Below are 115,343 nucleotides of genomic sequence, written 5' to 3' on the forward strand. Positions count from 1 at the left end.
TATTACTCCCGGCAACGGTGCGCGTTATGACAGCGCCACAGCAATAGAACTGGGCAACGATCCCGCTCCACAACTGTATGACCTGCGCAAAGATCCGGGTGAAAAAAACAATGTGGCCGCACAATACCCGGCTGTGGTGAAGGAACTGTCTGCACAGCTGAAAGCCTTAAAAGATGCAGGCAGAAGCCGGTAATTTTTAAATAAGATATTTTGCTTTAGGCTACTTTCAGCTACCAACGCTTCGTCTTTCAATACCAACCAGATTATCAGTACTCCTTCCTGTTTTAAAGTATTACTTTTCAACAGGAAGGATTTTTTGTGACCATTCCCTCAAAAAAACTCTTTGAAATTTGCAAACGATTGCATATTTTCGGTACAGCCAGGATCTGATTGCCCATCTTTGTAGTGTGGGAGCATAGATAATTGTTAGCTTCGTCTCTGAACGTTTTCCACCGGAAACTGCCTGTAGCCCAGTGTTGTTGAAAACCCGTTTCCCTTACGACTGTTTTTTGGAAGTTTTAAATCAACACTTTATGAAGTCCCCGTAATGCCATCATGCTTGTAACAGGAGTACCCTGCCTGTAGCCGGAACCATTTTGCAGCGTATAACAGTAATGAATATACGCTGATGGGAAGCGCATGTTTTTTATAACCCTCATTATCCACCTTTAAAGTTTTCTCCCTTTATGAAAAAAAGATACGCAATGATTTTATTGTTGCTGTGGTCTCTCACGACGCTGTCGCAATCCCTGCCATCCAATTTTCAGCGGGTGCAGGTAACAGGCGGCATCAGCAATCCTACATCCATGGCCTTTCTACCGGACGGTCGTATACTGGTATGCCAGGAAACAGGCCAGCTACGTGTAGTCAAAAACGGTGCTTTGTTGTCCACACCGGCCGTTACGTTGTCTGTCAATAGTAGTGGAGAACGTGGCCTGATTGGTGTGGCCACAGATCCTAATTTTGCCAGCAATCATTATATCTACCTGTATTATACGCATACGTCGGGGCCGCACAACCGGGTAAGCCGTTTTACCATGACGGGCGATGTGGCCGGGTCCGAAACGGCTATACTGGACCTGCCTACGCTAAGCGCTATCTACCACAACGGTGGCGGCCTCTCTTTTGGCAACGATGGTAAGTTGTACGTGTCTGTTGGTGATAATAAGGTAGGTGCCAATGCGCAGAACCTGGACAGCTACATGGGTAAGTTGTTGCGTATCAATACCGACGGTACCGTGCCGGCAGGCAACCCTTTCAGTGGTGGTGCACAACGCAGCCGCGTGTGGGCGTACGGGTTACGCAACCCCTTTACCAATGCCATCGATCCTGTTACCGGTAAGATCTACATCAATGATGTAGGTGAATCCACCTGGGAAGAAATCAACGATGCCACCACCGGTGGCCGTAACTTCGGATGGCCCGACCAGGAAGGTAACTGCAGCGGTTCCTGCACCGGCCTCACCAACCCCATCTACCGCTACAGCACCAACAGAAACGCTGCTCCTCCTGATGGACAGGGCTGCGCCATCAATGGTGGCACCTTCTTCAACGGCGCCATCAGCAACTATCCCGCTACCTATAACGGTAAATACTTTTTCCTCGACTACTGCGGCGGCTGGATCAATTACCTCAACCCCGCTTCTCCCTCCAGGAGCGCTTATGCTACTGGTCTGGGTGGTGGCCTCGTATATCTCAAACAGGGCCCTGACGGTAATCTGTATTACCTGAGCCGCGATAACAGCGCATTATATAAGATTGTGTACACCGGCACGCAGGCGCCTTCGATCACAACACAGCCGCAGCCGGTTACTGTACCGCAGGGCCAAACAGCGACCTTCAGTGTTACCGTAGTCGCTAACCCGGCGCCTACCTATCAGTGGCGGAAAAATGGCGTTAATATCAATGGTGCTACGACCGCTACTTATGCCATCGCCAATGTACAGCCGGCTGATACCGGTCTTTACAGTGTTGTGGTTACCAACAGTGCCGGCAGCGTTACCAGCAGCAATGCCCGCCTCAGTGTAACCAAGCCCAATACCCTGCCTGTAGCCACTATCACCTCTCCACTTAATAATGGCAAATTCCGTGCAGGCGATACCGTTAGATTCTCCGGTACCGGCACCGACGCGGAAGATGGTGTATTGCCTGCCGGCGCTTTCCACTGGTGGGTAGATTTCCATCATGCCAACCATGTCCACCCCGGACCGCAGTTGCCAGACAGTGTTACCAGCGGCAGATTTGTCATTTCCGCCGAAGGGCATACCGAAACAGATATCTGGTATCGTATACTCCTTTCCGTTAGAGATAGCCGGGGCGAGCTCGACACCACCTATGTGGAACTGTTCCCAGTGACTTCCAACATCACACTGCAAACGCAGCCCGCCGGTTTACAAATAAAACTCAACGATATTCCTTTCACCGCACCGTACAGTACCCCTACTTTGTCCGGTATGGTCAGGCCGATGGAAGCTGTGTCCCCACAGGTGCTCAATGGGGTAACCTATATTTTCGACCATTGGGCACACGGGGGCAGCAGAGTACAGAACATTACTATCACCGACAGTGACACCACCTACACCGCAGTGTTCAGGGCAGGAGCGGCTACCATCCAGCTGCAGCCGGTACAGGACGCTTATGTGCGGGATGGTACCAATGCCGGAACTACTTTTGGCACCACCGACTCTACTTTCCTGATCACCAAGGTATCGCCGGCCGGACAACTGAATAATGCCCGCGAAGCCTACCTGGCTTTTGATCTCACCAATACCGCGAGCGCAGTGTCTTCTGTCGTGCTGAAAGTGTATGGTCGTGTAGACGGTACCGTAGCCATGAGTGTACCGGTAGGTGTATATCCGCTGAGCAACACCACCTGGCTGGAGAAAACCATTACATGGAACAACAAACCCGCTTCCGGTGCCAATTTGCTGGCATCAAGCGTACTCACCAACGACAGTGCCCGTTACTATACCTGGGACGTGACCAGCTATGTACAAAGTGAGCTGGCAGCCGGCAGGAAAAAAATAGCTTTTGTCATGAAGAGCCAGCAGGCCCACGACCCGCGTATTTTCCTGAACTCAAAAGAAGCTGCCGCCAATCCGCCGTTGCTGGCTGTGATAGCCGATTCCACCGCTCCTTCTTCCTGTACGCCTGCAGTGGCCAGCGCGGATGATGGCAATGTGGCCGCCAACGCTACGGACAACGATATAAACACCCGCTGGTCTGCTTCCGGAGAGCAGTGGATACAGTTCTGTCTGGGTAGCGCCGCTACTGTCAACGGTGTGGATATCGCCTTTTATAAAGGAGATACCCGTCGTGCCCTGTTTGATATACAGGTGAGCAACGATGCCATTACCTGGACCAACGCTGCTACCGGTCTGCAAAGCAGCGGCACCTCCACCGCTTTCGAAACATTTACTTTCAATGGGGTAACGGCGAAGTATGTACGAATTTCAGGTCATGGTAATAATGTCAATGCCTGGAACAGTTATGCGGAAGTGAAAATCAGGACTACCACACTGGCTGCTAAAGCCGCTGTAGAGGCCGTTATGAGTGCCTATCCCAACCCTGCCGCCACCACCCTCACCATTACACTGAGACTGCCGTCTGCAGGACATACCACCCTTGGCGTATATGATGTGACCGGCAAACAATTGCAGGTACCCATCAACAGCAATCTGCCGGAAGGTATCCATACCAGCAACCTGTCTGTTTCAGGATGGCCGGCTGGCGTGTATTTCCTCAAACTGGTGCACAATGGAAAAGTGGTCGTGAAACGAATAATTATTGCCCCCCAGGGCTAAAGCCCTGGGCTATATTTGAGGACGCTGATGTTTAATTATATTTCCGGAGTAGAAAATAGCTGCTTATGTTTCTGCGTTGAATTTTCTAAATAAAAAATAGCCCGGGATTTTAGTCCCGGGCTATTTTCTTTGCTATTATTCTTTGCTAAAATTCAAATCAAAATACGTGGGCTACATTCCAAACTTTCATTCCAGCATAGAAGTTTGGTGTGTGCTAACCAAATACCTCCGTACTAACCCCAACAAATATAGCCCAGGACTTTAGTCCTGGGAATCCAGAGCGACAGCCTGCATGGCTTTCAGCTCCAGAACGGATGTGGTCCAGTCGCGGAGCTCATCGCAGTGTTGCGGATTGTTGAGCAGAGACTGGCCGTAGGAAGGAATCATTTGTTTGAGTTTACGCTGCCATGCTTCTGTTTCAACGTAGTCTTTAAAGCAACGTTTCAGCAGGTTGAGCATGATAGATACTGCGGTGGAAGCGCCGGGTGAGGCACCAAGCAGAGCGGCGATAGTGCCGTCGGCTGCGCTGACTACTTCTGTACCGAATTCCAGGATGCCGCCGTGTTCGGGATCTTTTTTGATTACCTGTACACGCTGACCGGCAATTTCCAGTTTCCAGTCTTCCATACGTGCTTCGGGGTAGTATTCACGAAGTGCTTCGAGTCTGTCTTCCGGTTTCTGGCGTACCTGAGCGATGAGGTATTTGGTCAGCGGAATATTGTCGAGGCCTGCGGATACCATTGGGTGGATGTTATCTACTTTGATGGATTTGGGCAGGTCGAAGATAGAACCGTTTTTCAGGAATTTGGTGGAGAAGCCGGCATAAGGTCCGAACAGCAGTGCTCTTTCACCATCGATCATGCGGGTGTCAAGGTGGGGTACTGACATGGGAGGAGCGCCTACAGAGGCTTTACCATATACTTTAGCCTGGTGTTGGGCAATGATGTCGGGGTTGGTGCAACGCAGCCACTGGCCGCTTACGGGGAAACCACCGAAGCCTTTACCTTCAGGGATATCGGATTTTTCCAGCAGGGGCAGAGAACCACCACCGGCGCCGATAAATACGAAGCTGGCTTTGATAGTCTGTTTCTCGCGGGTTTCACGATCTTTTACTTTTATGATCCAGCTGCCGTCATCTGCTTTTTTCAGATCACGTACATCGTGGTTGAAGTGTATGTTGACACCATCCAGTTGTTCGAGGTGGTTGAACAGTGCACGGCTCAGGGCGCCAAAGTTAACGTCAGTACCCATTTCCATATGGGTGGCCGCTACTTTCTGGTTGGGGTCGCGACCCTCCATTACCAGTGGCATCCAGGCTTTCAGCTGTTCCTGGTCTTCGGAGTATTCCATCTTTTTAAACAGATGGCACTGCTGCAAAGCTTTGTATCGCTTCTTCAGGTAGTCTACATTCTCTTCTCCCCATACAAAACTCATATGAGGGATACTTTGAATGAAGGCTTGCGGGTTGGAAATAATATTGTTCTCTACCAGATAAGCCCAGAATTGCCGGGACACTTCAAACTGTTCGGCGATATTCACGGCCTTCTTAATGTCTACAGAACCATCCTGCTTTTGCGGCGTGTAATTCAACTCACAAAAGGCAGAGTGGCCGGTACCTGCATTGTTCCACGCATCAGAACTCTCTGCAGCTGCCATATCCAGTCGCTCAAAAATTTCAATGGTCAATTCTGGTTGTAACTCTTTCAGGAGTGTTCCCAGTGTAGCGCTCATAATTCCGGCGCCTATTAAAACCACATCCGGACCTGTTTCAGACGTACGCTTGCTTCTAAACATAACCCCATTTTTATTCGAGGTGCAAAGTTACAATCAAAACATTTAGGGAGGATAATAAAATGAAGGATTAGGACTAATATTAACAATCTGATTACAATTCTTTCTGAATAAATTGAAAGTTTAGATAGATGACGGGAAAAGAGCGTATGAAAACGATTGCTTTAAATGATTATAAATAATTGAAAATAAAACTGTTATAATATTTTGCATAATGAATTCTCAGATATGATTATGGCTTTTGGAAGTTTGATATTATCTTAAGCCAGCCTGATATTTTTTTGACAGACAAGCTGCTTACTGCTGAGGTTGTACTTTTCATGGATCACTCCCCGAAACAGGAGCGTGATTTTTATAGTTATCAAGTCGTACCTCCTTATATAATATAGCAACATTTTACTTTTCCGTTAATATATCATGGCTGCTATTGATTCCATATTGGAAGCACTAATTTTAACGCATGATGAACAGACGAGAATTCTTCCGCGGCATATCCGCCGCCATCGTTATCCAGGCCGCCGGCCGGGTAGCTACCGCCGCCACCAGAATGGACTTTGAGCGTAAAACCGTATTCCGCTTCGCCATCGGCTCCGATTGGCACTATGGAGAACAGGGTACACAATATGAGCAGTTTTACCACGACCTCGAAAAGGCGTTTCAAACCTATGAGAAAGAAAATCCCTGCTCCTTCTTTGTTCTCAACGGAGACGTTATCCACAACGATCCGGCCTTTATGACGCCGGCATCCACACTCTTCAAACAAATACATCCCCGTGTATTCGCTACCCGTGGCAACCATGACCATGTGACAGCCGAAGCCTGGCAGCAGGCCTGGGGCCACCCGCTCAACCACGACGTGGTAATGGGTAACAACGTGATCCTGCTGGGCGATACCGCCGATATCGAAGGTAACTACCTGAGCCCTGATGTAGCCTGGTTCCGCGAGAAACTGGAACAACATAAAAAAGCAGCCAACATCTTCATCATTATCCACATCACTCCGGTGAAATGGACCAAACACGGCATCGATGCGCAGGAATTCCAGACCCTGATCAAACAATATCCCAATATCAGAGCGGTCTTTAATGGTCACGATCACCAGGAAGACAGTGTGAAATACCTCGACGAAAAAATTCCTTTCCTCTGGGATGGCCACGTAGGTGGTAGCTGGGGTGTCGACTATCACGGCTTCCGTGTAATAGAACTCAAGGAAGACGGCAGCCTGTTGTCATTTGTAATGAACCCCTATCAGAAACAGGGTGAACTGACCTTTAAACGTGCAAAGGCGAACAAATAGCATTATCTTGCCTGCGTAAATGACCTAATAAGATGACGATACTGGAAACGATAGAGAAAGACTACGATTTTACCTATCCCTCGTTGTATAAACAGTTGAGTAAAGACGGTATGCTCGACTGGGGCGTATTGGGGCCGGAATGGTTTAATAACGAGTTTCCACACCTCCGGGAAAACCCTCCTTTGCTGCTGTTTGCCGACGATTTTGAGATTATGGAGGAAGATGATATTTCAGAGGGGATGCAGGAAGGAATGCTGTTTGCCGACGAAACCCACCGCTTTGTACCTTTTGGTGTGACTGGTGCCGGCGATTGGTACGCCTTTTATTATAACCTGCAGGATGGAAATGACGTGCCGGTGGTGCTGGTGTATCATGATAGCAACGAAGCAGTGGTACTGGCCAAAAATCTGCAGGACTTTATTTTCGCGCAGCTGCTGGAAGCCGTTACCAATCCCGATCCGCAATATCCCGGCCTCATCGCCGACGGAGACATGCAGGAAAATACCCGGCATTTCCTGCGTACACATGCGCCTTATATAACACCGCATCAGCAGGAAATCGTGGCAGAAACTTACCGTAAAGGCTCTCTGACAGGAGAAGAGCTGCAGGCCATCCTGGAAGCTGAGATCAACTTCGAATGGCTGGACAGCAGTTTCCCTTATCAGGTGAATGAATAAATTTTTGATTTGCGATTTTTTGATTTAGGGATTGAAGTAAATTCCTAAATCAAAAAATCGTAAATCACAAAATCATCAGGTTATTCCTTATAAAAGTCGATCAGCGCCCCGAAATAGGCTTCCTGCCAGCCGGCGGTAATATCTTCATAGGCCTCGTCAGGAATATTGGTATGCCTCAATTCCGCGTCGGTGCCCTTTTTGCTGGGATGAAGAATAATAGTGACAATAGATGCCGCTTCTTCATCTTCCCCAAAATACCATTGCTGTACGATCTTCCTGCCTGGCTCAAATTCCAGGTTCTTGCCCACAATGCTTTCTTCCCACATAGAGAATTCAGACCCCGGTTCAGTAGACATTTCTGCCACTTCTCCTGTCCATAACCGGATAGTAGCCGGGTTAGTCAGTGCAGCATAAACTTCCTCCGGTTCAGCTGGTATTATAAAATGTTTCTTAAAATCTTTCATATCAGTTCGTTCTAACCCAAAGCTAGTTAATTTTGATTTTGTTGATTATCAGAAATAGTATTTATCTTTTACTTAATAATCTATCGTACCCCGTATGGATAATAAACCCACATTTTTCGAAACGAGTGAAGCATTCCGTCAATGGTTAGATAAAAACCATCACAAAGCAGAAGAATTGCTGGTAGGATATTATAAAGTTGGTTCCGGTAAAAAAAGTATGTCATGGTCAGAATCAGTGGACGAAGCTATTTGTTTTGGCTGGATAGATGGTGTCCGGAGATCTATTGATGACGAGCGTTACAGTATTCGTTTTACGCCCCGTAAACATAAAAGCATCTGGAGTGCGATCAATATCAAAAAAGTGGAAGACCTCACCAAAGCCGGCAGGATGATGCCTGCGGGTGTCGCTGCCTTCAACAAGCGGGAAATAGAGCGTTCGGCCATCTATGCCTATGAACAGAAAGAGACTCCCCCGCTTTCTGAAGCATATGAACAACGTTTCCGGGCCAATAAAAAAGCCTGGGAGTTTTATCAGAAAATGGCGCCTGGCTACCGGATGCTGACTGCCAACTGGGTGATGTCTGCCAAACAGGAGGCTACCCGGGAAAAGCGTTTGTCGGAGCTGATCCGTGACAGTGAAGCCGGAACAAAAGTGAAGAAATATAACTACTAAGTATATACGATTATTTATGAAGAATATTAAAGTTGCATCAGCACAATTCGAAAACAAAAGCGGAGACAAAGCTTACAATCTTCAACAGATTAATGACCTGGCGGCCAAAGCAGCTGCCGATGGCGCACAGGCTATCGCCTTTCATGAATGTTCCGTTACCGGCTACACTTTCGCCCGGGGCCTCTCCCGTGAACAGATGCTGGACCTGGCAGAGTTTATCCCCGACGGCCCCAGTATTCAACGATTAACCGCCATCGCCCGGGAACATGATATCGCTATTCTGGCCGGCCTGTTTGAAAAAGATGCTGCAGACAAATTATACAAAGCCTATGTGTGCGTGGATAAAAACGGACTGGTGGCTAAATACCGCAAGCTGCATCCTTTCATCAATCCATATCTTACGCCTGGCGATGAATACGTGGTGTTTGATCTGCTGGGATGGAAATGTGGTATCCTGATCTGCTACGATAACAATGTCATTGAAAATGTAAGAGCTACCAGCCTGCTGGGTGCCGACATTATCTTTATGCCACATGTGACGATGTGTACGCCGTCTTCCCGTCCGGGTGCAGGTTTTGTGGACCCTGCCCTCTGGCACAACAGAGCAGCAGACCCTACCTCCCTGCGCATGGAATTCGATGGACTCAAAGGCCGCAGCTGGCTGATGAAATGGCTGCCGGCACGCGCCTACGACAATGCCGTATACGTGGTGTTCTCCAACCCCATCGGCATGGATGATGACCAGCTGAAAAACGGTTGCTCTATGATCCTCGATCCTTTCGGCGATATCATCGGTGAATGCCGTAAGCTGGATAATGATTACACCGTGGCCACCCTGACACCCGAAAAGCTGCAGCAGGCCGGTGGACACCGTTACCGCAAGGCTCGCCGCCCCGATCTGTACCGCGATGTTATCGGACAGGAACATACGCCGGAACAGAAGGTGGTATGGCTGGACAATAAATAATTGCTACACTAATATTTTTTAAGGAGATGATCATTCGGTGTCCTATCGGGTGATCATCTCCTTTTTAATGCAATCCATCTCCCTGAAAAATATTTCCCTAAAAAAAATATTGCAGGTGGGTCCTGCGTTTAATGCAGAAATCTGCAGGAAAATGCATTTTTATATTTGTTTGAATGCGTTTTTTTGCCGAATTTAAAGTAGAATCATCTTCCAATGTTAAAGAAGGAACGCCAGGCATATATCTTACATCAGGTCAACCTGCACAACAAGGTATTGTCCTCTCACCTGAGTGAGCAGATGGGTGTTTCTGAAGACACGATCCGGCGTGATCTGGCATCGCTGGCACAGGAAGGGAAGATCCTGAAAGTACATGGTGGCGGATTGTCTAATTCATTTCACCAGGGGATTGTTTCACAGGATGTTTATGCCATTGAGGAGAAGCGTGTGATTGCGCTGAAAGCGGTGGAACTGATACACGACGGCATGTTTGTGCTGACAACAGGTGGCACTACCATATTACAACTGGCCAGAATATTGCCAACTGAATTGCGGGCCACCTTTATCACCGTTAGTTTGCCGGCAGCATTTGAATATGCCAACCATCCTAATATTGAAGTGATTGTCATCGGGGATAAGCTGGCCAAAAATTCAAAGATCACCGTTGGCGGCGAAGCGATCTCCAAAATAAGGGATATCCGTGCCGACTTGTGTTTCCTCGGAGTAAATGCCATCGATGTAGAGGCCGGCCTCACAGATAACGACTGGGAAGTAGTGCAGGTAAAAAAAGCCATGGTCAGCACCGCCAGAAAAGTAGTAGCACTCTGCATCTCCGAAAAAGTAAATACGGCAGAACATCTGAAGATATGTGACATAGAAGACATTGATATGCTGATCACAGAGTTACCACCAAAATCGAAGAAATTACAACCATATAGCAGTAAGGGAATAAAAATTATATAAGAACCATTTTCATTTTTATCATCCGTATTATCAACAAATAGCCCTCCCGGGCTGTTTTACAGGACAACTAGCGGTAAAAGACTGAATGTTTGAAGAACGTTCCGGGACAACACGTTTTGACATAACAGACAACAGGCAGCGAAATGCTGTACCTGTTTGTTTAACTATTTATCATTAACAAATAAAAAGAAAGCAACAACAGTCGTCAACCACTCAACAGCTTTAGCAGCTGCTTACAAGCAACCAGCAACAGTAACTCTAATTAAATTTTTTTTATGATCACGCGTCTATTTATGCGATTGACAGAGGGCCGCCGTGTGCTGCTTTTTCTGTTGATGACCTGCCTGGCAGCCACCGTCAGTGCACAGGTTAAAATATCCGGTAAGGTGACAGACGAAACCGGAACTCCCTTACCTGGAATCACGGTAACACTGAAGAACACCAAACTAGGCTCCAATACTTCGGTAGATGGTATCTATAGTTTTATGGCCAATGTACCGGCCGGCAACTATACTCTGGTTTTTACCGGTATCGGCTTTACTTCCCAGGAAATACCCGTCACTATTGGTACCAGCAATATCACCAGAGATGTGAAGATGGGAACCTCGGTATCCAAACTGGATGAGATAGTCGTTACCGGTACCTCTCAGGGTACCACCCGTCGCCAACTGGGAAGTTATATCGCCTCCGTAAAGGCAGACGATCTTAACAAAGGCGCTACCGGCAACGTACTGGCAGCCCTCCAGGGTAAAACAGCCGGCGCCCAGATCACCCAGAACTCCGGCGACCCTTCAGGTGGTATATCCGTGAAACTCAGAGGTATCAGTACCATCAACGGCTCTACGGAACCACTCTATATTGTGGATGGTGTAATTGTGGATAACTCCACCACCCGCGTTACCAACGCCGATCCCAACTATGCAGGCGCCAACTTCGTAGGTGCTGTCGGACAAAACCGTATGGCCGACATCAACCCGGATGATATTGAAAGAGTAGAAGTACTCAACGGCGCCGCGGCTGCAGCTATCTACGGTTCCAGGGCCAACGCCGGTGTAGTACAGATATTCACTAAAAGAGGAAGTTCCGGCAAACCGGTGATCAACTTCTCCACAGGCCTGTCTATCAACGAGCTGCGGAAAAAACTGAGTGTCAACAGGGCTCCTACTAAATTCGGTGGTAATCCTCAGGACTCCACACAAAATATCCTCACGCCCGCCGTAGTCAGCACTTTCCCGGTACAACGCTTCGACTACCAGGATTTTATTTTCCGTACCGGCGTAGGCACAGACAACAATATCTCCATCGCCGGTGGTAAAGACAAAACCAAATACTACGCTTCTGCCAGCTACTTCTACAACCAGGGTATCATCAAAAATACAGACTTCAACCGCTTCAGCTTCAGAGTCAACCTGGACCAGGAAGTTACCAAATGGCTGAGTGTTAATGCCACCGTTAACTACATCTACAGCAAGTCGAATGAAAAGCCGGATGGCAATACCTTTTATTCACCGATGAACTCCGTCACCATCCTGGGTAACTACTACGATATTCAGCAAAGGGATGCATTTGGTAATCTCCAGAAAGTGGGTAACCTGGGCCGTGTAAACCCCGTATCCATCATCCGGGATTTCCGCCAGCAACAACAGGTGGGCAGGGTGATTACCGGTGTGGGCCTGAAACTCAATCCCATCAAGAACCTGACGGTAGACTATCACGTGGGTATCGATAACTATTACCAGTACGGTACCACCTTTATTCCACCATTCGCCTATAATGTAAGTACCAGCTTTTTCGGTGGTGGTACAGCGTTGGACCCCGCCCAGAACGGTTATGCCAGCGTAGGCGCCAATAATTCACTGTTGCTCAACCACGACGTGAACGCTACCTATAACGCCAGCATCAATAAGGACCTGGAATCTGTAACACAGGTCGGTTACTCCGTACAATATCAGCGACAACAATATTCCCTGCAACAGGGCAGAGGTATGCCTCCCTTTGTACAGACTGCCGACAGAGCCACGACCGCTATTCCGGGCAGTGATCAACGTACGGAGCTGTCTATCTCCGGGGAATATATCCAGCAGAACTTCAAATTCCGCAATCAGCTGTTCCTGACCGGCGCCCTGCGTGTGGATGGTTCTTCTGTTTTCGGTAGTAGTGAACGTAACCAGCTGTATACTAAACTAAGCGGCAGCTACGTGATCTCCGGCACAGATTTCTGGGGTAAATCCTCTATCTCCAAATGGTGGACCCTGCTGAAACTGCGTGCAGCCTACGGCGAATCCGGCAACCTTACCGGCATCCCCGCCTATGGACGTTTTAACACCTATAACGCCAATGCTTTTATAGGAGCTTCCGGTTTTCAGGGACAGACCACCTTCACCGATCCCAACGTAAAACCAGAGAAACAGAAAGAGCTGGAAATAGGTACAGATATGTCGTTTCTGGAGGATCGTATAGGCCTCAGCGTTAACTACTACCGTAAAAAAGTGAACGACCTGCTGATTAGCAGAGCGGTAGCGCCTACCAAAGGTTATCAGTTTATACTGAGCAATATCGGTTCTCTTCAGAACAATGGTTTTGAAGTGGTGCTGAACGCCATACCGGTGAAAACCACCAATTTTACCTGGAGTCTCACCGCTATCTACAACCGCAACAGGAATAAAACATTGAGCATAGGACAGTCACTCATATTGCTGAACACTGTCGGCGGTGCACCGGTAGGGATTGCCAACGGAGAGCCTATCGGATTTTTCTACGGCACTTTCTTCGCCAGAGATGCCAATGGTAATATCATCACGAATGCCAAGGGCATACCTTTAACAGAAAGAGGCATACAGAACGGGCCTTTAACGTATACCCCTCAACGTGATCCTGCCACCGGTCTGCCTCTGGCTACTGCGCCGGCCCTCAATAAAATAATCGGAGATCCTAATCCTGACTGGACAGGTACTTTCACCACTGACCTGCAGTACAAAAAACTCGGGCTGCATATCCAGCTGGATGCGGTACAGGGAGTAGATGTGTTTAACGCGGACTTCAGGACCCGTCAGGGTGTGGATAATGGTAAAGTAGCAGAGCAGGAAGACCGCGGACAGCTGCCCAGAGGATACATTGCCGGCGTGTACAATATCCAGGAGTTCAGGATAGACGATGGCAACTTTGTAAAGCTGCGTGAAGTATCGCTGAGCTATGATTTTGGCAACAAAGTGGTGAAAGGGCTGAATAACCTCACCGTGAGCCTGGGAGGCCGTAACCTCATTTCATGGGACAACTACAAAGGCTACGATCCGGAAGTGAATGCCGCCGGTCAGAGCACGGTATTACGCGGGATAGACTTCGGGGCTGTACCCATCCCCCGCACCTACAACCTGACCGTCCGTGCTAAATTCTAACTACTAAACAGATGATCATGAAACGATATACTGCGCTCTATAAATATTTGGTCATGGCAGCACTGGTGCTGTGTGTTATGACTGCCTGCAAAAAAGATTACCAGGACCCTTCGGGGCCTTCCCTGGAGCAGGCTTACAGTTCTCCTCAGGCACTCACAGATGTGGCTGTGGGTTTGCAGGCTTGGTATGTAAAAGACAGGATAGGACTGATATATACCACCACTACTTCCGGCAGCCTGCTGACCGGTGAAACATTTGTCACCAATCCTGGTAACGCGGATGAAGGCCAGCTGGCCACCGGCGGCAATACCTTGCTCAACAACAACGTGGTGGTGACCGGCATGTGGTCTGTGACAAACAAAATAGCCTATGAAGCAGACAAAGTGCTCAATAAGACCAATAGTGTGGTGGCTGATAAAGGCTTCGCCAGCGGATTGATTGCTTATACTTCTATTTTTAAGGCGCTGGCGCTGGGTGTACAAGCCAATTACTGGGAGCAGGTGCCTGATACCACCAGTCAGCCAGACAACCAGACTAACGCCGTTCATTTTATCCCGGCTCAACGAGGGTATGCCAGGGCGGTACGCACCATCGATAACGCGCTCAATACCATTGCCGCTACACCGATAGGAGCCAATTTCGCACCCAGTATACCCAAGGGTATCAATATTGTAAATACCCTCTATGCACTCAAAGCCCGTTATGCACTCTGTGCCGGCGACTACGCCACTGCGCTGGATGCAGCCAATAAGGTAGATCTTACTGTTGCTGGTATCAGTACCTTCAACTTTAACCCGCAGGTGCCCAACCCTATTTTTATACTGGTAGCGTCTACCAGCAATATCTATCAGGTGGTGGATTCCACCATGGGGCTGCCCGTGGGCATACAGCCTGATCTGGCAGATGCCCGCATACCTTTTTATATCTCCCGGCCACCTAATGGCAAACCTACCAGGTTTGCGATCGGCGGCTTCTTTACCTCCAATATCCAGTCCATTCCTGTATTTCTGCCCGGAGAAATCACACTGATCAAGGCAGAATGTTATGCCCGGATGAACAACCTGGCACAGGGGCTGGCAGAGCTGAATAAAGTAGTGACCAAAACGCCGGCACAGGATCCTTTTGGCGTAGGGGCCGGACTGCCGCCTGTCGTGGTTGGCAATATCCCCGACCTGCTGACACAGATATACAGAAACCGCCGCATCGAAATGTTTATGTCAGGACAGGAAGTGGAAGATGAAAGACGTTTTGGCCGCCCCGTTGGTGAGCGGAAACGTAACTTCTTCCCTTATCCTTTTGTGGAAAGAAATGATAATACCAATACACCGCCTGATCCTATTTTCTGATAGTTGTATTATCTTTATGAACGGCAGCCAGGTATCACTGACTGCCGTTCATATTTTATCCTGTACCCTTAATGTCCTGTTGCCATGAATGATATCGGCATTGTAACCCTGGTATTGACCCTGTTGAATCTGGTAGTGTCCTATAAAGGATTTAAAAACACCGCTTTTTATTACAACCATTCTTTTATTGTAGATGAAATACTGATCCACAAGGAATATGGACGTCTGGTTACTTCCGGCTTCCTGCATACCAGCTGGATGCATCTGATTTTTAACATGATGTCGCTCTGTTTTTTCAGTGGGGCAGTGGAAGCGGTGTTAGGCATCAAATATTTTCTGTTCATTTATATGACCAGCATGGTAGGTGGTAACCTGTTGTTGTTGTTTGTTCATCGTCATCATGGGGATTATAGTGCTGTAGGCGCATCCGGAGCGGTATGTGGTATCATCTTCGCGTCCATCGCACTGTTTCCGGGCATGGGCATCGGATTCTTCGGCATACCGTTGTATATCCCCGGCTGGATATACGGTGCCGGATATACGCTGTATACCATCATGAAGATTAAATCAAATAATGACAGTACGGCGCATGAGGCCCACCTGGGAGGTGCTTTCATCGGACTGCTCTTTGCCATATGCTTGCATCCGAAAGTGGTAACGGAAAACTATCTGCCTTTACTGGCGATGATACTACCTTGTCTGGTGTTCCTGTATGTGCTCTTCCGTAAGCCACATGTACTGCTTACCAGTAACAGTACAGTAAAGCAATACCGGAACATCGACGATCTGTATAATCAGCAGCGGTCCATACAACAACAGGAAATAGATACTATACTTGAAAAGATCCATCACAATGGTATTAACAGTCTTTCTGAAGAAGAACGACTGAAATTGCAACAGTACGCTGAGAGATAAACTTGTTGCAATTATTTTTTCCTACATTGTTAAAAACTTATGCCTTTATATGAAATTATCTAGCGCTGTTCTGTGTTTCGCTGTACTATTTCTGGGAGCCTGCAAAAAGAATAATGACAATAGACCCGATGATCCGGCTGGTGTGAAAATTACCGCTATCTCAGATCTTCCTGCTTTTAAGTACCAGGGCGACCGGCTGGTGGCCATCGGAAATGAAACATTTACCTATGATAACAATGGCCGTATTATCGGCAGCCGTATTGAGCATAATGATACAGCGAATAATATCATCAACGGGTATATTTACAAAAGCACCTATGTATGGACTGGTAATACCTGCAGTGGCAGCATTGCCGATTCCATATATACCTTTTCCAAAACGACCACTGGAAAAGGTGTTGATTCCGAGCACTTTGAAAGCGGACTGGTATTGAGCAGCTATGGCTACAACTATGCCACCAACCGCCTGGATTCGCTGACCTTCACGCCTGGCAAATGGAATACGGCTTACTACACTTCCGTGAAATTTGAATATGATGCCAAAGGCAATATCAGCAAGGCGATTGCCTATGCCCGTGATTTTATATCTACCCCCGGTGTTCCGAGGGAAATTGTAGTGAAGATCACCTATCAGTACGATAATCACCCCAACCCTTTTTACGCGATGTATAAAAAATACGGGATGGTACTGCCTGCTCTGCAACGGTTTGCTGACATGGTGTCTCCCAACAACGTCATAAAAATGAATATCGCCATCGGTAATACCATCGAGCTGGTACAGCAATACAGCTATGAGTACAATCATGCAGGGTACCCGGTGAAAATCATCACCAATGGCGGTAATATAACCGGTCAGACAACTTATATCTCCTACGAATAATACCCGTTTTGTCTGCACATTTTGCCGTGTAGTCGCATACCGGGTTTTGCCGGAAGGGAAGGAAGGCACTTTGCTGTATATTTATACTGTAAATGAAAGTATTCCCGACATCCGCATATATTAACGTGATACTGCACGCGCTCATCTGGGGCATGCTGTTGTTCCTGCCGTATGCAGTATCTTCCGCTGAAAGTAATTATAGCATAGGCCCTATTCCCGGACCTTTTTTCACCATTGCCGGTGTGATCCATATGGCCATATTTTATGGCAATGCCTTTTATCTGTATCCACGGCTGATGAACCGGCGTTATTGGTGGCTGTATATAATTGCCGTTCTCCTGATGCTGATAGCGTCTTTTCAGCTGAAGTACCGTATTATGGTGTGGTGGTTTCCGGGGTTGCTGCAGAACACGGCTGCCTATCGTTTTGTATTTGGGCCCTCTATCGCAGTGTTTATTATCAGTCTCGTATACCGAAAGATACTCGACCGCATATACGAAGAAAAAAAGCAGAAAGAAAAAGAGGCCGCGCAGCTGGCCACAGAACTGAAGTTTCTGCGCTCACAGATCAGCCCGCATTTTCTTTTTAATGTGCTGACCAACCTGGTATCATTGGCCCGAAAAAAGTCCGACAGACTGGAGACTTCCCTGATCATGCTGTCTGAGCTGATGCGTTATATGTTGTATGATGCAGGTGGAGCCAAAGTGGCGCTGTCAAAGGAAGTTGCCTATCTCAACAGTTATATTGCCTTGCAGCAGCTTCGTTTTGGCAGCGATGTAACGATCGTATGTGATACTCCTCCACCAGCCGCGCTGGAAGGCCACATGATAGAACCCATGCTGCTCATCCCTTTTGTGGAAAACGCTTTCAAACATGGTACAGGTGTACTGCAACCTGTTATTCATATCCGGCTGTCTGTTAAGGAAGATGTGCTTACCTTTGAAGTAGAGAATCAATACGATCCGGTACAGGATATCAGTAAGGATGAAAGTTCCGGTATAGGACTGGCCAATGTGAAATCAAGACTGGAACTGCTGTACCGCCATCATTACCAACTGAAGATCGATGACGATCATAACCGGTTTTATATTAACCTAACGTTGAAGCTTATATGATGCGTTGTATTGCTGTAGATGATGAACAACTGGTCCGGGAACTGCTGGAAGATAATATCCGGCAGATACCTTTCCTGCAGCTGGTGGCTACCTGTAAAAATGCACTGGAGGCCATGGAGGTGTTACAAAAGGAATCTGTAGACCTGATCTTTCTGGATATACAGATGCCACGCCTCAGCGGCCTGCAATTTCTACAGTCGCTGCAACATCCGCCGCTGGTGATTCTGGTGACTGCCTATGAAAAATATGCCCTGGAAGGTTATAATCTGCAGGTGGTGGATTATCTGCTGAAACCCTTCAGCTTCGAGCGTTTCCTCAAAGCCTGTAATCGCGCCAACGAACTATTCCGTTTACAACAAACACCTGCCCCTGTTAAAACGTTGACTGACTTTTTTGTCAATGTGGAATACACGCAGGTGAAAATCGTTGTAGAAGATATTGAATATATAGAAGGATTAAAAGACTACATCAAAATCTACCTGTCATCTTCTCCCAAACCCATACTCACGCGCATGACCATGAAAGCGATCATGGAGAAATTGCCTGCTGAAGCTTTTGTCCGCACTCATAAATCCTACCTGGTAGCTGTGAAAAAAATTACGGCTGTCAAGCGTGATCTGGTTTGTGTGGGTGAAAAGGAAATTCCTGTTAGTGATTTTTTCAAGGAGAACATCAATCGTATTGTAGCAGGCCCTGAAAATTAATATACACAGACTTTTCCGTCTTGTCGCGACACTTCCCTGTATAGTCTCTTTGCCGGAATGGCGGTTGTACTTCCCACTAGCTTTGTGGGCAGATAATACTACCAGCAATGGCAAAATATATCAGATGGATTTTTCTGACAATGCTACCCACCATTGTCAATGCACAAGGCCTCCCTAAAGACAGTGCCGGCAAAGTGCCGCAGGACACCGTTCTCCGGGGTACCTCCCGTTCACTGAAACAGGTGACTGTGAGTGCCGGCGCTTTTGAAGCCAGCGATAAGGCCAAGGGGGCTTCTCTCACTCCCATGGATGCGTTGACGGTGGCGGGCAACAATGGAGACCTTTCCCAGGCATTGCGGTCATTACCTGGTGTTCAACAGATTGGAGAGCAGGAAGGCCTTTTTGTAAGAGGCGGCACCAGCGACGAAACCAAACAGTTTATAGACGGTACGTTGTTTAAATATCCCAACTACCCGGCAGTGCCTGGCATTCCGCAAGGTGCACGTATCAACCCCTTCCTGTTTAAAGGAATACTGTTCAGCTCCGGAGGTTATTCCGCCCTGTACGGACAGGCCATGAGCAGTGCCCTGATACTGGAAAGTGTAGACCTGCCGGAGAAGTCCTCTGCCAGCCTGTATCTGTTCCCTTCCAATCAGGGCGCGGGTCTGCAGCACCTCGCCAAAGACAACCGCAGTAGTTACGGGCTGGGTTTCAACTACTCCAATCAGTCATTGTATAATTCGCTGGTGCCACATATTCCGGATTATTTTCTCGGTCCTGCTTATGTGGAAGGCAACGCCAACTTCCGTATTAAAACAGGCCGTACCGGTATGCTCAAAGTATATACGGTATGGAGCCACAGCGCAGTAGGTATGTACAATCCGGATATCGACAGTGCCGGGCTACGCTCCGGATATCAGGTGAAAGGAGATAATTTTTATACCAACCTGAGTTACCGCAATTCCTTTGGCGAACACTGGAAAATGGAAACAGGGCTGGCTTACAGCTATAACAAAATGAATACGATACGCAGCCTGGTGGATGAAGCAAAAAATATGGTTGTGCTGCCGGAACTGCCTTTCCTGGCTAAAAACGCCAGCAGTAATATCGGTTCCGACTTTGCCCAGGCAAGAGTGGTTTTCACCCGCTTTCTGCCAGGGGCACAGGCAATCCGGTTTGGGGCAGAACATTTTTATACTAAAGATAAAGGCTATACGAATGACAGTGCCATAGCACTCACAGATCAGCTGTCAGCTGCCTTTGCAGAAGGAGATATTTATATCGCCCGTAATGTGGCGGCCAAAGCGGGTTTTCGGCTGGAGCATACTTCTCTCTTAAAACAATGGTCGCTGGCACCGAGATTAAGTATCGGCTGGAGGTTGAGTGAAGAAAGCCAGCTAAATCTGGCCTATGGCATATTCTACCAGGAACCGCTCAACGACTTTTTATATCATAACAGAACCTTGTCTCTTTCCCAAGCTGCTCATTACGTACTCAACTATACCAGGCGGGCCCATAACCGGTTTTTCCGTGTGGAAGCCTATTACAAAACCTATGATCATCTGGTCAGGCTGCTGCCACAAAGTGTATCTAACGGTAACGGATATGCGAAAGGAGTTGAATTGTTTTTCCGCGATAAAAAAACGTTTAAAAATATGGACTACTGGGTTACCTACACTTTCCTGGACACCAAAAGGGGTTATCTCAATTTTCCGATGGAGCTGAAGCCTGGCTTTGCTTCGCCTCATACCATGACCATCGCCGTGAAGAAGTTTTTCCCGGACATTTCCACCGGTGTGAACGTGTCCTATGCATTAGCGGCGGGAAGGCCTTACTACGATATCCGTTTCAACAACGGCTGGCAGTTGTATGATCAGGGAACTACAAAGCCATATAGTGTAGTGAATCTGCATCTCTCCCATCTTGTTTCTTTATTCCCTAAGTGGAAGCATAAGGATTTCTCCGGTTTTGCACTGGGTGTGAATAACCTGCTGGGTACCAAACAGGTGTTTGGCTACAACTACAGTTACAACGGTCAGCATAGGGTGCCGATAATGTTGCCGTCCAGCAGAACGTATTTCGTGGGCTTCTTTATGACGCTGGGAATAGACCGTACTGATGATTTTATCAACAATAATTTATAACCAGAAAATTCATTAAAAATGAAAAAAACAATTTTGTCGCTGTTGATGCTGTTTTCTTTCTCTGCCATGGTATGGGCACAACAGCCGGCTTCGCTGGGTGAGGCGGTGCGCCAGCTGGATAAAGCAGCCGCTGTAAAGGACTTTGAAGCACTGGAAAAAACATTTGTATCGCTGGCGGAAAAACAGCCTCAGTCCTGGCTGCCCTGGTATTATGCAGCTTACTGCAATGCAAGGATCGGTTTTTTATATCAGGATGATGGAGAGAAGATAGAGCCTTATAGCAATAAGGGCGAAGAACAGATCAGCCGGGCTGTATCGCTGGTGGACAGTGCATCTCACAAAGCATGGTCATCTGAAATATATACCGTGATGAGCATGGTGTATCGTACAAAAGTATTTATCAATCCTATGACTTATGGCCGTAAGTATGGTTCGTTGTCTGAAAAATACCTGCAGGTGGCGCGTCAGCTGGCGCCGGAGAATCCCAGGGCATTGTATGTACAGGCATGGGTGAAATATTATACGCCTAAGTTATGGGGTGGTGATAAACAGCTGGCTAAAGAGCTGGCAGGAAAAAGCCTGGCATTGCTGGCGAAAGAACAGTCCGGAGATACACCTCACTGGGGTAAAGCTGAAAACGAGGCGTTGCTGAGCAAGTTCAGGTGAGTGTTTCAAATTAAAAATCAAAAAAATGATCTTTCCCTTTCTTATCCTTCTCAGGATACTTTTTGCAGCCTGTATGGTATTTATTATCGGTTATATCTTTGGTGGTTTCTCCCGGAAGCGGGTATTGGCAAATATCTCCAAAGTGGCTGCGATACTTGTTATTGTACTCTTTATCGGTATGAATGTGTTACTGATGCGGGCAGCTTTTCGTCAGTTTAGCGATGGTTGGCGGGGTTGCGGACAGCAGGTACATACAGAAAAACAGGGGGTGTCTCAAAAGACACTCCCTTCTTTTTTTTTGGGGGGGGAAATCTGCGGGGTAGCTTTTTCCGTTTTTATAGTATGCCCAAAGGAAAAACACTATCAGTAGTCTTTAAAGCCAATCAGCAGCACCAGGCTATGCTTTTCCCTCCCGAGATTGGGGATCTGATAGCCGAGAATCACCCAGTTCGTGTGGTGGATGACGTAATAGAAAAGATCGATATAACTTTATTGCTGAAGCGTTATAAAGCAGGAGGAACCAGCAGTTACCATCCCAGGATGTTATTGAAAGTCCTTATTTACGCTTATATAAATAACATTTACAGTAGCCGTAAAATAGAGGAGGCACTAGGCCAGAACATCCACTTTATGTGGCTTAGTGGTATGAGTAAACCCGATCATAATACGATCAACAGGTTCCGTGGTGAACGCTTGCAAAAGGTATTACAACCTATATTCACCCAGGTGGTATTGTTGTTATGCGAAGAAGGCTTACTGAACATAAAAGAACTGTACACTGACGGGACAAAGATAGAATCGCAGGCAAATCGCTACAGTTTTGTATGGAGCAATGGCATTAAGTACAGTAAAGAAAAAATAAAACAGCAGCTTAATGACTTGTGGAAATATGCACAATCAGTGGCAGCTTCAGAATTGGGTGATGATACGGACCCATCCGGATATGACAAAATCGACAGTGAAAAAGTCAGTAAAACAATAGCGGCCATCAATGACGCCCTCAAAGAAAAACCCATAGACAAGCGGATCAGACAAAAGCTGGGATATGCTCACCGTAACTGGCCTTCAGCGTTGGATAAGTATGAGCAACAGGAACAAATAATAGGCTCTAACCGCAATAGCTATAGCAAAACAGATCCCGCCGCTACCTTTATGCGTATGAAGGAAGATCATATGAAGAATGGTCAGCTTAAACCAGCTTATAATCTCCAGATAAGTACTAATAATCAATACATCGTCAATTACAGCCTTCATCAGCAGTCCACGGATACATCAACTTTAATCAGTCATCTCCTGCAGTATATACGGTTATATAAACGAGTGCCCGCCAATATTACAGCGGATGCAGGGTATGGCAGCGAACAGAACTATCAATGGTTGGAAAACAGGAGAATTACGGCTTATGTTAAGCATGCTTCCTTCGATCGCAACCAGCACCGGTCAACTAAAACCAGGGAAATGTTCAAGGCCCAAAACCTACCCTACAATGCTGAAAAGGACCACTATATCTGCCCTGCCGGCCAGCGAATGCGTAGAAAAAGTACGTTCCCAAAAACAACTAAAAACGGGTACGGGCAAACAATAACTACTTATCAAGCCAGAACATGCGAAGGATGTACATTACGGCAGATGTGTCATGATCAACAAACAAATCGCATCATAGAAGTAAATCATAATCTAAATCGTCTTAAGGAGCTGGCTGACAAACGATTAAAAGGAAGAAAAGGAATACAGAAGCGTAAACAACGTTGCCATGACGTGGAATCTGTCTTCGCAAATATTAAGCATAATCATGGCTTTAAAAGATTTATGCTAAAAGGGATGGATAAAGTGTCAATCGAAATGGGATTAATGGCTATGGCACACAATCTTAGAAAGAAAACAGCATAAAATCAGGTTAACCCTTCACTTCTAAAAATGGAAACTGGAGAATCATTATAACAACCGGAATTTATAAAAAAGAAGCCGTCTCTTGTTTTGAGACGGCCCCTTTGTTGTTGTTTATTGTTTTTTAGGATAGAGTTTGTAGAAGATGGGCGGATTGTCTGCTTTGTTTCCGCGGAAAAAATACAATGCCCCGCTTTTATCCTGACCAATGAGTGATACCCCTGTAAAATCAACCCACTTGGCTAATCCGGTTGTTTGATTCTGCTCACTTACAGTTTGATTTATTCCAGCTTCCACACCCGCATAAGTATAGGAGCTTTGTGTAGGAATGTCGTAGCACTGGAGTATGTGGCTTTGTCTTATCAGGGTGGTACCATTTGCCAGCTGTATATTATTGTTTAATACCGGATTAGCCGGACTCACACCAAATGAGGTAACCGTTTCGGTCATTTTGTATTTAGGATTGGTTTCATAGGAGTGATATGCAAATTGAGTTTGGTTGGCTTTCAGGGTTACTCCCTGGTCGTCTTCCGGAATATCATACTGAATACCGTTATAGGAAATCCAGTTGGGAGAATTATATCCATATAGATACTTGCCGCTCGGATCAAGCGCATAATAGCCGGTGGTTACCGGAATGCCAATGCTGGCGAACCATTGCTTCCAGCTCATTATACCCCGTACTTGCCCGGCAGGATCCATTTTAGACACCATTACAATACTGTTGAATGGTTCCTTGCCTACTTGTCCGCTGAAGTTTCCGCCGACATAGTTATACCATATGGCATGGCTTCCGGAAGCTATTTCAGGCGCATAATAATTGGTGTAATAAAGATTGTTATTAACATCTGTATTCAGACGCATCGCCACTATTTTTAGTTGGGCTATATCTCCCTGCAGTATGGTATTGGTTTCGGCGGTAGTGGCGTTTTTGGTTACCAATGTGCGGTTGATGGTAGTTACAGTCTTGCTGGCCAGGTCCATTTTGCACAAACGGAAGATATAGTTTTGTGCCGCTTCCGGAACATCTTCAGTTGTTTCTGTGGTGAAGTATAATAGATCTCCGGTAAAGGTAATGGTACTACCCAGTATGTATTTTATGCTGAAGCTACTGTTTTTATTGTCCTTTAAAGCGTCGCCGGCTTTGAGAATGGTGGTGAAGCTGCCATTGCGGAACGATTGAATGGACAATTGGTTGTCAAAATAAATATTACCGGACATGTCCGTATGGACTGAGCGGATAAGATTGTAATTTTTTTTCTGATAATCACTCCCGTTGTCCGGCGTCCATTGTGCAAGCTGATCTACCCATAGAGTGGTATCCGTGCGCAGGCTGCCGCCACCTATCAGTTTGATGCTTACAGAAGGACCGTAAACGGTAACACCATTAGCAGTGACTGTAACAGATCTGTTTTCGCCGGCGCCCATTTCACGGGTTACCACAAAGCGTATGGCATCGAGTTGTCCCTGCTCGCTAAAGGTGGTGTATCGTGGTGTCAGCTGTGCGGTGTCTATTATTTTGATGGGCACATTACCTACGCTGATCACAGTGCCGGTACGGGTTGGAAATAATTTTCCTATCAGCGTGACTGTATCGCCAACGATAAGAGAGGAAGGGTAAGTCCAGCTGATGGGTGTGAGCCGGCTACCATTGAGCTGGCTGTATTGCTCAGAGAACCACGGCTGATCTGCCACCTGGGCTGCGTGATCATCTACTTTTTTGCATCCGCACCAAAAGAGCAGGCAAAGACTTAATAATGTTAATACCTGTTTCATCTGTAGTTTTTTAATTAGAATGTTTTTGTGACGGAAAGAGAGAAGTTGTTACTGATGGGCCTTCTGGCACCGGTCAGGGGATCGTTGTAGCCTCCTGGGTTATTATCCGAATAACCACTGATTATCAGCGTATAGGCGTGACCGGGAATAGCTTCCAGTGTACCACGGGTGAGAAAATTTTTATCATCACCATACCGGTATACTTTGATGTTGAAGGTTTGTGGTGTACTCAATGCGAGCGGTAGAAATCCGGTATGGTCCATGTATTGGGTATATGCTGGCAAGGCGGAGGGGACGACTTTGTTCAGGGTCATATACACCGGACCGGTAAACGGGCTGAGATTAATAATCCTGATACCGATTTTGCCGGTGTCGGCAACAAACGGATCGGCAACAATGATATGGCTGTAATTACCGATGCTGTCGCCATAAAATACCATCGCCGGTTTGTCTGCATCCAGCGTAAATTTCACACTGTCCAGCAAACGGGAGGAGGTGTCTTTAAGGAACAACTGATGCTGGCCGGCATCCAGTGCCATAAATTGAATCCAGCTGGTCTTCGTTTGCGGGTAAGTGGTTGATCTTTGAGATGGATTATACAGAAAAGGATAAATGGAGGAGAAGATATCTTTAGACGGACGATAGCTGCTGTCGCGGCTGTCTATCAATACCAGGTAACCTTTGGAGCCCCTTGCTTCAGCCCCATTGGTTAGTGCTGTGGAGGCAAAGTAAAAGCTGATCTGTCCCTTTGCTGTTTCATCCGGGAGTGTAACGTCCTTGTTACAGGCATGCAGCAGGCCGGCGAGTATTATTAACAGAAGTTGGGTAAACTTATTCATAACTTATTTTTTAAAAAGTGTAGGTAAACTGCAGCAGGATATACCTGCCGGGTTTGTATCTGGTATAGATGTTATCGCCACTGAAGTATTTTTTGCCGTCTTTTCTTTCCACTTCTACTTCTTTGTCGTAGCGCTGGTTAAAATTCTGATCTTCCACAATGCGGTAGCTTTGATCAAGCAGGTTCTGGATACTCAGTTTTACCTGCAGTGATTTTATGATACGTTGGGTGATGGAGAGGTCCAGCAGATGTGTGGGCAGCTGCAACAGGTCCGGACGGATATAGCTATCGTTAGCGGTGGAATCGGCCAGGGTACGAATACTTTTGGCGTAGATACTGGGGCCGCTCACATTGTATATCAGTCCTGCCTTGGTGCCGGTAGCCACATTTTCATAGAACAATCCGGCATTCACGATATAGGGCGCTTGTCCCTGTAAAGGACCACCTGATTTATGTAGACTGTCAGCAGCATAGTCGTCGTGCGTTTGGCGCCTTTCTGTATTGCTTTTGATGATAGTACCATTCAGGACTACAGACAAGTGTTTGAAGAGATTGCCTGGGATAAAGGAGAGATTTTTTTTGATTTCAGCTTCAATACCCATGATGTTGGCACTAACGGAGTTGTCATAGGTGATCCTGTTGAATCCCCATCCATCGTGCATCTCATCACTAGTGACTTCATCCCGCATTTTTTCAATCGGATGTTTGATGTGTTTATAAAAAACACCTACGTTGATCACCTCGTTATTATTTCGTGGATATAGTTCGGCGCGCAGATCGAGGTTGTCGATTTCGGCAGTTACCACCCTTGGGTTTCCTTTTATCTCTTCATTGCGGGTGAAGTCGTAATCGGTGTAAGGTGTTATTTCCCGGAAGTCCGGCCGGTTGACGGTGCGACCATAGCCGGCACGGAACACCAGCATGTTTTTGGGTCGGAAGCTGATATTAACAGAAGGCAGCAGGATAGTTTTTTTATGGTCTACATTGACCATTTCCACCGTGTTTTTTCCGGTGGCGCCGTCTTTGGCACCTGCGAGGCGCTGCTGGTCATATTCCATGCGCAGGCCGGCATTCAGTGTGAGGCGTTCTTTGGCAGCCTTCCAGTCGCCCATCAGGTAAAAGGCATTATACTGTTCACTGGCGGTATAGGCGTCCATCGGTGTGGTGGCGTCGTATACAGCCAGGCCGGTATTGTCGTCGGGGAAGTAGTGGCTGTTCCATAACCGGGGCACGTCTGATGGCTGGTAGTTCAGGAGGTTGACATTGTTATAACCAAATCCGGTATTCCATTTCAGATAATCATTGTTACCTGCCGCAGCTTCCAGCTCATTTGTCTGAAGTCCGGCCCTGTTCACCCGAAAGAAACGGCGTCCCACTTGTCTAACCTTAAAGAGCTGGTACCCGCCGGCTTTTACGTAGAGATTGGGCTGGAGATGAAAAGTGTAGTCCAGTGAGCCGTTGTATACCTGCTCCAGATTTTTGATATAGAGCCTTGAAACCATGCCCTGGTAGGTGGTTGATCTGCTGACGTTGGAGCCGGCCGGAATCCAGGTGAGGGAGTCGGGATATCGGGCATCTCCGTTCACGAAGTGCAGCAGCCGTTGGTCGGGCACGTTTTGCAGGTCATGTGTATATCCCAGATTCCAGGTAAGTTCATGCTGTTTTTTTGCTCCCAGGAAATGGGTGCCGTTCAGGTTGCCGGAATACAACATCCGCTGTTGAAAGGAGAGGGTCATGTCCTGTTTAAGCCGGAATGGCTGGTTCGCATAATATTCGGGCAGTGCATTGGGTATTGTGCTGCTGACGTTCGTAAACCGTTTGCCATCGTTGACAAAAAAGTTGAGTAGTGCCAACTGATGACGGTCATTGAGTTTTAAGGTGAGGTTTTCCAGCACGTTGATTTTACCGGTTTCTGTAGTCTGGTGGCCTATTGATATTTTGTTGTTATCCCCGTATGCCTGTCCCATCACGCTGTCGAGCATGTAGGCATTGGTATTGCCGGACTGGCGGTACATCTCTGTAGCTGCTGTTTCCTTCGTATAGGTGACAGCGGTAAGATCGTACAGTCTGACTTTTCCCAGCTGCCAGCTATTGTAATAGTTGGCAAAGAGCTGCATATCGGGGCCTGCATAACGTTTGCCGGGCATCAGCGTGGAGGAAAAACCGTTGAGCCATTCATGTTGGGGTACAGCATTAGGACTGACACGTTGATTACTGGCAAAGACGCCGGGTGAAAATCCCGGTAGTTTACGGGTACCATCGTCGATGCCGAGGAAGTCGAGTTTGCCGCCGTTGTGGCTGTCTACGTTGCGCATGCTGGTACCATCGCGGTAGCCCAGCTGTACGCCTATGTCGAAGTGTTTTACAGGTACGGCGTTTTTAGTGAACACCTTTACGGCAGCACCGGCATAATCTCCTACGAGGTCGGCCACCGGTGATTTGTATACCAGTATTTTATCGATTACGCTGCTGGGGAGCAGATCGTAGGCGAAGGCTTTGTTGTACAACTCCGTAGAGGGGGCAACGTTACCATTCAGGTAAGTGAGGTTATATCTTTCATTCATACCGCGTACCACGATAAAACGGTCATCCACCACGGTGATACCGGAGATACGTTTCACGATTTCCGCGGCGTTGCGGTCGGCAGTTTTGGCGATCAGCTCATTGGAGATACCAGATACTACGCCGGTGGCACCTTTGATCTCCTGGATCAGCTGTTGTTCTGTGCTGTGGGTAACGGCTCTTACCTTGCGGGTGCCGCTACCTATCACTACTTCCTTCAGGGCTCCACCGGTCTGCATTTTGATGTCATAGGAGGCGGCCTGATTATTGTGGACCTGTACCCGGGAAACGATGCCCCGCTGATATCCCACGAAAGTGGTCAGCAGGGTATAGGTACCTGCCGGCACGTTGGCCAGCTGATAAAAACCTTTGCTGTCGGTGATGGTACCGAGGGTGGTGCCTTCCAGTTGTAAGGTGGCACCGGGAAGCGGGGTGGCTGTTTCAAAATCCACCACACGCCCGCGAATGGTGCCGCTGCCGGCCTCCTGTTTGGTATTGGGGCCTGTTTTAACGGCAATGGTATGGGCATTTACCTGAAAGAGAATGCCATAGGTGTGGTTGAGCTCCGACAGCACGTTTTTCAGTGATACGGCTTTCCAGTGTACATTACTGAGTTTTACGCCACTCAGGGAAGCGCGGTCGTAGGAAAAGCTGAAATCGCTTTGCCGGTCTATTTCTGCCATCACAGTGGCCATGTTGGTATTGCTAAGATTTAGCGTTACCGGTTGTTCCATGGCCGGAGATTGGGCGTGAGCATGGCCTGCCATCAGCAGCCATAATACCAGCCCTGCCTGCCACCATTTTCTTTTGAGCAGGTTTGCATTGGTTTGTCTAAATTTGTTCATACGTAAACTTTAAAAACAATTGTTTTTGATGTCCCGCCTGCCAGCGGGACATTTTTTATGTGATTAGTGAATGAAGACGGTGTCGCGGGTTTCCTGGTATTGAAATCCGTAAATGAAAGCCATGTTTTGAAGTATGTCTGACAGTGTTTCGGTGTGATAGGTGGCTGTAAAGCGGGCACTGGACTGGGCGGAGGGGGCAAAGACAATTTTTTTGCTGAACCGTTTTTCCAGTCTGCTGAAAGCAGCATCCAGTGGTACGTCGTCGAGAACGAAGGCACCGCGTTTCCAGTCGGTTTCTTTTTCCGGCACAAAGTGGCGGGTGGTGAAGCGGTGGGTGGATTGCTGATAGGTGAGTTTAAGGCCAGGGGTAAGCACCAGGGAGCTGTCGGGGCGTACTTTTACAGAGATACTGCCGGCAGAAAGGGCGATACCGGTAATATGCTCACCGGGATAAGCTTCTATGTTGAAATGGGTGCCTAATACAGTGGCTTCCAGACCGCCTGCATTTACGTGGAAAGGTGTTGTCCGGGGAGCTACTTCAAAGTAACCTTCGCCGCTAAGGGTCACGATACGTGCCCGGGTATTATAATCATCAGGAACAGAGAGGGAAGATCCGGGAGTCAGCCATATCTGGCTGCCATCGGAGAGCGTGAGCTTACGCACATGAGCGCTGTTGTTGGCTATCTGGCGGCTATGAACGGCAAGGGGCTGCAGCTTTTTCGCAGGGCGTTGCCACCAGAAAAGACTGCCCGCCAGCAGGGCAATGGAGGCTGCAGCAGCAGTACGGCCCAGATAACGCAGATAGCGGGAGCGGGCCGGGTAGGCCAGCTTCACGCCCTGTCGTCTGAGCTGCTGTTCCAGTGCTACAGCCATCCCCGCCGGCATAGAACCTGCCGGCTGATCCCAGCCCTGCGCCAGGGAGGCTTCCAGCTGTTCAGTGGAGGCGGATTGCAGCCAGTCCAGCATCTCTTTTCTGGCTGCTTCGCTGTCGGTTCTATCAATATATCTTTGCCAGGTATCCTGATCTTTCATGCCGTTATTGTTTACGTGCTACTATCAACACGCAGAAACAATTGTTTACCTCAATTACTTGAACGGCAATTAACAATTTGGTAATATTACTATTCTACAATGGCCTGCCTATCTTTGTAATACTTTATGTCGGATACAGCTATGCATAATAAGGAACGGGTGTTTACCGGACTATATCACGCCTCCCGCGACAGGCTGTATCAATATCTGCATCAGTATACAAAAGACACCCACCTGTTACAGGACCTGCTTCAACAATCTTATCTGAAAGTATGGGAGAAGATGGATGATATGTATGATGTGGAGAATGCGCTTCCGCTGTTGAAAACAATCGCCCGAAACCTGCTGGTGGATGTGGTTCGCAAGCGGATGAAAGAAGATATGACCTGGCTGGAAACGGTAAAAGGAGAGGCAGAGCAACTGCTGTCCACTCCTGCGGAAAGCAGCCGTAATCCTATGCAGGCACTGGATGCAGCGATAGCACAGCTGCCGGTCAACTGCCGCCAGGTATACCTGCTTCACCGCGAAGAAGGACTATCTTATCGTGAAATATCTTCTCGTTTATCCATCTCCGTTAGTATGGTAGAAAAACATATGAGTAAAGCGATCCGTTTGCTTAAACATGATCTGCTCACTAATTATGAACTGTTGCTGATCGTAGTGGCGGTTAACAGAATACTATAAAGTAAAGGCGCCTCTTCTGAGACGCCTTCACTTCACAAGCCGTATGCTCTATCGTATATTATCTATGTCTTCCGTGGCCCATACCGCCACCACCACCCCAGCCATGGCCCATTCCGCCACCGCCGTGTTGGAAACCACCCCGCTGCATTTGCGGTTGCCTCATAAAGTTGCCCTGTGACTGCCTGCTCATCGCCATCGGCTGTCTGGTCATACCGGCCTGGTGATTACCATTCCACATACCGCGTGAAGCGTTGGCCCGGTTGTTAAAGTTATTGTTATTGTTGGCCACGTTATTACGGGTGAAATTATTGGTGCGGTTGTTATTAAAGGTTGTATTACGGTTAAAATTGTTTCGGTTGAAATTGTTATTGTTGACTACGTTGTTACGATTGAAGTTATTATTGTTGACCACATTGTTTCGGGTAAAACTGCTACGATTGTTGATCACTGTTGAATTACGAATGACTTCCCTGTTGACATAGGTATTATGAACAAATGTCCTGTTGACACTGGTCACTGCAGTATTGTAATGGAAGACGCTGCCTCGCCACATACCGCCTGTAAAACCTACGCCGAAATAACCGAATCCATAGTTAATACCGCCATAGTATCCGATATGAGGACCCCAATAGCCGGGGTGCCAGCAATAAAGTCCTCCTGTTAATGCCCAGTAACCTGGTGTCCAGAGTGCTCCCGCATAAGGAGCCCTTATCCATACACCTGGTACCCAATAATAGTGATTACTATAGGCCCAATAACCGGGTACCCACATGAAACCATCACCCGGACAGGGAGGCTGTGAATAAACCGGTATAGCCGGTGGTGCAATACCAACAGAAATACCTACGCTTACTTGCGCAAATGCCTGTGGTGCAGCCATGGCAAACCCCAGCAGGGTACTAAGAATCAGGGCAATCTTTTTCATGACCTGTATTTTATTGATTCGATTCACTTCTTAGACATCTTTTGTCTCAGGAGGTTTAACCGTTTTTTCATTGTTCAGTCTGGTAGAAATGTTAAAAAATGTAAATCAATGCCGAGGCCGCTATCTGTCATTACCGTTGAGAAAGTAGCCAGGTACGCCAGTCTTCAGCCACCTTGTCCCAGTTGAAGATATCATAATCAGGCTCACCATTGGATTTCAGCGGGAAGTAGTTATGTTCTGTGCCGATATATTCTTTAAATGTGAAGTTGGTTTTATGCTGACGGATGATCTCTGTATGAAAAAGATCGATGTAAGGCACTCCTGCATCACGGGTACCGAAAGTAACCAGGACCGGGATCTTCAGCCGGTTAAGGTAACGGGCCGGGGGGATAGAGAAGTCGTTGGTCACTTTATAGGAATCGCCAAATGAGCTGTTCATATCCTGTGGATCTGCCGATATTTTTTCCCAACGGGCGAAAGCGGCGCGTACTCCACTGCTGCTGTCTGTTTCGTGTGTCCGTTCCCGTGTGATCATGGTTAACATACGGCCTTGCGGATTTCCGCCGGAGTAGATAAGATGAGTTACCCGTGGAAATACGGAAGCTATTTTGGCCGCGATGGTACTTCCTTCGGAATGGCCGGCCACTACCAGCTGGTTCTGTGATATCCAGGGCTGTCGTTGCAGGAAACGGATCACGGCGATGTTTCTGTTGACATAATAATCCAGGTAATATCTTTCCAGGTATTGTTTGGGAAACTGGCCGGTGCTGTCGCTGTAAGTGAAGTCGGGGTTGAGGTTTTTCTGATCTGCTACCAGCGGGACATATGCCTTGCTGATGATGGCCAGGTGATAATGTTGAGCCAGGCTGTCGGGGTTAAACACAAAAACATTACCGATTGACTCCCGGCCGTTGTCATCATAACGGATGACCAGTGGTTGCGGCAGGCTGCCCTGGCAAAACAGGAAGAGTGGTTTGGGTACCTGTTCATCTCCTTTCTTTGATCTTATCAGGATATCTACCGTATCTCCCTTAAAAACAGTCTGCAGATGGCGATAACCGTATACATCAGGCAGCGACTGGGAATACAGTTGCCTGGCTGCAAGCAGGAAACAGCAGAGCAGGATGAATTTTGTATTCACTTGATAAGTATAATTGGTGCATAACAATATACTTCAAATATGCGTTACCGTTATATTCTTTCCTGCACTCCTTATGGATGACGGGCCGGCCAGGAATAGCCAGCCTTTCTCCAATACGAAATTATTGCTCGTTGTAACAGATACATGCTAATAAGGACTACAAATAGCATGGTATCTGGTATGAAGATACCATAGCTGCCATGGGCAGTTTTATTTAATCCGAAAAAAAATTTACGCAATCAGGAATATCTTAAATGATTATATTTAAAGTAGTTAATCTACCTGGTACACATGGAAGCCCATCGTTTAAAAAGCATGGTTTTAAGCGCTGCGTTTGCTGCAATGATTAGCAGCGGCGTGGTTTCGCTGTTATGGCTCGAGACTGTTGAATTATCAGAGACTGCAAGAAATAGTGATATGTATGGACTGGGACATGTGTTGGTTGTTTTCTGTGTGATCTGTATGGCTATGGCTACAACCACTATTTTCCTGAATAAACTGGCTGTTGTCAGAAACAATCTTCTTTTGTCCCTGTTATCTTTCTTTCTGGCTCCCTTGCTGGTCGCACTTTGTTTTGGTATGACAGTCTTCGATAAGCAGGAGATAGATCTCTTTTTTGTGATGGTGGCTTCTTTCGGGCTACCGATGGCTTTTTATTTTGCACGGTACCGGAAAATGCTGGATGGCCAGGAAGCATGAGGATTTAGTGTGTCCAGATCATCCCCTGAGGGTTAAGGTTCCAGTGATATTTTTGTGCTTCACCAAAGTTGTTAAAGTCCTGTTTTTTACCCAATACAATTTCCTGATAAGCAAAATGCATCTGCCTGGCGCAGATAATAGGCTGCATCCTGCCTACGCCTGTACAAAGGCCGGGAATGGCTACGGATTCAATGTCAGGATGTTTGTTGGCATGCAATAGTATAGCCTTCATAGCCAGATAGGCGTTGATAGACGTATCAATGTTAAAGTTGGTGGGGATACGCATGGTAGGAGCAGAGATGAGAAAAGGAATTTCCGGGTCTCCTGTTTCCAGTGTAAGTGCGCTGCCGATCAGCAATTCGCCTTCCGGTAAGTTTTTAATTATTTGCTGCAGTTTCTTCTCCAGATCCCAGCCCAGCCGCTCAGATAAAGCATGGTCCAGTGAGCCATCCATAAAACCAAAGGAATTAGCCGGACTGACAATCGCATCGGCTTTTATCCGCGTGATATCTCCTTCGATAATTGTTACATCTGCGGCCTCTGTAAAAAATTCCTGCCAGGCCTGGATGAGTTTGGGATTGGTGTCAACAAGTAAATATTTCATAGCGAAGGCAAGGTACGTTTTTTAAGGCACTATCGTAGTAAACAGATAGGTAGCCAGTATCACCAGTAAGATAACGCCTTGCAGCATATTGGTACGTCCTGCATTAAAGGAGATGCTGATGGTGAACAATGATAATACCAGGAGCAGGGTGGATTTTGTATCGATGCCCAGTGTAACGCTGAAGCCTGAGATGACAGTGACGATGGCCACCGCCGGGATAGTCAGTCCGATACTTGCGAGTGCAGAACCCAGTGCAAGGTTCAGACTGGTCTGCAACCTGTTGCGGCGGGCAGCTCTGATGGCGGCCAGTCCTTCGGGTAACAGGATCACGGCTGCAATGATAATACCCACCAGACTTTTGGGAGCACCCAGATTAACCACCATTGTTTCAATCACCGGAGAAAGCTTTTTGGATAACAATACCACCAATGCCAGGGATATAAGCAGAAACCCCATACTGATGGCAGTGGTCAGGTTATCGGGAGGAGCGGAGTGGGATTCCTGCTCATCTTCCGGAAGAAAATAATCCCGGTGTCTTCCTGTCTGCACAGACACAAATCCTCCGTACAATACCAGCGATATGATTGCTACAAACAGCAGCTGACTGGAAGAATATACCGGGCCAGGTGTAGTGGTGGTATAGTTGGGCAACACCAGGGTCAGAATGGAAATAGCGGTAAGGGTAGACAGTGCTGCATTGGTACCTTGTTTGATAAACACCTGTTCCTTGTAGCGATAACCACCCAGCAGTAAACACAGGCCTATGATGCCGGTCAGTAATATCATGATCGCTGCAAATACTGTGTCTCTGGCAAGTGTAGATCCCTGGGCTCCTTCACTCAGCATTAGAGAAACAATCAATGAAACTTCAATGACGGTGATGGCCAGCGCGAGAATCAGGGTACCATAAGGTTCTCCTACCTTATGTGCCACCACTTCGGCGTGGTGCACTGCCGACAATACAATGCTGATCAGTGATACAGCCTTTAACAGAGATAAAACAGGACTGTTTGCACTTCCGGTCAGCTCAAGTATTGCCAGGCCAACTAAAGGGCTTATAAGGCTCCATAGGGGCAAGGCTATCTTCCATTGTCTGTATAGAAAGTGTTTGTATGGCATATACGTAATTACAAAAAAATAATTAATTGGTTCATTTAAAATTTACAGACGGTTGATTAACTTACGGGGAACTGATCGTTTCCTCCATGATGTTATTGTGCTATACTTTCTTTTTATGGCATTCCGCAATGATTTTGGGAAACAACGTTTCGGGGAGATAGATGTTGAACGAATCAATGTCATTGAAAAAGATGGCACTTTAAAATTGGTTGTGGAGCCAGTAAAAAGGAAGACGCAGGAATGATCTATACGACTCTGGGACCGGCCAGATGATTACTCCATCTCCAGAGTTAATCGTATAGTCGATTCCGTTAAATCAATCAAAAGAGAGAAAGGTGTAGGAGAAGTCATCAGGAGCATTAGCTTCATCCAATAAATCAGCGGTTAAAAAAAACATCTCAGCATTTTTCTCAGCACCTTCAAACTCCCCGATACCCGCTTCTCCAGCGTGCTCACGGGTACTCCCAGCAGTTGCGATGCTTCCTGATACGATCTTTCTTCTTCGCGGATGAGATTAAAAGCTACTCTTTTTTCGGGAGATAGTTCCTGCATGATTTTTTGCAGACGGTTTTGTGTTTCCTTGAGTTGGTATTGCTGGTCGGGGTTCAGCAGACCGGGCTGGTTGCCTGCATCTTCAGGAAGCTCCATCATCGTAAGTGCAGCGCGGATTTTTTTGCGGTGATATACTTTTACCTGATTATAGGCGATGCCGAAGACATAATTGACAGGGTCCTGTAATCCTTCCCATTTTTTCCACAGTTCAAGATAACATTCCTGCACCAGGTCTTCCACCTGATACTCGTCAGTGGTCAGTTTCCGGAAGATCCGGTACAAACCATCCCGGGTAGTTTCAAATACCTGTAAGAATGCAACTTCGTCGTTCCTGGACATAGATAGGCGGATAACGATTACAAAGCTATAGTTATTCCTGTATGGCCATAGTCTGTTAACAATAAGTTCACATTAGACATTGGCGGAAAAGATCCTGTAATGACAGTTTAATGGAAAGAAAAGGATCAGCATGCAATTGCCTGTAATGATTTGGGAGAAATACCTGGCCGACACCGCTTCCCGGGAAGAGCTGGAAATACTGGACACCTGGCTGCAGGAAGCTGCCAATGAGGAACTTGCTGCCCTTATGCAGAACAATCCGGCGGAAAAAATGAAGATGCCAACGGAAATGGCTACACGTTTACGTGCCCGGCTGCAGCAATTACCTTCAACAGGCAAACGATTACATGCTATACGTAAATCAGCTATATGGTGGGCAGCCGCTTCGATATTAATTGCAGGCCTTACCGGCCTGTTTTATATGCTGAATCACCGGCAAATGGCCTCTCCATCACAGCTGGCTGCAGTGCAATGGGATAGCATCAGCAATACATCAGCACATGCCCAAATGCTTACACTGCCCGATCAGACAAGGATCTGGCTCAACAAACAAGCAGTATTATATATCCGAAAAGATTATAGTAAACACCGCGAAGTTCGGTTGCAGGGTGAAGGTTACTTTGATGTAGCTCCCGATGAAGCGCATCCATTCAGGGTTACAGCCGGTAAAGTGCAGACATTGGTATTGGGTACAGCCTTCAATATTGACAATACACCTGGCCAGTCAGCAGTATATATCAGTCTGGTAAAAGGTAGTGTAAAAGTACAACCACAATCCGGCGATACAGCTGCTGTAGTCCTGCAGCCCGGAGAGACTGTCAAAGCTGATTATCACGGAAACCATTTGAGTAAAACCAGCGTCACAGATGTATCCGGCTGGGTGAAAGGACAGCTGGTATTCAACCAGCTTCCGCTGTCGGAAGCCCTGCCTAAACTGGCAGCTTATTATGGCATCCGCATAGAAGCTGATCCCGCTCTGTTACGCAATAAGACGGTGACGGCAGTATATCGGCAAAACGAAACCTGGCAACAGGTTTTACACCATTTGTTATTCATTTATCAGTTGTCATATGAAGTAGGGCCTGACCAGGAAATCGTCATACACTCCTGAATGATGCCCGCCAAACAATTACAGGCTATCAGCTAAAAGACTCAAACAAAACACACAATGATGAAAGTATCTTCCGGATGGAAGCGGCTCCGCTCCATCTGCCAGCAACTATTGCTGTTGCTATTGCTATGCCTGGCCGGTAACAGGCTTCCGGCCCAGGTATCCCGTCTTGCAGGTAATGTGACCCTGCAGATGGATAAGGCCAGCGTGGCCGACGTGATCGCCAGCCTGCAAAAACAAACCGGCTATGTTTTCTCCTACGATAAGAACAGGCTGTCTGCTATTATGGTACGCGATATCCACTGGCAGCAGATTCCGCTGGGAAAAGCGCTGACAGCATTACAGGAAAAAGCAGGACTTGAATACACGATGCTTGATAATAATATAGCCGTTGCCGTTAGAAAGTCCGGTCACCAGCCGGAAAGTATACAGCCGGCGGGTAACGGTGCCATCAAAGGCCGTATCGTGGATTTTGAAACTTCACAGCCACTTCCCGGTGCTACTGTCAGTATCCCGGAAGCTGCACAAACAGTGATATCCGACGAAAAAGGATATTACCATTTCAAAAAAGTACCGGCAGGTAAATATACCCTGGTAATCACCTATACCGGTTACCAGAAAAAGACCATGCAGGAACTGCGCCTGCAGGCAGACCGGGAGATGATAGCTGATGTGAAAATGCAGGCAGGTAAAACCCTGGAAGAAGTGGTGATACAATCGGGGGTTCGTAAGGTAAAAGCGGTGACACATTCTACAGAAAGAGAATTGCTGAATGAGCTGCGAGGCGCTACAGGCGTGGTATCCGGTATCTCCAGTGAACTGATCAACCGGACCGCTGACCGTAATGCCGCAGAAGTGGTAAAGCGTATTTCCGGGGTAACGGTGGTGGATAATCGTTTTATTGTAGTAAGAGGGATGAACGAACGTTACAATATCACTTATCTGAATGATAATATCGCTCCTTCTACAGAAATGTATAGCAAGGCCTTTGCCTATGACCTGCTGCCCAGCAGTATCATCGACAAGATCCTGGTGTTTAAATCACCCCGTCCTGATCTGAACGGAGAATTTGCCGGTGCTGCCGTGAAAGTATATACGAAAAATGCTGTGCCGGTAAAACATATTGATGTGGGCATCCAGCTGGCACACCGTCCGGGTTCCACTATGACGGACATCGACAGCTATCGCGGCGGAAAAATGGACTGGCTGGGTATAGACGATGGTACCCGTAAAATGCCGAACATTGCACCTACTTACTTCCAGTCGGGCAAGGATACCAGGCACCTGTCCCAGGCTGATATCCTGCGTGAATTCTCTCCTGTGCTGTCAACGCAACGTACGACCAGTACTCCTGACATGCAGGTGTTTTTTAACTATTACAATGCCTTTCATCTGGGTAAGGCCTGGTTGTATAACCTGAGCTCCGTTACCTATACGAAAGAAACCACCGGTTTTGATGTGTACCGGCAAACTGGTAATACAGATGCCTACATGACCGCAGACGTAGATTTGAACCTGGGTGTGAATAACCAGCGGATCCGGTCAAAACAAAGCACCGAAACAGGTAAGATCAACGTGCTGGAAAACTTCACGCTGAAAATGAATCCCCGTCATACCCTGCAATTCAAAAACTTCTTTGTAAATGATGGCCGCAGGTTTACCAGTATCAATGATATTGAGCAAAATGTGACACCACGGATAGATTCCATATACAGCAACACCCGGTCAAAAAATATCATTCTCTCTTTCCAGCAACGTATCCTGTATTCCGGCAACCTTGGCGGCACACATGACTGGGGCAATACACACAAACAACGCCTGGAATGGAACCTGGGATATACTTATGACCAGCAGAATGTTCCTGACCAGCGTATCAGCCGTTTTATGACTTCATCTGCTCAGCGTCCTGCTGATGCATCGGGGTTGGCCTATACGGTACGCGGTTCCAACAATGGAGATGCTGATGCTTTCCTGGGTATGGTTTCCAGGCTTTATGTAAAGAACAATGAAGATGTATACAATGGTGCACTTGATTATACCTTCCACGCTTCCAAACAGTGGGAGTTGAAAGCAGGTACCTACCAGTCATTCAAACGCAGGAACGTAAGCAGGCGTTTTTTCCGTGTAAACAGGGGCGGGCTGGGACCGAATGAAACCAGCATACCTGGTAATGAAGGCGCCTCCAGTGGCTGGCCGCAGGGGTATGGTCTGAGTAACCCCTCCCTGATCTACTTCCATCTGCAGGACCTCGACCGGGTATGGAGCACCGATTATTTCCAGGAGAACAAGAGCGGCCTGGAACTGTACGACGCCACTTCTCCCGTGGATAAATATGTAGCAAGCGAACAGTATAACGCTTTCTATGGCATGGGATCTTGGAAAACACCCGATGAAAAACTGACGCTGAACGGTGGTGTGCGTGTGGAATATGACCGGCAAAAGCTGACTGGTGCTACCGCGCCCGATAACGGTTCGCTCCATACTGTATTTGTTGATCATCCCAAAACATCCATCCTGCCCTCCGTGAATTTCAGTTATCGTCCGACTAATACTTTCGTAGTCCGTACCGGATGGGGGCGTACGGTGAACAGACCAGAGTTTCGTGAGTTAACACCTTACAACGATTTCGATTTTATGAACAATGAGCGGGTCGTTGGTAGTCAGCAGGTAGTGACCGCGACCATAGACAATTATGATCTGCGTCTGGAATATTACCCACATAACGCAGAACAGAATGAGGTATTCAGTGTGGGTGGGTTCTACAAATACCTGCAGGATCCCATAGAGCGTATGCGCGAGGAAAAGAGCGGTTATGCAGATGGTTATGGCTTTACCGCGATCAGTTTCGCCAATGCAAAGGAAGCCAGGGTGTATGGCCTGGAAGCTGAGATCAAGAAAAGTCTGGCTTTCTTAGGGGGCGGTTTCTTCAAGCGCCTGAGCATCGCATTAAACGGTACATGGGTGAAAAGTTCCACCCAGCGTTTAATTACAAATCACTATGCCCCTGGTGTAGGCAGGGATACCTTGCTGATATCCGGCAGAGCTTTGCAAGGGCAGTCGCCTTATGTACTCAACGCAGGACTTTTCTATGAACATCCAGGTACCGGTACCAAGATCGGTGTTACCTATAACATAAACGGCCCTGTGATCTATGCCAAATCGATTGCCAGCAAGGATGTATTATTTTCCAGGCAGGACACACTCGTCTTTAACAGTACACGCCCTGACATGGTGCAATTACCGATGCATCTGCTGGACCTGTCCATTACCCAGCGTATTGTAAAATCGCTGAAAGTAAAGTTCAGTATACAGAATCTGCTGGACCAGGCTTACCGTATCGTGGAAGATAAAGACTACAATCAGCGATATAACAAAGAATATCCCGTACTGAACGGCAAGGGAGAGACCTACTACGAAGGAGATAATATCTATACCCGGTATAAGCCCGGCCGCTATTTCCAGCTAGGCTTCACCTATGCTTTCTAAATAATCAAAAATGGATCACATGCGTATCATTTACTCATACAAAAGACTAGCGGTAATAATAGGTCTGTTGTTAGCAGCAGCCTGCCGTCAGCAGGATAACGACCTGCAACCGGAGGACGCGCAGATCGGCTTCTACAATGCCTCTGAATACATACGGTTACAGCTGAAGAACAACCCCAAAACAAACTATCTGTTTGTAGATACAAAGGACACGGTACCTTCGGACGCCATCCCCCGTTTTACCGGCAGTGATTATCTTAATCAGTTTCCCAACAAGTTCTACTATGTCAATCACCCGCAACCATGGCTCAGTTACATACGGGTCATGCCAGGCTCTCATCAGCTTATTCTCCGCGATACCAGTATGAGCCGTACCCTGGTTATGGATACCGTGCTTTCCCGGCATGGAGAGCCTATGACCGTCTACTTTGCTGATGATAAAGGTAAATTTCGTACCTGGAAACTATCTGACCAGGTAAATACAAAAAGTGATTCCACTTACCTGCGGGTGTTGAACCTCAGTCCGGATGCTGGTAAAGTATTCCTCACTATTAACGGTAAAGTACCTACGGGGTTTCCTGCTTCCCTGGATTATGGCGACGTGACCAGGTTTACAGGCAGAGCTGTTAGCGGCCCCGATACGCTGCGTGTCCGCCTTTATCAGCAGGCCGCGCCTGACGTGGACATCATTAGTACTACCCTGCTGACAACACCAGGTAGTGCTTACAATATAGTGTTGAGTGGCTCCCTGAATGGGCAGTCCTTCATCGATCCAGCAACCGGCCGTTCTCTCAGCTACGATGCAAGACTGAAGCTGGCATTGACACAGGTCAAGTAAAACCGTTCATCAACTTTTAAATCAATAGCATGTTAGCAATACATCATTTTTTCAATCGTGCTGCACTCGTGTTGTTACTCCTGGTAGTACTTTTCTCCTGCCGGAAAACAGACGAGTATGCCCAACAAATAAATGATACTCCCTACCTCATCACCGGAGAAATAGGAATGGGTCCCGGCAAAAAGTACGATGGTTTCAGACGTTCCTATCTCGTGGGAGATACTGCGATGCTGATAGGAAGACTTTTCCTGGACAGACCAGGTTCCAAAATTCTTGTTGGTGGCCAATCGGTAAAGATAGAGGAACAATCCAGACTGTTGTATAACCTGAACGAATATACGAAACAGCCTGAATCACTGGATGTAATACGTTTTGTGATCACCCGGGAAATGGGTATTGGCGACCACATTCCGGTAAGCCTTGTCGCCAACGGACAAACCATCCAGGCTCCAGAGATCACTATCCGAAAGTTCTCCGGTAGTATGCATCGTACGGATACCACTCTCTATGTGGATCTGCTGACAAACTGGAAGCCTGCAAACAGCAATTTATATCAGCAGAACTATAGGCCGTTGATCAACAACGTCAGTCTGACTTCCGAAGGAGATATCTATTTTGGCAATAATACAGAGATCGATGCTTACAAAGGAGGAACGATCACCCCGCTCATTCATGTAAACGATCAGTTCCAGGAAAATGGTACTACATTCACTATCAAAATGATACAGGGCAGTGTAGTGGCTTATGATGGCAATACACTGACCTTCTCCGCTGAGGTGACGGAGGCTGTGCCCGAGGCGGCCACATCTTATATTTACAGGTTGTGTAAAATGGAACTGGCAACCAAAAAGATCACTACCATTAACCGGACGCTGGTTACCAAAGGGCGGGTGACTGTCAATGAACCTGCAGGACCGTTTGAAGGAGCAATTGGTACGTTGAAGGTAGTGGCCACCCAGCTGAAAACAGATATGAACGGCGCGCTGTATTTTGTCAACAATTATGCGGCCTCCCGTACAGACTGGGTTAATGAAATCGACTGGTATAGTAATGGATGGGGACCTTCTTCCTACTATGTCAGCCCGGCTGTTTACGCCAATATCTGCCGGGTTGACGCCGGTGGCTCCGTAAAGTCCATTTTTAAGTTGGATGAGTTCTTTATGGGGCCTTCCTATTACAACATTCCCGGCCGGCCACTGGAGCTGACCACCGATTACGTGATCAGCCCCGACGGCAAAACGGCCTTTGGTACCTGTGCCGTGAATATGGGAATGAACTACAAACAGGCTGCATACGATCTGGAGCATGACGAGATATTAATGATGCCGAAGAGTTTCTATTCCGAGCCTTACCGCTTCTTCTCCTATGATACCTCTGCGGTTACCGGTTACCATAGACCCGAAATATTATTTAGCTATTCCCTTAATGATGACGTATACCTGAATCGCTATTGTTTTACTACTGAGGGCGAACTGCTCGCATCAGATGGTGCTTCTATAGCGGCTGTAGATCTTGTTAATAAATCCCTGTACTGCTACGCAGGATCGGAGATGGGTATTGGCACAAATGTTCCGTGGCAAGATCAAAAAACCGGTCCGGCCAAAAAAGTCGGTTTCGGTGCAGAGACAATGATCATCGGACAGGATAAATATGGTAATGTCATTTATAGCGGCTCACAAAGAGATTATGCCCAGGGGGTTAGCTTTTACAAGCTGTATTCCCGCAAATAAAGCAAGGTATTGAACTAAAGACTGAGGACTAGTATTGAAGGCTGGAGTTGAGAAAACCCAGGCAGCGGTAGATGTTACTGCTGACTGGGTTTTTTGTTGGTATAACTAATTTTACCATTTCTTATTCAGCGCTTAGTGAAGTGAGATTACTGCCCGCATCCTGTAACTTTCTTACGCCGAATGTTAAACCCATCTTCAGACGATAGACTTTTTTGTAATTAACCCGTAACCATAAAAACAAAAAAAACATGAAAAAAACCCTCCTCTTAACAGTCCTGTCATTGCTGGCAGTAGGATCATTGTTTGCTCAGAGATCTGCTGCGGTACAACTTCGCGATCCCAACCCCCTTAGGGTGTTTAAAGCTGATCCGGTACTTGGTACCGTCATATCTATCGACTGTGCCAATGCAGTCGTGAGACAAGGTGATGCACCTTTCAAAAACGGTGTGGCAAATATGAATGTCTGGTATATTCTTTACGTTGGTGATGTCGCCGGTGCCGTTGCTGCAGCTGATGCGGGACCTATCGCTTCTCAGGGTGTTGGAGGCTTGCAGCTGGTACTCCTTGAAGGGAGCATAACTTCCGGACCCTGGGCGGAAACTGTTGGAATATGGGGAACGCCTACATCATCCGGAACAGCGTCTTTTCCCATCAGTTTCGGTGGACAGTCCTGTACACTGTCGATAACTGTACAGCCATAGCCGTTTTCAGCTGACCAAAAGATAATTCAGAGCAGTGTTAAAAAATACGGCCTGACGGATTTTATTATCTGTCAGGCCTGCAATATGTTAAATATTTAATCCCATTTCTGTATGATATGGGTAAAAAAGAAATTATCTATAATCACTTCATCTGTGTCAAAGTCCACATCATAATAATAGTAGGGCATCAGATCATCTTTATCTAAATACCGATTGTACCTGACTCTGAAATAAGGAACTTGAGGATTTTTCAGCAGAATACTCACCCCGTAAAATTTAATTATCAGGTCTGTATATTTTCTTCCGTCAGGAGGAGCTATCCATGGAGCACTATCCTCTGCGTCCTCCATTTGACGGAACTTTATTAATGCTTCATAGGTTGTTCGTTTGAATTTTCCTATATCATATGCAGCTATAAAATGCTGCCAATGTTCTTGTCTATCCATGAAGTGTTATAATGTGTGCTAACGTTGTGGAATATACGAATTTTTTTTTCTTCCTCTTTTACAAGAGCATAAGTCTCAAAATAAGAGAGATCGGGACTATTTGTACCGGGTTTTATTGATGCTAACGCTGAAATTCAAACGCTGGAAATTTCCGCAGCAGTTCATCCATGACTGGCACAACGTCCTGACTTTTGAGCAGGAAAAGAGGTCTACATTCTCTGCATTTAAAATTCCAATGAAATATAGGCAGCGTCAAACAATGGCACAGTTCTGGCTGTTATATGCAACAAAAAATCACTTCATGAAAAAAGTACATTTACTTATAGCTACTGTAGCCGTAATGCTTTTCAGCTCCTGCTATACAGTATATACTGCAGGTAATAGCGGGAAAGTGCCTCCGGGACAGGCAAAAAAAATGACTGGATCTCAGTCCGCCAGGCCATATGCACCTGGGCAGCAAAAACACTAAGTATCTGTTTAGAAAATAAAAGTTATGGCTCTACGGTCCCTGTGCAAACACGGGGACTTTTTTTATCCTTTGTTTGGTTCTTTAGCCACCTATAAGCCATCACGTACAACTGGGCCTAAGTTCGCCAATTTAATCCGGTATTCCTCCTTTGACAAATATAACTGATCAAGTAATTTGTTTGAGTGGTTACTATCCATTTTATGCGCTGTTATTTTACCCTGGATACCAGGTCACTGTTAGTTATTAGCAGCTGGAGGTACTAATTTAGTCCTGGGTGACGATACTCATAAATTAAGACCTCTGCCCCCTTTAGATAACCATTATTTTATTGATTATGTTAACAGTATCAGCCGGTGAACTTACACTAAGCCAAGTACTTGAATTGCGGGCATATATCGGAGTGGCGGCGCCAGACATATGGAGTGCTCAGGAATGCGGATTAACAGATGGTAGTAATGCCGTTAACAATAAGCTGTCGCGATTATCTGGTGGGAAGCCAGCACTCCGTTTACTTGAGGGTGGGCCATATACACAACTAACAGAAGTGCCACGCTACATTCCCTACGAGTCAGAAAGTGCCCCCACGATCGACACTGGTAGTGCCATGGCTCGTCTGGCAGTTGATACCGTGTTTTCAGATGATCTCCGTTTTATAGCCTCTTCGAGCCCACTGGCAGTGGCTGCAATGTTGACAGCAGCGACCGTGCTGGTTAGCCTGCCAAAGATCATTGAATGGATACAAGCAGCTGGTATAATGAGTCCTAAAAAAGGAGACGAAATGCAAATATTGTGGCCAATATATCAGCAGCAATGCGCTGGAAATATCAGGTTTGCAACTCCAATGATGATGCGGGACTTCTATGCCAGTATTTATGTTTGGCAATTCATTCGTATGGCTGACGGACGCATTCCTGAACTCTGTGGCTCAATAATGTGTCTTACAACAGGGATTGATTACCCTGGGGCCTATGATGACCCTGGCTTGGGCGGAATTGACATCTATCTCACAGCAATGAGTGAAGGGATGGCCTGCCTCAATGGTCCTGCAATAGATGCAGGACACAGAGATGCTGTAGTGAGTTGTGCATTTATGAAGGTTAGAGAGGCAGAAACTGCCATGGCAAAGGCAAAGAGTATTAAAGAGTTAGAAAGTATCATCTCCTCCAGTGGAGGACCTGTAACACCAGGGGAGTTCATTCGAATGCGATGGTGGGACGCAGCAATGGCTCCATATTATCGATATGCCATGGGGGCTACTGGTTACCATTATCTGGCTGATGAAGCCGGAACCTTCAGGAGTACTAAAAAATGTGGGAAAATCAAACGTGCTATCGATAGCGTTCTTCGTTATAATGAAATTGTTGATCTTTTCTCTGACTGCATGTACGGAGATGGGGTAAACGAGTTGCTAGTGGCTATGTGTGTGGCTGGCAATGAAGGTGTTTCGGGGTATGCAGATGCGCTTGCCGCGGTCACAGATGATGTACTCGCATGTAATTGTGGTGAAGACGGACACTTTGAGGCTGCGGAAATGGCTATGGGCGCATGTCTTTGGTATGCTCTGACACCACGTTACTTAGTTAGAGCGCAACTTGATAGTTTGGAAAATACAAAGGGTGAATTGAAGAACGCATTTGCATCAAAAAGACCAGAAGCAAGAAACATCGCATGTGACATGTTGCCAGGAGATTTGTTACATACCGATGGCTGGCAGCCATTGTGGATAGAGCATAGCGTGGAGATTCCCGACTTAGTGCAGCGGGTTGTCCGAAGGATTTTGTTAGAGGGAGTGAACGATGAATTGGCATATCAACGTTGCGAAATAGCAGCAACAACAATACTATCAGATTGCATGACACTTGGGAACGACGTAGCGAACTTGAGAGCATTGTCTGATAAATGGTGCCATTTCTTCGATGAGGTTGTTTCAAAGTTCGCACAAGAATATAGGGAGGTCCTAAATAATTTGCGAGAGCTCATTGCCAGGATTTGGAGACACAATATTATTGGAGATCATCTCGAAAATAGCGATACTGATACACGGTTGTTTGTGGATATCGATAAGGCGATACGACATACATACACACTTGAACTCACTAACGGACTAGCCATCAGGCGCGCTTTTCTCGGCGTAGTATCAAGCGCGATGGAGTTGAGTGGATTCAACCCATATAGTCGTCTTACCGAGTGGGCTGCCACAATGTGTCAATCAGCACATCCCGAAAAACCAGTATAAAGTATGTTACAGAAAAAGAGGTCATTCGGAAGGGTGTATTTTGAATGCCTCTAAGGATCATACCAGGATATAAAGAAGCTGTCTCAGAAGTACTTTTGAGACAGCTTCTTTATGTGTTTGTATAACTGAAATGAATACACGAGAATAAAAAATGCGGCTTTACGCAATGTATGCGACTGTTACTGTATTAGCATTCCAATGTCTGGTAAAATACCGGTTGATAATACTGTCTATATCTCGTATGTAATCACCAGTTTCGGACGATTGCTGACATCTGCATTGCGGGGGCCTGTGAAGATAAGGCTGCGGTAGTAAGCTTCTGTCTGCAGTTGCAGACTAAAGCCGTTATTCTGTCCGCTGTTGATGATGTCCTGTACCAGTGCAGTAACGTTAAGGGTTACACTATAATTCCACTGTGAGGTGGAAGCAGGAACAGTTACTGCATTGGTGGTAGTGGTAGATGGCTGGTTATTCCAGGTGATGGTGTTTCCTGTCCACGTGCCTGTTACGCGTTTCACCCAGGCGGGGTTAGTGCCGAAGGAATTGTATGGGGAGCCTGGATAGTAGGAGTTACCCTGCGGGGCAGCCACGCTGGTACTTACACCGGTTAATGTAAGTGTAGCTGAGATGATCGTAGTGCCCGACGGAATAGTGCTAAGGCCATTGAATTTAAAGAACTGACGGCCGGTACCAGGTACGCCCTGGAAGGTCCACGAAAGGGCGAGGAAATCCACCTCAGTACTAAAATTCCGGTTAACCCAATCCGGGTGGCTGTAAACGGTCGCGTCGTCCTGGCTACCGGCTTTTTCGTAGCCGACGCCGAGAGTAATGGTTTTTTGTCCGTCTTTAATCTGGGCGTTGAGAGTCTGGGCATTCTGCTGCGGATTCGTATCTGTTGCCAGATCTTTACGGCAGCTGCTCATCATAAATACTGATACTACAGTGAGGGTAAGGAAAAGATTAGCGCTTTTCATACATAAAGGGTTAAGTGATTAATAAAAAAATGGATAGACGCAGAGTGATATTAATGCCTTATGCAAGCATCATTGCTGGTGGTACCTGAGAATAGTATATTAACGATTAAAAAGGGTTTTCTAAACAAATGTCCGGGTTAATGCTGGTTCAGATTATTTTGAGTTATCACGATGTGGTATTTTTAATACCATCTATACAAAGATAGGGATTCAGTTTTCATAAAACTTTTTAAAAAAAAGCTAGATAGTTTTATAGGAATGACAATAACATTTGATAAAAATAGTTTCCGACAGCGTTTACCCGTCAGCGGACAAATAAAATACCAGACCCTCCAGACTCCCAGGTTGCTGGTCAGGGCTGTTAGTTTGACTTCGTAGCAAATTGACTGTTCCTGACAGCTGTAGGATAGCTGTAAATAAGGCCCAGTTGCAACTATGTTGACACAAAAACTTATCCGGCTGTGTACCGTACCGCCTCGGCTCCAACTCAGAGTGCCGCTACGCCAGCTATCAGGCTGTAAATAGTTCCATTTACGTAGATCTGATATCTAAATCACTAGGGAATGTGAAGATTTAATCTTCCTCATTGCCCTATTTCAGTGACAAATGGTGTCATATTATGACAGATCTTTCAACAGTTTTTCAACGGGAAAAGGGGCAATCAACCATGTATACTGACGGGCTGACGCACGAGGACAAATTAACTTTGGTAAAACCCAAACCATATGAAAAAGCTAGTCTTTTTAACCGCCTTATCCCTTTTACTGGGCCTTATTCCTTTTTCTACCGTACATGACGCAAAGGCCACGGCTCACACTACGCAGGCAACCCAGGATATTTGGTTTGAAATTACCTATGGCTATAACGGACAATATGTTATGCAGGGGACCATAGCTGTAAATGGAATATATCGCACCTTTATAGGAGGCGGGATTATTGTCCAAGCAAATATTGGGGACTCTTATTCGATTCATGATATTTACCAAAGCGCAGGAGCTGCCGGGGTAATAGACAATCAAGTCATGTTTGTGCAAATCAATTAGGCAAAAAATCCGCTCCGTGTAGGGGCGGATTTTACAGCACGACCTTTATACGCTGCGCAGGGTAGTAGCCACTGCTAAGGTGCTGCACAGCTTATATACGTGCAAATGGGGCCTCAGTATGTCACATCTTTCAACAGTTTTTCAATGGGGAAAGAAGACAATCAACAGCATTTCTTAACATGTAGGTCACAATCTTGCAATTATCAATTTCCATTATAACCGCAATGGCGTTGATTTCGTGTTCTTGTCCATCAATGGTAAGCGTGTATTTGTCCTGCGGCGGTGGTGCTGGCTGAAATTCCCGGTAATCTAACCGCGTAAGATAATCCCGCAAGTCTAGCCCTCGGTCGCGCTCTGTTGCAGTGGCGCAACGTTCCAGCAAGTTAGATACCGTGACACTCGCAATACCGGCCAGCTCACGGGCTTTGTTGCTCCATAGGATAAAGGCCCGGCCATCCGCTCTGCCGGCAAGCGCCTGACACCGTTCAGTAGTAAGGTAAGACAGACTACCAGCTGCCAGCCAAACAAAAGCCGAAAGGTATATACTTGCGACGATAGCCGTTGCCGGTGCTTCTACAATAGCTGCCGGCTTACCTGTATTCTCTGTTAAAAGATGTTCTCCATACATGCAGCTGGCGAAGCTTCCGCTTTGTTCCAAATAAGCAGACAACCAGCCGGGAAGGCTCTCCTCTTTCGATTCATGGTTGTACTTTAAAATACTGTGTATCCATGTTGTTCGGGAACTATTATCCTTTGATTTGGCAGTATGACCGGTATGATCAAACTGTTTTACCTGTGCGGCCCTTACATTGCCGGATATATCAATCCACCAAAATACTGTAGCTCCCGGCCAGCGGTTTCCGGACGTATCTATCTGGTATCGTTGAATCAGTTCGTTGGTTATGTCAGTGCCGAAAAGAGAACGGAGGTAGGTAATAAATCGATTTGCCTCATAACACGAAATATTGTTTTCTCTTTTCTCCGTTTTATTTGGCTTCCTCCTGAAAGCCTTGTCCGGTAAAGAAAAACGCCCAACCTTAGTAAAATCAAAATTGGGCGAATTAAATAAAAAGTGACCCCTTCGGTACGTTTTTCGAACTTTTTTATGGAAGATTTAAAGAGGCTTGCAAGCTGGGTACAGATGGCTCTATAACCCAACCTATAGCTGCGTGTTTTCAATAGCACAATGAATCTAACGCAGTAAGTATACTTTAAATTTGGTGGCGACTATGCCAGTCACTCAAACTACAACGTTCTCAACACCCCACCATCGGCCCTTAGAGAGGCGCCGTTGATGGCGGAAGACAATGGGCTGGCTAAATATGCCGCCAGGCTGGCTATTTCAGCAGGTTCGATAAAACGTCCCAGCAATGAGTGCGGATTGGTACTTTGTATGATCTGTTCCTTTATCACCCCCACAGGCTGTTGATGTAGCGCTGCCAGATGTTCCGTCGCAGACGCAACACCTTCCGAGTAAGCAGGACCTCCCAGGATTGTATTGACTGTTACCGCTGTACCTTTGGTGAGTTTTGACAACCCGTTACCCAGGGCCAGCATAGCAGCTTTCGTGACACCGTAATGAATCATATTGCCCGGAATATTCATGCCTGACTCGCTGCTGATAAAAATAATCCGACCCCAATTCCGGGACAGCATCCCTTGTAATACTTGCCTGGAGAGCCTTACCGCACTCATCACATTCACCTGGAAAATATCATTCCACTCATCGTCTGTTGTCGACTCAAAATCTCTTAATCCAAATACGCCTGCATTGTTGACCAGTATATCCACTGCAGGCAACTGCCGTAACAGGTTTTCTGTCTCTTCCGGGATGCTGAGATCCGCCGCCCATCCGCTGATGGCTGCCGTTGGAAATTCCGTCCGGAGTTTTTGCACCGTGATGTCCACTTTAGCGGATGTTCTTCCATGAAGTATCACCTCCGCACCTTCCTGTAGCAGCTGCCGGGCAATGGCAAATCCTATTCCCTGGGTAGAGCCGCTGATAAAGGCTGTCTTACCGCTTAATTGTAAATCCATAAATATATTTTTGTAATGATTGTTACATAATTAAACAAAAAATTTTAGCGCAGTATGCTCAGTTGCATTTCGATGAGCTCCTTCAGCTTTACTTTATGAGGGTGCATTCGTCTGGTTACATTGAGACCGTTCCAGCAGGTAATTAAATATCTACCTAAAACGGCAGCATCCGCAGGATTGGTAACAGCGCCTGTACGCTGGGCTTCCCGGATGGTGTCAGTAAACATTTTTTCTACATCCTTTAATATACTAACGGCTTCCGCTTCCAGGTCGTTATCGATAAAAGCCAGTGCTGTTACCGTATTGGCCACAATACATCCCCTCAGGTGTGTATGCTCGTCTGCCAATGCCACACTGCGGAAAAAGTCCCTGATCAGATCCATCGGCGAAACACATTGTTTCAATTCCTTCTTAAACGCCTGGAAAGCCTCCCGTCGCTGCTGCAGCGCCTTTGAAAAAAGTTCCTTTTTACCGCCCCTGAATGTGTTGTACAAACTACCGCTACCCATCTGTGTAGCGTTTTGCAGGTCCTGCAAAGACGTAGCGCTGTAACCCTTTTCCCAGAATACTTCCTGGGCTTTGAGCACCACCGCATCATTATCATATGTAGCTGGTCTCCCTCTCATTTTATTTCTGTAATGATCGATACAAAAATAATAATCCGGATGATTATTATCCAAAATTTTCTTTTATCCTGCGTAAATATTACTCGATCAAGATAATAAACGGGAAAATTTCTATCCTTAGCCTTGCTGATGGACACGCATGACGAACGGAATAGCAACATTATTTTTAATGCTCCGGATCCTTAGCCGCAGCTTATAAATACTGATGAATCAAGTAGCTGTTGGATTTACAATTACCCAGGCACACAAATTGTTTTCAAGTTGGCAGGTTAGCGATTTCCATGCGTCCCCAACTTTTTAGGGGTACATGTTGGGGTACACGGAAATTTAATCTTTCTTTATCTCTCTTTATTTCCTTTTCTGTGGAAACAAACCACCAGTAAAAGAAAACACCCAACCTCAGTAAAACTAAGATTGGGTGAATTAAGTTTCAAGTGACCCTGTAGGGACTCGAACCCTAGACCCGCTGATTAAGAGTCAGCTGCTCTACCAACTGAGCTACAGAGTCAAAAAATCGATGCCAACAAATTTAACTGTTCTGCAGCATATTTATGTAGTTTATTTAATTAAATTTGGTAAGATGGTAAAATGTGGATAAAAATCCATCATCTTGATAATCTAACCGTTAGCTCATTATAAAATTATTTTTTCATGCAAGAAGCGTACATAGTAGCTGGATACCGCACTGCGGTGGGAAAAGCTAAAAGGGGCGGATTTCGTTTTTACAGGCCTGATGACCTGGCAGTAGATGTTATTTCCGGTTTGCTGAAATCTGTTCCGCAGCTGGACCCAAAGCGGGTGGACGACCTGATCGTTGGTAATGCTGTCCCTGAAGCAGAACAAGGCCTGCAGATAGGCCGCATGATCTCTGTCAGAGCACTGGGCATCGATATCCCGGGAATGACGGTCAACCGTTACTGCGCCTCCGGCCTCGAAACAATCGCTATTGCAACCGCTAAAATACAATCAGGGATGGCCGACTGTATCATCGCAGGTGGTACAGAAAGTATGAGCCTGGTGCCTGTGGCAGGCTGGAAAACTGTGCCCAACTATACTGTGGCCAGCACCACTCCTGATTATTATATAGGCATGGGACTCACCGCTGAAGCAGTGGCCAATGAATATAAAGTGAGCCGCCAGGACCAGGATGAGTTCTCTTTTAATTCCCACCAGAAAGCCATACGCGCCATTAAGGAAGGTTATTTCAAATCCGGTATACTCCCCATCTCAGTGGATGAAGTATATGTGGATGAAAAAGGAAAAAAACAAAAACGTTCCTTTACGGTAGATACCGATGAAGGACCACGTGCCGACACCTCAATGGACGCACTGGCTAAATTAAAACCTGTTTTCGCCGCCGGTGGTTCTGTTACTGCTGGTAATTCCTCCCAGACATCTGACGGCGCTGCCTTTGTGATTGTGATGAGCGAGAAAATGGTGAACGAGCTGAGACTGAAGCCCATAGGCCGGTTAGTGTCCTGTGTATCTGCGGGGGTGCATCCCCGTATTATGGGTATTGGCCCGGTTGCGGCTATACCAAAAGCATTGCAGCGTGCCGGTAAAACGCTTCAGGACATAGATCTCGTTGAACTGAACGAAGCTTTCGCCTCACAGTCTATTGCAGTGATCCGCGAACTGGGTATCAATCCTGATATTGTAAATATCAACGGCGGTGCTATCGCACTGGGACACCCACTGGGATGTACCGGCGCCAAACTCACCGTACAATTACTCGGTGATATGAAACGTTTGAAGAAAAAATACGGCATCGTTACCGCCTGCGTAGGAGGCGGACAAGGTATTGCCGGAATTATTGAGAATATCGACTGATTTTCGTAATACATTATAGCTCAAGGCCGCAGGATATTTCCTGCGGCTTTTTTGATGCCTGCCCCTATTATTTTAATATAATTTAATCAGGATGAATTAAAATTTTTGCTAATTTGGCTGAATAATAGGCTATCTCCCTATCTCAACCATATCGCTTTATGGATCGCAGACAATTCCTGACCTTATCGCCCTCTCGTGCTGCACGTAACAGCAAAGCTGTTGTTCGTACTGCTACCGGGCTTACTCCTTATACCGGCAGTTGGGGTACCCAACAGCTGATACATCTGCTCAAACGTACCACTTTCGGTGCTTCTCCCGAAAACATCAAAGCCCTCAAAGGAATGGGTATGCAGCAGGTGGTGGATACACTCCTCACTGCGCAGGCTGATCCTGTTCCGCCGGTGAACAACTACGGTACAGACAGTACAGGCGTGGCTTCCGGCGCTACCTGGGTTAGGGCCGCTATGGGCGACGATATGCTGGAAAGAAAACGAATCGCCTCCTATAAAGCCTGGTGGGTAGGGCAGATGATAGGCCAACAGGCAAGTATACACGAAAAAATGGTGCTCTTCTGGCATAATCACTTCGTGACGGAAACGAGTATGGTCAATGATAGCCGTTTTATCTACCAGTACAATCTCACCCTTCGCCATTATGCATTGGGCAACTTTAAGGCACTCGCCAAAGCTGTGACACTGGATCCTGCTATGCTGGTGTACCTCAACGGTTACCTCAACTCCAAAGGAGCAGCCGATGAGAACTATGCCCGCGAACTACACGAGCTTTTTACCGTCGGTAAAGGTCCGGATTCTCACTATACGGAAGATGATGTAAGAGCTACAGCCCGCGTACTGACAGGCTTCCGCGTAGATCGCAGCGCCATCGTCAGCACTTTTAATACTACACAACACGATATCACCAATAAACAATTCTCCGGCTTCTATGGCAACAAGGTCATCTCCGGTAAAACCGGCCCGGATGGCGCCACTGAAGTAGACGACCTGTTGACGATTATCTTCGCACAACCGGAAGTGGCTAAATTTATCTGTCGTAAGTTGTACCGCTTCTTTGTATACTACGATATAGACCAGGCCACGGAAGATAATGTGATCCTGCCACTGGCAGAGATCTTCCGCAGCAGTGGATACGATATCAAAGTAACACTCAATGCACTGTTTACCAGTGAACATTTCTTTGATCCGCTCAATATGGCCTGCCTGATCAAAAGCCCGGTGGACTTTTGTATTGGAATGTGCCGGGAGTTTGGTATTGTTTTTCCGACTGACTACACCACGCAGTACCAACGCTGGGGTGACCTGCACAACATCATGATACTGATGCTGCAAAACCTGGGTGACCCTCCACTGGTAGCCGGCTGGGAGGCCTACTATCAGGAGCCTGCCTTCCATGAGCTGTGGATCAATACCGCCACCCTGCCAAAGCGGAATCAGTTGAGCGATGGTATGATCACCACGGGTTATAAAAATGTAAAAATAGATCCGCTGGCTTTTGCTGATAAATTGTCCAACCCCGGCGATCCGGTAGCATTGGTCAATGATTCGCTGGATATACTTTATCGTGTAGGCGTTTCCGATAATGTGAAGACTTTCCTGAAAGACACCATCCTGCTGGCCGGACAAAGTACCAACGGCTACTGGACAAGTGCCTGGAACAATTATAAATCCAATCCCGGGGATGCGGCCAACACGAAAGAAGTGACGAATCATCTGCAGGCGCTGTACAAATACATCATGAACCTTTCGGAATACCAATTATCCTGATTCCTGAAAAACCTTTCTATGAAAAGAAGAGACTTCCTCAAATATACAGCCCCTGCAGCGATACTGCCAACGATTATCAATGGCTTCTCTATCAAAGCTTTTGCAAACTCCCCTATGCTGGCAGCCCTGAATAGTGCTGCTGATAACGATCATGTGCTGGTGATGATACAGCTTACAGGAGGAAATGATGGTCTTAACATGGTCATCCCCCTGGATATTTATGGTAAATACCAGGCTGCCCGTACCAACATCGCTATTCCGGAAGGGAAAGTGCTGCGCCTGGATAACTATGTCAAATCAGGACTGCATCCCGCCATGAAAGGACTGCAGCAGCTGTACAATGATGGAAAAGTCAGTCTCATTCAGAGTGTAGGTTATCCTTCTCCCAATTTTTCCCACTTCAGGGCTACAGACATATGGCTCACTGGTTCAGATTCCAATGAGGTACTGTCTGCCGGTTGGGGAGGCCGTTATCTCGATACAAAATACCCTGGACCGCAGGACAGCTATCCTAATGCAGACAACCCCGATCCGCTGGCGATACAGATAGGCTCTATCGTTTCTCCGGCTTTCCAGGGTGCAGAAGCCAGCAGAGGGATGGCCATTACCAGCGCTACTGATTTTTATAATCTGATTGATGGGGTGATGGACCCTGTCCCGAATACCAAAGCAGGAAAAGAACTGGAATATATCCGCCTGATTGCTAAACAGACGAATAGTTATGAAAAGGCGATCAAGTCGGCTGCATCCAAAATCACCGCCCAGGGCGCTTATCCGGCCAACAACTATCTGGCAGATCAGCTGAAGATAGTAGCCCGCCTCGTCGCTGGCGGCCTCAAAACCCGCATGTATATGGTGAGCACCGGTGGCTTTGATACCCATGCGAGCCAGACAGAATCCGGAGATACTACGCTGGGTGGCCACGCCAAACTCCTCGGCGGTGTCTCCGATGCTATTAAAGCCTTTATGGACGACCTCAAAGGCTTGAAAGCCTCCCGTAGGGTGGTAGGTATGACTTTCTCTGAATTCGGCCGCCGTATCAAATCCAATTTCAGTATGGGTACAGACCATGGCGCTGCCGCACCCATGATCGTTTTCGGGGATTATGTCATGCAGGGTGTGCTGGGTAATTCCCCCGCTATCCCCGATGCTACTACAGTAGCAGATAACGTGCCCATGCAGTACGACTTCCGTTCTGTATATGCCTCTATCCTGGAACAATGGTTCTGTGTAGATCAGACCGATCTGAACAAAATACTGCAGAAAGACTACCAGCGCCTGCCATTGATCAGTGGCGTGGCCTGCGGTGTTATTACCGGCCTGCCCGATATTAATAATGATGATAAACATCTGATCACCAACAGTCCTAATCCATTCACGAACGCCACCACCATTACCTATATTACCGGTAACGGTAATACCTTGATTCAGATTTTCGATACCATGGGCCGGCTGGTAAGTGTGCCTGTCAATAAAACACATTCTCCAGGGACCTATACCATTACTTTTGATGCAGAATATCTGCCTACCGGCGTGTATTACGCCCGTTTCCAAAATGGTTCTGTTCAACAGGTGAGGCCAATGCTGAAAGTTAAGTAATGCAAAATAAATGCAGCGTTGTTGCAAATGGGTAAAGTTTATTACCTTTGCTGCTGTGTATAAAAACTACATACAAAGAGTATTAGCTATCATCCTGCTGGGGGTATTTACATTTAATACGCTCCCACGGGAATTTATACACGCATTTGCCGGTCACCATGATACTCAGGACGAGCGTTGTCCGGTCGGCGGAATAACGATTTCAGAGCCACACCGCCACTGCGAATTTCTGCAGATAGGGGTGGAGCCTTACGAGCAATATACCACAACCTTTATCGCACCGGTATGGCTGGTGATTTGGGTCTTTCATCCGAAGGACCTGCCGGAAACCAGCTATGATACTTACCGGGATCTTTCTCCCAGAGCGCCTCCATCCGGAATCGCCTGATTTCTTCTATACACTGCACTGTTACCTGGTTGTCATAACCAGCCGGTGGTATTTATTGTTTCCTTATTTCTTATTCGTCAATTATGCATTATTTGCGTGTATTTATACTCGGATTAATGGGCGCCCTGTTGTTGATACAACCATCCGCCTATGCCGGAAACCCTGAAGAGGGTACTTTCTCCAATGTGCTCACTGGTAAAGTGACAGACAAAACTACGCACACTCCCATCCCCGGTGCTACCGTGTATCTGCCAGATCTACATGTAGGGGGAGCTACCGATAACCAGGGAAATTATACCATCAAAAACCTGCCTAAAGGAAAATATATTGTGGAAGTACATTCCATGGGTTATGCCGCATATACCGAAACGGTTAATATCAACGGGAACACGACCAAAGATTTTGACCTGTCAGAAACGCTCATCGAAAAAAATGAAGTAGTGATCACTGGTGTAAATCTGGCTACTTCCGTAAAAAAAACACCTGCACCCATCAGCATTATCCGTCGGGATTACCTGGATGATAATATCTCTACCAATATCATCGATGCGATCGCTAAAGTGCCAGGTGTGAGCCAGCTTTCTACTGGTCCGGCTATCTCCAAACCATTCATCCGCGGTCTGGGTTACAACCGTGTAGTGGTGGTGGGTGATGGAGTCCGCCAGGAAGGACAGCAATGGGGCGATGAGCACGGCATCGAAATCGACGATTATAATGTCAGCAAAATTGAAGTGCTCAAAGGCCCATCTTCCCTGGTGTATGGCTCAGATGCGCTGGCCGGCGTAGTAAATATCGTTCCTCCCGCTACTTTGCCTCAGGGAAAAATAAAAGGTAATGTAGAAGCCAACTATCAGACCAACAACGGTCTGATGGCTTATCACGCTGATATTGCCGGTAATAACAACGGCTTCAGCTGGGGCGCCTATATCACACAAAAGCAAGCCCACGATTATAAAAACAAGTACGACGATTACGTATTTAACTCCCGCTTTAACAACACCAACTACGGCGCCAATATCGGTATCAATAAACAATGGGGCTTCTCCCGCCTCAGCTTTACCTCCTTTAATCAGCACCTGGGGCTGGTAGAAGGAGAGCGTAACAGTGAAGGGAAATTCCTGAAACCTGTCAATGATAACGGTACTGCGGAAGAAGTAGCTGTTACCGGCAGTGATAACAAGTCCTACAGCATGACGGTGCCCAAACAACAGATCAACCACCAGAAGCTGGTATGGGACAACAGCCTGTATCTGCACAATGGAGGCCGTATCGGGCTTACGCTGGGTTATCAATGGAACCAGCGCCGTGAATACGGAGAGGTGCTCAATCCCAATACACCCGGACTCTGGCTCAATCTGAAAACATTCAATTACGCTGCAAAATACTATCTGCCTGAAATGAACGGCTGGCAGACCAGTGTAGGCGTAAACGGTATGCAACAGAACAACGGAAACAAAGGAGAGGAATTCCTGATCCCATCATACGACCTGTTTGATTTCGGTGCTTTTGCGGTGACCAGCAAAACATTTAAGAAGCTCACCTTGAGCGGCGGCCTGCGTTTTGATACCCGTTCCCTGCATTCCCAGGCGCTGTTTCTGGATGCGAACGGGAAACCGGCACCAACCGGTGAAACCAAATTTGAGAAGTTCAACCGTAACTTTTCCAATGTGTCCGGAAGTGTGGGCCTCAGCTATGAAGCCAGCGACCACGTGGTGTTGAAGTTAAATGCAGCCCGTGGTTTCCGTGCACCTAACATTGCAGAACTGTCTGCTAATGGTGTGCATGAAGGAACTATTAAATACGAATATGGAAACCAGGACCTGAAGCCGGAAGTAAGCACACAGGTGGATGCGGGTGTAGATTTTAACACTCAGCACGTATCCCTTACCGCCAGCTTGTTTTACAGTCACATCAATAATTTTATTTTCTCCCGCAAACTGTTCAATGTTGCCGGTACAGACTCCATCCCTGTGGAGAACAACGCCCAAGGCTTTGCAGCCTTTAAATACCAGCAGGCAAATGCAAACCTGTATGGTGGTGAGCTGATGCTGGACATCCACCCGCATCCGATAGACTGGTTGCACTTCGAAAATACGTTCTCTTATGTGAGAGGTACTGCTTCCAATGCTACCGATTCTACTAAAAATCTGCCTAATATCCCCGCTGCCAGATGGTTGTCTGAGTTGAAAGGCAAATTCAAAAAGGTAGGAGGCCCGCTGCGTAACGCTTATATCGGAGTACAGATGGATATGAATTTCGCACAGAATAATGTTTTTGCTGCCTACGAAACAGAAACATCCACCAAAGGGTATACATTGTTCAATGCCGGACTGGGATCAGAGTTTGTCAACAAACATGATAAAACACTGTTCTCGCTGCATTTTGCTGTGAATAACTTCACGGATGTGGCATATCAGAACCACCTGAGCAGGTTGAAATATGCTCCTGTTAATGAATTAACAGGTCGTCAGGGAGTGTTCAACGTCGGTCGTAATTTTAGTGTTAAACTGGCAATTCCTATTGATTTCAAATAGGCTTTTTGTCCGGATTATTTCAGTCATAGCAGGCTGGCCATATTTATGGCCAGCCTTTTTTTATATCATCGGTTAAACACGGGTAGTGTCCCGTGTTTTGGTGTAAGTGGCTTTGTTGTCTTTGATCCTGAAGCGGAATGCATCCTGCCGGATATTGAAAGTGATGACAGTGTCTTTCCCATTGATCGTGAGATAAGGTGTAGGCAACACTTTTTCTGTGGTATCGAAAGCCCGGATATAATTGATCAGCCGTTTTTCATTTTGTTGAATGCTGATGGTCTGAAGCGCTTCAGGTGCATTGACAAATGATACGGTAATGCCCGATAAAGCAAAGGTAGCATTACTGCTGTCAGGATGCCCGCTACTCAGTTTGAAGGCTGTCGGCTTTGCCACCCTGGATGACACAATACCTTTACTGTTGCTCTGCTGGCTGCCAGCCTCAGTAGCAGGGTTACAGGCTACAAAGGATAGTATAGAAAAAGATATGAGGATAATAGCTTTGTTCACGGTACACGGTTTATTTCGGTATAAAGCTATAGAATTTTTTGTCTTCATGGGGTACGTTTTAATACATAGGCTTTGCTGGTATCCTCCAGGATTGCACTGGAAATAATATAATACTGATCAGCCTTTTTGAAGATTTTGAATAAGGGGACCGAGCATTCATGATAGCTTACAAAGCCATCAGTGTCGTAACAGAAATAGCCCATAAGGGTGTCCTTATTTGCCTTTATATAACATTTGTCACTAAAAGCATATTGTATCCCATTAGCTGTAAACAGGCAACTGTCCCTGGTTATGTTGATTTTGTAATCGGTGCCCACCTCAATACCTCCTCTGATTTCATCGGTCATAACGCTGAACTTGTATATCCCAGACCACCTTGAGAGGTTACTTGATTGTGCGATACTATTACAGCCTGTCAGAAAAATGAAGAAATACAAAACTGTGATAATTTTAAATCGCATTTGCATTTTGTTGATTTTTTTGAGGATTAGTAATTGCTATTTGGTCAAGCTCTTTTATAACTTGTATGGGGTCCAGTCTTCCATCGAACCCTCTACCTACACTGCTTTTGGTTCGGATTTCAAAATGCAGGTGCTCCTGATTGGCTTCTACATTGTTTGCATTTCCGGTTTTTCCAGTATAGCCGATGGTGGTTCCTGCAGTTACATTATCCCCTGTATTATATTTTGATTGGTTTTGTAAGTGAGCATAGAAGAAGTAGTAGTTTGAATTGCTATAGTCCCCATTTAGTATTACAACATATCCATATGATGCAGAGTAATAGGATGCTGTTATGATGCCGTTTACACAGGCGTAAACAGGCGATCCCTGTCTGGCATAAAAATCCAGTCCCTGGTGCTTACCACTCTTACGATTTGCAATTATCCCAAATCTGCTACGATCGGGATCCCAGCAATTATACCAGCCTCTCAATTGTATGTTGTCAATGGGATGATGCCAGTGCTGATCAGAAGATGACTTAGTATCAATGCTCAAAGGACAGTTATGTTCGCAACTATTTTTATGGCTGAGTCCTTCAGTATATTTTTTGTGAATGATTATACTGACTTCTTTTTTAGTGATAGTAAAATCATGATTTGAATCGAGCCCTTTGTTTTTCTCGTACCATTGATCATGCAGTTCGAAGTCCTTTTGTTTACTGAATACTATATAATCCTCATGCTTTCCTGTACCTTCTGGTTTCAGGATTGTCATATAGAAATCTTCCAGTGTATTTAATCTTCCTTTAAAATGCAATAAGTATTGATAAACATAATCCAGTTGATCTTCTGCTGTCATCATGGTTAGTTGTTTTTTGGATATAGTTGATTTGAATCTTTGGTTAATATCCCTAATCGCCGTTCCAGTAAACTGCACCAATCCTACCGCATGATTACTCAGTTGTTTATCCGTAATGACTTCAGGTGCAGGCGTATTCGCCGGCCGGTATCCGCTGAGCAGATGAGGAAGGAAGGAACCACCGGTTTCAAAGGCCATACAGGTCATCAGGTGATTGGGATCGGCTTGAAGTTTTTGGGCAATGTTGATTACCTTTTTCCTGAAAGCACAGCTTACATGATTACCCCAGACAAGAGATTCACAAGACTGCTGGTGACGTATGCGTACCCGTTCTATGACTGTGCTGGCACTGGCTTTCAGTGGGTCCTTCAGTTTTATGCATTCGGCGGGGTATACCAGAATTTTTGGGGTGTATACAGCATTAAATCCCGGCAGTTTTATCAATGCGTAGATCAGCGAGTAATGCTGAAGGGTGTTGAGTGGCACTTTCAGGAAAACGGTTCCTTTTTTATCTACGGTGCACTGACAGTGGTGTAAAACGGTATGTTGAGTAAGCTGTGGCTGCAATGCTGTAATGGGATATAGGGTAAGGGGACGTTGCAGGTGGTGGGGGCTCTGCAGGCGCAATAAGGTGATGTCGAGGACAGTATTGTTAAGATTGATGGCATATATTTTTAAAGCTATTTCCCGATGATGATCTGTTACAAAATAAGTGCGCTGCTCTTGCATATCGGTGAAATAGGCTTTCACGATCTGTTGTTTTTCAGTGATCAGCAGGTGTTCGGTATGGTTACCTGGAAAGGTACGGTCACTATGCAAAAGAGGAAAGGTGGTTGTTTTAATCTGAAAGTAGAGGTGTGCTTCCCGGCCGTTCCATGTCTGAGGAATCTTTTGTTGGAAGGTTTTATTGGTGTTCAGTTGGTAATATACTTTTTTGCTGGCGGGCAGCTGTAGTGTCTCTGCTAAAATAAGGGTCGTTCGTAAGGTCTGTCTGGCATATATTTCCAGCTGTACCTTTTGCGTTTCCAGACCGGTATGTTCAAAGTAGAGGCCGATTTCCTGGTTGTAACCAGCCTGACGGATCACCTGTCCGTCTGCATCGATCCACTTGCCGCTATGTACCATAGCTGTTTGTACGGTGAACTGAAGTTTAGCTTCCTGGTGTATGTCGTACAGATAGGCATATAGTGTATAATTCCCACTCAGTGTAAAATGATGACGGAAGGCCTGTACACCTTGACAGTGGGTGTTTTCCGGACCTTCCAGTTTCCAGTGCAGCTTATTTTTCTCAGGAAGGCTCATCTCCGGAAATACCATCCGCTGAATATGAAAGGTGATAGTGGAACCGGTGATGGTAGGCTGATCGGTATGGATAGATTGAATCAGGTTTTGACAGACTGTAATAGACAGCTGCCAGGTTTGTTGCGGAGTGATAGCTTGTATCACATAACTGCCGGGCTGTACAAAGGTCTGTTGAATACTGTTCGAGGATGTTGTTGCAAGGGGGCTGGTGTTGCCTTTTTCATCTGTTTGCACCCAGTTAACAGGATGGTCAGTTTGGCTGGTATGAAGGGTGAAGGTGACGGTTTCTCCTGGCCTGCAATGCGTATGCGTGCTGCTAAGGCCGGATGGTACTACTTCAATCATTTTGGATAACATCGTTTCAGATGTTGCTCCACTAAACACCCGCAGGGTAAACTGACCATGCAGCTGGAAGTGATGCGTAAAACGGATGTCTCCATGCAACATATTTTCCTGATTGCCTTGTTCATCTTCCAGCACCCAATACAGGAAGCTGATTTCTTCTGGTGTAGGCGGCAGGGCAAATTGTACTTCCCAGGAGGCTTCTGTTGTTACGGTATCCGGACCGGCAAGGCATATAATTGTATTGGAACGGATACCTGGTGTTGTTTCCGAAAGATCAGGTGATGATGCCGGAGATATTGTGGTGGTATTAGCTGACGATGGAAAGTTGCCTGTCTCAAACGGGCTATGATGGCTGCTGTCGCCGGGTAGCTGTCCATGTGTCAGAATACGTATTTGCCCTCCTTTAACGATACAGGTGGCAGTTGCATTGTCGGGCAGGGGATAGGCTCCGTTGGCCAGTTGTATACGTCGCTGGGAGACAGGAATATGCCATAATAGCGCAGCCGTACAAGGTACCGGTGGACTGGTGGCCAGACAACCGCCAAAATTCAGGGCACGCTGATCATTTTCATGACTGGTCACTATCAGCCGGGAAGTCCCGATGCCGTGAATATAATATCGCTGATGTGAAATGACTTTAACCGGTATGGGCGCTGCTGCTTTGTCGCAGCTACAGAGGGCGCCTTCGCAAACCAGGTGCCGGGCCGGGGTTGTGGGGGTAACAGACTGCATTGTCATATCAGGAAAGTTTTATTTTTTCCACACTGTTAATAGCAATTGTTCCCGACGATACTAGTGTCAGGTCTTCCTTGATACTGTTGAGCAGGATGCTTTCTGCCTGTTCTTCCAGTCTGCGGGAGGTGCGCGTAAAACTTTCCTGTGCCTGTTGTATGATGTGGGTAGACAGTATAGTCGTATGGTTGCCCGCATAGAGACTAAAGTTTTCTCCGGCTCCCTGGGTGATGTTTTCACCGGCATGAAGATCGAGCTGTTCGCTGGCTTCTATGCTGATCTGCCGTGCTTTGAGATGCAAATGTCCGGGGGAAGAGATCGTGATATTACCATGGTGAGTATCCAACTGAATAATATTGCCGTTGTGATCGTGTATCTGCAGTTGTTCCGCTCCTTGGCTGTCATCCATCTGTATGGTATGCCCGCTACGCGTTTTGATAATTTTGATATTGTTGTCGGTATCACTGAATTTCGTATTGGCTTTACCGTTATAAGCTGTCCCGGTGGCAAACGGAAGTTCCGGATCACCTCCTTCAAAGTCGATCCATACTTCTTCTCCCTTTTCGGGTATAAAGTAAAAACCTTTGCCGGCACCACTATGCGGGGTTATCAGCCGTATCCAGGGAGAGCTACCCTGCTGCTGCCAGTGATAACGGATACGGATGCGTCCCATTCCTTCCGGGTCATGGTTATCGGTTACAATGGCACTCTGTGCTTCGCAGGAGGGAGGAATACCATCATAACCGGATGGAATACAGCAGTCGCTGGGGGTGCTGGTAAACTGATTATAATACGCACCATCTCCCTGGCAGTGATGGATAAGATGGGTGATGGTGAAAGTTCCCTCCAGGTCCTGGGTTGGAATAGACTCTGCTGCTTGGATAATGTCACCGATACGGATACCTGGGTTTTCACTGCAGCCAGTTAGCTGTACACTGGTCGCCAGCTGTCTTTTTTCGTGTAGCTTTGACTGTGTTAACAGATCTGTCATGGGGCTTGTACGCTTTTCTGTGCCGGACTGCTGATAAAGCTGCTGGCTGGCTTGTCGTGTAATAGCTGTTAAGGGGTGGATACCGGCATTGCGGGCAACAGGTACATCGTGACTAATGCTGCTACCCTGATGGTAATCATAACTGGTGAAGCGGCGGTTGTTCGAAACCAGTTGTAGCCTGATATCAAAGTTGACCAGTTCGGCCGGATGTTGCAAGATGATTTTAGCTGGAGCATAGGAACCGAAAACCATCTGCTGGCCATTATAGAAGAACCATTCACCGAAACGTGCTGCCAGCCGTTGCAGAAAAACAAAATTACTTTCCTTGTACTGCACCAGATAAGGATGGGGTGCCGTATTACCGGGTGCTATCTGTGAATGGCTATAAGATGTCAGTGGTTTTAAACAGTACCGGGCGATGTCGGCCAGTGTCTGGGCTTCATATACCTGTAACTGCGGCTCTCCATCGAGTACGATGCCCGGGTCTGTTCCTTTCAGTACACAGAAACCCTGTGAAGTATCTCCTTCTTTACCAGTATGGATCGCAGTGATCAGCCCTTTGAAATGCAGGGCTTTTAGATGAGGTAAAGTATCCACAGGGGCAATATGAATGCAGATCTCTTTGCCCAGCAGATCTTTCCCGCTGCCGGGAATATCATCTGACTGAACAACCAGCCATTCCTGGTTAATATATAATTCAAACGTATGATGTCCGTCTATACGCTGATCGATGGTCAGCTCCCGGAAGTGGAAAAAAAATTTCCCGTCAATAGATATCCTGGTTAATGTATTTAAGGGCATAAACAATAAAATTTATTGGGTTAACAGTGAAGTATATACGAATACTGCTTATGGCCACGGATTCCGGTATACAGATTGGTTCAGCAACAGCTCACGGGCTGAAAGCTTCATCTTCACCTGCATGGGATGTGCTCCGCTGGCATTAAAATATTCAGTGTACCTGACGCAATACGCATCGGAGAACCGTAATTCTTTCATCCGCGACAAGGCATCCCGCCGTAAAAAAGTAATAACACCGCTTTTAGTGCTGGTATTGGAAATCATCCAGTCAAAAAGCCGGGTGCTTCCGTTAGACTCGATAATAATGATAACGGTTCCCCCGCGGGGTTTGTGGGAGGGCTTGCCGCTATGGTCTGTAGGCTGTGAAAAGGTAAAATGACATTCCAGTACATTCATTTCTTCCCCTTCCAGCAGCATGGTTGCTTTAAAAGACATATAGTTGCTGGTTTATTTGTTAATAAACAACAAGTATATAAGATGAAGGCTGGTGGAGGATTGGATATGGTTTTTTGAGTGAATCGAAGCAGCTGTGTTAACAAAGTTTCATCGCAAAAAACTGATGGCCGCTGCTTATCCTGAAGGTACAAATATTCTCTTTACAAGATTAATTTCACCTATGTTTTTTTTCAACTCATGGTTAAAGATTTGCCATTTATATAATTTTGTGTTTGGAATCTTAGTGGAATTCGTAGCTTCGTCCTGCTTTTAGATAGTGTGATTGATTGTCCTGCCCGAATGGCTAAGCAGTTTTCCCTCTTTATTTATTATTGGTTTTGCAGAGTAAAATTTTTCTGACCACCATTGGTTCAGATTTTGGTTGAAAAAGAAAGGGGCTGTTTTTACAGCCCCATACTATTTTCAACAATATTCATTTTAGTTTTTCTCCGGATGATGATGCACCTGTGCTGGCAGGGAAGCTGTATCCTCATCATAATAAACAAAGAAGTACAGGTAAATAACCCTTGAGATGCGCATCAGCCATGGCTGTATCAATACCAGTAAAACTCCGTTTACACCCAACCATATAAATATACTATTGTCTCTCCAGCTGATGCCAAAAAAAACGGCGTACCAGATAAGATTAAATACACTGAATGCTACGGAAAGCGCATAACTCACATAGCCCGTCCCAAACCAGAATCCTGTTTCCAACTCAAACTTCTGACCACATACCGGACAATTGTCGTACATGTTGAAGATCTTCGAAAACTTGACATGAAAAGGATTCTTGTCTTTGTACATATCTCCTCTCCGGCATTTGGGACATTTCATCGTTAACAGGCTGACGAAATAATTTGGGCGTTTGTGTTCCATAATTTTTACACTGATTCGGTGCAAAAATAAGTTTTTTAATTCACTAGACTGTTTCCAGCTTGCGCTCGCCTATTTGCTGACGCCACATGGCATAATACAAGCCTTTCTCTTCCAGCAATTCCTCATGTCTGCCCGTTTCCACAATACGGCCTTTTTCCAGCACATAGATACGGTCGGCGTGCATAATGGTGCTCAACCGGTGTGCAATCATCACCGTAATATGTTGTTTGCTGGCAGTCACCTGCCTTACTGTTTTGGTGATCTCTTCTTCTGTGATGGAATCCAGTGCTGAAGTGGCTTCATCAAATACCAGCAGCCTTGGCTTACGCAGCAATGCCCTGGCTATGGACAGCCGCTGTTTTTCCCCTCCGGAGATTTTAATACCTCCTTCACCGATAACAGTCTCCAGCCCTTTGTCGGCCCTTGCCAGCAAAGAATAACAGGATGCTTTGTTCAACGCCTCCATGACCTCCGCATCGGAAGCTCCCGGATTCACAAACAGCAGATTTTCCCGGATAGTGCCGGCAAACAGCTGCGTGTCCTGCGTTACAAAACCTACCTGGTGCCGCAGGTCTTCCATATCCGCTTCGTTGGCGTCTACACCATTGTAGAGGATATGCCCTTCATTAGGTTTGTAAAGACCAACCAGCAGTTTTACCAGCGTGGTTTTACCGGAACCGGAAGGCCCTACAAAGGCTATGGTCTCGCCCACACTCACTGCGAAGTTCACCTGGTCCAGCGCTTTGGTGGCCGCTGTCAGATGTTTGAAACCTACATGGCGGAAAGTGAGCTCGTCAATGTGGTTGATTCTTATCGGGTGGGCCGGTGTCTCTTCTACCGGTGTGCTCAGAATGCTCTGGAAATTCAGCAGCGATACCTGTGCCTCCCTGTAGTTCAGGATAATATTGCCCAATTCCTGTAAAGGGCCGAAAATAAAGAAGGAATACAGCTGTAACGTCATCAGCTGGCCAATGCTCACATAATCACGATAGATGTAAAACAACAGCAGAAACAGAATACTCTGCCGCATCAGGTTCACAAAGGTGCCCTGTACAAAGCTGATACTGCGGATACTGCGTACTTTCTTCAGTTCCAGCATCAATATCTTGATAGTAGTGGAATTCAGCCTTCTGATCTCCTGCTGGGTAAGGCCAAGACTCTTTACCAGCTCTATATTCCGCAGTGATTCGGTAGTGGAACCGGCCAGCGCTGTGGTTTCCTTTACGATCGTTTTCTGGATCACCTTTATTTTCCGGCTGAGTAAACTCATGAGTACGGTCAGCAATATACAGCCTGTCAGATATACCAGTGGCAGGGTCCAGTGTACCGTGGCTGCATATATCATCACAAACACCACTCCGATCATGGAAACAAACAATACGTTTACAAAGGAAGTGATGAACTTTTCGCAGTCTGTCCGCACCTTCTGAAGAATAGCTAGCGTTTCACCGCTGCGCTGATCTTCAAACTGCTGATAAGGCAGCCTTAAGGAATGTTTTAACCCGTCGGTATACACCTGTGCGCCAAATTTCTGCACAATTACGTTTACGGCATAATCCTGGAATGCCTTGGCAATCCTGGATACCATCGCCACCCCGATAGCAGCGCCAACGAGCAGCAATACGCCTGTCAGATATTGTCCCTCCGGCCTGAATATAGTGCCTCCTTTTACGGTACTATGCGGATGTGAAGCAAACCGGTCAATTATCCAACCAAAAATCATCGGGTCCAGCAAAGAAAAAAGCTGGTTAATACTCGCTAATACCATCGCCAATACGACGAGCCATTTATATCTCTTTAAATAATGCAGCAATAATTTCATATATCGATTTTTCTCGGAGCACAAAGTTACTGTATGTTGTAACATATTATGGGTAATGTTAAGGTCATTTTTTGACTAAAAATCGTTAACTTAATAGTAGTTCTTTGTTAGGCAAAGGTGATAATCGATTACCTGATTAAATCTCCACATATGAAGACGTATGATGAAAAACATATCAAAAACATCGTACTGTTGGGCGCACCCAAAAGCGGCAAAACTACCCTCTCTGAAACCATGTTGTTTGAAGCCGGCATCATCAACAAGCGCGGAACAGTAGAAGAGAAAAACACTATCTCGGACTACCACGAAATAGAACACGAGCGCGGTAACTCTGTCTATGCCACTGCATTGCACACCGAATGGAAAGACTACAAAATCAACATCATTGATACCCCTGGCCTGGAAGATTTTATAGGAGAAGTGATCTCCGCCATCCGCGTGTGTGATACCGCTGTCCTCCTGCTTAACGCTCAGTACGGCGTAGAGGTAGGCACAGAACTGATCTGGGATTATGTAGACAAATACCGAAAGCCTACCATCCTGGCGGTCAACCAGCTCGATACCGAACAGGCAAACTTCAATAAAACAGTCGAAGACGCCACCCGCATCCTCGGTAATGCAGTCACTATCATGCAGTACCCCGTCAATCAGGGACACGGCTTCAACGCCATTATTGACCTGCTCAAAATGACCCTTTACCGCTTCCCGGAAGATGGTGGCAAACCCGAAAAGCTCCCTATCCCCGATAGCGAAAAGGAAAGAGCCGAAGCCCTGCACAATGCCCTCGTGGAAAAAGCAGCGGAAAATGATGATACCCTCATGGAACAATACTTTGAAAAAGGTAGCCTCGACGAAGACGAGCTGCGGCAAGGTATCAAAATAGGGATGCTCAGACATCAGATTTTCCCGGTATTCTGCCTCTCTGCAAAAAATGATATGGGCAGCGGACGCCTCATGGGCTTCATCGACAATGTAGCCCCCTCCGCGTCCGAAATGTCGCCGGAAATCACCATCGATGGTAAAGAGATTCCCTGCGACCCCGCCGGCCCTCCCTGCCTCTTTGTTTTCAAAACCCTGCAGGAACCACATATCGGCCGCCTCTCCTTCTTTAAAGTGGTCTCCGGGGAAATAAAACCAGGCATGGAGCTGGTCAATGAAGAGGCAAACACCACCGAGCGTATCAGCCAGCTGTTTATCGCCGACGGAAAAAACCGCAACAACGTTGAGTCCCTCAAAGCCGGCGACATAGGCTGTACCCTCAAACTGAAAAATACCTTCACCAACCAGACCCTCTCCGAGAAAAACCTGGCTGCACAGATAGACCCGATACAGTTCCCCACCCCTAAAGTACGCGTGGCCATCGAAGCCAAAAACAAAAGCGACGATGAAAAAATGAGCGAAGTACTCGCCGAAATCCACATGGAAGATCCCACCCTGCTGGTGGAATTCAACCGGGAACTGAAACAGGTGATCCTGCACGGTCAGGGAGATTTACACCTGCTGGTCACCAAATGGCGACTGGAAAATATCTACAAAATGCAGGTAGCCTATCTGCCCGCCAAAATACCCTATCGCGAAACAATCCGTAAACCGGCACTGGCGTCTTATCGCCATAAAAAACAGTCCGGCGGCGCCGGCCAGTTCGGGGAAGTGTACATGAAAATAGAACCCTGGTATGAAGGAATGCCCCCGCTGAAGGAATATCCCGTCAGGGAAACCGAAGAAGTACCACTACAGTGGGGCGGTAAACTGGTGTTCAACAACTGCATCGTAGGCGGTGCAATAGATAACCGCTTCCTGCCTTCCATCCTCAAAGGAGTGATGGAAAAAATGCAGGAAGGACCACTTACGGGTTCCTATGTGCGTGATATAAGGGTGAGTGTCTATGATGGAAAAATGCACCCGGTAGACAGCAACGATATCTCTTTTAAGATCGCCGGCATGATGGCCTTCAGGGAAGCCTTCCACCAGGCTGCTCCCCAGCTGCTGGAACCCGTATTCGACATCGAAGCCACCGCTCCCGATGCCATGATGGGCGATATTATGAGTGAACTGCAAAGCCGTAGAAGCGTAATAACGGGAATGGATACACTGAACGGCTACCAGGTCATCAAAGCCCGCACACCACAGGCTGAGCTGGACAAGCTGTTTGCCGCCCTGCGCAACGTTACCCAGGGAAAGGCCAAGGTCCATTCTTCCTTCGCGGAATATGCACCCGTTCCGCCTGAAATACAGAAAAAACTGAGCGAAGAATACCAGAAGGAAGAAGTCGTTTAACTCATAATTTAGAAATTTCAAAATTCCTAAATCGTAAATCTTTTCAGTTGCCCCATCCTTCCCGGTCCAGGCTTCTGTATTGAATAGCTTCCGCCATGTGCGGCACTTCCACGCTTTCACTCCGGGCGAGGTCGGCGATGGTACGGCTTACTTTTAATATGCGGTCATAAGCCCTGGCCGACAGCTTTAACCGGCGGATGGCATCCTTCAGCAGCTGGTTGCAGTTGTCGTTGATGGTGCAATGTGCTCTCAGCTGCTGGCTGTTGACCTGTGCATTGCAGAAAATACCGGGATAAGCTGCATAACGCCGCGCCTGCAGCGTCCGCGCTGCTATCACACGCTCACGGATATACGTACTTTTTTCTTCTTCCCTGTTTTCTGCCAGGGCGCTGAAAGATACCGGCGTTACTTCTACATGTAGGTCTATACGGTCCAGCAAAGGACCTGATACCCTGTTGAGGTATTTCTGCACTATCCCGGGTGAACAGCTGCATTCTTTTTCCGGATGGTTGAAATAACCACATGGACATGGGTTCATGGAAGCAAGCAACATAAAACCTGCGGGAAAATCAATAGCAGAACGGGCGCGGGAGATGGTCACCCGCCGCTCTTCCAGTGGCTGACGCATCACTTCCAGCACCTTGCGCTTGAATTCGGGCAGCTCGTCCAGGAATAATACACCATGATGTGCCAGCGAGATCTCGCCAGGTTGCGGGATACTGCCGCCACCTACCAGCGCAGTATCACTGATGGTATGGTGCGGCGACCGGAACGGCCGCTTCGATATCAGCGAAGCATGACCAGGCAGTTTGCCGGCTACAGAATGAATTTTGGTGGTCTCCAGCGCTTCCTGCAGGGTAAGCGGCGGTAAGATGGTGGCCAGCCGCTGCGCAAGCATGGTTTTGCCCGCTCCCGGCGGGCCTATCAGGATCGCATTATGTCCTCCGGCTGCAGCTATTTCCAGTGCCCGTTTGATATTATGCTGCCCTTTTACGTCGCTGAAGTCTACATCAAAAAGAGATTGCCCTACACCAAAATGCTCCTGCGCGGAAACATGCACCGGCGTAAGACTGTCTGGTTGCCGGAAAAATTGCAGTACCTCCGAAAGATGAGATACGCCATATACTTCAAGGCCCTCCACCATAGCTGCTTCCCGGGCATTAACTACCGGCAGTACAAAGCCGCTGAAACCCTCCTGCTGCGCTTGTATGGCCATAGACAATGCTCCTCTGATAGGCAGCACCGTGCCATCCAGCGATAACTCGCCCATCAGCAGATAACGGGCAAAGGATCCGGCAGGTATCTTACCCGAAGCCCCCAGTATGCCTATTGCAATAGGCAGGTCATAAGCCGCACCGGCCTTGCGGATATCGGCCGGCGCCATGTTCACCACTGTTCTTGTCCTTGGCATTTTAAAGCCCAGGTGACTAATAGCCGACTCAATACGCCGCTCACTCTCTTTTACTGCACTGTCTGGCAGTCCTACCATGTAAAATCTGTTTCCTTGTGAAGATACGTTCACCTCTATGGTGATAGTGATGGCATTGACACCATAGATGGCGCTGCCGAAGGTTTTAACAATCATATGGTTTTGGGTTAACAGTTGCTAATATAATGCGTTCATACAAAGCGGCCAAAGCATAACGGTTTTCTACCGCCCGGATAAGGTCTTTCACCGAGCTTTTAGGTTGATTAACCTAGGGCAGATTGTCCGGCGCGGTACCACAGAATAATTTTACAACATGAAAACTAACACTGTTCTGATCTCCGGAGCCAGTATTGCAGGCCCGGCACTGGCCTACTGGCTTACTAAATATGGTTATGATGTTACTATTGTTGAACGTTCCCCTACCATCAGGCCTGGTGGTCATGCTGTAGACTTTCGCGGAGCAGTAATGCCTATATTGAAGGAAATGGGTATTTGGGAAGAACTGCTTAAATATGAAACCAGATCAGGGAAGATCACACTGGTAGATAAAAACAATAAGAAGGTAGCCAGTTTTCCGGATGGATTTACCAGCGGTGAACTGGAAATCATGCGGGGCGACCTGGTAAAGATAATGTACGAAACAACCCGTCATCAGGTAAATTATATCTTCAACGACACCATCACTGCGCTTGCACAGGATGATGAAGGCGTGAACGTCACTTTCAAGAACAATAAGCCCGCCCGCTACGATTTTGTAATCGGCGCCGACGGATTGCATTCTCAGGTTAGGTCTATCGCTTTTGGAGAAGAAAACAGTTTTTCATCCCATATGGGAGTATATATTGCCATCTTTACCATACCCAACTTCATGAACCTGGGCATGGACGGATTATATTACGGTACGTTGGGCAAACGGGTGGGTGTTTTCGGGTCCAAACAGGGCACAGAGGCAAAAGCTTCATTCTATTTCACGGCTGATCGTTTTCACTACGATTACAGGGATATCGAGCAGCAAAAACAGATCATCAGAAAAAACTTTTCCGGAGAAGAATGGCAGGTGCCCCGCCTGTTGGAATTGATGGATACATCTTCTGATTTTTATTTTGATTCCATCAGCCAGATTAAAATGAATAACTGGTCAAGAGGCCGTGTTGCACTCATCGGTGATGCAGCCCATTGCGCCTCACCGATGTCGGGAATGGGTACTTCCATGGCTTTTATCGGCGCTTATATCCTGGCAGGAGAGCTGCGGGAAAACCACGGTAATTATCAGCAGGCCTTTACCAACTACGAAACAGCGATGCAAGACTTTGTAAAACGTTGCCAGGAGCTGGCCGAAGGGCTGGACTGGTTTGTGCCCAAAACAAAATTTAAACACTGGATGAGCCAGCAGTTCTGGAAGATATTACCTTATACTCCCTGGAAAAATATGATGATAGAGATGCCCTCAAAGATTGCTAATTCTATTTCCCTCAAAACATATCATAGCCCAGGACTTCTTTAGCCCAGGACTTCAGTCCTGGGACATTAATTAATCTGGTTCAGCAGGTCGAGCACTTTCTCCCGCTTCAGGATCAGATAACCGATCTTTTCTTTGGCAATACCATCTTTCAAAAGATAAGTAAAGTGCAGGTTATCATCAATCACTTCTGATTCAAAATATTTAAACAATATCCTTTGTTCCTGACGTAGTTCATCCGCAATCTCGTACAGGTGGGTGGATAAGATAAACAGGCAGTTGGAACTGCGCAGCAGTCCCCGGATAACGGCCAGGGAACAGTTTTTCGCGTCTTCCACATTGGTACCTTTAAACATCTCATCAATCAGTACCAGCCAGTTTTTGCCGTTGTTGATTTGCAGGATGGTATTTTTGATACGTTGTACTTCGCTGTAGAAATAACTTTCCCCTTTGAAGATATTGTCCTGTACCTGTATGTTACTGAAGATGCCATGGAAAAAGCTGAGTTCCATTTGTCCGGCAGGCACGCCCATGCCTATATGAGCCATGAATACGGCAATACCTACTGCCCGGATGAAAGTGGTTTTACCTGCCATATTGGCGCCGGTAAGAAACAAAAAGTGATTTTGTTCATCCAGGGTGATATCATAGGCTACCGGTTCCTGCAGGATAATATGATACAGCTGGGTGGCTTTGATGGCAGGCCGCGGATTGTTGGTGAAAACAGGAAAACTGAGCTTGTAATGTTTGATGGCTTTGGCCATGGCATAATAGGCGTCCAGCTGATGATAAAGGGTGACCAGTTCCTCTATCACTTTTTTATGTCTCCTCCTGACATAATTGTCATACCGGAGAATTTCCACATAGTTCAGCAGCCCGGCAGCATCTGTTTCCAGGATATCGCTGAAATCCTTTTTATGCAGCAATTGTTGTGCCCTGTCCAGTAATACCTTTAATACTTTCGGTGTCTGGTCTGAATTAAATACATCTACAAAGGTGCGGAATCCGCGGAGCAGGTTCACCAGCTGGGTAAAGGAAAACTTGATATACCCGAAATCCGGTGCATACAGTGTTTTATTGATGATGGCCTGTAGGCGTAATGGTAGCCCTTCAGTATTGGAGATCGGCTCAATCTGGGCTTCCAGGTAGTTTTCCACCACTACAATGGTACCGTTGGAAATAATGGATGGCCAGTTGCTTTCCAGGTCCAGAATATATTGCAGGGCTTTTTGCCGGTTCTGGATGGTGGTGATGTCCTGTAAGGGTGAACTGAAAAGCTGGCGCAGATAATCTCGTCCGCCTGCAGTGGTAGTAAAATCGAGCCGGTGGAATAAGGAGTACTCTTCGTCCCTGTTGAAGATTGACAGGTCATAATAGGATGTTTTGTCCAGCTGCATGCGACATCTTTTTGGTGAATATATAGGGAAGATGCTGGGATCAGGATTTTCCACATTACATTTAGATATTTTGATATTTAGGGATTTAGATATTTATTCTAAGGTAGCAAGGCCACAAAAGATAAGCCAGGCATACTCAGAATAAATATCTAAATATCAAAATTTCTAAATTTCAAAATGTAGTCGTTGTCCTTTCACGGACTCATCAAACTGACCGTTTGCATAGGCCAGGTGCCCGCTTACAAACGTGTGGGTGATGGCTGCCGGGAAGACATGGTTTTCAAACGGGCTCCATCCGCATTTATAGTAGATATTTTCTTTGGCTACAGGCGTTTTATCGTTCATGTCCACGATCACACAGTCGGCGTAATAGCCTTCTCTGATGAAGCCTCTGTCTTTTATCCGGAAGCAGATGGCCGGTGCATGGCTCATTTTTTCCACTACTTTTTCGAGGCTGATAGTACCTTTTTTAACGTACTCAAGCATCAGCAACAGGCTGTGTTGTACCAGCGGAACACCCGATGGAGCCTGAAGGTAAGGCTGTTGTTTTTCTGCCCAGGTATGAGGAGCGTGGTCGGTGGCGATGATATCCAGCCGGTCGTCCAGGAGACCCTGCCAGAGGGCGGCTTTATGCTCCGGTGCTTTGATGGCCGGGTTGCATTTGATCAGGTTGCTGTACAGTTTATAGTCATCAGCGGTGAAGTGCAGGTGATGTACACATACTTCCGCTGTAATACGTTTTTGTTCCAGCGGCATCATGTTGGTAAACAGTTGCAGCTCCTTGGCAGTGGATATGTGGAGGATATGGAGGCGGGCATCATGTTTTTTGGCAAACTGCACGGCTGTCCAGGAAGACTCGAAGCAGGCTTCCACGCTGCGGATCAGCGGATGGTCGGCAGCAGTAAGGCGGTCGCCTTTTTCCTGTTGAAAAGCCTCCATATTGCTGCGGATGATCTTCTCATCTTCACAGTGTGTGGCAATCAGCAGTTCTGTGCCGGAAAAGATTTTTTCCAGGGTGAGATAGTTGTCCACTAGCATATTGCCGGTAGAGGAACCCATGAATATTTTCACGCCGCATACACGGTCTTTTTTCTCATTGGTTTTCAGCACCTCTTCCACATTGTCGTTAGACACGCCCATGAAAAAGGAGTAGTTAGCCAGGGAATGTTGCTGACCGATGGCATATTTATCTTCCAGTAATTCCTGGGTAAGGGCGGCGGGTTTGGTGTTGGGCATTTCCATGAAGCTGGTAGTGCCGCCGGCAACGGCAGCGCGTGCTTCTGTATAGATAGTGGCCTTTTCGGTCAGTCCCGGTTCACGGAAGTGTACCTGATCGTCTATCACGCCGGGCAACAGATATTTACCTTCTCCGTTGATTTCCTGGTAGTTGCCGCTGACAGTGAGATTAGGACCTGTCTTTTCAATACGGCTGTCTTTGATCCATACATCCTGTACTGTAGTCTTCCCTTCGTTGACCACAGCTATGTTCCTGATGAGATAGTTTTGCATGGTTACAAAGATAGCTCAAGTGCAGTTCACGCAAAGGTACAAAGCCGCAAAGCGGTAAAGATTTTCTGACATTGATATCATTATCCTTCCAGATGTATGGAGAATACGATCATACGGGACTGCAGCTTTTCGATGACATTGGCATAGCGCAGGTTGGGATCTTTTACCAACACGTTGCCAAAGCCGTTACTGATTTTAAATTCAGGGGAGAAGATGAAACTTTCGAAGTAAAATTCGAAGCCGGCACCGGCTTCATAACCATAATCGCTTTTCTGGATTTTGATCAGATTTTCTGCACGGCGGGCGCGTGCATTGGAGGCCAGGTCGTAGTCATATTTAAGGCCGCCGATCACATATACCCGCATATTACCAATACGGTCCGATTTGAATTTAATTTGCATCGGAAAACTCAGCAGGATGGATTCGATTTTTTTATCGGTATCTGTTGGTTTGGGATAGGTATCCCGGTAATACAGGTTCTTGGACGCAAAAAGCAGCTGCGGATTAAACCGGAGGTCAAAATGCTCCGACAGGCGGAAATTGGCCAGTAATCCCAGGTTAAACCCCATCGTTTTCAGGGGCTCTGCCACCATAATAGAGTCTGTTGCCAGAAAGGCAGGAGAATGGGCGAGCTTAAAAAACGACTGGTTGGCGGCCAGTGTTATGCCGAAATAATAGGGTTTTGCATCATGGTCTATCATATTCAGGTTGGTTTGTGCTGATGCCGGCAGCACAAACAGGATCAACAGGGATATCAGCGCGTAGCGCAGTAGATAGAACATATGCCGAATGTGAGCGTTTTGCATGTAACGGCCTGGAATCCTGTGTTATGTAATATGGTTCGCATTTCTTCGCCCTGTGGGAACGCTTTCACGGATTCTGGCAGATAACTGTAGGCCGCTTTGCTTTTGGCCACAAACTTCCCAATCAGAGGTACGATAAGGCGAAAGTACGAATTATATAATTGTTTAATAGGAAAAACTGTAGGGTTCGAAAATTCGAGGATCACAAGTTTTCCACCTGGTTTCAGTACCCGGCGCATTTCAGACAACCCTTTTTCCAGGTTTTCGAAATTACGTACACCAAAGGCTACCGTTATGGCATCAAACGTCTGGTCCGGGAAACTTATTGTTTCACTATCGCCCAACTGCAGGGTGATTTTATCGTCCAGTCCCAGTTTTTTTATTTTTTCACGTCCGTGGGCCAGCATACCTTCGGAGATATCGATGCCGGTAATGCTTTCGGGGTGCAGCTTTTTCTCGGCCATGACAGCAAAATCACCGGTACCAGTGGCCACGTCCAGCATCTTTTTCGGTTGCAGGCTCTTTAAATAGGAAAGTGCTTTTTTACGCCAGATGATGTCTATACCGAGCGACATAAAATGGTTAAGAAAGTCATAACGGTAAGCAATATCATCGAACATGGACGCTATCTGCTCCTTCTTGCTTAATTTTGATCCTTCAAAGGGAACGATCTTCTGAACATTTGTGTTTGCTGACATGGCCGCAAAGTTAAGTCATCTGAAGGAATGCAAATACGGAAGAAGCGGGATTTTTAATGGAACAAAGTATATCATATGGTAATTAAGTCAGCAGAATATCTTATCAGTAGTCCCGATTGGGAGCAATGCCCCACGCCCAACATGGCGGAATACGCTTTTATCGGCCGTTCCAACGTGGGAAAGTCTTCACTGATCAATGTGCTGGCCAACAATGAAAAGCTGGCGAAAACTTCAGGCACACCGGGAAAAACAGTGTTGATCAACCATTTTCTGATCAATAAGGAATGGTACCTGGTAGACCTGCCCGGGTATGGTTTTGCCAAAAGAAGTATGTCCCAACGCAAACAATGGGAGAAGATGATCGAAAACTATCTGCAGAAACGGTCCAACCTGGTAAATGTTTTTGTACTGATAGACAGCCGTCACAGCCCGCAGAAGCTGGATATCGACTTTGTCAATCAACTGGGAGAATGGAATATTCCTTTCAGCATTGTATTCACAAAAGCCGATAAAAGCACACAGGCGGAAGTAAGCCGCAATGTGAAAACATTCCTCCAGAAAATGCGGGAAACCTGGGAGTTTCTGCCCCCCCACTTCGTGACATCCACCGTTAAAAAAACAGGACGCGACGCCATCCTGGGATATATTGAAGAAATGAATGCACAGTTCAGGGCTATTGCCTGACCTGTCAAAAACAGATTAGAGAAGCCTGACGTTTATACGACAACGTTAGGCTTTTTTATGAACGCATAAAACCGGCTGTCTCTGAAGGAGAAAAGCTGTCAAAGCAGTGCAGTAAACGTTGTTTGTAGCAGGGAAACGGCTAGGTAAGGGGGAGGAAATCACCTGACGTGCAGGACACATCAAAAATCTGAGAGAGGTACAATATCATTAACAGGTGCGTGGGCCTTGCTAGTTCACTATTTTGTTAGCACAGCTGCTGCTGGCGAAGGCTTCAGGCTTGGCTTTAAAAGCGAAGCCCATACCGAGAATATAACCCATGGCTTCACGCAGGGCCAGGTTACTTTTGAACTGAGGATTGGTATTGATATCGGCATGTACTTCCATATCTACATCATATTCAGTAAACAGGTCGCACAGTTCATAGGCGATTTCAATACTTTTGGCCACTTCCACCAGCATACGTTCCTTGATGGAATAGCAGTCCTTGGTTCTTTCATTGTGGATAAACATAAATCCGCCATGACCTTCCCGGAGGAAAACAATCACAGTAGCAAACTCAGTATCCAGTCCTTTTACCTGAGAATCGGTGCCGATGCACACTTTCAGGCGAAATCCCCGGGCTGTCTCCCGGATAATGGCATCCCGCACTTCTTCCTTTATAGGAAGGTGGATTGCCTCTCCATTAAATCGTCTCCATTGCATAAAATATATATTAAAGGGTGAACATGCAAATGTTTCAGATATGAATATTGCCAGCCAAAAGAAGTAGTGCCAAGCTATTTGGGTCAACAAGATGGAATCTTTTCCATTGGGGGTTATGCGGCTAATATATAATTATCGAATATACGAAAAAGCTGTTAGTTTTTTGGCTAACAGCTATGAATAATATTTTTTCAGGAAGAAAAACCGAGGGCGCATTAAAACTGTCCGGTGCTCAACAGCACGAGGGTGCAGGCTTCCAGCGGTTGTATATTGTTTTTTCGGGCCAGTTCTTCCAGTTCCTCGTTTTCGGCGCCGGGGTTAAAAATAATCCGCCGTGGCCGCAACTGCAGGATATAATCATAGTATTCTTTCTGTAAACCGGGGTTGAGATACATGGTTACGGTATCAACATGTTCCAGCGGTGGATGGTCTGTAACAATAGGAATATCACCAATGACAGCAGGCTTTTTACCGATGGCCACTACCGGATGTCCTTTGTCGGTCAGCCTGTTAACAGCCATATTGCTATATCGTTCCGGATTGGGCGATGCTCCCAGTACCACAGTGAGTTTCTTATCGTTGATGGTTTCCATGTAACTAAGATACGAATTTCAGAACAAGTGATAAGCGCTTCGGGGCATATGGGCCAGGATGTCGGGGAAGGCTTTCTCCAGTGTCGGGTATTGGAAGGTAAATCCTTCCTGCAGAGCTTTTGCAGGCAATACCCACCTGCTTTTGAGCAGCAGCTCTGTTTCCGTGCCAATAAGGGCTGCACCAATGGCCAGCAATGGTGCCGGTGCCGGCAATCCGAAGAGGTGGCCTGCACTCTTCCGGAGCAACCGCATAAAGGTTTTATTGGGAACAGGATTAGGTGCTGTACAGTTGTACACGCCGCTGGCCTGATTATGCTGGTACAGCCAGTCAATCATACGGCATACATCCGCAATATGTACCCAGGTAAACATCTGCCGGCCATTGCCCTGATGCCCGCCCAGACCAAATTTCACCAGATTGAGATAAGGATGCATAACGCCGCCCGGTTGCCATCCCAAGGTAACGCCTATACGAAGTATTACTTTACGTGTATGCGGTAGCGTTATCGCATCAAAAGCAGCTTCCCATTGTTTGCATACCTGTACAGAAAAATCATTTTCGATTTCCCCGTTATACTCATCCATAGGGCGGTCTTCGGCATGGCGGTATATGGTAGCGCTGGCAGCATTGATCCAGAGTTTAGGCGGCCGCGTCAGTGTCTGGAGCACCTCCCCGAGTACAGCGGTGGCATGTGTACGGCTATCAAAGATTTCCTGTTTGTTGCGGGAATTGTAACGGCAATTCACACTTTTACCGGTCAGGTTGATCAGCAGATCGGCGCCTTCCAGGGCAGCAGCCCAGTCACCCCGGGTACGGCCATCCCAGGCCAGGTATTGTACACGGTCTGTAAGTTTACCCGCCGGAGGTGTTTCCTTTGCTTCAGGGGTGCGACCATTGCCAGCTTCGCGGGTGTAGTGAGTGCCGGAGACAAAGCCATCCGTGTTGTCTCCGCTATTCACTGAGGTAACAGCTGTCGCTGGCGGATTACGGGTCAGCACTACAATATCATTATCAATACCAAAGTATTCTGCCAGGCTCCGGCCAATAAAACCGCTGCCACCTGCTATAATGATGCGTTTATGTTGCATGATTTTTGTTTTTTATTATTCAGAATTTTCAGAAAATATTGAAATATTACGGCAAAAAAATTTAGGCTTACTTGATCAGCTTGAGCAAGCTGCTATAAAACCAGTTTTCCTCAGACTTGATAAAGGCACTGATAGTTTTGTCGGTTTGTTGGGCAAACTTGTTGATATTGGAGATAGATTCCTTGAAAGCCTTCAGTTCTCGGTCTTTAGGGTCTCCTTCAGCCTGCTGGAGTTGCATTAACACCTTCATAATGGGGTCCAGCTCACGTTTCTTGCGCTCTCTGGCGATATAAGTGGCTACTTTCCAGATGTCTTTTTCTGCTACAAAAAACTCTTTCCTTTCGCCCGGGATCAGCACTCTTTCCACCAGGCCCCAGTTGATCAGCTCCCGCACGTTCATATTGGTATTGCCACGGGAGATGTTCAGCTCTGCCATAATATCATCAGCACTCAGCGGATCGGGCATTACCAGCAGCAACGCGTGAATCTGAGCCATGGTACGGTTAATCCCCCATTGCGCTCCTAAAGATCCCCAGGTTTGAATAAACTGCGCTTTTGCGTCCACTAAATTCATGTAAATGCTGATTTGTTTTTCCAAAAATACACCAAGTTTTTGAACTTTCAAAAGTTAATGAAACAAAATACTGAAAATGGGAGGAAGAGGAGATGGCTGAAAGTGAAAACGCTGCTGCATTTAATGACACCTGCCGCAAAAACAAAGACCGAAGCTACTTGCTTCGGTCTTTGTTATATAATCAGATAATAATTCGTAGTGAATACTTACACCAGCATGGTCACTGGATTTTCCAGGTAAGTTTTCAGTGTCGCCAGGAAGCGGGCGCCTACGGCTCCATCCACGCTTCTGTGGTCGCAGCTCATAGTCAGCTTCATGATGTTGGCGATTTTCACCTGGCCTTTTTCTACGATGGCAGTTTCTTTGATACCACCTACAGCCAGAATAGCAGAATCCGGCGGGTTGATGATAGCGGTGAACTCATCGATGCCCAGCATACCCAGGTTGGAAACAGTAAAGGTATTACCGCTGAAATCCTGTGGCTGCAGTTTTTTGTTTTTCGCTTTGTCGTACAGGCCTTTGGCTTCACCGGCAATCTGGCTCAGTGATTTCTGGTCTGCAAAACGGATCACAGGTACAATCAGACCATCTTCGATAGCTACGGCAGAACCGATATGCACGTGTTGGTTGTGACGGATAAAGTCACCCATCCAGCTGCTGTTAACATCCGGATGCTGACGCAGCGCCAGGGCGCAAGCCTTGATCACCATATCGTTGAAGGAGATTTTCACCGGAGACATCTCATTGATGGCCTTGCGTGCTTCCATGGCTTTATCCATGTTAACATCAATCTTCAGGTAGAAGTGAGGTGCGGAGAATTTGCTTTCACTCAGGCGTTTGGCGATTACCTTACGCATCTGGGTGAGCGGAGTATCAGTATAGCCTTCCTGACCGGCCGGAACGAAGGCAGGAGCAGCAGGAGCAGCGCCGGCTTTGGCAGCAGCAGGAGCAGGAGTTGCGGCAGGAACGAAGCTGTCCACATCTTTTTTCACGATACGGCCATTGTCACCGCTACCAACAACCTGGTTGATATCGATACCTTTATCAGCAGCCAGTTTCCGGGCCAGCGGAGATGCTTTTACACGGCCATCAGAACCAGCTGTGGCAGCAGGAGCAGCGGCAGGAGTACCGGTAGTAGCAGCGGGGGCTGCAGCTTCTGCCGGGGCAGCTTTCGCAGGAGCTGCATTTTCAGCAGCCAGGATGGCATCCACATTGGTGCCCGCTTTACCTACGATCGCCATGATACCATTAACTTTGGCAGCTTCTCCTTCATTTACACCAACGTACAGCAGGGTACCATCAGCATAACCAATCACTTCCATGGTAGCCTTATCGGTTTCCACTTCTGCCAGTACATCATCACTCTTTACAGTGTCGCCTACTTTTTTATTCCAGGCAACTATTTTTCCTTCCGTCATCGTATCGCTCAGCAGCGGCATACGGATAACAGTCGCATTTTTCAGTGCTTCTTTTAATGCAGCATCATCAGCGGCAGGCACAGCGGCCGGTGCAGCTTGTGGTGCCGGTGCAGCGGCTTGCTGGGCAGGTGCTGCAGCAGTAGCGCCGGAATTACCTTCCAGGAAAGGTTTGTAATCTTCACCCGGTTTACCCACGATGGCTATTATCTCATTAACCTTAGCTGCTTTGCCTTTTTCCACACCAATGTATAATAATGTGCCCTCTACGTAGCCCATTACTTCCATCGTCGCTTTGTCCGTCTCCACTTCAGCAATAACATCGTCTGCTTTTACTTGATCGCCCACCTTTTTATGCCATTCCGCAATCACCCCTTCCGTCATCGTATCACTCAGGAGGGGCATTCTGATAACTTCTGCCATAGTGTTTATTAAAAATTTTGCTCAAACCTACATGTTTTTGCGCAAAAACGCAAAGAAGGAATGCTAAACGGTTTAAAAATGTCTAATGATCGTTAATATAATAATATACGGAACCAGCTTAAAAATCAAGCTCCATATTAAGTCTGTCTTTTAATTCCTTTACCAGCGGAAACTGCTCTGCCATTTGCTGGAATTGTTCCCTGCTGGAAAGCGGTGCCGGACCCAGGTCCTGGACCTGCTGGCTTTCATCCAGCTGAAGGGTGAGGATGATAGCCGGGTTGTTGAATTTCTGTTTGAAAAATTCTGATATCGCCAGTTTCTCCTCTTCCATAAACCGGTACTGTACAATGTTACGGCTCACGATACCTATTTCAGCGGTGTCCAGCAGCTTGAGGTTGGCCAGTGCCAGATTGCTCACCACCGTCATTTTGTTGGCCTGTCTGAACCGGTCAATGAATTCTTCCCAGTACACTTCCACTGCGCCGGCTGTGAGCGGAATACTTTGTACGGTGCTGGTGGTCTGCTGTTTGGCTGCCAGGGCTTCTTTCATGGCTGCCAGCCCGGTCAGCTTGCCTGCTGGTGCAGCTGGTGTAGCTTTGGCTGCTGCCGGTGTAGCCGTTGCCGTTGTAGCACTTCCCTGCATGGTTGCTGGTGCCGTATGGGTGACTGGTGCCTGTGTATTGGCTGCCGGTGCGGTGGTAGTATTAGCTGGCATAGCAGGCTGGGCCGCTGTAGTTGTGTTAACGGCAGAAGCCGGTTGTGCCGGGTTGGCAGATGGCATGGCTGCCGGTGTCTCTACAGTCAGCCTGGCTGTTTCAGGCGACTGTGCCGCGATACTGGCACTGGTAGCAGGCTTGTCAGTCAGACTTTTGGCCGTTACCGGCTGTGCTCCCGGTGCTCTTAGCCGCTGCGGAGGTGTTCCGTCAGCTACCAGCTTTTTTTTTACGACCTCACCGTTATTGTCATCACTTACCAGGCTGACTGCCTGTTGCAGAAAACAGAGCTTGATCAGCGCCATCTCCACATGCAGCCGCTTGTTGCGGGCCAGCCGATAGTGGATTTCCGTTTCATTGAGCAGCTGAAGGGCGGTGATCAAGTAAGCGGGGCTGATCTGGCCGGACAGCTGTTTATATCTTTCTTTCAGGTTACCCGATACTTCTACCAGGTGAAAAGCTTTCTCCTCCTTGCTCAACAGCAGATTACGCAGAAACTCTGCCCAGCCGTTCAGGAAGTTGTCGCCTTCAAAACCTTTCTGTAAAATTTCATCATAGATCAGCAGTGCATTGGCTACATCCTGCCGTAATACGGTGTCCATGATCCTGAAGAAATAATCATAGTCCAGGATGTTCAGGTGCTCCAGTGTATTCTGATAGGTGAGGTGCCCGCTGGTAAAACTCACGATTTTGTCCAGGGTGCTCAGTGAGTCACGCATACACCCGTCTGTTTTCTGAGCTACCAGGTGCAGGGCGTCGGCATCTGCCTGGATATGCTCTTTAGTACAGATCTCCTGCAGGTGGTCTACCGTATCCTGGATGGTGATACGTTTGAAGTCAAATATCTGACACCGGCTCAGGATGGTCGGTAATATTTTATGTTTTTCAGTAGTGGCCAGGATGAAGATCGCATAGGAGGGGGGCTCTTCCAGCGTTTTCAGAAATGCGTTGAAGGCCGAGGAGCTGAGCATGTGCACCTCATCTATGATATAGATCTTGTATTTTCCGGCTTGCGGCGAAAAACGTACCTGTTCCACCAGGGTACGGATATCGTCTACCGAGTTGTTGGACGCGGCATCCAGCTCGTGAATGTTGAAGGAACTGCCCTCATTGAAGGATTTGCAGGAATGACACTCATTACACGCCTCACCATCCGGCTGCAGGTTTTCGCAGTTGATGGTCTTCGCCAGGATGCGGGCACAGGTCGTCTTTCCTACGCCACGGGGACCGCAGAAAAGAAAGGCATGCGCCAGCTGATTGTTACGGATGGCATTCTTGAGCGTGGTGGTGATATGTGCTTGTCCTACAACTGTTGAAAAGTTCTGTGGACGGTATTTACGGGCTGAAACGATAAAATTCTCCATATGACTGCTACGCTTTCGCGTGCGCCGAAAATACGCACAAATTCACTAAGAGAAAAATGGTAGCCACCATAGCGGCTTTCAGCCCGCCTCAGGAACCCGGTTCCAAAGTCAGTAGCAACTCCAGATAGGACTTCTTCAGCAGGATATTGCTGTTATTATACTGTTCCACAACAGCCGAGATCACCTCATGCAACTCCTGGAGGGCTACATAATCGGGTACTTCCTGCTGCATAAAAACACATTCCTGGTCGGTAAACCGCTGCACCTGTTCATACAGCTCCGGACTGAGCGTGCCCGAATAGCCGGTAGAAACAGTGGCTTCGTGCAACAAGCGCCTGAAACGCCAGCACCCGGCACTGAGCTCCTCCAGCCAGGGCCCCAGCAACGGCAGGGTACCATGACCAATATTAAATATCTGGCTGATGCCATGGATAATGTTTATCACCTGATCATTCAGCCGGTGGGCAAACTCCTGGTGCAACAGGATGTCCTGGTATTGTTCTTCCAGCTGCCGGGCCTTGTCGGAGCCCTGCTCCAGGGCACGCTGGTAATGATAACGGTAGGCCAGCTGGTCGTGCGACAGCAGCCAGCTTTGTTCCTCTGCCACATGTGTGGCCAGTTTACGTAACAGAATCCGGGCTTCGGCAGCCTTGTATTGCTGACCGTCAAATTCAAAGACACGGGTCTGAAACTGCCCCGATGCAATGGCCTGCAAAGTCTCCACGTCTTGTTTATCCCGGTAATACCGTCGCATCCGCAGGATAATGTCCGGATGATACAGCTGGGCAAAATTAAGGGTGGCAGCAGTTACGGGTAATGGACTGCTGTGCTGTACCGGTGGAAAAGACCGGTTGTCATAATAATCGTTGAAGGCTGCAGGGTATTCGTATAAACGGTGTTTTCGGGTAAGGTCTTCTATGAATGCTGCCGGTTCTATCCAGGAGTCCTCCTGGATATCCGGTGCTGACAGGTCGTATATCAGCTTCGTGTTTTGCTCCTGCAGGGATTCGGGGTTGTTGAACAGCTGCCAGGCGCTCCCGGTGGCCTGTTCGCAGGATACCGCTGCAGCCAGATACCGTTGTTCCCTGTCTTCCCGCGTAGGATGAGTAGTCCATTGCTCCCGTAGCTGTACCCGGCTTTTCAGAAAAGTCTGGAAATAGTTGTCTGTTATTACCGGCAGGCCTTCTGCATCAATGCAAAGGTAGTTCTGCCCCGCAAAATAATCCATCACAGCACTATGGGCACTGAACAGGTTGCGGAAACGCTGTCCTGCAGTCTCCGGATCGGATAAATGATGCATACAGTAATCCATACAGTAGCTGCCCATCTCCAGCCTTCTGGTACCGCTAACCGTTGCAGCGGTGCCTGCCAGGGCAACTGCCACGGCATCGGCCCGGAACTCCATTTCCCTGCTTAACACCAGATATTGCCGGTTGATCAGATGGTATACTTTCTTCAGCAAAAACTGCATACTGTTGACAATCATCCTGGTCAGGTGAGCAAAAAAGGCGGGAAGACTGCCATGACTGCTCCAGCGTATCACCAGCTCATTCCAGCTGTCATTTTCATAAAGCATGTTGTATAACACCTTGTTCAGGGTGTACACATAACTGCCCAACTTCATGCTGCGCCGGGAAAAATGTGCAAACTCATGTGCCAGCACCATTTTAAATTCACTGATATTAAGACTGTTCACCAGCCCCAGTCCAATCTCCAGATTCATGGCTGAGGGCCATAAAAGACTGAAAAAACTGGTATTGTAAAATACCGAAGCCTGTACATCCGGCACAACAAAAATCTTCTTCGGAAAACGAATCCGCGTCTCCTTTACCAGTCTGGAAATAAAATCAAATAAACGGGGATGATGATCAGCATCAATCAACGTACGATAGGGGTTGACCGGTGGCCGCTGGTAAAATAGAAACTTAACCAGAAAAAACAGTAACATGCCCCCCAGCAACAGGAGGGCCGGCCCTACAATGAAGGTGTATATACTCGGATAATAACCCGGTAAAGCTACGCCGGCCGCAACAAAGCCTGCCGCCAGGGCTACAGCTGTCAATAATATGATCACATACAACAGAAAAAAGAGCAATATAAAGCCGGTTACCTTGACAATCTGCAGCCTAAACAGCGCCGAAGGCTGGAAGAACAAAGGATCTTTCACCCCCGGACTTTCAGGATATAAGTTGGTCATAACAAAACATCAGATTAAATACAATACGTATGGTCGCTGTTAAGGGATTTAAATATAACCATAATTAAGGGATTTATTTTCCCTGCAAACGTAGGTACGATAATGATATGATGCAATGAAATCTGCTGCTGTGGCCGGTTGGGGTAGGTCTGCATCTTTTCTGTCTGAAGTTGTCATGCCCTGAAATAAAACGTTGGTGTGAGGGAGGCCGATATCCCATTCAAGCAAAAAAACGCGAAGGAAATATCCTTCGCGTTTTTGAAGTAGTATATTTTTACAGGGATGCCCCCTTTTTAGTCTAAAATCGGATGTCTTTCCACTGGCATGCTGGGATCAAACATGCACCGGTAGGTGGTCAGAGTCCTGGTAGGAGATGCGCCCAGGCTGGCTGCCACGTTCAGCATCCGGGGATTGAAGTCCCCGACCCATTGCATTTCATAAGACTCATAAGGCATGCTCCGGGGCTGTATCACTTTAGCGCCTTCCATGATAAGGTAAGCATCCACTCCTTTACTCTGGAACTCCGGTACTATCCCGAAAATGATGCCCACCATCTTATTACATTGTCTGGTGAGTTTCATCCATAAAAACAGGAGTTTGCCCCACAAGCCCATTTTCCCATTCATATGTTTTATGTACTGGTTCAGGTCGGGCAGATTAAGCCAGATGCCGATCGGTTCATCCTTATAATAGGCAAACCAGGCAATTTTTTCGTCCAGCAGCGGCTTCATCTGGTTGAAGAGGCTCAGTGCCTGCCCCTTGCTAATTTCCTTTCCGCCGGCATGTTGCGCCCAGGCTTTGTTATATACAGTGCTGAAGTCTTCTGCGAATTTCTCCAGCTGGTTTTTGCGGATATGTTTTGCGCTGAAATTAGGGTCCTGGCTAATGGCGGCATGCCGGGTATGGAACTTTTGGGCCAGCTCGCCACGGCTTCCCATACCGTAACAGATCTGGTTGAAAAACAGCCCGAAGCCGTAAGTCTCAAACAACCGCACATAGTAGGGCGGGTTGAAGTTCATGCAATACAAAGGCTCGTGATAACCCTGGGTCAGTAATCCCCACCAGTTGTTACGTTCCCCGAAATTGATAGGGCCGTCCATGGCTTCCATCCCTCTTTCCTGTAACCATTTTTTGGCAGTGTCGAACAGCTGGTTGGCCGCTTCCTGGTCATCGATACAGTCGAAAAAGCCGATACCTCCAACTTTTACCTTATCTCCCTTATTGGTATACTTTCTATTGACAAATGCAGCGATCCTACCGGTCAATTGGCCCTGTTTGTCTTTCATAATCCACCGTACGCACTCCCCATGCCGGAATGCCTTGTTCTTCTGAGGGTCAAAAACACCATCAATATCCTTGTCCAGTGGCCTGATCCATCCAGGTACGTCCTTGTTTAATCTAACGTGTACTGCCAGGAACTCCGCTGCCTTTTGAGCGTTGTCTACTAAAATCAATTCCATTGATACTATTTGTACAAAAATAATAAAAACAGTCGTTGGCATTATTTTTTCTGAATGCCACCATATGAAGCGAAATTATATAATCCCTTTGATACTAAGCACACTTACCATAATCCTGGCCCTTGGTTATTGCCGGCAACAAACGCAGGTGCGGAAGGTGCTTACTGAAAACCAACGGCTGTGGAATGAAAACAGGGACCTTCGCAAAACACTGGAACAATACAATAGTGTAAGCCATCAGATAACCGACCGTCAGGCCGTTCAACAGCGGGTAGCAGGGCAGTTTGTCGAAAGACGTGCCTATTACCGCCGTAACTGGCAGCAGTTCATCTCTGTGGGTGCCAGCGATTACCGGACCGGTTTTCTGGGCGGCATCAAGGGACTTAGCATTATTGTGCGCAACCAGACAGAATACCCAATAGATAATGTGGTGGTTACCGTACAATATATGCGTAATAATGATGATGTCTTTAAAACAGAACAATATACTATCAACAATATTCCTGAAAAGGGTGAGCGTAGCATAGCAGCATCCAACAGCCGTAAGGGCAGTAAGGTAAATCTGCAGCTGGTTAGTATCACCAGCCAGGCGATGAATTTCTGTTGGGCAGCAGACAAACCCGCACCCGCAGGTAACCCCGATCCGTTTGAATGTGTGCCCTCCGCCCCAAAGAATCCGTAAATTTACCGCATGATTATATTAAAACCGGCCAATACCCCGGATGAAGCAGTCAGAGAGCTGTATGAAGAAGCTTTTCCATATGACGAGAGACGGGATTGGCCGGTAGTGCTTTCCCTGATGGAAACAGGCAAACTCCGGCTGTTACATTTGACCAAAGACGGCCAATTTGCCGGTTTTGTATTTTACTGGCCACTGCCAGATTTTACTTTTATTGAATATTTCGCGGTCCATGCTGCGGCCAGAGGTGGTGGCATTGGTACCTATATCATGGAGGAGCTGGAGAAAATGTTTGGACGGCTGGTGCTGGAAGTAGAACCGCCCCTGACTGAACAGGCCCGTCGCCGGATCGTATTCTATGAAAGACTGGGATACAAAATGTTTGATGAGCCTTATTTTCAGCCCCCTCATCACGAGGGATATCCTCAGCTGGAACTGCGCTTAATGCAGAAAGGTTCCACACACGGTGAAACCTTTCAGACCATTAAAAATCAGATATATCACTATGTTTATAACCTCAGCTAGTCTCTTCTGATCCTTTCTCCACTGCCACTGTTATTGGACTCACGTGATTGGGGCTGAGGTTGTTGTCGTTGCTGTTGTTGCTGTTGACGCTGGATCCTTTCCTGTTGCATCTGTTGCTGTCTCTGTTGTTGCTGCTGTTGTTGCTGCTGCTGTTGTTGTTGCTGCCTCATCTGCTGGTCTCTCTGCATCCTTTGTTGTTGTTCCATCTGCTGTTGCTGTTGTCTCATCTGCTGATCGCCTTGGTACTGTTGATCTCTTTGTACCCTTTGCTGTTGTTCCATCTGCTGTTGTTGTCTCGCCTGCTGATCGCGCTGGTATTGCTGATCTCTCTGTGCCCTTTGCTGTTGTTCCATCTGCTGTTGCTGTTGTCTCGCCTGCTGATCGCGCTGGTACTGTTGATCTCTCTGTACCCTTTGCTGTTGTTCCATCTGCTGTTGCTGTTGTCTTGCCTGCTGATCGCGCTGGTATTGCTGATCTCTCTGTACCCTTTGCTGTTGTTCCACCTGCTGTTGCTGTTGTCTCGCCTGCTGATCGCGCTGGTACTGTTGATCTCTTTGCATCCTTTGCTGTTGTTCCATCTGCTGTTGTCTTATCTGGTCGTCGCGCTGAAACTGCTGGTCCCGTTGGATGCGTCCTGGCTGTTGTATCGGCTGTTGTTGTGTAGGTTGTTGTATCGGTTGACGGTCATTGCCTGGCTGTCCTACTCTAGAAGGACGGCCTCCGGGGTTGCCGGGTATATTATTGCCGCTGTTGTTGTTATTGTTGTTAATCACCGGTTCTCTTGAAATACGGCCGCCGTTATTGTTACCGTTGTTGATATTACCATTGTTGATGTTACCATTGTCACGGGCAGGCCTGTTGTTGCCTCTGTTCAGGGCAGCAGCGTCCGGACGGAAGATCTGGTACTGGTTGTTCTGGATTCTGCTGGCGCCGGGTCTGTCGGTGCTGGCCACTCTTACAGGTCTGATAGCTCCGCCGGTATAACGTTCCACTTCATTTGCACTGGGACCTCTGGAAATTCTGCCGGAGGAACCATAATTATTGTTGATAATGGTCGTGTTGTTGATGATGGTAACGTTACGGCTATTGTTGACATAATAATTGTTGATATGCGGACTGCTGATATATCTTCTGGGCACAAAAGACCAGTAAGCAGTAGGCATTGTGTAGGATGCAGGACCCATAGGCGCCCATCCGTAATAATCACCTCCACCTCTCCAGTCTACCCATGCAGGTCCCCATTCGTTACCGGGTACCCACATCCAGCCATACATGCCGTCGTACATCCAGCGGCCATAGTGGAAGGCTGCCCATCCCCAGCTGTAATCAGACATCCAGGTCCAGCCATAATCGGTGTAAACCCAGTGTCCACCGGAATAATACGGCCTGAAGTCCGCTCCGGCATTCGGTATCCATACCTGATTGTAACCAGGGTAGCTGACCCAACGACCATAGGGGCTTAATTCATCATAAAATGAGATAGACGCGCCAACCTGTACCTGTGGACCGGGGCTGTATGCAGAATAAGTGGTGGCGCAGCTGCCCAGGAAGAAGGATATAAGTAAGAGAGATAATGCTGTGTTTTTAAATAATCTGTTCATAGCTCCTGTTTTTTAGTCCTGATTGGTTTCGCTGTTATTAGACTTTGCGGAGACTCAAAGGCTTATTTTTATTTTTCCGGTTTAAACTTCAATGATCTGCTATCGGGATTGGTGTTTCAAACGCGGTCTAAATGCAGTTTGTCCACTAAGACAAATTGTTAAGGAAATTTGTTAAAATTTTTATAACGCTTTGCTGCAGGTAGAGCGTTATATCTTAACTATGACAAAAATGATTCCAATTTATTCAAAGACCATAACGTATACTGATACAATGTTTTAAGAATTGTGTATTATTGAGGGATGATCGATTTTCTCAATATTAAAACATGTAAACCACTAACAACCCTTGCCCTTCACTTTTTTTCTGATTTCCTGACTTTTTAAACCTTAGATGAACCTATGTTAAATGAGCTAACGTTGAAGTATAAACGAATTTTTAAAATATCGTTGCTGCTGTTTGCAGGGATGTTTTTATTCCGTTTATTATACGGATACTTGTATAAGGACAATACCCCCACTGAACTGGGCGGAGACGACTTTTTTTCGAGTATTGTAAAATACCGGAGGAACTATGCTTCCGAAAAAACAAAATCATTTGCAAAGCCCGGTACTGGACCGGTAGCAATCACCTCCGGGCAGAAATACGAAAAGGTGGCCAATGTACGCTCCCGCTCTACTAATTTCACCGAAGATGAAAAGCAGGTGCATGGTACTATCCGTCAGCTTGGAGCCATTGTACAGTACCAGCAGGAATCGGGTAATAAAGGTAGCCGTGAAATACAGCTGCTGATCGGAGTTTCGCCGGAAAAATTCGATTCCTTCTATTATGCAGTGCAGAAAATCGGTGTCATCAAGTCTACAGAAATAAAAAAAGTTGATAAAACGAATGAATACCGTAAACTCAATGCCAGCAGGGTTTCTCTGGAGAAAAACCTGGAATCACTGAATCAGCTTACTTCGCAGCCGGGTAAAATTGATGAACGGATTCAGTTGCACGAAAAAATATATGAGGTAGAAAAACAACTGCAGGACCTGGGCGTAGAGCTGGGTAATTTTGATACAGAGAATGAATTCTGTACTGTCCAGTTTTCTATGTACGAAGGCGCAGTGGCAAAGACCGTGAGCCTGTATACCCGTGTAAAAGTGGCACTGCAATGGACCATCAAATATTATCTGATGTTGATGGGAGGATTATTTTTTGCTTCAGTAGGTGCCTGGCTGATTGTGGTGATTGTAAAGAAGCTCGACCCTGATAAGAGCAAATCAGCATAAAAATTTTAGAAAAAGTAAAAAGACCCATTGAGGTGAAATCAATGGGTCTTTTTACTTTTTCTAATACTCTTTCATCTTCGCTTTTATTTCCGCTTATCAGAAGCGTCAATAGTCATCCTCTTAATCACAGTTCCATCGTCACGGAGCATAGTCAGCAGCAGCTGCTGCTGGTCTGCTTTTATTTTGATAAGCGTGCGTTTGCCTTCCTGAGGGCCACCACCGATGACCAGCGGGTAGTTATGTTGACCGGGCACAGGATCGTAGGTGCCATATTGATGGGTATGGCCGCATACCAGTAAGTCTATTTTATATTTATTGAACAGGGGGCCGAAGAGGTTGCGGCAGTGGGTGGCGCCGTGCCAGTCGCCGCCGTGGTAGTGGGGGATATGCATCAGCACTACTTTATATTTAGCTTTTTTGTAGGCAGGGCTTTGCAGTTGTTTTTCGAGCCAGCGGGCTTGTTCCTCACGATAGCTGTCAAAATCGGTGATGCCGGCGTAGACGGGGGCGCTGTCTTCCTTGTCTTCGCCGGTGTCTAGCACGATGGTATGTACAGGGCCCCGGGTGAAGGTGAAATAACTGCCATGGTCGGGGTTATCGAAGTATTGGTGCCATTCGCGGGCGTATTTGCCGCGGGTTTCGTGATTGCCGCGCACATACATAAAAGGGATGCGGGTGGAAAACGTATCACCGCAGGGTGCCAGCAGGTGGTCGATGATCTGTTGTTCATCTGACTGATAGTCGAACATATCACCATTGAAGAATACGAAGTCGTAGGGATCGTTGCCGTTCAGTTCAAGGAGGTGGGGGATGGATGCAGGTCGGTCGTGGATATCGTTGAGCATCAGCCATGACACCTCCCTGGCCTGCGGGTTGGGTGCAGTGAAGGTATAGGTATCGCTGGTGATGGTATTGCCGTAGGTGAGTTTATAGGGCTGGAAGTCGGTGATTTCTTTGGACAGTACGCGGTAGCTGTATTGTTTGCCGGGCTCCAGGTTATCTAGTTCTATGCGGTGGAGGCGGTTGTTGGCGTCTACCAGTCCTTTGGTGACATGATGGGCTTTGTGGTTGAGCTGGCCATCAGTACCGTATTCTACCCAGCTGTAGCAGGGGCGGGAGGTGAGCCACATGACAGCGATGGTGTCTGGTGCGGGCACCTGCAGGTAGGGTTTGCAGAGGAAGGCATGTTCCTGGTTGTTTGGCGTGGCGGAGACCCTGATTTTAGGGCTGACTGCGCTGGCGGCAAGTGGTGCCAGGCCGGTGATGCCCAATAGCCCGGCTTTGGACAGATTGCCCAGGAAGCTGCGGCGGGTTTGTTCACTGTTTATTTTTTTCATATTATATATTACACAAATGTGAAGGATGGCTAAAAATAGTCAATGGGGTAGCAAAGGGGTGTTTTTTTATATGAGTGGGGGAAAGCGGCCAGGGAATCTGATAAATAGTTATAGATAATTAAAAATTTATATTTGACAGCTCCTTCTTTGTATTGCCGGGAATCAGACGGTGGATAATGGGAAAAACGGCGCAAAATGGGCCTCAAAAAGGATTTTTTTCCTTAATCGCTTTTTGATTTTCCCCCATTTACTATTACCTTTGCGCCAAATTTTAGAAATTGTTGCGTAGCAGCGATTTTTGAGGAAATAACTTTTTAGTATTTTATAAACCTCTTTAAAAATATGCCTAACACAGGTAAGATCAAACAAATTATCGGTCCCGTGGTGGACGTGCACTTTGAAGATAAGTTGCCCGAAATCTACAACGCATTGGAATTAACCCGTGAAAATGGTCAGAAAGTAGTATTAGAAGTACAACAGCACCTGGGTGAAGACAGTGTACGTTGCGTGGCAATGGACTCCACCGACGGTATGGTTCGTGGAATGGCCGTAGTGGATAAAGGCGCGCCTATTAAAATGCCAATTGGCGACCAGGTTAAAGGACGTTTGTTCAATGTGGTAGGTGAAGCAATCGACGGTCTGGGTGAGATCGCAACAGACAGCGGTTATCCTATTCACCGTCAGCCGCCTAAATTTGAAGAGCTGGCTACAGATACAGAAGTACTGTTTACCGGTATCAAAGTAATCGACCTGATCGAGCCATACGCAAAAGGTGGTAAAATCGGTCTGTTCGGTGGTGCGGGTGTAGGTAAAACCGTATTGATCCAGGAGCTGATCAACAACATCGCGAAAGGTTACGAAGGTCTGTCCGTATTCGCTGGTGTGGGTGAGCGTACCCGTGAGGGGAACGATCTGATGCGTGAGATGATCGAAGCCAACATCGTAAAATACGGTGACAAGTTTAAAGAATCCATGGAACACGGTGGTTGGGATGTAACTGCCGTAGATAAAGAATTACTGAAACAATCACAGGCTACGTTTGTGTTTGGTCAGATGAACGAACCTCCTGGAGCACGTGCTCGTGTGGCACTGTCCGGTCTGACCCTGGCAGAATATTTCCGTGATGGAGATGGTACTGCTGGTGGTGGTCGTGATATCCTGTTCTTCGTAGACAACATCTTCCGTTTCACCCAGGCAGGTTCCGAAGTATCCGCACTGTTAGGTCGTATGCCTTCTGCGGTGGGTTACCAGCCTACCCTGGCGACTGAGATGGGTCTGATGCAGGAACGTATCACCTCTACCAAAAACGGTTCCATCACCTCCGTACAGGCGGTTTACGTACCTGCGGATGACTTGACTGACCCTGCTCCGGCTACAACCTTCTCCCACCTGGATGCTACCACCGTATTGGATCGTAAGATCTCCGACCTTGGTATCTATCCGGCTGTGAGCCCGCTGGACTCTACTTCCCGTATCCTGTCACCAGCCATCGTTGGTGAAGCACACTACAACTGTGCACAGCGCGTGAAAATGATCCTGCAGCGTTATAAGGAATTACAGGACATCATCGCCATCCTTGGTCTGGATGAGCTGTCCGACGAAGATAAACAAACCGTTGCCCGCGCTCGTCGTGTACAACGTTTCCTGTCACAGCCTTTCCACGTGGCAGAACAGTTTACTGGTCTGAAAGGTGTACTGGTTCCGATCGAAGAAACTATCCGTGGCTTCAACATGATCATGGACGGTGAAGTGGACGAATATCCCGAAGCAGCTTTCAACCTCGTAGGTACCATCGATCAGGCTATCGAAAAAGGTAAGAAACTGCTGGAAGCAGCTAATAACTAATTCTGAATGGTCCCGGTCTCCGGGACCATTTTCCCATCACCATTCACGATCATAACATGCTATTAGAAGTATTAACACCAGAAAGAAAATTATATGCAGGCGAAGTGTACGGCGTACAACTGCCCGGCATTGACGGTTCTTTTGAAATACTGGATAAACATGCGCCCTTAATCGCTGCTCTTGGAAATGGTAAAATGAAAGTGCTGAAAGATAAAAATCACAGCGAGTTCTTTACCATCACCGGCGGCTTCGTGGAAGTGCTGCGCAACAAGGCTACCGTGCTCGTAGAAGGTGCTGTAGCTACTGAAAAATAACATACTGCCTTTAGTATAAAATGCAATAGGCCGGGTAAGATTACCCGGCCTTCGTTTTGTCCTAACTATTCCAATCTTAGAAGACCCGAAAGCATAGTAAGAATACCTGCCGGGATTTCCGCTAATCATCATTTCTGCACAATACACGCCTTAACGGCCCAACAATGCTGTCAGACCGCAGTCATGTACGTACATCCATGACCAGCCCTTTCACAGGCTGCATATATTACCTAATGAATAATCTTTACTGTTGAACTTATTAGTTAATTCCTATCGTTGTTTCAGGTAAATTCGGGCGTCGTTCTTTCTACTGAAGGTGTAAAAAAATGTTTTTCATAGGTGTTACCCTGCCTTCATAGGTGTATTCTATCGGTTATTCTTACCTGATTATAACGGGTTATTTTGTGTTGTTACTTTAGCAAGATATTTAATTTGTTGCAAAAAAAGCCATTCATTTTTATCCATTTTTGAATTCAGGGCCGGCTGGCAACACATCTGCCTCTCTTTCAGAATATTAGGTGGTTAATTTAAAGATGGATCAATAGGGAAATTTGCCATCATGGCAAAGTTACTGCCAAGATTTCGGAGTGCCAGCTGCCATATCTGCTGCTCCTCGGCCTCAAATACCAACGCAGGCGTACTCTCCGAAGGGATCCATGACTTCTCTTTCAGCTCTTCTTCCAGCTGCCCCTCAGTCCACCCGGAATAACCAATGAAAAACTTGATCTTCCGCAGGTCCAGCGCCCCCTTGTTCAGCAGTTCCACCACATCATCGAAACGGCCGCCCCAGAATACCCCGGGAGACACCTCCAGACCACCTGGAATAAGCTCCGGCAACCGATGCATAAAATGAATCGTATCTACCTGCACCGGCCCCCCGTAATGTACCGGAATACCCGGATAAATCACATCAGGAATCAACATGTCCAGCTGCTGATCAAATAATCGGTTGATAACGAAGCCAAAACTGCCCTTTTCGTCATTTTCACACAGGAAAATTACCGTACGGGCAAAGTTGGGATCTTTCAGAAATGGGTCGGCTATAAGCAAAATACCGGGCGACAGGCTTACCATAATACATACGTTTTGATCGCTAACCAAATTTAAATAATTGATTACAAAGCAGGAAAGAAATAAACAGGAAAAGAAAAGCAGTTAGGAAAGGAAACAAAATTTGCTTGAAAATGAAGGAAATAAAAAAAGGAGGCTAGAAAACCTCCTTACCATTTTATCAACCAAAATCTAAATCGCTTATGGAACGAATCCACGTCGATGTATGTAGAAAGTTTAATTACTTTGTTATGAATTGTTACTAATCAAATTTAGTACCAATTCTGTAAAGCAAAGGTAAGAAAACTAACAATAATAAAATCAGCAGTTGCCCGTTAAAATTACGTTAAAGTAATATTGTATTGTTGTTAAGAAGCCCGCCAGCCCGCGTAACTATTTAATTTTGTATCATAGTTGCTATAGCAAATATCTTTTTTAACAATATTTAATTTTGCAGGTTAAGTATATTTAAGGCCTGACTTAACTTTCATGATACCACTAAAGAAAATTTTTCCTGTCATCGTTGTTCTGATCACTTTGTCCCTGCTGGGTATTATCTATATCCAGTTTAACTGGATCAAAAATGCCATCGCCATCAAAAAAGAACAGCTGGTGGAACGCTCCATCAACATGATCAGTGATGTGCAGAAAGAAATGCTGATGACACGGAAAGCACGTGTTATGTTCCGCTTCAACGAAAAAGACCAGAACACCCTTAAAGGATTCAACCTGGACATCGACCGCAGTGTACCCTATCTGCCCCCCACAAGTGAGTTCTTCACCAATGCCCAGGAAATGAGGAATCTTATTCAGGACAAGATGAGGAAAAACCACCTCGACACAACCCATTTTGAGTTCGCCATCCTGGCTCCTGTGCCTGGCATCGGTTCCCAGCTCAAAGTACATTCTGCCAACTTCGAAAGAGTTTATCAGGAAAACGAAAAAGACAGCGTTAGCGAATCCAAACGTTTTCAGGTGACCTATATCCCGCTGGATGACATGACCAACCTGGGCCCCCAGACCGAAAGCCTCATGATCATCATGAAAGCGGATGACTCCGTCGCCCGCCAGCTGGGCTTCATGATCACTGGCAGCGTGCTGTTTACTTTCATCCTCGTAACAGCCTTTGCCCTGACAGTCCGCACCATGCTCAACCAGAAAAAACTGTCGGAAATAAAATCAGACTTTATCAACAACATGACCCATGAGCTGAAAACGCCCCTGGCCACTATCTCCCTGGCCATCGACGCTATCGGCAACGAAAAGGTGATGAGCAAACCCGATAAAATCCGCTATTTCTCCGGTATTATCAAGGAAGAAAACAAACGGATGAATAAACAGGTGGAAAGTATCCTGCAATCAGCCCTCCTGGAGAAAGATGAAATTGGCCTCAAACTGCAGGCGATGGACGTACATCAGGTGATCCGCACCACCACCGACAATCTGCAGCTGCAACTGGCTTCCAAGAACGGAACAGTAGACCTGCAACTGGATGCCATCAACCCTGTCATCATGGCCGATGATGTGCATTTCTCCAACGTGGTGTTTAACCTGCTCGATAATGCCATCAAATACTCCAAAGACAACCTGGAAGTAAAAATACAGACCTACAATACCCGCAAAAGCCTCTTTATTGTATTCACAGACAATGGAATCGGCATGAGCCGGGACACTATTTCCCGTATCTTTGAGAAATTCTACCGCGCCCACACAGGTAATGTGCACAATGTAAAAGGCTTTGGCCTCGGTCTTACCTATGTAAAGGCCATCGTAGATGCTCATAAAGGAAAAATCAAAGTGGAAAGTACCGTAGGCAAAGGCAGTAAGTTCACCCTCGAATTTCCACAGGAATAGTTAAAGGTTCAGCGTATGACACTTAGTGAAAAAGAATTACAGCATTTTAAGCATCCTATCGCGGTACCCGGTATAGGGGTAGGCATGCAGGAAAAACTGAATGGCGCCCGCATACTGGTAGTGGGAGCCGGCGGCCTCGGCAGCCCGGTACTGCAATATCTCAGTGCCAGCGGTGTAGGTGTGATCGGTATTGCAGACTACGGCGTCATCAATGACGAAGACATGCACCGTCAGCCTATATACCAGATGCAGGATATCCGTAAACACAAAGCCAAAATGGCTGCCAGCAGGTTATGGGCAGTAAACCCCTTCACCAAACATTATCCCATGCTGGTGCAGGCCAAGCCCGCCAATATAGAGCTGCTGCTGCCCGGCTTCGACCTGGTGATAGACTGCTCCCAGCATCTGCCCACCCACCTGCTCATCAACGATGGCTGCGTAAAACATAACCTGCCCTTCGTGACAGGGGAAGTACATAACTGGATGGCCTGGTATGGCGGTTTTAATATGCCCCTGCCCGATGGTACCCGCTCAGCTACCTATCGTTGCGCCATGCCCATCACCGAAGAATACAAAAACTTCGATGCAGGCGCCCTCGGTGCCACACACGGCACCACCGGTATGCATATTGTGCTGGAAGTGCTGAAATATCTCATGGACGTGCCCGGCGGACTGGCTGGAAAACTCTATGGCAAAGACTATCTGCACAACCTCACTACCGTGCACGACCTCACCGTGAATGCCGAAGTACTGGAGAAAACCGTGATGGATGGCATACTGACTGCGGAAGACTACGGACTGGACATTGTTCCGGACGTTGAAGACTAACGGTGATGAATAATGATACTACTGATGCTCCTGATGGAGTGATGATAAAAACGAAGCCCCCATTGATAAAACTCAATGGGGGCTTCGCTTTTAATTAGTTTAACCGTACTTATTTTCGCTTTGTTCTGCGTTTATCAGGAGCATCATCAGCCATTACAGCCATCACAGTTTTCAGTTCTCCTACTTTCAGCTCATGTTTCAACCCCAGTCTCAGTGCATAGTTTTCGGGCTGGTGGCCGGATGGGAAACCAAAGCATACCGGATAGTCATACTCCTTGACAATATTGTGGATAATTTCGTATTCCGTTTGTCCGAAAGGAATGTTCATGTCTTTGCCTTCGGTAAAAGACCCTACAACCAGGCCGGCAAGTTTGTCCAGCCATCCGGCACGTTTCAGGTTGTACATCATACGGTCTATATTATAGCGGTATTCCCCGATATCTTCGAGCAGCAGGATTTTATCTTCGGTATCGATCTGGGATCTGGAGCCTGAAGAATTGGCCAGCAGCGACAAATTGCCGCCTACCAGTATGCCGGAGGCAGTGCCTTCCCGGTTCAGTGTATGCGAGGGCGTAGAATAGCGGTAGGATTTACCTTTCAGAGCGGCAGCGAGACTATTTACATATTCATTATCAGTAGTTTCGGGCGTAATTCCGCTGCACATCATGGAGTGAAGGGTAGGGATGCCATAACGCTCATGGATATGTGCATGGAGGATGGTCACATCACTGTAGCCACACAGCCATTTGGGATGTTTACGGAAACGGGTAAAGTCAAGTTTATCCAGGATACATACCATACCATAGCCACCCCGTCCAAACACGATTGCTTTTATTTCGGGATCATCCAGCATATCCTGCAGCTCTTCGAGCCTGAGCTCGTCCGGTGCGGAAAAATTATGAAAACTGGTGCCTACTGTAATCCCCAGGTGAACCCGGTAGCCCCATGACGAAAGCACTCCGGCAGCATATTCGGCAGCCTGCAGCTCCATTTTGCTGCTGGCGCACGTAACTCCAATCAGATCGCCTTTTTTCAGATATGGCGGAATTTTTACCATTGTACTTTTGTTTACCTTTGCAGATTAGTGAATACTTTTACTATTCGCAAACTAAGGTGATAAATTGTTTGGTGATTCCAAAAACAAAAACGGGAAAAGACATTTATTTAAGCATTCTTTAAGATAGTATGGGAAATTTTAACAGATATCTAATAACTGCGGCATTACCTTATGCCAACGGCCCTGTCCACATTGGACACCTGGCTGGCTGCTACCTGCCTGCAGATATTTACGTGCGTTATCTGCGCGCTAAAAAAGCAGATGTAAAATTCGTTTGTGGTACCGATGAACATGGTGTGCCTATCACCATCAAAGCCATGAAGGAAAACGTGACGCCCCAGGATATTGTGGACAAATACCATAAAGTTATAGGCGACAGCTTCGCGGCTATGGGTATCTCCTTCGATATCTTCGCCCGCACCAGCGCTCCCATACACCACGAGACGGCGTCTGACTTCTTCCTCAAAATGTACAATGATGGCCTTTTTGAAGAAAAAGAATCAGAACAGTACTTCGACCCGGAAAAGAAAGTGTTCCTGGCCGACCGCTATATCGTGGGTACCTGCCCTAAATGCGGCAATGATAAGGCTTATGGCGACCAGTGCGAACGTTGTGGTACTTCCCTGAGCCCTGATGAACTGATCAACCCGCATTCTGCCCTCAGCAATGCCGTGCCGGTCAAAAAACTGACCAAACACTGGTACATGCCCCTCCAGAACTACGAGCCATGGCTGAATGAATGGCTGCTGGAAGGTCATAAAGAGTGGAAAAACAACGTATATGGTCAGTGCAAAAGCTGGCTCGACAGCGGACTGCAAAGCCGTGCGATGACCCGCGACAGCAACTGGGGTATTAAAGTGCCCCTGAAAGACGCAGACGGAAAGGTCCTCTACGTATGGTTCGATGCTCCCATCGGTTATATCTCTGCCACCAAAGAACTCACTCCCAACTGGGCTGACTACTGGTGTAAGGAAGATACCAAGCTGGTACACTTCATCGGAAAAGATAATATCGTTTTCCACTGTATCATCTTCCCGGCCATGCTCAAGGCACACGGCGGTTTCGTATTCCCGGACAACGTACCAGCCAACGAATTCCTGAACATCGAAGGAGAAAAAGTATCCACCTCCCGTAACTGGGCAGTATGGGTACACGACTATATCGCCGACTTCCCGGACCAGCAGGACGTACTGCGTTATGTATTATGCAGTACTGCCCCTGAAACCAAAGACAACGACTTCACCTGGAAAGATTTCCAGGACCGCAATAACAATGAGTTGGTTAGCACGCTTGGTAACTTTATCAATCGCACCATGGTACTCATGCATAAACTGTGTGGCGGCAAAGTGCCGGCATATCATGAGTCGGCAGCAGATGATATTGACAAGGAAATGCTGGCAGAATTCTCCGCCACCAAACAAAGGCTGGAAACAAGTCTGGAAGCTTACCGTTTCCGGGAAGCGCTGGCGGAAGTGATGGAATTCTCCCGTAAAGGAAACCAGTACCTGCAACGTAGCGAGCCATGGATCCTGGCTAAAGCCATTGAAAAAATCAATGCGGGGGAAACACATCCGAAGTATACAGAGAAAGATTTGCCTCTGCTGCAGGCCAAAATAGATAATTGTCTGCATATCTGTCTGCAGTTAACTGCTAACCTGGCCATCTTCGCGCATCCTTTTATGCCTTTCACTGCTAAGAAAATCTGCCATATGCTGAAAGTGGTAGACCGTATGCTGGAATGGGAAAATGCAGGTAGTGCAAAACTGCTGAGCGTAGGTTATGCACTGCGTGCACCGGAATTGCTCTTCCAGAAGATAGAGGATGATCAAATCGCAGCCCAGATAGAGAAACTGCATGCAGGCCTCATCAAGCCAGCAGCTGAAGTTGCCACTGCTGCTCCGGCCGCAGTAGAAGAAAAACCTGCTGCTCCTGCCAAACCTGAAATCCAGTACGATGACTTCGCCAAACTCGATCTTCGTGTAGGCACTATCGTTCAGGCAGAAAAAGTAGAGAAAGCTGACAAGCTGCTGAAACTGCTGGTAGACATTGGTACTGAACAACGTACAGTCGTTTCCGGTATAGCCATGCATTTTAATCCGGCAGATATCATCGGCAAACAGGTAACACTGGTGGCCAACCTGGCACCCCGCAAAATGCGCGGTATTGAAAGCCAGGGAATGATTCTGATGGCGGAAGACAATGGCAAACTGGTGTTTGTCAACCCCGCTGAAGCCGTAGCACCCGGTAGCGGAGTGAGCTGATATTTCACCCGGCTGACACATGTAAAGATGTTGCGCCGCTGTAATAAATTAAAACACAACGGAGCAGAGAGGATTCTCTGCTCCGTTGTGTTTTTTATCTTCAAAAAAAACTTTTCGTCTTTGTCGCTTTGCGTCTTTGCGTGAAAAAAAATCCTAAATTCAAGGATCATAAAAGGCAAAAGCTATGCAAAGACACATCAATAAAGTAGCCGTGCTCGGCTCTGGAGTAATGGGATCAAGAATTGCCTGCCATTTTGCAGGTATAGGCGTACAGGTACTATTGCTGGATATAGCGCCAAAAGAGCTGAATGATGCAGAAAAGAAAAAGAACCTGTCGCTCGACAGTACCGTAGTGAAAAACCGGATCGTGAACGATGCACTGCAAGCTGCCATTAAAACTAATCCTTCTCCTGTTTATACCAAAGATGTGGTGAAACGCATCAAAACCGGCAACTTCACCGATGATATGAAACGGGTAGCCGAAGTAGACTGGATCATCGAAGTAGTGGTGGAAAACCTGGACATCAAAAAAATAGTTTTCGAACAGGTAGAACAATTCCGTAAGCCCGGCACCCTCATCACTTCCAACACTTCCGGCATTCCTATCCATCTGATGACAGAAGGCCGCAGTGAAGACTTCAAAAAACATTTCTGCGGTACCCACTTCTTTAACCCGCCCCGTTACCTCCGTCTGCTTGAAATAATACCTACTCCACATACAGATCCTGCAGTGATTGATTTTCTGATGCACTACGGAGATCTGTTCCTCGGTAAAACTACCGTGCTGTGTAAAGACACACCGGCATTTATCGCCAACAGAGTTGGGGTGTATTCCATCATGGCTATCTTCCATATTATGCAGGAGATGGGCCTCGGCATCGATGAAATAGATGCACTCACCGGCCCGGTAATAGGACGTCCTAAATCAGCGACCTTCCGTACTGCCGATGTGGTAGGTATTGATACCCTCGTGAAAGTGGCTAAAGGTGTGAAAGACAACTGCCCTGATGATGAAGCAGCCAGCATTTTTGAAATACCTTCTTTCCTGCAGAAAGTAGTGGAAAACAACTGGCTGGGTGATAAAACCGGTCAGGGTTTCTACAAAAAAAACAAAGGAGAAGGAGGAAAGGAAATTCTTACCCTTAACCTGCAAACGATGGAATACGGGCCTAAGCAAAAGCCCAAATTCGCCAGCATAGAAGCAGCCAAACCCATCGAAGACCTGAAACAGCGTATCCGCGCGCTGTCTGCCGCTACCGATAAGGCCGGACAGTTTTATCAGCAGTTTCATGCACGCCTGTTTGCTTATGTATCACACCGTATTCCGGAGATAGCAGATGATATCTACAAGGTAGACGACGCCATGAAAGCCGGCTTCGGCTGGGAGATAGGCCCCTTCGAAACCTGGGACCTGCTGGGCGTGGAAGCCTCCGTGAAAATAGTGGAAGAGAAAGGCCTCACCGTAGCCCAATGGGTGAAAGACATGCTGGCAAAGGGTATCAAAAGTTTTTACAAGGCAGAAAACGGAAAGAAATTTTATTACGATATCGCTTCCCAGGCTTATAAAACAGTGCCGGGTGAAGGCGAATTTATCATACTGGAAAACTTCTCCAACAACATTGTTTGGAAAAACAGTGCCTGCAACCTGGTAGATATCGGCGACGGCGTAGTATGTTTTGACTGGAAAACCAAGATGAACACCATCGGTGGTGAGGTACTGGAAGGACTGAACAGAGCGGTAGACCTGGCAGAAAAAGGTTTCCGTGGCCTGGTGGTAGGCAACGATGGCACCAATTTTTCCGCCGGCGCCAATGTGGGCATGATCTTCATGCTGGCGGCCGAGCAGGAATATGATGAGCTGGACATGGCAGTACGCCTCTTCCAGCGTACCACTATGCGTTTACGTTATTCCTCCATACCTGTAGTGGTAGCGCCTCACGCGCTTACACTGGGTGGTGGTTGCGAAATGGCACTCCATGCGGATAAAGTACAGGCAGCAGCCGAAACCTATATTGGTCTTGTGGAGCTGGGAGTAGGCCTGATTCCCGGTGGCGGCGGTACCAAGGAAATGGCCCTCCGTGCCAGCCTGGAATATAAGGAAGGCCGCATCGAAGAAGAGCCACTGAAAGATTATTTCATGACCGTAGCCACCGCAAAAGTGGCGACCTCTGGTTTTGAAGGCTTTGATATGGGCGTGCTTCGTAAAGGTCATGATGAAATTACCATGAACCCTGGTCGTCTGATCGCCGATGCTAAAAGCAGTGTGATCGCGCTGGCGGATGAAGGATATACCCGTCCTGTAGAACGCACCGATATCAAAGTGATGGGACGCAGTGCCCTGGGTGCTCTGCTGGCAGGCGTTTACGCGATGAAATTCGGGAACTATATTTCCGAACATGATCAGAAAGTGGCCAACAAACTGGCTTATGTGATGTGTGGTGGCGATCTCACAGAACCGTCCTTCGTCAGCGAACAGTACCTGCTGGACCTGGAAAGGGAAGCCTTCCTGAGCCTCTGCGGCGAACGCAAAACGCTGGAACGCCTGCAAAGCGTTATTAAAACAGGTAAACCGGTCCGTAACTAATTTCGACCTGATAGGAAGGGGAATACAGGAAAGATTAGCCATAAGATCTTTCTCTGTATTTCCCTTTATCTTTATATCCTAATACTGTTTCCCTTGCCAATCTTATCCTTACAAAACATTTCCAAAAGGTTTGGTGCCGTACAGGCACTTTCCGGCGTATCCTTTGATGTGCCGCAAGGTGCTATTTACGGTATACTCGGACCCAATGGCAGCGGTAAAACCACGCTGCTGGGCATCGTCACCGATATCCTGAAGGCGGATACCGGTAGTTTTACCCTTTTCGATAAAACACCTACAGCCCGCGAACGCAGGCAGATAGGGACTTTGCTGGAAACACCCAATTTCTACCACTATCTCAGTGGTTACAAAAATCTGGAGATCTCCGCAGCCATCAAACAACGGGGCAAAAATGACATCGCCCGGGTACTGGAGCTGTGTGGGCTTACAGCCCGGCAACATGCCGCTTTTAAAACGTATTCGCTGGGCATGAAACAACGCCTGGCGATCGCTGCTGTCATGCTGGGAGATCCGGACGTGCTGATCCTGGACGAGCCAACCAATGGCCTCGATCCTGCAGGGATCGCTGAGGTGAGAGAACTGGTAAGAAATCTGGCCCGGATGGGAAAAACCATCATCCTCGCCAGTCACCTGCTGGATGAAGTGGAAAAAGTATGTACCCATGTGGCTATTCTGCGGATGGGTAAATTATTGCGCTCCGGCAGTGTAGATGTGGTTATCAGCCGGCATGATTATCTGGAGCTGTCTTCCGCTGATAATGAAGCGCTTAGTGCTGCCTTACAGGCGTATCCCGGATGCACCGGTGCGCAGCAGAATGGTCACCTTGTAGTGGCTGTATTCTCCGCTCCGCCGGATGCCGCGCAGGTGAACAGTTACCTGGCCGGCAAGGGTATCTGGCTGCAGCACCTGCAGTTACGCAAAAAGAGCCTCGAAAAAGCATTCCTGGAAATAACCAACGATCCTGCATGAAACTACTCCTCTATACCGAATGGCTGAAAGTAAAGAATTACCGTACTTTCTGGATAATGTTGCTGGTGGCTGCCATCATGATTCCGGCAGGTAACTATGTTCCTGCGGAAGTAATGACCCGCGAAATGGGGCAGGCCACTAAAATGCTGGGGCAGTCGCCTTTCAGCTTCCCTACTGTATGGCAGATGGTCGCCAACCTGAGCAGTTATGCATCTGCGCTGTTTGGACTGATGCTGATCATACTGGTCACCAATGAATATACTTTCCGTACCAGCCGTCAAAATATTATCGACGGATGGGAGCGCCGGCAGTTTGTATATGCCAAGCTGATATGGGTGCTGCTATTGTCAGTAATGGCTTTGCTGGTGGCTGTGCTCACAGCGGTGGTTTTAGGGCTGGTATATGGTACTGCCGGCTTTAGCCTGGAAGGGTTTGTTTATATGTGGTACTATTTTTTACAGGTAGTATTGTTGCTGAGCCTGGCTTTGTTGCTCAGTGTGCTGGTGAAACGGGCAGGTTTTGCCATGGCTATTTTTCTCGGGTATACCATGATGCTGGAACAGACGCTGGTGCTGTTACTGAAACGTTATGTAGGTCAGATAGGTAGTCTGATGCCGCTGCAAACCGGTGATGAATTGTTGCCTTTTCCATTGGTAGGAAAGATGATGCCCAATACCGGCGGGTATAGTGACAGTATTTATTTGTTATGTCTGTTGGGCTATATTGCATTGGCCATCTATTTGGTTTTCAGGAAAGTATTAAAATCGGATCTGTAAAAAAAGCTATATATTTCACATTCTTTTAAAGCGAAATGTTTGTGAGAGAGCTTAAATTTGTTGAGCAAAGTTAAAAATGTGAAATATGGAAAAACAGGAGCGGATTATATTAGTGACAAATGACGATGGTATAACGGCACCGGGTATACGTGCGTTGATAGAAGCGGTACGGCCGCTGGGTAAAGTGGTAGTGGTAGCACCGGACAGCCCGCAGTCAGGTAAGGGGCATGCGATTACTATTGGGGTGCCTTTGCGTTTGAACCAAGTAGATATTTTTGAAGATATAGAAGCATGGCAGTGTTCCGGTACACCGGTAGACTGCGTAAAGCTGGCCAGGGATAAGATCCTGCACCGCAAGCCGGATATTTGTGTGAGCGGTATCAATCACGGTGCCAACCATTCTATCAACGTAATTTATTCAGGAACCATGTCTGCGGCCATGGAAGCAGCCATAGAAGGCATTCCTTCCGTAGGTTTTTCTTTTCTGGAATACAGCTACGATGCTGACTTCTCATTGCCTGCCAAAGTAGCCAGGGAAGTAACTGAACGTATGCTGCGGTCCGATCTGCCGGCTGGAACATTGTTCAATGTGAACATCCCGGTTGTGGAGGAAAAGGATTTCAGAGGCCTGCGCCTCTGCCGGCAGGCAGACGCCAAATGGGTAGAAGAGTTTGATGAACGTCGTGATCCTCATGGTAAAAAATATTACTGGCTTACCGGACAGTTTAAAAACAGGGATATAGGAGAAGATACAGATGTGTGGGCCCTGGAAAACAACTATGCGTCCATGGTGCCGGTACAGTTTGACCTGACCAACTACAAGCTGAAACAGCAGCTGGAAGCAGACTGGAAAGATCTGTAAAACTTACGGCAACCTTAATATCGCCATTATAATAACAGTATGTTGAAAAAAGACAACCTTTCCTTAGGAATTGTTCTGGGGTTGATAACCCCGCTGGTAGCATTTTTCCTGTATTATTTTTTCCTCATCAGACCTCATAACAATATGGGGCTGGGACAGTTTTTTAACATCCTGAAAGACAACAGGCAAATGATTCCAAAAATCGTGAGTATCTGTCTGTTGCTCAACGGGTTGGTCTTTTTTCTGTATACCAGAACCAGGAAAGACATTACAGCAAAAGGTATCTTCCTGGTAACGATGTTGTATGCAATAGCCATACTGTTACTGAAACTGATCAGATAATTTTTAATAAACACCAGATTGAAATATTACATTATAGCAGGAGAGGCGTCAGGAGATCTGCATGGCAGTAACCTTGTCAGGCGGATGAAGCAGCTGGATACTGCAGCGGATATACGGGGATGGGGCGGTGATTTGATGGAAGCTGCCGGCGTAAACGTGGTGAAGCACTACAAGGAACTGGCCTTTATGGGTTTTGTGGAGGTAGTGATGAATCTGCGTACGATCCTGCGTAATATGGAGCTGTGCAAAAAAGATATTGCAGCCTTTAAGCCCGATGTGTTGGTGCTGGTAGACTATCCCGGCTTTAACATGCGCATCGCGGAATGGGCCAAACAGCAGGGTATTAAAACAGTTTACTACATCTCTCCCCAGGTATGGGCCTGGAAAGAAAGCAGGGTGAAGAAGATTAAGCGGGATGTGGACAAAATGCTGTGTATCCTGCCGTTTGAACAGGAATTCTATCATAAATGGAATTTTGAAACGGAGTATGTAGGACATCCGCTGGTGGAAGTGGTTAAAAACGCCAAAGAAGCGCCTGCAGATGCACCGCTGGCCAGCAAGCCGGTAATAGCCGTATTGCCGGGTAGCCGTAAGCAGGAGGTAAGCGTAAAGCTGCCGATCATGCTCACCATGGCCAAACATTTCCCGGATTATCAGTTTGTGGTAGCGCAAGCACCCAGCCTCGACGATCATTTCCTGGAAAGCCTAACCGGTCAGCATCCCAACGTATCGATGGTAAAAGGCAAAACCTACCGGTTACTGCGGCAGGCAAAGGCAGCCCTGGTAACATCCGGTACTGCTACCCTGGAAACAGCCTTGTTTGGTGTGCCGGAAGTAGTATGTTACAAAGGCAATCCTATCTCTTATTTTTTTGCTAAAAGGCTGATCAAAGTGAAATATATCTCTCTGGTTAACCTTATCATGGACAGACCAGTAGTGAAAGAGCTGATTCAGCACGATCTCACGGAAGAAAACCTGCTGACAGAACTCACCAGTCTTCTTAAAAACGATAGTGCCCGCCAGCGTATCCAGGCCGATTATGCTGAATTGTGGCATAAACTCGGTGAAAAAGATGCCAGCGGCAGGGCTGCAGAAGTAATCGTGAATTACGCAAAAGGAAAATAATTTAAAGAGATTTATAAAACGAAGCAGCCATTGACATCCGGTCAATGGCTGCTTCGTTTTTATCAAAAGTCAGAATATACAATCTCTGCAGGGTATCAGGCTTATCAGCAGCATCATTTGCATCATAGTCAGTGTCTTCTCACCAACCTGATTATCATCACAATCAGCGCTATAACGAAAAGAATAATGGAGATGCGGTTCATGCCGTGCATCATAGCCACATAACGGGTTTTAGGCGCATTGGGGTCACCTTTGCCAATATAGAAGTATCTTAATATTTGTCGCCACAAGCTTTTCATGTACCAAAGATCGTAAATCAATGTTATTTTTGGAACTGCTAGAAAAATCAAGTCATGGAATGTAATAGATGGGGTCGATGGCTGGTATCGATCTTTTTTTTAACCTGTTTTACTAAATCGATTTATGCGGCGGAGACCGTTGCTGATACACTGGTTTCAGGATGGGAATTCTCTCGTGTGGATGAAGGGATATGGCGGCCGGCGACTGTTCCCGGCACGGTACATACTGACCTCCTGGCGCTGCAACTGATACCCGATCCTTTTGTAGGCACCAATGAAAAAGCGGTGCAGTGGGTCGATAAAAAAGACTGGCAATATCGCAAAAGATGGAAGCTGACTGCCAGTGATCTGCAATATGAGGTACTGGAACTGGACTTCAAGGGGCTGGACACCTATGCGTCTGTATATGTGAACGGGCACCTGGTATTACAATCGGCCAACATGTTTGTAGAACAGGTGGTGAATGTAAAACAGTGGCTGCATGAAGGCGAAAATGAATTGCGGGTACTGTTCGAAAGTCCGATTAAACATGATATGCCACAGTTTCTGAAGGATCAGGTGATCTATCCGGCAGGCAATGATGCCAGTGATATTCCACTCAGTGTATACGCCCGTAAAGCGCCGTATCATTATGGCTGGGACTGGGGCCCGCGTCTGGTGACTGCCGGCATATGGAAACCGGTATACCTGAAAAAATGGAATAAAGCGATCATTCGGGATATATGGTGGCAACAGCAACAGCTGAACGCCGCTAAAGCTGCCCTGAATGCAGTGCTCACGCTGGAAACGGTAACAGCCGGCACTTACAACCTGAAGCTCTCCACTGCCCTGCCGGGAGCCAGACGGGAAACCATCACCAAAGTAGTGACGCTGCAAAAAGGCACTAATACCATACAGGTACCGGTACAAATCAAACAGCCGAAACTATGGTGGCCGGCAGGTTTGGGCGATCCTACCCGTTACACGATGTCTGCTGAACTGCTCGACAAAAACACTGTATTGGCTGCAGATCATCAGTTAATAGGACTCCGTACAATTGAAGTGGTGAACAAACCGGATAGCCTGGGTGAAAGCTTTTACGTGAAAGTCAATGGCCGCCCGGTTTTTATGAAAGGAGCCAATTATATTCCGCAGGATAATTTTCTGCCGAGGGTTTCTGAAAAGAAGTACCGGCAGCTGTTTGAAGATATGCAGTCCAGCCATTTTAATATGGTGCGTGTTTGGGGGGGAGGTATTTATGAAGATGACCTGTTTTATGCACTGGCAGATGCTAATGGTATTTTGGTATGGCAGGATTTTATGTTTGCCTGCACCCTGTATCCGGCTGATACGGCGTTTCTGGCCAATGTGAAGCAGGAGGCAGCATATACGATAAAACGCTTGCGTAACCATCCTTCGCTGGCTTTGTGGTGTGGCAACAATGAAGTGGCCGTGGCGATTAAAAACTGGGGCTGGCAGAGCGGTTATGCTTATACAGATGCACAATGGGCGAGTCTGCAACAAGGATATGAGCAGTTGTTTAAAGAGCTGCTACCCGCCGTGGTAAAAGAAAATGATCCGGGCAGGTTTTATTTTCATTCTTCTCCTATCAGCAACTGGGGCAAAAAAGAAGATTTTACCAAAGGCGATAACCACTACTGGGGCGTATGGCATGGTATGGAATGGTTTGAGGCGTTTAACACACATATACCGCGGTTTATGAGTGAATACGGTTTTCAGTCATTCCCCGAAATGGCCACCATCGACAGTTTTGCGACCAAAGCCGATTACGATATTTTTTCCAATGTGATGCAGGCGCATCAGAAAAGTCCGGCGAAAGGTAATACTGCCATTAAAACTTATATGCTGCATTATTACCGTGCACCCAAAGACTTCCCTTCTTTTGTATACCTGAGTCAGGTGCTGCAGGCGGAGGGCATGAAAGTGGCGATAGAAGCGCATCGCAGGGCTATGCCTTATTGCATGGGTACTTTGTACTGGCAGTTGAATGACTGCTGGCCCGGTCCTTCCTGGTCTGGCCGGGATTATTACGGCCGCTGGAAAGCGTTGCAGTATTATGTGAAAGATGCTTTCTCACCATTGCTGGTATCCGGTCTGGTAGAAAACAAACAGCTGGGAGTATGGCTGGTATCGGATGAAAACAAAGACAAAAAGGGGGATCTGGAGCTGATAGCCACCGACCTTTCCGGTCACCCGTTGTGGCAGCAAACGTTAAAGAATATCAGTATAAAAGCCAATACCAGCAGTAAAGTGTTTGCAGTGGATACAGCTGCTATTTTAAAGGGAAGGAATCCTGCTGAGGTAATATGCTATGCACAACTGCGAATTGACGATAAGATTATCAAGAGGAATATCTTTTATTTTGTGTCTGCGAAGGAGATGGCCCTGGAGGAGCCGTCTGTTGCGGTAACATTCGGGAAGCAGCCGGTGCAGGATAACGTGTTGTATATGACTGTTAAAGCGGAGAAACTGGCGAGAAATGTTTATTTACAGCTGGACAATGCTACGCCGGAAGAAAGGTTTGAAGAGAATTATTTTGATCTGCTGCCTGGCGAAAACAAGACCATCAGGATATATACAAAACGTAATCCGGCAGCCATCAGGGCTGCATTGAAAGTAACCTCTTTGGTAGATACTTATAAAAATTGATTATGAGAAAATTATGGATGGCATTGGGTTGTGCATGGCTGACAATAAATGCGGCCAGTGCACAAACAGAAGAATTGCCTTATGTGCCGGAAACAGATCCGGCTGTAGTGCAGAAACTGGATGAGTGGCAGGACTGGAAATTTGGTATGATCATTCACTGGGGCCCATATTCCCAGTGGGGTGTGGTGGAGTCATGGAGTATCTGCCCGGAAGATGAAGGGTGGACCGCCCATAACCCCAAAATGTCTTATTTTGAATACCTGCAAAAGTATGAGGCGCTGGGAAAAACGTTCAATCCTACACATTTTGCTCCTGAAAAGTGGGCAAAAGCAGCCAGGGAAGCAGGTATGAAATACCTGGTGTTTACCACCAAGCATCACGATGGTTACTGTATGTTTGATACCAGACAGACAGATTACCGCGTGACCGCTCCTGATGCGGCTTTCAGCAAAAATCCACGGGCCAATATTGCCAAAGAGGTGTTTGAAGCTTTCCGTAAGGAAGGTATTCATGCGGGCACCTATTTTTCCAAGCCTGACTGGCATTCCGATGCCTACTGGTGGAATTA

Annotated in this window: 90 protein-coding genes and 1 tRNA gene (2 of these 91 only partly in view); 49 read left to right on the forward strand and 42 right to left on the reverse strand. The window is 47.0% G+C overall.

What is annotated here, in order from left to right; translation table 11 throughout:
- Positions 1-193: the end of a sulfatase-like hydrolase/transferase gene (locus KD145_RS23060; RefSeq protein ID WP_212001992.1), read on the forward strand. 1,328 nt of this gene lie to the left of the window's left edge; only the last 193 of its 1,521 coding nucleotides appear in the window; its start codon lies beyond the left edge, outside the window; its stop codon occupies positions 191-193.
- Positions 194-686: 493 nt separating this feature from the next.
- Positions 687-3,803: a PQQ-dependent sugar dehydrogenase gene (locus KD145_RS23065; RefSeq protein WP_212001993.1), complete on the forward strand. Its 3,117-nt coding sequence runs from the start codon at positions 687-689 to the stop codon at positions 3,801-3,803.
- A 261-nt stretch (positions 3,804-4,064) separates the two neighbouring features.
- On the opposite strand, the gene KD145_RS23070 is transcribed toward KD145_RS23065, so the two are convergent.
- Positions 4,065-5,597 (reverse strand): malate:quinone oxidoreductase, encoded by a 1,533-nt coding sequence (locus tag KD145_RS23070; RefSeq protein WP_212001996.1) that lies wholly within the window; start codon positions 5,595-5,597, stop codon positions 4,065-4,067.
- A gap of 457 nt (positions 5,598-6,054) precedes the next feature.
- On the opposite strand from KD145_RS23070, the gene KD145_RS23075 reads away from it, so the two are divergent.
- A complete protein-coding gene (locus KD145_RS23075; RefSeq protein WP_212001998.1) occupies positions 6,055-6,891 on the forward strand; it encodes a metallophosphoesterase in 837 nt (278 codons plus the stop codon).
- A gap of 32 nt (positions 6,892-6,923) precedes the next feature.
- Positions 6,924-7,568, forward strand: a complete 645-nt coding sequence (locus KD145_RS23080) for an SMI1/KNR4 family protein (protein WP_212001999.1) — start codon at positions 6,924-6,926, stop codon at positions 7,566-7,568.
- Between the two features lie 80 nt (positions 7,569-7,648).
- On the opposite strand, the gene KD145_RS23085 is transcribed toward KD145_RS23080, so the two are convergent.
- Positions 7,649-8,032, reverse strand: a complete 384-nt coding sequence (locus KD145_RS23085; RefSeq protein ID WP_212002003.1) for an SRPBCC domain-containing protein — start codon at positions 8,030-8,032, stop codon at positions 7,649-7,651.
- 94 nt (positions 8,033-8,126) lie between these two features.
- Here KD145_RS23085 and KD145_RS23090 point away from each other — a divergent pair, with 94 nt between their 5' ends.
- The 12 genes from KD145_RS23090 (at position 8,127) to KD145_RS23145 (ending at position 23,687) form a co-directional block, all read left to right on the forward strand.
- Positions 8,127-8,705, forward strand: coding sequence for a YdeI family protein (locus KD145_RS23090; RefSeq protein WP_212002005.1), 579 nt, complete (start codon positions 8,127-8,129; stop codon positions 8,703-8,705).
- A 16-nt stretch (positions 8,706-8,721) separates the two neighbouring features.
- The gene (locus KD145_RS23095) at positions 8,722-9,672 is read left to right on the forward strand and encodes a nitrilase family protein (protein WP_212002006.1); all 951 of its coding nucleotides are present in this window, start codon (positions 8,722-8,724) and stop codon (positions 9,670-9,672) included.
- Positions 9,673-9,885: 213 nt separating this feature from the next.
- Positions 9,886-10,632: a DeoR/GlpR family DNA-binding transcription regulator gene (locus KD145_RS23100; protein WP_212002007.1), complete on the forward strand. Its 747-nt coding sequence runs from the start codon at positions 9,886-9,888 to the stop codon at positions 10,630-10,632.
- Positions 10,633-10,907: 275 nt separating this feature from the next.
- A complete protein-coding gene (locus tag KD145_RS23105) occupies positions 10,908-14,027 on the forward strand; it encodes a SusC/RagA family TonB-linked outer membrane protein (protein ID WP_212002010.1) in 3,120 nt (1,039 codons plus the stop codon).
- 17 nt (positions 14,028-14,044) lie between these two features.
- The gene (locus KD145_RS23110; protein ID WP_212002012.1) at positions 14,045-15,373 is read left to right on the forward strand and encodes a RagB/SusD family nutrient uptake outer membrane protein; all 1,329 of its coding nucleotides are present in this window, start codon (positions 14,045-14,047) and stop codon (positions 15,371-15,373) included.
- Between the two features lie 84 nt (positions 15,374-15,457).
- Positions 15,458-16,288 carry a rhomboid family intramembrane serine protease gene (locus KD145_RS23115; RefSeq protein WP_212002014.1) on the forward strand — a complete coding sequence of 277 codons (831 nt, stop codon included), beginning with the start codon at positions 15,458-15,460 and terminating at the stop codon, positions 16,286-16,288.
- Positions 16,289-16,337: 49 nt separating this feature from the next.
- On the forward strand, positions 16,338-17,168 hold the full coding sequence (locus KD145_RS23120; protein ID WP_212002016.1) for a hypothetical protein: 831 nt from the start codon (positions 16,338-16,340) through the stop codon (positions 17,166-17,168).
- A gap of 92 nt (positions 17,169-17,260) precedes the next feature.
- Entirely contained in the window at positions 17,261-18,283 is a 1,023-nt protein-coding gene (locus tag KD145_RS23125) for a sensor histidine kinase (protein ID WP_212002018.1), read from the forward strand.
- A complete protein-coding gene (locus KD145_RS23130; protein WP_212002020.1) occupies positions 18,280-18,987 on the forward strand; it encodes a LytTR family DNA-binding domain-containing protein in 708 nt (235 codons plus the stop codon). Before KD145_RS23125 ends, KD145_RS23130 begins: the two co-directional genes overlap by 4 nt.
- A gap of 107 nt (positions 18,988-19,094) precedes the next feature.
- Entirely contained in the window at positions 19,095-21,131 is a 2,037-nt protein-coding gene (locus tag KD145_RS23135) for a TonB-dependent siderophore receptor (RefSeq protein ID WP_212002022.1), read from the forward strand.
- Positions 21,132-21,149: 18 nt separating this feature from the next.
- Positions 21,150-21,797 (forward strand): hypothetical protein, encoded by a 648-nt coding sequence (locus KD145_RS23140; protein WP_212002024.1) that lies wholly within the window; start codon positions 21,150-21,152, stop codon positions 21,795-21,797.
- A gap of 342 nt (positions 21,798-22,139) precedes the next feature.
- On the forward strand, positions 22,140-23,687 hold the full coding sequence (locus KD145_RS23145) for an IS1182 family transposase (RefSeq protein ID WP_212000915.1): 1,548 nt from the start codon (positions 22,140-22,142) through the stop codon (positions 23,685-23,687).
- Positions 23,688-23,798: 111 nt separating this feature from the next.
- Here the strand turns inward: KD145_RS23145 and KD145_RS23150 are convergent, their stop codons facing one another.
- The 4 genes from KD145_RS23150 to KD145_RS23165 all read right to left on the reverse strand — a co-directional run bounded on the left by KD145_RS23150 (position 23,799) and on the right by KD145_RS23165 (position 30,737).
- On the reverse strand, positions 23,799-25,460 hold the full coding sequence (locus KD145_RS23150; RefSeq protein WP_212002026.1) for a hypothetical protein: 1,662 nt from the start codon (positions 25,458-25,460) through the stop codon (positions 23,799-23,801).
- Positions 25,461-25,474: 14 nt separating this feature from the next.
- Positions 25,475-26,299, reverse strand: a complete 825-nt coding sequence (locus tag KD145_RS23155) for a DUF4397 domain-containing protein (protein WP_212002028.1) — start codon at positions 26,297-26,299, stop codon at positions 25,475-25,477.
- A 10-nt stretch (positions 26,300-26,309) separates the two neighbouring features.
- The gene (locus KD145_RS23160; RefSeq protein ID WP_212002030.1) at positions 26,310-29,705 is read right to left on the reverse strand and encodes a TonB-dependent receptor; all 3,396 of its coding nucleotides are present in this window, start codon (positions 29,703-29,705) and stop codon (positions 26,310-26,312) included.
- A gap of 63 nt (positions 29,706-29,768) precedes the next feature.
- Positions 29,769-30,737 (reverse strand): FecR family protein, encoded by a 969-nt coding sequence (locus KD145_RS23165; RefSeq protein ID WP_212002032.1) that lies wholly within the window; start codon positions 30,735-30,737, stop codon positions 29,769-29,771.
- Between the two features lie 126 nt (positions 30,738-30,863).
- On the opposite strand from KD145_RS23165, the gene KD145_RS23170 reads away from it, so the two are divergent.
- A complete protein-coding gene (locus tag KD145_RS23170; RefSeq protein WP_212002033.1) occupies positions 30,864-31,421 on the forward strand; it encodes an RNA polymerase sigma factor in 558 nt (185 codons plus the stop codon).
- Positions 31,422-31,479: 58 nt separating this feature from the next.
- Here the strand turns inward: KD145_RS23170 and KD145_RS23175 are convergent, their stop codons facing one another.
- Positions 31,480-32,346: a YXWGXW repeat-containing protein gene (locus KD145_RS23175; protein WP_212002034.1), complete on the reverse strand. Its 867-nt coding sequence runs from the start codon at positions 32,344-32,346 to the stop codon at positions 31,480-31,482.
- Positions 32,347-32,476: 130 nt separating this feature from the next.
- Positions 32,477-33,487, reverse strand: coding sequence for a hypothetical protein (locus KD145_RS23180; protein ID WP_212002035.1), 1,011 nt, complete (start codon positions 33,485-33,487; stop codon positions 32,477-32,479).
- 291 nt (positions 33,488-33,778) lie between these two features.
- Between KD145_RS23180 and KD145_RS23185 the strand changes: the two genes are divergently transcribed.
- Positions 33,779-34,186 (forward strand): hypothetical protein, encoded by a 408-nt coding sequence (locus tag KD145_RS23185; protein WP_212002036.1) that lies wholly within the window; start codon positions 33,779-33,781, stop codon positions 34,184-34,186.
- Positions 34,187-34,190: 4 nt separating this feature from the next.
- On the opposite strand, the gene KD145_RS23190 is transcribed toward KD145_RS23185, so the two are convergent.
- From KD145_RS23190 to KD145_RS23200, 3 genes are all read right to left on the reverse strand, one after another.
- Positions 34,191-34,790 (reverse strand): macro domain-containing protein, encoded by a 600-nt coding sequence (locus tag KD145_RS23190; protein ID WP_212002037.1) that lies wholly within the window; start codon positions 34,788-34,790, stop codon positions 34,191-34,193.
- Positions 34,791-34,811: 21 nt separating this feature from the next.
- Complete coding sequence (locus KD145_RS23195) at positions 34,812-35,909, reverse strand: calcium:proton antiporter (protein WP_212002038.1); 1,098 nt, start codon at positions 35,907-35,909, stop codon at positions 34,812-34,814.
- Between the two features lie 384 nt (positions 35,910-36,293).
- Positions 36,294-36,800: an RNA polymerase sigma factor gene (locus tag KD145_RS23200; protein WP_212002039.1), complete on the reverse strand. Its 507-nt coding sequence runs from the start codon at positions 36,798-36,800 to the stop codon at positions 36,294-36,296.
- A gap of 130 nt (positions 36,801-36,930) precedes the next feature.
- Between KD145_RS23200 and KD145_RS23205 the strand changes: the two genes are divergently transcribed.
- From KD145_RS23205 to KD145_RS23225, 5 genes are all read left to right on the forward strand, one after another.
- Entirely contained in the window at positions 36,931-37,911 is a 981-nt protein-coding gene (locus KD145_RS23205) for a FecR family protein (RefSeq protein ID WP_212002040.1), read from the forward strand.
- Positions 37,912-37,968: 57 nt separating this feature from the next.
- Entirely contained in the window at positions 37,969-41,397 is a 3,429-nt protein-coding gene (locus KD145_RS23210) for a TonB-dependent receptor (RefSeq protein WP_212002041.1), read from the forward strand.
- A gap of 19 nt (positions 41,398-41,416) precedes the next feature.
- Entirely contained in the window at positions 41,417-42,235 is an 819-nt protein-coding gene (locus KD145_RS23215) for a DUF4397 domain-containing protein (protein ID WP_212002043.1), read from the forward strand.
- Between the two features lie 29 nt (positions 42,236-42,264).
- On the forward strand, positions 42,265-43,965 hold the full coding sequence (locus KD145_RS23220) for a hypothetical protein (RefSeq protein ID WP_212002045.1): 1,701 nt from the start codon (positions 42,265-42,267) through the stop codon (positions 43,963-43,965).
- Positions 43,966-44,213: 248 nt separating this feature from the next.
- Positions 44,214-44,666, forward strand: a complete 453-nt coding sequence (locus tag KD145_RS23225) for a hypothetical protein (protein WP_212002047.1) — start codon at positions 44,214-44,216, stop codon at positions 44,664-44,666.
- Positions 44,667-44,761: 95 nt separating this feature from the next.
- On the opposite strand, the gene KD145_RS23230 is transcribed toward KD145_RS23225, so the two are convergent.
- Positions 44,762-45,112, reverse strand: a complete 351-nt coding sequence (locus tag KD145_RS23230) for a hypothetical protein (RefSeq protein WP_212002049.1) — start codon at positions 45,110-45,112, stop codon at positions 44,762-44,764.
- A gap of 803 nt (positions 45,113-45,915) precedes the next feature.
- Here KD145_RS23230 and KD145_RS23235 point away from each other — a divergent pair.
- Positions 45,916-47,817, forward strand: a complete 1,902-nt coding sequence (locus KD145_RS23235; protein ID WP_212002051.1) for a hypothetical protein — start codon at positions 45,916-45,918, stop codon at positions 47,815-47,817.
- 230 nt (positions 47,818-48,047) lie between these two features.
- On the opposite strand, the gene KD145_RS23240 is transcribed toward KD145_RS23235, so the two are convergent.
- Positions 48,048-48,791, reverse strand: coding sequence for a DNRLRE domain-containing protein (locus KD145_RS23240; protein WP_212002054.1), 744 nt, complete (start codon positions 48,789-48,791; stop codon positions 48,048-48,050).
- A 725-nt stretch (positions 48,792-49,516) separates the two neighbouring features.
- Between KD145_RS23240 and KD145_RS23245 the strand changes: the two genes are divergently transcribed.
- A complete protein-coding gene (locus KD145_RS23245; RefSeq protein WP_212002056.1) occupies positions 49,517-49,834 on the forward strand; it encodes a hypothetical protein in 318 nt (105 codons plus the stop codon).
- Between the two features lie 130 nt (positions 49,835-49,964).
- Here the strand turns inward: KD145_RS23245 and KD145_RS23250 are convergent, their stop codons facing one another.
- The 4 genes from KD145_RS23250 to KD145_RS23265 form a co-directional block, all read right to left on the reverse strand.
- Positions 49,965-50,948, reverse strand: coding sequence for a DUF6371 domain-containing protein (locus KD145_RS23250; RefSeq protein WP_308219049.1), 984 nt, complete (start codon positions 50,946-50,948; stop codon positions 49,965-49,967).
- 131 nt (positions 50,949-51,079) lie between these two features.
- A complete protein-coding gene (locus KD145_RS23255) occupies positions 51,080-51,871 on the reverse strand; it encodes an SDR family NAD(P)-dependent oxidoreductase (RefSeq protein ID WP_212002060.1) in 792 nt (263 codons plus the stop codon).
- A gap of 44 nt (positions 51,872-51,915) precedes the next feature.
- Positions 51,916-52,497: a TetR/AcrR family transcriptional regulator gene (locus KD145_RS23260; RefSeq protein ID WP_212002061.1), complete on the reverse strand. Its 582-nt coding sequence runs from the start codon at positions 52,495-52,497 to the stop codon at positions 51,916-51,918.
- A gap of 435 nt (positions 52,498-52,932) precedes the next feature.
- Positions 52,933-53,005: transfer RNA gene (locus KD145_RS23265), tRNA-Lys, on the reverse strand.
- Positions 53,006-53,148: 143 nt separating this feature from the next.
- On the opposite strand from KD145_RS23265, the gene KD145_RS23270 reads away from it, so the two are divergent.
- From KD145_RS23270 to KD145_RS23290, 5 genes are all read left to right on the forward strand, one after another.
- A complete protein-coding gene (locus tag KD145_RS23270; RefSeq protein WP_212002063.1) occupies positions 53,149-54,327 on the forward strand; it encodes an acetyl-CoA C-acyltransferase in 1,179 nt (392 codons plus the stop codon).
- 158 nt (positions 54,328-54,485) lie between these two features.
- A complete protein-coding gene (locus KD145_RS23275; protein WP_212002065.1) occupies positions 54,486-56,108 on the forward strand; it encodes a DUF1800 family protein in 1,623 nt (540 codons plus the stop codon).
- 18 nt (positions 56,109-56,126) lie between these two features.
- On the forward strand, positions 56,127-57,707 hold the full coding sequence (locus tag KD145_RS23280; protein WP_212002067.1) for a DUF1501 domain-containing protein: 1,581 nt from the start codon (positions 56,127-56,129) through the stop codon (positions 57,705-57,707).
- A gap of 10 nt (positions 57,708-57,717) precedes the next feature.
- Positions 57,718-58,095, forward strand: coding sequence for a hypothetical protein (locus tag KD145_RS23285; protein WP_212002069.1), 378 nt, complete (start codon positions 57,718-57,720; stop codon positions 58,093-58,095).
- An 83-nt stretch (positions 58,096-58,178) separates the two neighbouring features.
- A complete protein-coding gene (locus tag KD145_RS23290) occupies positions 58,179-60,629 on the forward strand; it encodes a TonB-dependent receptor (RefSeq protein WP_374223486.1) in 2,451 nt (816 codons plus the stop codon).
- A 72-nt stretch (positions 60,630-60,701) separates the two neighbouring features.
- On the opposite strand, the gene KD145_RS23295 is transcribed toward KD145_RS23290, so the two are convergent.
- From KD145_RS23295 to KD145_RS23320, 7 genes are all read right to left on the reverse strand, one after another.
- The gene (locus KD145_RS23295; protein ID WP_212002077.1) at positions 60,702-61,136 is read right to left on the reverse strand and encodes a hypothetical protein; all 435 of its coding nucleotides are present in this window, start codon (positions 61,134-61,136) and stop codon (positions 60,702-60,704) included.
- Positions 61,137-61,180: 44 nt separating this feature from the next.
- Entirely contained in the window at positions 61,181-61,603 is a 423-nt protein-coding gene (locus KD145_RS32615) for a DUF5991 domain-containing protein (RefSeq protein WP_374223487.1), read from the reverse strand.
- Positions 61,587-64,820, reverse strand: coding sequence for a peptidoglycan DD-metalloendopeptidase family protein (locus tag KD145_RS23300; RefSeq protein WP_212002079.1), 3,234 nt, complete (start codon positions 64,818-64,820; stop codon positions 61,587-61,589). Before KD145_RS23300 ends, KD145_RS32615 begins: the two co-directional genes overlap by 17 nt.
- Before the next feature lies 1 nt (position 64,821).
- Entirely contained in the window at positions 64,822-66,606 is a 1,785-nt protein-coding gene (locus KD145_RS23305; protein WP_212002081.1) for a type VI secretion system Vgr family protein, read from the reverse strand.
- 48 nt (positions 66,607-66,654) lie between these two features.
- Positions 66,655-67,041: a type VI secretion system tube protein TssD gene (tssD, locus tag KD145_RS23310; protein ID WP_113615348.1), complete on the reverse strand. Its 387-nt coding sequence runs from the start codon at positions 67,039-67,041 to the stop codon at positions 66,655-66,657.
- Positions 67,042-67,479: 438 nt separating this feature from the next.
- Positions 67,480-67,920: a DUF983 domain-containing protein gene (locus KD145_RS23315; RefSeq protein ID WP_212002083.1), complete on the reverse strand. Its 441-nt coding sequence runs from the start codon at positions 67,918-67,920 to the stop codon at positions 67,480-67,482.
- Between the two features lie 43 nt (positions 67,921-67,963).
- Complete coding sequence (locus tag KD145_RS23320; RefSeq protein WP_212002084.1) at positions 67,964-69,742, reverse strand: ABC transporter ATP-binding protein; 1,779 nt, start codon at positions 69,740-69,742, stop codon at positions 67,964-67,966.
- 150 nt (positions 69,743-69,892) lie between these two features.
- Here KD145_RS23320 and KD145_RS23325 point away from each other — a divergent pair, with 150 nt between their 5' ends.
- Positions 69,893-72,019, forward strand: a complete 2,127-nt coding sequence (locus KD145_RS23325) for a translation factor GTPase family protein (protein WP_212002085.1) — start codon at positions 69,893-69,895, stop codon at positions 72,017-72,019.
- A 43-nt stretch (positions 72,020-72,062) separates the two neighbouring features.
- On the opposite strand, the gene KD145_RS23330 is transcribed toward KD145_RS23325, so the two are convergent.
- Positions 72,063-73,604, reverse strand: a complete 1,542-nt coding sequence (locus KD145_RS23330) for a YifB family Mg chelatase-like AAA ATPase (RefSeq protein ID WP_212002087.1) — start codon at positions 73,602-73,604, stop codon at positions 72,063-72,065.
- 157 nt (positions 73,605-73,761) lie between these two features.
- On the opposite strand from KD145_RS23330, the gene KD145_RS23335 reads away from it, so the two are divergent.
- Positions 73,762-74,952 (forward strand): FAD-dependent monooxygenase, encoded by a 1,191-nt coding sequence (locus KD145_RS23335; RefSeq protein ID WP_212002089.1) that lies wholly within the window; start codon positions 73,762-73,764, stop codon positions 74,950-74,952.
- 23 nt (positions 74,953-74,975) lie between these two features.
- On the opposite strand, the gene KD145_RS23340 is transcribed toward KD145_RS23335, so the two are convergent.
- The 4 genes from KD145_RS23340 to ubiE all read right to left on the reverse strand — a co-directional run bounded on the left by KD145_RS23340 (position 74,976) and on the right by ubiE (position 79,314).
- On the reverse strand, positions 74,976-76,304 hold the full coding sequence (locus tag KD145_RS23340) for a DNA mismatch repair protein MutS (protein WP_212002091.1): 1,329 nt from the start codon (positions 76,302-76,304) through the stop codon (positions 74,976-74,978).
- Positions 76,305-76,469: 165 nt separating this feature from the next.
- A complete protein-coding gene (locus KD145_RS23345; protein WP_212002092.1) occupies positions 76,470-77,813 on the reverse strand; it encodes a dihydroorotase in 1,344 nt (447 codons plus the stop codon).
- 80 nt (positions 77,814-77,893) lie between these two features.
- Complete coding sequence (locus tag KD145_RS23350) at positions 77,894-78,595, reverse strand: outer membrane beta-barrel protein (protein WP_212002093.1); 702 nt, start codon at positions 78,593-78,595, stop codon at positions 77,894-77,896.
- Complete coding sequence (gene ubiE / locus KD145_RS23355) at positions 78,568-79,314, reverse strand: bifunctional demethylmenaquinone methyltransferase/2-methoxy-6-polyprenyl-1,4-benzoquinol methylase UbiE (protein WP_212002094.1); 747 nt, start codon at positions 79,312-79,314, stop codon at positions 78,568-78,570. Before ubiE ends, KD145_RS23350 begins: the two co-directional genes overlap by 28 nt.
- A 75-nt stretch (positions 79,315-79,389) precedes the next feature.
- On the opposite strand from ubiE, the gene yihA reads away from it, so the two are divergent.
- Positions 79,390-79,998, forward strand: a complete 609-nt coding sequence (gene yihA, locus KD145_RS23360; RefSeq protein WP_113615338.1) for a ribosome biogenesis GTP-binding protein YihA/YsxC — start codon at positions 79,390-79,392, stop codon at positions 79,996-79,998.
- Positions 79,999-80,226: 228 nt separating this feature from the next.
- On the opposite strand, the gene KD145_RS23365 is transcribed toward yihA, so the two are convergent.
- The 8 genes from KD145_RS23365 to KD145_RS23400 all read right to left on the reverse strand — a co-directional run bounded on the left by KD145_RS23365 (position 80,227) and on the right by KD145_RS23400 (position 90,528).
- On the reverse strand, positions 80,227-80,700 hold the full coding sequence (locus KD145_RS23365) for a ribonuclease H-like YkuK family protein (RefSeq protein WP_113615337.1): 474 nt from the start codon (positions 80,698-80,700) through the stop codon (positions 80,227-80,229).
- Positions 80,701-80,915: 215 nt separating this feature from the next.
- A complete protein-coding gene (locus tag KD145_RS23370; RefSeq protein ID WP_212002095.1) occupies positions 80,916-81,293 on the reverse strand; it encodes a CoA-binding protein in 378 nt (125 codons plus the stop codon).
- Positions 81,294-81,311: 18 nt separating this feature from the next.
- Positions 81,312-82,382: a TIGR01777 family oxidoreductase gene (locus KD145_RS23375; RefSeq protein ID WP_212002096.1), complete on the reverse strand. Its 1,071-nt coding sequence runs from the start codon at positions 82,380-82,382 to the stop codon at positions 81,312-81,314.
- 67 nt (positions 82,383-82,449) lie between these two features.
- Positions 82,450-82,956 (reverse strand): GbsR/MarR family transcriptional regulator, encoded by a 507-nt coding sequence (locus KD145_RS23380; protein ID WP_113615334.1) that lies wholly within the window; start codon positions 82,954-82,956, stop codon positions 82,450-82,452.
- 206 nt (positions 82,957-83,162) lie between these two features.
- Positions 83,163-84,794, reverse strand: a complete 1,632-nt coding sequence (locus KD145_RS23385) for a pyruvate dehydrogenase complex dihydrolipoamide acetyltransferase (protein ID WP_212002098.1) — start codon at positions 84,792-84,794, stop codon at positions 83,163-83,165.
- 118 nt (positions 84,795-84,912) lie between these two features.
- Positions 84,913-86,871, reverse strand: a complete 1,959-nt coding sequence (locus tag KD145_RS23390; RefSeq protein WP_212002100.1) for a DNA polymerase III subunit gamma/tau — start codon at positions 86,869-86,871, stop codon at positions 84,913-84,915.
- 88 nt (positions 86,872-86,959) lie between these two features.
- Entirely contained in the window at positions 86,960-89,068 is a 2,109-nt protein-coding gene (locus tag KD145_RS23395) for a M48 family metallopeptidase (RefSeq protein ID WP_212002110.1), read from the reverse strand.
- Between the two features lie 293 nt (positions 89,069-89,361).
- The gene (locus tag KD145_RS23400; protein ID WP_212002112.1) at positions 89,362-90,528 is read right to left on the reverse strand and encodes a hypothetical protein; all 1,167 of its coding nucleotides are present in this window, start codon (positions 90,526-90,528) and stop codon (positions 89,362-89,364) included.
- A gap of 88 nt (positions 90,529-90,616) precedes the next feature.
- Here KD145_RS23400 and KD145_RS23405 point away from each other — a divergent pair, with 88 nt between their 5' ends.
- Together KD145_RS23405 and KD145_RS23410 are read left to right on the forward strand one after the other, a co-directional pair.
- Positions 90,617-91,210, forward strand: a complete 594-nt coding sequence (locus tag KD145_RS23405) for a hypothetical protein (RefSeq protein WP_212002114.1) — start codon at positions 90,617-90,619, stop codon at positions 91,208-91,210.
- Between the two features lie 9 nt (positions 91,211-91,219).
- Positions 91,220-91,732, forward strand: a complete 513-nt coding sequence (locus KD145_RS23410; protein WP_212002116.1) for a GNAT family N-acetyltransferase — start codon at positions 91,220-91,222, stop codon at positions 91,730-91,732.
- Here KD145_RS23410 and KD145_RS23415 read toward each other — a convergent pair.
- Entirely contained in the window at positions 91,729-93,333 is a 1,605-nt protein-coding gene (locus KD145_RS23415) for a DUF6600 domain-containing protein (RefSeq protein ID WP_212002118.1), read from the reverse strand. The two genes, KD145_RS23410 and KD145_RS23415, sit on opposite strands and share 4 nt — an antisense overlap.
- Before the next feature lie 399 nt (positions 93,334-93,732).
- Here KD145_RS23415 and KD145_RS23420 point away from each other — a divergent pair, with 399 nt between their 5' ends.
- Positions 93,733-94,605, forward strand: a complete 873-nt coding sequence (locus KD145_RS23420; RefSeq protein WP_212002120.1) for a DUF4349 domain-containing protein — start codon at positions 93,733-93,735, stop codon at positions 94,603-94,605.
- Between the two features lie 83 nt (positions 94,606-94,688).
- Here the strand turns inward: KD145_RS23420 and KD145_RS23425 are convergent, their stop codons facing one another.
- Positions 94,689-95,942 carry a metallophosphoesterase family protein gene (locus tag KD145_RS23425; RefSeq protein ID WP_212002121.1) on the reverse strand — a complete coding sequence of 418 codons (1,254 nt, stop codon included), beginning with the start codon at positions 95,940-95,942 and terminating at the stop codon, positions 94,689-94,691.
- A 342-nt stretch (positions 95,943-96,284) separates the two neighbouring features.
- On the opposite strand from KD145_RS23425, the gene atpD reads away from it, so the two are divergent.
- Together atpD and atpC are read left to right on the forward strand one after the other, a co-directional pair.
- Positions 96,285-97,787 carry a F0F1 ATP synthase subunit beta gene (gene atpD, locus KD145_RS23430; protein ID WP_212002122.1) on the forward strand — a complete coding sequence of 501 codons (1,503 nt, stop codon included), beginning with the start codon at positions 96,285-96,287 and terminating at the stop codon, positions 97,785-97,787.
- Between the two features lie 56 nt (positions 97,788-97,843).
- Positions 97,844-98,101 carry an ATP synthase F1 subunit epsilon gene (gene atpC / locus KD145_RS23435; protein ID WP_212002123.1) on the forward strand — a complete coding sequence of 86 codons (258 nt, stop codon included), beginning with the start codon at positions 97,844-97,846 and terminating at the stop codon, positions 98,099-98,101.
- Positions 98,102-98,623: 522 nt separating this feature from the next.
- On the opposite strand, the gene KD145_RS23440 is transcribed toward atpC, so the two are convergent.
- Complete coding sequence (locus KD145_RS23440) at positions 98,624-99,175, reverse strand: YqgE/AlgH family protein (protein ID WP_212002127.1); 552 nt, start codon at positions 99,173-99,175, stop codon at positions 98,624-98,626.
- 465 nt (positions 99,176-99,640) lie between these two features.
- Between KD145_RS23440 and KD145_RS23445 the strand changes: the two genes are divergently transcribed.
- Both KD145_RS23445 and KD145_RS23450 read left to right on the forward strand, forming a co-directional pair.
- Positions 99,641-101,005, forward strand: coding sequence for a sensor histidine kinase KdpD (locus KD145_RS23445; RefSeq protein ID WP_212002131.1), 1,365 nt, complete (start codon positions 99,641-99,643; stop codon positions 101,003-101,005).
- A 15-nt stretch (positions 101,006-101,020) separates the two neighbouring features.
- Positions 101,021-101,833: a HesA/MoeB/ThiF family protein gene (locus KD145_RS23450; RefSeq protein ID WP_212002132.1), complete on the forward strand. Its 813-nt coding sequence runs from the start codon at positions 101,021-101,023 to the stop codon at positions 101,831-101,833.
- A gap of 109 nt (positions 101,834-101,942) precedes the next feature.
- Here the strand turns inward: KD145_RS23450 and KD145_RS23455 are convergent, their stop codons facing one another.
- Positions 101,943-102,890 (reverse strand): LD-carboxypeptidase, encoded by a 948-nt coding sequence (locus KD145_RS23455; protein ID WP_212002133.1) that lies wholly within the window; start codon positions 102,888-102,890, stop codon positions 101,943-101,945.
- Between the two features lie 128 nt (positions 102,891-103,018).
- On the opposite strand from KD145_RS23455, the gene metG reads away from it, so the two are divergent.
- The 7 genes from metG to lpxB all read left to right on the forward strand — a co-directional run bounded on the left by metG (position 103,019) and on the right by lpxB (position 111,827).
- A complete protein-coding gene (gene metG, locus KD145_RS23460; protein WP_212002137.1) occupies positions 103,019-105,151 on the forward strand; it encodes a methionine--tRNA ligase in 2,133 nt (710 codons plus the stop codon).
- A gap of 184 nt (positions 105,152-105,335) precedes the next feature.
- Positions 105,336-107,735 (forward strand): 3-hydroxyacyl-CoA dehydrogenase/enoyl-CoA hydratase family protein, encoded by a 2,400-nt coding sequence (locus KD145_RS23465; protein ID WP_212002139.1) that lies wholly within the window; start codon positions 105,336-105,338, stop codon positions 107,733-107,735.
- Positions 107,736-107,828: 93 nt separating this feature from the next.
- Positions 107,829-108,722 (forward strand): ABC transporter ATP-binding protein, encoded by an 894-nt coding sequence (locus KD145_RS23470; protein ID WP_212002143.1) that lies wholly within the window; start codon positions 107,829-107,831, stop codon positions 108,720-108,722.
- Positions 108,719-109,498, forward strand: coding sequence for an ABC transporter permease (locus KD145_RS23475; protein WP_212002146.1), 780 nt, complete (start codon positions 108,719-108,721; stop codon positions 109,496-109,498). Before KD145_RS23470 ends, KD145_RS23475 begins: the two co-directional genes overlap by 4 nt.
- 85 nt (positions 109,499-109,583) lie before the next feature.
- The gene (gene surE, locus KD145_RS23480; protein ID WP_212002150.1) at positions 109,584-110,360 is read left to right on the forward strand and encodes a 5'/3'-nucleotidase SurE; all 777 of its coding nucleotides are present in this window, start codon (positions 109,584-109,586) and stop codon (positions 110,358-110,360) included.
- Positions 110,361-110,399: 39 nt separating this feature from the next.
- Positions 110,400-110,702: a hypothetical protein gene (locus tag KD145_RS23485; RefSeq protein ID WP_212002154.1), complete on the forward strand. Its 303-nt coding sequence runs from the start codon at positions 110,400-110,402 to the stop codon at positions 110,700-110,702.
- Between the two features lie 18 nt (positions 110,703-110,720).
- Positions 110,721-111,827 carry a lipid-A-disaccharide synthase gene (lpxB, locus tag KD145_RS23490; protein ID WP_212002158.1) on the forward strand — a complete coding sequence of 369 codons (1,107 nt, stop codon included), beginning with the start codon at positions 110,721-110,723 and terminating at the stop codon, positions 111,825-111,827.
- Between the two features lie 128 nt (positions 111,828-111,955).
- On the opposite strand, the gene KD145_RS23495 is transcribed toward lpxB, so the two are convergent.
- Positions 111,956-112,126, reverse strand: coding sequence for a DUF6728 family protein (locus KD145_RS23495; protein WP_212002163.1), 171 nt, complete (start codon positions 112,124-112,126; stop codon positions 111,956-111,958).
- A gap of 54 nt (positions 112,127-112,180) precedes the next feature.
- On the opposite strand from KD145_RS23495, the gene KD145_RS23500 reads away from it, so the two are divergent.
- The gene (locus KD145_RS23500; protein WP_212002167.1) at positions 112,181-114,775 is read left to right on the forward strand and encodes a glycoside hydrolase family 2 protein; all 2,595 of its coding nucleotides are present in this window, start codon (positions 112,181-112,183) and stop codon (positions 114,773-114,775) included.
- 2 nt (positions 114,776-114,777) lie between these two features.
- On the forward strand, positions 114,778-115,343 hold the 5' end (the start) of the coding sequence (locus KD145_RS23505; RefSeq protein WP_212002171.1) for an alpha-L-fucosidase. The gene runs 871 nt beyond the window's last position; 566 of the gene's 1,437 nt are visible here — the first part of the coding sequence; its start codon is at positions 114,778-114,780; the stop codon falls past the right edge of the window.

It is taken from the genome of Chitinophaga sp. HK235 (assembly GCF_018255755.1).
Taxonomy (GTDB): domain Bacteria; phylum Bacteroidota; class Bacteroidia; order Chitinophagales; family Chitinophagaceae; genus Chitinophaga.

Excerpts from the sequence above, each read along its gene's own strand:
- atpD (WP_212002122.1), top strand. The coding sequence starts at position 96,285 with ATGCCTAACACAGGTAAGATCAAACAAATTATCGGTCCCGTGGTGGAC.
- KD145_RS23210 (WP_212002041.1), top strand. The coding sequence starts at position 37,969 with ATGATGAAAGTATCTTCCGGATGGAAGCGGCTCCGCTCCATCTGCCAG.
- KD145_RS23235 (WP_212002051.1), top strand. The coding sequence starts at position 45,916 with ATGTTAACAGTATCAGCCGGTGAACTTACACTAAGCCAAGTACTTGAA.
- KD145_RS23100 (WP_212002007.1), top strand. The coding sequence starts at position 9,886 with ATGTTAAAGAAGGAACGCCAGGCATATATCTTACATCAGGTCAACCTG.
- KD145_RS23230 (WP_212002049.1), bottom strand. The coding sequence starts at position 45,112 with ATGGATAGACAAGAACATTGGCAGCATTTTATAGCTGCATATGATATA.
- KD145_RS23450 (WP_212002132.1), top strand. The coding sequence starts at position 101,021 with ATGACACTTAGTGAAAAAGAATTACAGCATTTTAAGCATCCTATCGCG.
- KD145_RS23285 (WP_212002069.1), top strand. The coding sequence starts at position 57,718 with ATGCAGCGTTGTTGCAAATGGGTAAAGTTTATTACCTTTGCTGCTGTG.
- KD145_RS23500 (WP_212002167.1), top strand. The coding sequence starts at position 112,181 with ATGGAATGTAATAGATGGGGTCGATGGCTGGTATCGATCTTTTTTTTA.
- KD145_RS23485 (WP_212002154.1), top strand. The coding sequence starts at position 110,400 with ATGTTGAAAAAAGACAACCTTTCCTTAGGAATTGTTCTGGGGTTGATA.
- KD145_RS23240 (WP_212002054.1), bottom strand. The coding sequence starts at position 48,791 with ATGAAAAGCGCTAATCTTTTCCTTACCCTCACTGTAGTATCAGTATTT.
- KD145_RS23305 (WP_212002081.1), bottom strand. The coding sequence starts at position 66,606 with ATGCCCTTAAATACATTAACCAGGATATCTATTGACGGGAAATTTTTT.
- KD145_RS23340 (WP_212002091.1), bottom strand. The coding sequence starts at position 76,304 with ATGCAGCTGGACAAAACATCCTATTATGACCTGTCAATCTTCAACAGG.
- KD145_RS23280 (WP_212002067.1), top strand. The coding sequence starts at position 56,127 with ATGAAAAGAAGAGACTTCCTCAAATATACAGCCCCTGCAGCGATACTG.
- KD145_RS23380 (WP_113615334.1), bottom strand. The coding sequence starts at position 82,956 with ATGAATTTAGTGGACGCAAAAGCGCAGTTTATTCAAACCTGGGGATCT.
- KD145_RS23080 (WP_212001999.1), top strand. The coding sequence starts at position 6,924 with ATGACGATACTGGAAACGATAGAGAAAGACTACGATTTTACCTATCCC.
- KD145_RS23255 (WP_212002060.1), bottom strand. The coding sequence starts at position 51,871 with ATGGATTTACAATTAAGCGGTAAGACAGCCTTTATCAGCGGCTCTACC.
- KD145_RS23130 (WP_212002020.1), top strand. The coding sequence starts at position 18,280 with ATGATGCGTTGTATTGCTGTAGATGATGAACAACTGGTCCGGGAACTG.
- KD145_RS23415 (WP_212002118.1), bottom strand. The coding sequence starts at position 93,333 with ATGAACAGATTATTTAAAAACACAGCATTATCTCTCTTACTTATATCC.
- KD145_RS23075 (WP_212001998.1), top strand. The coding sequence starts at position 6,055 with ATGATGAACAGACGAGAATTCTTCCGCGGCATATCCGCCGCCATCGTT.
- KD145_RS23110 (WP_212002012.1), top strand. The coding sequence starts at position 14,045 with ATGAAACGATATACTGCGCTCTATAAATATTTGGTCATGGCAGCACTG.
- KD145_RS23300 (WP_212002079.1), bottom strand. The coding sequence starts at position 64,820 with ATGACAATGCAGTCTGTTACCCCCACAACCCCGGCCCGGCACCTGGTT.
- KD145_RS23325 (WP_212002085.1), top strand. The coding sequence starts at position 69,893 with ATGAAGACGTATGATGAAAAACATATCAAAAACATCGTACTGTTGGGC.
- KD145_RS23365 (WP_113615337.1), bottom strand. The coding sequence starts at position 80,700 with ATGCAATGGAGACGATTTAATGGAGAGGCAATCCACCTTCCTATAAAG.
- ubiE (WP_212002094.1), bottom strand. The coding sequence starts at position 79,314 with ATGTCAGCAAACACAAATGTTCAGAAGATCGTTCCCTTTGAAGGATCA.
- KD145_RS23400 (WP_212002112.1), bottom strand. The coding sequence starts at position 90,528 with ATGGAATTGATTTTAGTAGACAACGCTCAAAAGGCAGCGGAGTTCCTG.
- KD145_RS23085 (WP_212002003.1), bottom strand. The coding sequence starts at position 8,032 with ATGAAAGATTTTAAGAAACATTTTATAATACCAGCTGAACCGGAGGAA.
- KD145_RS23290 (WP_374223486.1), top strand. The coding sequence starts at position 58,179 with ATGCATTATTTGCGTGTATTTATACTCGGATTAATGGGCGCCCTGTTG.
- KD145_RS23410 (WP_212002116.1), top strand. The coding sequence starts at position 91,220 with ATGATTATATTAAAACCGGCCAATACCCCGGATGAAGCAGTCAGAGAG.
- KD145_RS23090 (WP_212002005.1), top strand. The coding sequence starts at position 8,127 with ATGGATAATAAACCCACATTTTTCGAAACGAGTGAAGCATTCCGTCAA.
- KD145_RS23425 (WP_212002121.1), bottom strand. The coding sequence starts at position 95,942 with ATGAAAAAAATAAACAGTGAACAAACCCGCCGCAGCTTCCTGGGCAAT.
- KD145_RS23260 (WP_212002061.1), bottom strand. The coding sequence starts at position 52,497 with ATGAGAGGGAGACCAGCTACATATGATAATGATGCGGTGGTGCTCAAA.
- KD145_RS23150 (WP_212002026.1), bottom strand. The coding sequence starts at position 25,460 with ATGAAACAGGTATTAACATTATTAAGTCTTTGCCTGCTCTTTTGGTGC.
- KD145_RS23195 (WP_212002038.1), bottom strand. The coding sequence starts at position 35,909 with ATGCCATACAAACACTTTCTATACAGACAATGGAAGATAGCCTTGCCC.
- KD145_RS23445 (WP_212002131.1), top strand. The coding sequence starts at position 99,641 with ATGATACCACTAAAGAAAATTTTTCCTGTCATCGTTGTTCTGATCACT.
- KD145_RS23275 (WP_212002065.1), top strand. The coding sequence starts at position 54,486 with ATGGATCGCAGACAATTCCTGACCTTATCGCCCTCTCGTGCTGCACGT.
- KD145_RS32615 (WP_374223487.1), bottom strand. The coding sequence starts at position 61,603 with ATGCAAATGCGATTTAAAATTATCACAGTTTTGTATTTCTTCATTTTT.
- KD145_RS23385 (WP_212002098.1), bottom strand. The coding sequence starts at position 84,794 with ATGGCAGAAGTTATCAGAATGCCCCTCCTGAGTGATACGATGACGGAA.
- atpC (WP_212002123.1), top strand. The coding sequence starts at position 97,844 with ATGCTATTAGAAGTATTAACACCAGAAAGAAAATTATATGCAGGCGAA.
- KD145_RS23395 (WP_212002110.1), bottom strand. The coding sequence starts at position 89,068 with ATGACCAACTTATATCCTGAAAGTCCGGGGGTGAAAGATCCTTTGTTC.
- KD145_RS23345 (WP_212002092.1), bottom strand. The coding sequence starts at position 77,813 with ATGCAAAACTATCTCATCAGGAACATAGCTGTGGTCAACGAAGGGAAG.
- KD145_RS23215 (WP_212002043.1), top strand. The coding sequence starts at position 41,417 with ATGCGTATCATTTACTCATACAAAAGACTAGCGGTAATAATAGGTCTG.
- KD145_RS23440 (WP_212002127.1), bottom strand. The coding sequence starts at position 99,175 with ATGGTAAGCCTGTCGCCCGGTATTTTGCTTATAGCCGACCCATTTCTG.
- KD145_RS23495 (WP_212002163.1), bottom strand. The coding sequence starts at position 112,126 with ATGAAAAGCTTGTGGCGACAAATATTAAGATACTTCTATATTGGCAAA.
- KD145_RS23465 (WP_212002139.1), top strand. The coding sequence starts at position 105,336 with ATGCAAAGACACATCAATAAAGTAGCCGTGCTCGGCTCTGGAGTAATG.
- KD145_RS23370 (WP_212002095.1), bottom strand. The coding sequence starts at position 81,293 with ATGGAAACCATCAACGATAAGAAACTCACTGTGGTACTGGGAGCATCG.
- KD145_RS23220 (WP_212002045.1), top strand. The coding sequence starts at position 42,265 with ATGTTAGCAATACATCATTTTTTCAATCGTGCTGCACTCGTGTTGTTA.
- KD145_RS23350 (WP_212002093.1), bottom strand. The coding sequence starts at position 78,595 with ATGTTCTATCTACTGCGCTACGCGCTGATATCCCTGTTGATCCTGTTT.
- KD145_RS23420 (WP_212002120.1), top strand. The coding sequence starts at position 93,733 with ATGTTAAATGAGCTAACGTTGAAGTATAAACGAATTTTTAAAATATCG.
- KD145_RS23205 (WP_212002040.1), top strand. The coding sequence starts at position 36,931 with ATGCAATTGCCTGTAATGATTTGGGAGAAATACCTGGCCGACACCGCT.
- KD145_RS23105 (WP_212002010.1), top strand. The coding sequence starts at position 10,908 with ATGATCACGCGTCTATTTATGCGATTGACAGAGGGCCGCCGTGTGCTG.
- KD145_RS23200 (WP_212002039.1), bottom strand. The coding sequence starts at position 36,800 with ATGTCCAGGAACGACGAAGTTGCATTCTTACAGGTATTTGAAACTACC.
- KD145_RS23140 (WP_212002024.1), top strand. The coding sequence starts at position 21,150 with ATGAAAAAAACAATTTTGTCGCTGTTGATGCTGTTTTCTTTCTCTGCC.
- metG (WP_212002137.1), top strand. The coding sequence starts at position 103,019 with ATGGGAAATTTTAACAGATATCTAATAACTGCGGCATTACCTTATGCC.
- KD145_RS23160 (WP_212002030.1), bottom strand. The coding sequence starts at position 29,705 with ATGAACAAATTTAGACAAACCAATGCAAACCTGCTCAAAAGAAAATGG.
- KD145_RS23125 (WP_212002018.1), top strand. The coding sequence starts at position 17,261 with ATGAAAGTATTCCCGACATCCGCATATATTAACGTGATACTGCACGCG.
- KD145_RS23170 (WP_212002033.1), top strand. The coding sequence starts at position 30,864 with ATGTCGGATACAGCTATGCATAATAAGGAACGGGTGTTTACCGGACTA.
- KD145_RS23185 (WP_212002036.1), top strand. The coding sequence starts at position 33,779 with ATGGAAGCCCATCGTTTAAAAAGCATGGTTTTAAGCGCTGCGTTTGCT.
- tssD (WP_113615348.1), bottom strand. The coding sequence starts at position 67,041 with ATGTCTTTTAAAGCAACCATGCTGCTGGAAGGGGAAGAAATGAATGTA.
- KD145_RS23145 (WP_212000915.1), top strand. The coding sequence starts at position 22,140 with ATGCCCAAAGGAAAAACACTATCAGTAGTCTTTAAAGCCAATCAGCAG.
- KD145_RS23390 (WP_212002100.1), bottom strand. The coding sequence starts at position 86,871 with ATGGAGAATTTTATCGTTTCAGCCCGTAAATACCGTCCACAGAACTTT.
- KD145_RS23095 (WP_212002006.1), top strand. The coding sequence starts at position 8,722 with ATGAAGAATATTAAAGTTGCATCAGCACAATTCGAAAACAAAAGCGGA.
- surE (WP_212002150.1), top strand. The coding sequence starts at position 109,584 with ATGGAAAAACAGGAGCGGATTATATTAGTGACAAATGACGATGGTATA.
- KD145_RS23245 (WP_212002056.1), top strand. The coding sequence starts at position 49,517 with ATGAAAAAGCTAGTCTTTTTAACCGCCTTATCCCTTTTACTGGGCCTT.
- KD145_RS23155 (WP_212002028.1), bottom strand. The coding sequence starts at position 26,299 with ATGAATAAGTTTACCCAACTTCTGTTAATAATACTCGCCGGCCTGCTG.
- KD145_RS23175 (WP_212002034.1), bottom strand. The coding sequence starts at position 32,346 with ATGAAAAAGATTGCCCTGATTCTTAGTACCCTGCTGGGGTTTGCCATG.
- KD145_RS23225 (WP_212002047.1), top strand. The coding sequence starts at position 44,214 with ATGAAAAAAACCCTCCTCTTAACAGTCCTGTCATTGCTGGCAGTAGGA.
- KD145_RS23070 (WP_212001996.1), bottom strand. The coding sequence starts at position 5,597 with ATGTTTAGAAGCAAGCGTACGTCTGAAACAGGTCCGGATGTGGTTTTA.
- KD145_RS23120 (WP_212002016.1), top strand. The coding sequence starts at position 16,338 with ATGAAATTATCTAGCGCTGTTCTGTGTTTCGCTGTACTATTTCTGGGA.
- KD145_RS23375 (WP_212002096.1), bottom strand. The coding sequence starts at position 82,382 with ATGCAACATAAACGCATCATTATAGCAGGTGGCAGCGGTTTTATTGGC.
- KD145_RS23335 (WP_212002089.1), top strand. The coding sequence starts at position 73,762 with ATGAAAACTAACACTGTTCTGATCTCCGGAGCCAGTATTGCAGGCCCG.
- KD145_RS23320 (WP_212002084.1), bottom strand. The coding sequence starts at position 69,742 with ATGAAATTATTGCTGCATTATTTAAAGAGATATAAATGGCTCGTCGTA.
- KD145_RS23475 (WP_212002146.1), top strand. The coding sequence starts at position 108,719 with ATGAAACTACTCCTCTATACCGAATGGCTGAAAGTAAAGAATTACCGT.
- KD145_RS23165 (WP_212002032.1), bottom strand. The coding sequence starts at position 30,737 with ATGAAAGATCAGGATACCTGGCAAAGATATATTGATAGAACCGACAGC.
- KD145_RS23330 (WP_212002087.1), bottom strand. The coding sequence starts at position 73,604 with ATGATTGTTAAAACCTTCGGCAGCGCCATCTATGGTGTCAATGCCATC.
- KD145_RS23315 (WP_212002083.1), bottom strand. The coding sequence starts at position 67,920 with ATGGAACACAAACGCCCAAATTATTTCGTCAGCCTGTTAACGATGAAA.
- KD145_RS23190 (WP_212002037.1), bottom strand. The coding sequence starts at position 34,790 with ATGAAATATTTACTTGTTGACACCAATCCCAAACTCATCCAGGCCTGG.
- yihA (WP_113615338.1), top strand. The coding sequence starts at position 79,390 with ATGGTAATTAAGTCAGCAGAATATCTTATCAGTAGTCCCGATTGGGAG.
- KD145_RS23065 (WP_212001993.1), top strand. The coding sequence starts at position 687 with ATGAAAAAAAGATACGCAATGATTTTATTGTTGCTGTGGTCTCTCACG.
- KD145_RS23455 (WP_212002133.1), bottom strand. The coding sequence starts at position 102,890 with ATGGTAAAAATTCCGCCATATCTGAAAAAAGGCGATCTGATTGGAGTT.
- KD145_RS23115 (WP_212002014.1), top strand. The coding sequence starts at position 15,458 with ATGAATGATATCGGCATTGTAACCCTGGTATTGACCCTGTTGAATCTG.
- KD145_RS23270 (WP_212002063.1), top strand. The coding sequence starts at position 53,149 with ATGCAAGAAGCGTACATAGTAGCTGGATACCGCACTGCGGTGGGAAAA.
- KD145_RS23135 (WP_212002022.1), top strand. The coding sequence starts at position 19,095 with ATGGCAAAATATATCAGATGGATTTTTCTGACAATGCTACCCACCATT.